The following is a 113,842-nucleotide window of genomic DNA, read 5'->3' as shown; positions in this document are numbered from 1 at the left end:
TGCACACAAACTTCTCCCACCCATGACAGAGGAAATATCCATGTCCGTTCTGAACAAACAGATCCAACCTTTCACCGCCCAGGCTTACAAGCAGGGCGAGTTCCTGACCGTGACCGACGAGGACACCAAGGGCAAATGGGCCGTATTTTTCTTCTATCCCGCGGATTTCACCTTCGTGTGCCCCACGGAACTGGAAGATCTCGCTGATATCTATCCCATGCTCCAGAAGATGGACGTGGAAGTGTACAGCGTATCCACCGACACCCATTTCAGCCACAAGGCATGGCACGATAGCTCGCCGGCCATCGGCAAGATCGACTTCTACATGCTTGGCGATCAGAACCACGCCATTGCCCGGAATTTCGATTGCCTGCGCGAAGAGCAGGGCCTTGCCGATCGCGCGACGTTCGTGGTCGACCCCGACGGTGTGGTTCAGGTGATGGAAATGACCTGCGAGGGCGTTGGCCGCAACGCCACCGAGTTGCTGCGCAAGGTGAAGGCCGCGCAGTATATCCGCAACCACCCCGGTGAAGTTTGCCCGGCCAAGTGGGAAGAAGGCGAAGACACGCTGGCACCCTCGCTCGACCTTGTCGGCAAGATCTAAAGCCTACCTAATGCCATTGACAGGAGCCTGCCGCTTCGGCGGCGGGCTCCATTAGATTACAGGATCAGGAGGCCATATAACTGGCCCCGTCCGCTCTCTCCCCACCCCCGAACATTTCTGGAGACCGCAATGCTCGACGCCGGCATGCAGACGCAGCTCAAATCCTATCTTGAAAATGTGCGCGAGCCGATCGAGCTGGTGCCATCGCCAGACGACAGCCCAAAGTCGCGCGAGATGACGGAACTGCTCGGCGAGATAGCTGCGCTGTCCGACAAGGTTTCCGTGGCGCAAGCGGAGCAGGATGACCGCTCGCCGAGTTTCGCGATCCGGCGGAGCGGCACCGATATTTCGGTTCGTTTCGCTGGCCTGCCCATGGGCCATGAGTTTACATCGCTGGTGCTCGCCCTGCTCCATGTGGGCGGCCACAAGCCGAAAACGCCGGAAGATGTGCTGGATCAGGTCCGCGCGCTGGATGGCGACTATCATTTCGAGACCTATTTTTCGCTGAGTTGCCAGAACTGCCCCGATGTCGTGCAGGCCCTGAATCTCATGAGCGTGGTCAATCCGCGCATTCGCCACACCGCGATCGATGGCGGGGCATTCAAGGATGAGGTCGAGACGCGCAAGGTCATGGCCGTGCCGTCCATCTATCTGAACGGTGAACCATTCGGCCAGGGCCGGATGGAGCTGGAACAGATCCTGGCCAAGATCGATACAGGCTCCGAAAGCAAGGCGGCTGAAAAGCTCGCCAAGAAAGCGCCGTTCGACGTGCTGGTCGTTGGCGGCGGCCCCGCCGGCGCTGCAGCGGCCGTATATGCCGCGCGCAAAGGCATCAGCACCGGTGTGCTGGCCGAACGCTTTGGCGGACAGGTCCTCGATACCATGGGCATCGAGAATTTCACGTCGATCAAATATACCGAGGGTCCAAAACTCGGCGCCGAACTGGAGGAGCATGTCCGGCACAACGATGTCGACATCATGAACCTGCAGCGTGCCGAGGCCTTGATCCCCGCCACTGAAGAAGGTGGCCTACATGAAATTCGCCTGAAAAACGGTGCCTCGCTGAAGGCTAAAACGGTCATTCTTTCCACCGGTGCCCGTTGGCGACAGCTCGGCGTGACCGGAGAAGAGCAATATAAAAACAAGGGCGTAGCCTATTGTCCGCATTGCGACGGTCCTCTGTTCAAGGGCAAGCGCGTATCGGTGATCGGCGGCGGCAATAGCGGTGTAGAAGCCGCCATCGATCTTGCCGGGATCGTAAGCCATGTGACGCTGATCGAATATGATAGCCAGTTGCGTGCCGATGAGGTGCTGCAGCGCAAGCTGCGCAGCCTGAAGAATGTCGAAGTCATCACATCGGCCATGACGACAGAGGTACTGGGCGACGGCGAAAAGGTGACCGGCCTGGTCTACAAGGACCGAGACAGCGGCGATGATCGGCAGATCGATCTGGCTGGCATCTTCGTGCAGATCGGCCTCGTACCTAATACCGAATGGCTGCAAGGCACGATTGGCCTGACCAAGCATGGCGAAATCGAAGTCGATGCGCGTGGTGGGACCAGTATTCCTGGCGTGTTCGCGGGCGGCGATGCCACCACCACCCCGTTCAAGCAGATCGTGATAGCGATTGGCGAAGGCTCCAAGGCGGCGCTTAGCGCATTCGATTATCTCATCCGTCTCGCTCCGGCCGAAGAAGAACAGCGCGAGGCGGCCTGAACTCGGCAAGGGCCTTCTCAGGAAGTGCCCTCTTGGCATAGCCAGTGATCCGCCAGCCACAGGCGGATCGCTCCGGCCAAGCCGGGCGGATGGTTCGATTCCAGCCGCTCGGCATCGATTTTGGCGACCAGCTGGCTCATCGGTTCATGCGCCTCATCGGCGGCTTGGCGCAGCAGCGTCCAGAAAAGAGGCTCCAAGCTGATAGACGTCTGATGGCCCGCGATCGTCACCGATCTCTTGACCGGTGGATGATATCGATCGGGGCCCATCAGAATTGCAGCGCCCGGCGCTTAATACATGTGCTGCCCGCCGTTGATCGACATCGTCGATCCGGTCACGAAGCCGGCATCTTCAGAGCATAGAAAACGCACGCCGCGGGCGATCTCGTCGGCTTGGCCAAGACGGCCTACCGGAATTTTTGCTACGATCTTTTCCAGCACTTCCTCCGGCACGGCGGCGACCATATCGGTATCGATATAACCCGGTGCGATGGCGTTCACGGTAACGCCCGTGCGCGCACCTTCCTGCGCCAGCGCCTTGGTGAAACCATGGATGCCCGATTTGGCGGCGGCATAGTTCACCTGGCCATATTGACCGGCCTGACCGTTGATCGATCCGATATTGACGATCCGGCCCCAGCCGCGCTCGCGCATGCCGGGATAGATTGCCTTGGCCATGTTGAAGCAGCCGCCCAAATTGACGCGCATCACCTCATTCCAGTCGTCGAATGTCATTCTCTGCATGGTGCCGTCGCGCGTGATGCCGGCATTGTTCACCAGCACGTCGATCGGGCCAACGGACTCGGTGATTTCGGCGCAACCATCGATGCAGGCTTGATGATCGCCCACATCCCATTTGCGGGTTTCGATCCCGGTGCGATCGGTGAACTCTTTCGCCGCCTCGTCATTGCCGGCATACACCGCGACGACCGTCATCCCGGCGTCCTTCAACGCACAGCTGATGGCTTCCCCAATTCCGCGACTTCCTCCGGTAACCACTGCGATGCGTGCCATAAGCTTTCAACCTTTCCTCATCCTAGGTGGGCCGTGCATTCGGCCTCTCCCCGCCTTTAAAAGCAATAGCAGCCCGATAGTTGCCGACAAGGCTGCGATTTTAATCGATCCAGCCAGATAGCTCGCGGCTTGCCAGTTGCTGCAACATGTCCATGCCGGGCGCGCTGTCGTTCAGGCAGGGCAGATAGGCGAACCGTTCACCGCCACCGCTCTCGAACTGTTCCTTGCCGCGAATGGCGAGTTCCTCAAGCGTTTCCAGGCAATCGGAGGCAAAGCCGGGCGCAGCAATGGCCAGCTTCCTGATACCCTTGCCGGGCATGGCTTCCAGCATGGTGTCGGTTGCCGGCTCCAGCCATTTGGCGCGGCCGAAACGGGACTGAAAGGCGACATGAACCTCGCGGTCCATCGCTTCGCCCAGCAGCCGCGCAGTCTTGCGGCAATGGCAATGATAGGGATCGCCCAGCTCCAGGGTGCGCTGCGGCATGCCATGGAAGCTGAGCAGCAGGGCATCGGGGGTAAAGTCCAGCTGCCCCAATCCCTCTTCGATGCTGCTCTTCAAGGCGCCGATATAGGCGGCGTCATCATAATAAGGTGGCAGCGTGCGCAGCGCCGGTTGCCAGCGCATGGCAGCGAGCGTGCGATAGGCCTCATCCATCACCGTGGCCGTCGTCGCTCCGCAATATTGCGGATAGAGCGGTGCCACCAGAATGCGTTCGCAGCCATCCGCCTTCATTGCGCCGAGGACATCCGCGATCGATGGCGCGCCGTAACGCATCGCCCAGCGCACATCGACTTGCGCGCCGAACCGCCGCGACAGCTCTTCGGCCTGACATTTGGTGAAATGGGCCAGCGGCGATCCTTCCGGCATCCACACCTGGCTATAGGCCTCCGCCGATTTCTTGGGCCGCGTCTGCAGGATGATCCCGCGCAGGATCGGCTGCCACAGAAGCGGCGGGATCTCGACGACCCGTCTGTCGGACAGAAACTCGCCCAGATAGCGCTTAACCGCCTTGGGCTCTGCCGCCTCCGGCGTGCCGAGATTGACGAGCAGAAGGCCGATGCGGGGGGCGGCAATCGGAGGGTGATCGGTGGGTTTCACATCATATTCCAGAACTGAAGGGCCTGCCGGGGAGGCACGCCGGGACGTCGACGATGGAGTCGCCTACAACGCATCCGAAAGCAACGGCAGTTCGCGCAAGCGAATGCCGGACGCAGAGAAAAGGGCGCTGGCGATTGCAGGGGCCACAGCCGGCACACCGATCTCTCCCAGCCCACCAGGGTCCGCCTCGCTACGCACGAACTCGACTTGAATATCCGGCATGTCGGCGAGCGCTGGCACGTTCGCATCGCGCAGCCGCCGAACGGTGGCCAGGCCGCCCTCGAACCCCGTCGACACGCCAAGTGCCTGCGCCAGGCCCCAGACGATCCCGCCCTCGATCTGCTGACGCGCGATATCCGGATTGATCAGACGCCCGGCATCCACCACGGCGGAGATGCGGCTCACGCGTACGCCGCGATCGCCGGTGCGGGCATTGGCGATAATGGCAATATGCGATCCGCGCATGGCATGGCAGGCCAGTCCCTGCCCCTCACCCTGTGCGCCGCCGCTCCAGTTCGCCATGGCGGCAACGCCGGTGACGCACGCCGCCAGACGTGGTTGCCCGGTCAGCATCTGCATGCGGAAAGACAGGGGTTCGATGCCCGACGCCGTGGCCAGCTCGTCCAGAAAGCCCTCGATGAAAAAAGCGGTATAGCTGTGGGCGTTGCCGCGCCAGCGCCCCGTCGGAATGCCGATATCCGCCGGATAGTGATCCACCGAGAGATTGGGGATGGCATAAGGCGGCACGGCCCCTTCCACCGCCAGCACGTCCCGCTCGCCCGATACGGCGCGCGGCGCATCCTGCGATGATGCGGATTGCGTGAGGCGCTGCATCTGTTCGCGCATCGTGGCCGGCACGGCGATCTTCACCGACAGGCCGGCCAAGGAACCATCTTGCGCAATGGCGCCGACCATACGGGCCTTGGCCGCTGCCCGGTAATGATCCTGCAGACATTCCTCGGCACGCGACCAGACCAGCTGAACCGGACGGCTCATATGGCGGCTGATCAACGCCGCTTCCACGGCCACGGCAGGATCCAGCCCCCGGCCAAAGGCGCCGCCGGCCATCATGGGGTAAAGGGTCACGTCGGATGCGGCCATGTCGAGCGCTGCGGCCACGGCGTCCCGCGTCGCCGCCGGGGCCTGCGTGGCCGTCCAGATCTCCACCTTGCCGTTCTTGACGGATGCCGTGGCGTTGCGCGTCTCGATGCCCGCGTGCAGCGCCGGGGCGGCGCCGTAGCGCGCCTCGAATATGCGGGTGCCGGCGCTTTTGTCGAACGCTGCGCCGACCGCCCCACGCTTGGCGATGGACCAGCCCTGGCCGATCCGCAGCGCCTCCGACAGCGCATCATCGATGCTCTCGCTATCCGGCAGAATTCCAGTCGTCTCGAACGTCGGTGCCAACCGGTCCAGCGCGCGATTGGCGGCCCACCAGTTGGAGGCGACCGCGGCAACCCAGCGACTGGTCTTGACCACCGACACCAGCCCGACAATGCCCCGCCCCCCGGCGTCATTGACCTTGGTAAGGGTGCTGTCTCCGACGGGACCGTGGCGGATCGACGCGTACAGCATATCCGGCAAGCGCACATCGGCGGCGAACGTCGCGCTGCCATCCAGCTTGGCCGGTATGTCGAGACGCGGCATATCCTCACCCGACAGGGCATTGCGCGCTGACGGCAGGAGCGGGACCGGATCGGGCGGATCGATTGCGGCGGCGTCGTCCACCAGATCGCCGAAGCGCAGACGCTCGCGGCCATGGGTGACAAATCCATCGATCGCCTGACAGCTTTCCCAAGGCACGTCCAAGCGGGCGGCGGCGGCCTGGCACAGCAGCACGCGCGCCGTGGCGCCCGCCACCCGCGCAGGCCGCTCGAACATGCGCACGGAGCTGGACCCCGCCGTAACCATGAAGGTTCCTCGGGTGGCAAGCTCTTCCAGCGCTTCGCCAACAACCGGTTCGTCCTCCGCCTGTTCGGCACGCGCCGGCAGGACGGCAGGAGCCCATTCGCGCGCGAGCAGGCTGTTCGAGAAGAGCGGATTGATCGCCGCCGGCTGCACCGCCACCGTGCGCCAGTCGGCGCCAAGCTCACCGCACACGATCTGGGCCAGCTGCGTATAGACACCCTGGCCAAGTTCGGCTTGCGGCAGCGCAACCGTCACCTGGCCATCGCGCGCGATCTTCAACCAGGCATCGAACACGCGTTCATTATCCGTCGCGGCGAAACCCGGCCGATATTGCCGCGGCCAGAGCGTCCAGCCGACCACCAGGCCGCCCGCCGCCAGCCCGCCGATCAGCAGCGAACGGCGGCTGACGCCACGGGCGCTATTCTGCCCCGCGTCCGATCGCTGAGGGTCAGTCTTTCCGGACACCGAGGCGCGGAATCTCGATCTTGGGGCAACGGTCCATGACGACCGCGAGCCCGGCCTTTTCGGCACGGGCCGCCGCGGCTTCATTCACCACGCCCAGCTGCATCCATACCGCCTTGGCGCCCACCGAAATGGCGTCGTCCACGCTTTCGCCCGCATCCTCGCTGTTGCGAAAGATGTCCACCATGTCGATCGCGCCATCGATATCTGCCAGCGCGGCGACCACGGGCGCGCCATGGATCGTACTGCCGGCATGGCCCGGATTGACCGGAATGACCTCATATCCCTGATCCAGCAGATATTTCAGCACGCCGTTGCTCGCCCGCTGCGGCTTGGGCGACGCACCAACCATGGCGATGCGTGTCGTCTGCTCCAGCAGGGTCTTGATCTCGTCATCGCGTTCAAGCGGCATGGTCCGGGCTCCTGTCCATCCATTCAATCACCTTGTCCGCTATGGCAGCAAAGGACTTGCCTTGCACGCTGTCTCCGGCAGCAGGCGGCACCCCGGCATCGCTGGCCTTGCGGATGGCGATGTCGAGAGGGATGCGACCGAGAAAGGGCATGTCGAGCGCTCTGGCCGCCGCCTCGGCACCGCCGCTGCCAAATGGATCGCTGATCTCCCCGCAATGGGGGCAAAGATAGCCCGCCATATTCTCGACCAGCCCGATCACCGGCACCCCCGCTTTATCGAAAAAGGCGATCGCCCGGGCAGCGTCGATCAGCGACAGATCCTGCGGCGTGGACACGATGACCGCAGCCGCCGGTTTGTGGCTCTGCACCATGGAAAGCTGGATATCCCCTGTGCCGGGCGGCAGATCCACCACCAGCTCTCGCGCGCCATCCCATTGCGCATCGATCAACTGATGCAGCGCCTTGCCCGCCATCGGACCACGCCATGCCACCGCCTGCCCGGCATCGACCAGCTGGCCCATGGAGAGAAATGGTACCCCGTGATCGCTCATCACCGGCACCAGTTTCCGGTCCTGCGATTCCGGCTTCACATTCTCCCGGCCCAGCAGCGTCGGCACCGATGGACCGTAAATATCCGCATCGACCAGCCCGACGGACCGGCCACGCCGTGCCATCGCGACTGCAAGATTGGCCGATAAGGTCGATTTGCCGACACCGCCCTTGCCGCTGCCCACCGCGATCAGCCGCGGCTTCGTGCGGTCCGCCGTCATCGCCACGCGAACGGTGCGTTGTCCTGCATGGGGTTCCAGCGACGACCTGACGGTTTTTTCGATATCGGTGCGCATGGCCTCATTGAGTCCGGCGACGTCGATCGTCACCGTCAGCGCCGCATCGTCGGCGCGCACCAGCTGCGCGCGGCCACCGGTTGCGGCTTGCAACGCCGCCTTCATTTCCTCAGCTGTCGACATGCGGCGGGACATAGGGGCCTTATTCACGCTTGGCACTGTTTTTCTGCTGCACGCCTTCCTATACCATGGGTCATGAGTGAAATTTCCAGCGCGTCCGGTTCCGGCACGATGATGAACGATCAAGGCCCTTGGGGCGGCCCTAGAAAGGGAGGTGGCGACGGCGGCAATGGCGGCGGTCCCCGAAACCCATGGACACCGCCGCCGCAGGGCTCTGGCGGTGGTGGTGGCCCGCGAAAATCGCGCGGCCCTTCACTGGAAGACATTTTCCGCAATCGCGGCAAATTCAACATGCCCGGTGGATCGGGAAACAAGTCCGTCTGGCTGCTGGCCGCCGTTGCCCTGGTGGCGTTGTGGATGGCTTTTTCGAGCGTCCACGTTCTGGGGGCCGAAGAAGAAGGCGTGGTGACGCGGCTTGGCGCCTATAATCGCACCGTCGGCCCGGGCTTCCATTTCACGCTGCCGGCACCGCTGGAAAAGCTGCAGAAGGTCGATACCCAGGCGATCCGCACCACCCAGATCGGCTCCACCGGCGCAAGCCAGGAAAATCTGATCCTGACCAGCGACCAGAACATCATCGACATGGCCTATGAAGTGCGCTGGTCCGTGCGCGACCCGCAGCGCTTCCTGTTCCAGCTGGAAGATCCGGAACAGACCGTCGCTGAAGTCGGCGAGAGCGCCATGCGCGCCGCCGTGGCAAATTTCGAACTGATCTCCGCCATCGGCCCTGGCCGTGGTGAAATCGAGGCACAGGTGCGCGAGCGCATGCAGCAAATTCTCGACAGCTACCGTTCCGGCATCGATGTGCAGGCCATCTCCATCCTGCAGTCCGATCCGCCGGCCGAAGTGAATGAGGCGTTCAAGGAAGTGAACGCCGCCAAGCAGGAACGCGAGTCGGCCATCAACAACAGCCGCGCCTTCTCGCAGCGCGTGATCGAGCGCGCGCTGGGCGACACCGCCCGGTTCGACAAGGTCTATGCCGAATACAGGCTTGCGCCCGAAGTGACCCGCCGCCGTATCTATTATGAAACCATGGAAGGCGTGCTGGGCGGTGTCGACAAGACCATCATCGAGTCCGGTAGCAATGTGACGCCCTATCTGCCGCTTCCCGAACTGAAGCGCCGCGCCGAACAGCCGGTGGCAACCGTGGAGGGCACGCCATGATCCGCAAATTCTGGGCCAACCCGCTGGCCATCGCGCTGGTTATTCTTGCTGTCTTGCTGTTCATCATGATGACCGTGTCGATTGTGCCGGAGACGAAGCAAGCGATCATCACGGCCTATGGTAAGCCGGACCGGATCGTGAACCCCTATCGTGCGGACGAGGATTTCGGTGCCACGCCAGGCAATCTGGTGGCCCGCATCCCGTTCATCGAACAGATCCAGTTCATCGACAAGCGCATTCGCCGGGTCGAAATGGCCCGTCAGGAAGTGCTGTCGACCGATCAGCTGCGCCTGCAGGTGGACGCCTATGCCCGTTTCCGCATCACCGATCCGCTGCGCATGTACACCACCATCCGTACGGAAGATGCGCTAGGGGATCAGCTTCGCACGATTCTGGGTTCCTCCCTGCGCAACGAGCTGGGCAAGCGCGCCTTCGCTACCTTGCTGAGCCCCGAGCGCGGCCAGGTGATGGAGAATATCCAGACGGCGCTGAATATCGAAGCCAACAAATATGGCGCACAGGTGATCGATGTGCGGATCAAGCGGGCCGATCTTCCCGAAGGCACGCCGCTGCAATCCGCTTATGAGCGGATGCGTACCGCCCGCCAGCAGGAAGCCGTCGCGATCCGTGCCGAGGGCGAAAAGCAGGCGCAGATCATCCGGGCCGATGCCGAAGCGCAAGCCGCGCGGACCTATGCCGAAAGCTTTGGCAAGGACCCGTCCTTTTATGATTTCTATCGCTCGATGGAATCTTATTCCCGCACGTTTGAGCAGGGTAAGGGCGATACCAACATCGTGATTTCGCCGGACAACGAATATCTTCGCAACTTCCGCAATCCGGGCCGCTGATCCCGGCGTGAGCGGTGGATATTCAATCCATGTTCAGCGTTGAGGGTGCATCAGTTCCCCCTTCATCGGGGGCGTCCGACCCAAGTTTTTTGACGAGGATCACATTTTGAGAGGACATACCAACGTGCGCTATGCCTATGCTTTTACCGCAGCGCTTCTTCTCGGCGGCAGCTCCGTCGCCCTGGTGAACGGAACGCCCGTCACCGCCCAAACCGCGCAGAATGAAGATCATGTCATGCGCGCGCTTGCCCCCGGCGGCGCGCCGATGAGCTTTGCCGATCTGGCCCAGCAGTTGCAGCCTGCCGTGGTCAACATTTCCACGAAGCAGACCGTGAAGGTGGAAAGCAATCCCATGGCCGGTCTGTTCGGTCAGTTTTTCGGGCAGCGCGGCGCACAGCAAGGCCAACCGCGCACGCAGGAAGCGCAGTCTCTGGGTTCCGGCTTTATCATTTCAGCCGACGGCTACATCGTCACCAACAACCATGTGGTGGCGCCCGGAAATGAAAATGCGACTGTGGACTCGATCACGGTGATTATGCCTGATCGCACCGAATATGACGCAACCCTGGTTGGCCGCGATTCCGATTCCGACATCGCCGTGCTGAAGATCAACGCCAAGGGTGCTTTGCCTTTCGTAAAGCTTGGCGATTCGACCAAGGCGCGCGTGGGTGACTGGGTCGTCGCCATCGGCAACCCGCTCGGTCTCGGCGGCACGGTAACCAGCGGCATCGTTTCGGCGCTCTATCGCAATGTGGGTCAGGGCGGGGTCGATACCGGCGGCGCCTATGACCGTTTCATCCAGACCGATGCGGCCATCAATCAGGGCAATAGCGGTGGCCCGCTGTTCAACCTGAACGGAGAGGTCATCGGTATCAACCGCGCCATCCTCTCACCCACCGGCGGCAGCGTGGGCCTGGGATTTGCGACACCGTCCGAAGTCGCCGCGCCGATCATCAACGCGCTGAAGAGCGGCGAGAAGATCGAGCGTGGCTATCTGGGCATCCAGTTCCAGCCGCTTTCGGAAGATCTCGCTGCATCCATCGCCGGCGTGCCTGACAAGAACAGCGGCGCTTTCGTGCAGAGCGTGGTGCCCGGCGCAGCGGCGGCCAAGGCGGGCATCCAGCCGGGTGATGTCATCACCAAAATCAACGGTCAGGCTATCAACCTCGATAACACTCTGGCCTATGTCGTCGCGAACATCCCCGTCGGACAGACCGTTCCGGTGGAAGTGGTTCGCAACGGCCAGCGCAAGCGGTTGAACGTCAACATCTCCCAGCGTCCATCGGACGAAGAGCTGGCGAGCCTCGCTGGCGATGATGGGGGCGATTTCTCCGAGCAGGACGACAGCATGGCCGAGCAGGCGGCGCAGGCCGATCTTGGCATTGCGACGGTCGAACTGACGCCGACCATCCGGCGCCAGTTGCGGTTGAACGCGGATGTGCAGGGCGTCGTCGTCAATGCGGTCGATCCCAATAGTGATGCAGCCCGCAAGGGTATTTCGCGCGGCGCAGTGATCCTGATGGTTGGCGGCGCGGCCGTCCCCAATGTTCAGGCGTTCGAACGAGCGATCGACGTGGCGCAGCGTTCCGGCAAGGAAGCCGTGCTGCTGCGCGTACAGCCGCTGGGCGGCCGTCCACCCCTGTTCGTGCCGGTTCGCATCCAGGACGAGTAGTTTTCCGGATCAGCATTTTTCAAGGCCCCGGTCGCTTGACGCTTCCGGGGCCTTTTCTTGTGCAAAGCGATCTGCCACCCAAAGCCATCGAACTTTCGGGAGATGTAGGATGGTAGCGGACAGCGGCGAAGCGATCTTCATTGGTCAGGCGAAGCCCGGCGGCGAGCCGCAGACGCTCAACCTGCGCCGGGCCAATCGCCATGGCCTGATCGCAGGCGCAACCGGCACCGGAAAGACGATCACGCTGCAAGGTTTGGCAGAAAGCTTCTCCCGGCAGGGGGTGCCCGTTTTCCTGGCCGATGTGAAAGGCGATCTGGCGGGCATGGCCATGGCCGGCTCGCCGGATGGCAAATTGCACGAACCGTTCACCAGCCGCACGCGGGACATCGGCTATGATGACTATGCCTATGCCGACAATCCGGTCGTTTTCTGGGATCTGTTCGGCGAGCAGGGCCATCCCGTACGCACCACCATTTCCGAAATGGGGCCGCTGCTGCTCAGCCGCCTGCTGCAGCTCAACGATACGCAGGCCGGCGTTCTGGAGATTGCCTTTCGCGCGGCGGATGACGAGGGGCTGCTGTTGCTCAATCTGGCCGATCTGCAATCGTTGCTGCTTTGGGCCAGTGCCAACCGCAAGGAACTGTCTGGCCGATATGGCAATGTTTCCACCGCCAGCGTGGGCGCCATCCAGCGCGCACTGCTGCAGCTGGAAGCGCAGGGCGGCGCGCGGTTTTTCGGGGAACCGGCGCTGGAGATTGCCGATCTGATGCAGATCGACGCGCAAGGCCGCGGGCAGGTCAATATTCTGTCCGCCGACCGGCTGATGCAAAGCCCGCAGCTCTACTCCACCTTCCTTCTCTGGCTGTTGTCCGAACTGTTCGAAGCGTTGCCGGAAGTGGGCGATCCGGACAAACCGAAGCTCGTTTTCTTCTTCGACGAGGCTCACCTGCTGTTCGATGACGCACCCAAGGTTCTGCTGGACAAGGTGGAGCTGGTGGTTCGCCTGATCCGCTCCAAGGGTGTCGGCGTCTATTTCGTCACGCAGAACCCGGTGGACATACCGCACAGCGTGGCCGGGCAGCTGGGCAACCGTATCCAGCATGCGCTGCGCGCCTTTACACCGCGCGACAAGAAAGCCATCCGCGCGGCGGCGGAAACCTTTCGGGAAAATCCTGAGCTGGATGTCGAAACGGCCATTTCCGAGCTCAAGGTTGGCGAGGCGCTGGTGTCCACCCTCATGGCCGATGGTGCGCCCTCCATTGTCGAGCGAACCTTGATCAAGCCGCCGCGCTCGCGCGCTGGGCCTCTAACCGCCAAAGAGCGCGCCATCATTCGCTCGATCTCCCCGTTCGGCGAGAAATATGATAAAGAGGTCGACCGCGAATCCTGCGCCGAAGTGCTGGCGGCAAAAGCGCAGGATGCCGCGGAGACGGCAGACGCCGTCGCGCGCCAGGGCTTGGACGATGTCCGCAAGCAGCCCCGGCGGACCAGCTCGATCTGGGAAAAGGCCGGCAAGGCGGCCATCGGCGCCGCGGCATCGTCCGCTGGCGGCATGCTCGGGCGAAAATTGGCGGGAAAGACGAGCCGCGCCTCCCCCGGCAAGAGCGCGGCCAGTGCCGCCGCCGGCTCGGTCGGCACCGAATTGGAGAAGCTTGTCGGTATTCCCGGACTGGGCCGCTTTGCGCGCGGGCTGCTCGGCGGGTTGATGCGCTAAAAGCGCCCGCGTCGCAGCCCGCCGCCAGGGTCAGCCAGCGTTGGCCATGATCCACTGACGCGCCTGATCCATGATCCGCTGGCGTCGTTCCAGCCGGGACTGGATGATCGCAATCGTCTGGTCGACCGGCTTGCGTGCTTCTTCACCCAGATTGGCCTTGGCGTAGGCTTCCAGCTTTTCGATCGTCGCCGGATCGTCGGACCCTGCCGCCAATCGCGCGACATAGCGCGACTGTGCGCTGTTATCGACGATCCGGTCGATGTCCGCAGGATGGGCCAGCGCAAAGTCCAGCGCCAGCTCCGGATTGTTGCGCGATACGGAGGAAATGATCGCGGCGCCGATCGTGGCCCCGGGCTCATTGGTAATCGCGAGGTCCAGGGCGCGTGCCGCAAGAACCGGATCCTTCGTTCCGCCAAGCGCGCCGTAGAGCGCAGAGCGTTCGGTAAACCCGCCTGCCTTGCGCGCGAGGCCCTGCAGCGTCTGCCAGTCCGCCGCATCCGCATCCCGCGCGATGAGACCAAGCCATGTCGTCTTGAGCGGCCCGTCGAGCGCCTTCGGGTTCTTGGCCAGCGCCGCGAGCAGGCGTGTGCGTTCCGCCGTCACAGACTTCAGGTCGGTCGACCCCAGGACCGATATCAGCGCGGGACGCAGCAACGTGTCGGCGGCAGCTTCCCCGTCCCGCACCGACAAGCCGAGGCGGCCCAGGACCGGTGCGTAGCGTTGCTGGATTATGCGCCCGACCTGCGCCTGCACAGCCGGTTCGTCATCGAACAGGTCATACAGCCCACTCCAGACACCCAGACCTTCACCCAGCACCTTGGGATTGGCATTGGCGGGAATGGCGGCCACCAGATCGAGCGCAGGGCCCATCGGCTGATAGCCCGTATAGGCCAGCGCCATATTGTCGTTCAGCAGCCCATATTGATCGATCGGGGCCAGGCCGGCAAAGTTTTCGGCCAGCGCAGCGAGCTGCGGCGCGGCGTAGAGCGTGCGATAATAGCCCGCCTGTCCGGCGTTGACGAGCACGGGGCCACAGCCGGGCACGGTCATGGACGTCGTCGCACCCTGCGTCACGGCGTCCACTGTCTGCCCACCGATGGTGGCGGCCAGCACCGGCACGTTCCAGCTTTGCGGCTTGGCCAGCACGGCATCCCGGCGATCGGCGGAAAACTCGCCTTGTCGCAGCGTGATGGCGGTGTTGCCTGCCTTGCACTGCGCCGAGGCGACCTGGATCAATGGCACACCCGGCTGCAAGGTGAACTGGTGGGCGATCTGCGTCAGATCGGTTGCGCCCGCCGCCTCGACGGCATTCCACAGATCGTCCGTCCGCGTATTCTGATATTGATGCGCTTTCACATAATCCTGCACGCCCTTGCGCCAGACATCCGCGCCGGCATAGGATTCCAGCATCGCGATGACCGACTCGCCCTTGGAATAGGTGATCGCATCGAACGCCTGATTGGTCTGCTCGACCGTCCGGATCGTCTGCACGATCGGGTGGGTGGAGGCATAGCTGTCCAGGCCCATGGCGGCTTCCCGCGCGCCCACACGGTCGATATCCGCGCCCCATTCCGGGTGCAATGTGGCCGTCGTCTTGTTCTCCATCCAGCTGGCGAACCCTTCGTTCAGCCAGAGATCGTCCCACCAGGCCATGGTGACGAGATCGCCGAACCACTGATGCGCCATTTCATGCGCGGCGACCGAGAAGATGCGCTGGCGATCGCCCTCGGAACTGATGCTCGGATCGTTCAGCAGGATGCGCTCGAAGGTGAAGATCGCGCCCCAGTTTTCCATCGCGCCGAAGAACTGGGACTGCCCCGGTCCGGCAATATTGTCGAGCTTCGGCAATGGATAGGGCGTGCCGAAATAGTCGTTGAAGAAGGGCAGGATGGCCGATGCGCTGTCGAGCGCATATTGCCCCTGATCGGTCTTTCCCTTGCTCATGACGATGCCGACATCGGTCCCGGCCACCTGCCGGTTGATCCGTTCAAAATCGCCCAGGCCGAAGAACAGCAGATAGCTCGACATGATCGGCGAACTGCCAAAGGTGACGCGGCGCAAGCCATTGCCGACATCTTCGCTCGTTTTCACCGGCATGTTGCTGAGCGCCATCTGGTCCGCCGGAACGGTGGCGGACAGATCGAATACGGCCTTGTAATCCGGCTCGTCCCAGCTCGGTACAAACCGGCGCGCATCGGGCGCTTCGAACTGGGTGAACAGCCCGCGGCGCTCGGTCCCGTCCGGGTCCTGATAGTCCAGCGCGAACAGTCCGTTCGCCTGCGTGCCGATTTTTCCGGTGTAGACGATGTCGAGCAGATAGGCGCCCTTGGGCATGCGCTCGCCAAAATCGAAGCTCGCAGTCTGCGCATCGGCGTTCAGGGCGACCTTGGCCGTGCGCCATTTACCGTCCGGACCGTACAGCGTCACGCTGTCCATCGCGAGATCCGCCGCGTTGAGCACGAGGGTGTCGGTAGGCTTCACGATATCGAGCGCGATCCGCACCGATCCGCCGAAGGTCAGGGCCTGCGCATTGGGCACGATATCGATGGTATAGCGATGCGGCACGGCCGTGCGCGGAAGCTGCGTGGGCAGGCTGGGGTCGACCATGTCCTGCTGCGGTGCAGGCTTGGCATCGGCCGCCATGCCCTGAGCAGTCTGCGCCGCCGCTGGCACGGACGCGCCCGTTGCAACGAAGGCGAGCGTGGACGCGGCGGCAAGAAGCCGACCGAACGAAAGGGATATGGTCATGGTACGGAGAGCTCCGGGCTAGGCGTTGTCCGCGCAGACTATGCCCGCCCCCAGGCTCCATCAAGCGATTTGGCGGTCGCCGCTATCGCCTTCGTCGAAAAGAATCAGTCTTGTGTCGAAGGAAAGAAATATTCCGCCACATCCTTGGCGATCCGGGTGGGCCGCAGGGTTTCGGCATCGAGGCAGCACCAGCTGGATTTCACCTCTGCCAGCACCTCTTCACCGCGCGTGATCACGGTGTCGTAAAAGGCCCGGGCGCCCTGCACTTTCTGCAGGATCACCTCGGCGAACACTTCATCGTTCAGGAACGCAGGCTTGCGGTAGGTAATCTCATGTTTCAGCGCGACCCAGAGATGTTCGGCCACCGCCTGGCTTGGCGCGATCTTCTGCCAGTGCGCAACGACCGCATCCTGCACCCAGCTCAAATAATTGGCATTGTTCACATGGCCCATGAAGTCGATGTCTTCAGGCGTGATGGCGATGGCGTGGCTATGGCTGACGGTCATAATATTAACAATAATGTCAGTGGCAGATGAAGGGAAGATGAAAGCACGCTATTTATTATTGCGCCCGCCCGAACATTGGGTCGTTATCGGCGGAGTTCAGCCACGGCCGCGATAGGGTGCGACGCCGGTCTCCGGCACCCATAAACCCTCCGGCGCGACGCCGCTTTGCCAGAACACATCGATCGGGATGCCACCGCGCGGATACCAATATCCGCCGATACGCAGCCATTTGGGCGCCATCTCTTCAAACAGACGCACGCCGATGCCGACCGTGCAATCCTCATGAAAAGCGCAGTGATTGCGGAAGCTGCCAAGGAACAGCTTGAGCGATTTGGACTCCACGATCGTCTCACCGGGCGCATAATCGATCACCAGATGCGCAAAATCGGGCTGGCTGGTCACCGGGCACAGGGACGTGAATTCCGGCGCCGTAAATCGGACGCAGTATAGTTGCCCGGCGCGCGGATTGGGTACATAATCCAGTTGCGCCTCATCCGGCGAAGCGGGTAGCGGGCTGTCCTGCCCCAGGAATCGGGGTGTTGATTGTTCGGCCATGACGGCCGCTATTAAGGCGAGCATTGCCATCTGTCATTCCCGAAAACATGTCCGGCGCGGGCCTGGGGCCATTCTGCCGCTGGCGCTGATCCTGTATCCGCTCACGCCCGTGGCAGCGCAGCAGGCGCCGGACCCGTCGATCCAGTTCCGGCTCGATCCGGTGCCGACCCCGGCGCCCACCCCGGGCCCGGTGATCGCGCCACTGCCCTTGCCCACGCCATCTTCCCGGCCCGCCCCCGTGACGGTGCCGACCGGCGTCGAAAGACCCGCCCCTGCGCCCAAAGCGGCCCCGACGCCCGCTGCGCGCACCACAGCGGCGCCCCGCCCCACGACAGCCGCGCGCCCTGCGCCGGAACAGCGGGCACCCGAACCGCAGACGCGCGAAGCGGAAAGCACCGATATCCCCGTAGCGGCGGGCGAGCCCGGCAATGTGGACGCCGCGCCGGAAGCCGTCGCCACCCCGGCACCGGCAACCGCGCCGCTGCCTGCTCCCGAAGCGGCAGAAGTCAATCCGCCCGAGGCGGCCCGCGGCAATAATGCTCTCTGGCTGTGGATATTGGGGCTGCTGATTGCGGCGGCTGGTGTGGCTTTATGGCGGTTCCGGCGCAGGCAGCCTGTGCACAGCACGACATCCTTGAACGTGCCGAGCGCCGATACCCCGCCCGAAACGCCACCCGTGAAACGCGATCCGTCGCCCGTCAGCCAGCCTGCCACCGCCGACACCACGGCCCCGGCCAGCCAGGCGGATAAAAAACCGCTGCCATGTGGCATGGTCACCACCAGCAGCAAGGCCGTCGCCGGCGCGCCTGCGGCAAACAGTCCGGCTGCCAAACCGCCGGGCACGGTGCGGGCCTTTTCCGGCCTTACCGGTTCGCCGCCCCCACCCACACCCACGCCGCAATCGCCGCCGCCCAACGCTACACCGTCCCTCGCCAGTGCAGGCTTCGTGACCACAAGGATGGCACGCCCGGCTGCCGGTGGCCGCGCGCAGATCGAGATGGCGCTGGAAATTCTGGGTGCCGAGCAAAGCGAGGACCAGTTCATCCTCGCCTACCGGCTCTGGCTGACCAACAGTGGCGACGGCCCGAGTAGCGGCGGCACGCTGAAGCTCAACATCCTGCCGGGCGGTCAGGATACGCAGGCGCAGGTAGATCGTTTTTTCCAGGGCCTCTCGGCCGGCCAGACCGTGGAACTGCCCTCCATGGCCGCCACCAGCCGCACCCCCGTGGAGGGGGAAATGCGCGTCATGCTCGATCCCGGCATCATCTTCCGCATGAACGATCGACAGGTCATCATCCCGCTGGTGGCCGCCGATTTGCACTATGCCTGGCAGGATGGTGAGGATCGCACGCAGGCCAGCTTCGTCATCGGCCGCCGCGGCGCTGCCGGGCAGGAAAGGCTCGGCCCGATCCCGGTCGATCGCGGACCGCGTCATTTGACCGGCATCGCCTCCAAGCCTGTCTGACCGGACGGGGCGGCAAGGGAACGAAGCGCTGCGTTCAGCGCTTTGGATCACAGCATGGCCCATCCCGTTCTGATCCCCATTCTCGGCGACCAATTGTCGCTCGACCTCTCCTCGCTAGACGGCATGGAGCCGGAAGACTGCATCATCCTGATGATGGAAGTGGCCAACGAGACGGAATATGTCCGTCATCACAAGGCCAAGATCGCCTATATCCTGTCTGCCATGCGCCATCATGCCGAAGCGCTGCGCGATCGCGGCTGGACGGTCGATTATGTGATGCTGGACGATCCCGATAATGATGGCAGCTTTTCCGGCGAAGTGGCCCGCGCGATCGAGCGCCATGCGCCGTCGGCGATCAGGGTCACCGAAGCCGGCGAATGGCGCGTGCGCGAAATGCTGGAACAATGGGAGGAGCGGTTCGATCTTCCGGTAACCATCTGCCCGGACACGCGCTTTCTTGCGACACATGCCGAGTTCGAGGATTGGGCCGAAGGCAAGAAACAGCTGCGCATGGAGTTCTTCTACCGCGAGATGCGGCGCAAGACCGGCCTCCTGATGGACGGGGACAAGCCGGAGGGCGATGCCTGGAACTATGACAGCGAAAACCGCAAGCCGGCCCCCGGCGGCGATCTGCTGATGCCCCGCCCGATCCGCTTTCGCCCGGACGACACCACGAAAGCGGTGATCGCTCTGGTCAATGCGCATTTTGCCGATCATCCCGGCACGACCGACCATTTTCGTTTCGCCGTGACTCATGAGGAAGCCATGCGCGCGCGCCTCCAGTTTCTGGATGAGGCGTTGCCCAATTTCGGCGATTATCAGGATGTCATGCTGCGCGGCGAGCCGTTCTTGTGGCACTCCATTCTGAGCCCCTATATCAATAGCGGCCTGCTCGATCCGGTCGATCTGTGCCGGGATGTCGAAGAGCGTTACCGCGCAGGCAAGGTGCCGCTCAACGCCGCCGAAGGGTTTATCCGCCAGATCATCGGCTGGCGCGAATATATGCGCGGCATCTACTGGCGCGAAGGGCCGGACTATGTGGAGCGCAACTTCTTCGGCGCGGATCGCGATCTGCCCGGCTTCTATTATGATGGCGATACCCGCATGGAGTGCATGGCGCAGGCGATCGGCCAGACGCTGGATCATGCCTATGCCCATCATATCCAGCGGCTGATGGTCACCGGCAATTTCGCCATGCTCGCCGGGATCGATCCCAAGCAGATCCATGTCTGGTATCTCGAGGTCTATGCCGACGCCTATGAATGGGTGGAATTGCCCAATGTGCTGGGCATGAGCCAGTTTGGCGATGGCGGCCTGCTGGCGTCCAAGCCCTATGCGTCTTCGGGCAATTATATCGACCGGATGTCGGATTATTGCGGAGCCTGCGCCTATAATGTGAAGACCAGGACCGACGAAGACAGCTGCCCGTTCAATGCGCTCTATTGGGATTTTCTGGTCCGCAATGAGGATAAGCTGTCCGGCAACAACCGTATGTCGCTGGCCTATCGCAATTGGGAGCGCAAGGATTCGCAGGAGAAGAAGGCGCTGCGCGACCGCGCGGCCACCCTGTTGGAGCAGATCGAAACATTATGACGTAACGGCAAGGGTTTTCACATGCGCCCGATGGCGCTAACCGTGCCAGCCTTACTCAAGCGGGAAAAAGACGATGGACCAACTAGTTTCGACCGAATGGCTGGCAGGCGAAATGGGCGCGAGCGATCTGCGTATCGTCGACGCGACCTATTTCCTGGCCGATGCCGGGCGCGATGCGCGCGCCGAGTTCGAGGGCGGCCATATTCCGGGCGCGGTCTTCATGGACCTCGGCGAACTGGCGGACAGCTCTGGCGATCTGCCCAATATGCTGCCCAGCGCGGAGAAGTTCGCCAGCCGGATGCAGTCGCTCGGCCTGGGCGATGGCAGCCGGGTGGTGCTGTATGACGACAGCCCGCTGAAAAGCGCCGCGCGCGCCTGGTGGATGCTCAACATGTTCGGTGCCCATTCGGTCGCCATCCTCGATGGCGGTCTGAGCAAGTGGAAGACCGAGGGTCGGCCGCTGGAAACCGGCAAGCCTGACATCCGTCATCGCCACTTCACCGTCTGGAAGGACGAAAAGCAGGTGGCCAAGAAGTCCGACGTCATGTCCAATCTGCACGACAAGGGTGCCGAAGTGGTCGATGCCCGTCCGGCGGGTCGCTTCACCGGTGAAGAAGCCGAACCGCGCGACGATCTGGCCCGTGGCCACATCCCCGGCTCGCACAACACGCCGCACGGCGCTTTCTTTCATGCCGACGGCACCTGGAAAACCGGTGACGAGCTGAAGAGCGTGTTCAAGGACGCCGGGGTCGATCTCGACAAGCCGATGATCACCAGCTGTGGCAGCGGCATGACCGCCGCCGTTCCCCTGTTCGCCGCGCATCTGCTCGGCAAATCGGATGTGCGCCTGTATGATGGTGCATGGTCCGAATGGGGCGCCGATGCGGATACACCCAAAGCCACTGCCTGATCGCTGTTTCCACCCGGTCACATGCGGGTAGAAGCGGTATAATTCGGAAGATCTCGACACAGACGGAGGCGGTTTTTGGGCGACGGTATCAAAGAAACCAAAGCCGCCACCACTGTTGTAACGGCTGGTCGTCGCAAGCACTGGACCGGGGGCAGAGTGGTCAACCCACCACTTTGGCGGGGAAGCACGCATCTTTATGACAGCGTCGCCGATTTGCGCGCCGCCAAAGGCCCGGTTCAGCGCAACAACTTCTTCTATGGTCGCCGCGGTGGACCCACGCACTGGGCCCTTGCCGAAGCCTTGACCGAGTTGGAGCCCGGCGCGGAAGACACCTATCTCTTCCCCTCCGGCGTTGCGGCCATCTCCTGCGCCCTGCTCGCCGTGCTGAAGCCCGGCGACGTTCTGTTGATGACGGACAATGCCTATGATCCGTCGCGCAGCTTCGCCAGCGCCTGGCTGAAACAATGGGGCGTCACCACGCGCTGGTTCGATCCCATGGCCAGCGTCGACGATATCATTGCCTTGATGGAGCCGCAGCCCACGGGCGGCCGCGTCGCCGCGATCCTGCTTGAAAGTCCCGGCAGTCTGACCTTTGAAGTGCAGGATGTTCCCGCCATTTGCGCCGCTGCGAAAGCGCGCGGTATCGCCACGCTGCTGGACAACACCTGGGCCACGCCTCTGTTCTTTCCCGCGCTGCAGCACGGCGTCGATCTGGCCATTCTGGCAGGCACCAAATATATTGGCGGGCATAGCGATATCATGCTCGGCAGCGTCACCACGACGGCGGAATATTGGACCGCCCTGCGCCGCACCGCCTATCAGTTCGGGCAAGTCATCAGCCCTGACGATGCCTATCTGGCGCATCGCGGGCTTCACACGCTCGATGTGCGGCTGCGGAGGCACGAAGCCAATGCGCTGGCCGTCGCGCGCTGGCTGAATGCGCGCGCGGACATCGCTGCGGTGCTGCACCCCGCCTTGCCAAACTGCCCCGGTCACGATGTCTGGAAACGGGATTTCAGCGGGTCGTCCGGCCTCTTCTCCTTCGTTCTGCGCCATGCGAGCGATGACGATGTTGCCACGATGATCGACGCGCTGAACCTGTTCGGGATCGGCTATAGCTGGGGCGGGTTTGAAAGCCTGGCGCTACCGGTCGATCCGGCGCCCGACCGCACGGCGACCAGCTGGAGCGCCGACGGACAGCTGATCCGGCTGAACATCGGCCTGGAGGATCCGGCCGATCTGATTGCCGATCTTGAGCAGGCCTTGGGCGTGTTGCAGAACCGCAGCGCATGAGGGCTCTGGAAGACTGGCTGGCCAATCAGGGCATTGCAGCAGATCTCGACATCAGCTCCGCCGCCATGGCCTTGGGCCTCATTCTGGCAGCGTGGCTCATCGGCTGGGCCAGCGCGAGCGCGCTGGCACCGCAGATCGAAGATTTCGTCCAGAACCGGCTCAAACAGGGCCCCCATCCCGGGCGGTGCAAGCGGATCGAGCGGGTTGCGCGTTTTCTGATCGTCGCGATCCTGCTCTTCATCATTTTTCAGGCCCGCAACTGGGGCCAGTTATCGATTGCGCTGATCGGCCTCAATCTGGCGGCGGCATCCACCTTGGTGATCAATCGCGCCATCCGCTTCCTGCGCATGCCGCAATGGGCCGCGCTGCTGCTGTCCGGCGTGGTGTTCCTGTTCGTGGTCAATGGGCTGGTGGAGGGCCTGCAGGGTATCGAGCCGCTCAGCAATGAGCTGGACCGGATCGGCTTCGAAGCCGGAAAAACCCGCATTTCCGTTCTCGCCGTGCTGCAATGGGCGGTTACCGCCGTCCTGCTTTTCGCGCTGGTGCGCTTCGTCAATCGGCTCACGCGCCACTTCATCGAGGGCACCAACCGGCTCGATCCGGCGCAGAAACTGCTGGTCGAAAAGCTTGCCGGCATCGCGGTCATCATCATCGCTTTCTTTGTCGGCATCGATTTTCTGGGGATCGACCTCACCGCGCTCGCGGTGTTCTCCGGTGCCTTTGGCCTGGCCATCGGTTTCGGGTTTCAGAAGACCTTCGGCAACCTGATCTCCGGCATCATCCTGCTGATGGATCGCTCGATAAAGCCGGGCGATGTCATTGCGGTTGGCGACAGTTTCGGCTGGGTCAACAAGATCGGCGTGCGCGCGGTCTCCATCGTCACGCGGGACGGCAAGGAACACCTTATCCCGAACGAAATCCTCATGACCGAGGAAGTCGAGAACTGGAGCTATTCCAGCAAGAATGTGCGTGTCCGGATTCCCGTGGGCGTATCCTATGCGTCGGACATGGAGCTGGTGCTCAAGCTGATGGCCCGCGCGGCGGAGGACAGTCCGCGCGTGCTGGACCTGCCCCGCCCCAATATCTGGTGGACCGACTATGGCGACAGCAGCGTCAACTTCGAGATTCTGGTGTGGATCAAGGACCCGGAGGAAGGCGTCGGCAATGTTCGATCGGACGTGCTGCAGCGGCTCTGGTTCCTGTTCAAGGACAATGGCGTGGAAATTCCGTTCCCGCAGCGCGATCTCAATTTTCGCAACCTGCCGCCGGGCCTGAGCGAGCAGTTGCAGCGCCCCAGGGACTGGGACCGCCCCCAGCAGGACGAAGACGGGCTCTAGCCGCGCAGCCTGCGCCGCCGGCCCGTCTCCAAATCACCGTCAGCCCAAAACCGTCGTCAGCGCGTCGGCTTTGGCACATCCCCGCTATAATCGTAAAAGCCACGGCCGGATTTGCGGCCGTACCAGCCGGCCTCGACATATTTGACGAGAAGCGGCGCGGGGCGGAATTTCGGATCGCCGGTGCTGCTGAACAACACGTTGGTGATCTCCAGGCAGGTATCCAGCCCGATAAAGTCCGCCAGGGTCAGCGGCCCCATGGGATGGTTGAGGCCCAGGCGGCAGGCGGTGTCGATATCCTCGATACTGGCCACATTTTCGCCCAGTGCAAAGCAGGCCTCGTTCAGCATCGGCATCAGCACGCGATTAACGATGAAGCCGGGCGCGTCATTGGCAAACACCATCTGCTTGCCCAGCGCCTTGCCATAGCTGCGGACGATCTCGACCGTTTCGTCGGCGGTCGCCAGTCCCTTGATCACTTCGATCAGGTCCATCACCGGAACCGGGTTGAAGAAATGCACGCCGATGAACCGCGCCGCATCGGGCGACGCCTGCGCCAGCCGCGTGATCGGAATGGAAGAGGTGTTGGACGCCAGCACGGCTTTATGCCCCAGCACCTCGCCAACCTGCGCAAAAATGGTGCGCTTCACCTCTTCGCGCTCGGTGGCCGCTTCGATGACCAGCCCGGCCGTCGCCATTTTATCGAACGAGCCGATCGCCTCGATCCGGCCGAGCGCGACATCGGCGGCCTGCGCGTCCATCTTGTCTTTCTCGACCAGCCGCTGGAACCGCTTGCCGATGGCGGCCTTGGCCTTTTCGGCCACGTCCTGATTCACATCGGCCAGAAAGACATGATAGCCCGCCGCAGCGGAAACCTGCGCAATGCCTGCGCCCATCTGTCCGGCGCCGATCACTCCAATACTGTTCATCTTGATGTCCCTTCGAAAGCGTACGGTCGGCCTGTCGCTGGCCGTTGGTGGTCGCAGTAGCGGGCCAGCCCCCGGCTCGACAAGAACCGACCGAACATGCCCGCCATTATCGCAGGCGTGACGTTATCCGCCGTCTTCAGGGTGCCAGCGGTTCCGGCGCAGCCTCTGCCAGGATCAGCGAGAACCAGCCCTTTTCGTCGGTCCATTCGCGGATCGGCTCCCAGCCGCCGGCGCGCAGAAGCAGCCGGGAATCGCGCGGCTTGAACTTGTGGCTGTTCTCGGTGTGGATGCTTTCCCCCTTCTCCATGCGGAAGTCATGGCCCGCCACGGTGAAATCGACATCCTGTGTCGCCTGCAGATGCATCTCGATCCGTGCATGGCTCTCATTCCATAGCGCGCGGTGCCGGAAAGCCTTACGCGGCATGTTGCCGTCCAGTTCGCGGTTGATGCGATCGATAAGGTTCAAGTTGAAATTGGCGGTGACGCCTGCCGCATCATCATAGGCCGGAACCAGAATGGCCTCACTTTTCACCCGGTCCATACCGATAAGCAGCAAGGCGCCTTCCGACAGATTCTCGCGCATACGGCGCAGCAGGTCGACCGCGGTGCGCGGCACCATATTGCCGATGGTCGATCCGGGAAAGAAGCCGATTCTGGGCAGTTTCTGCGCCGCTGGCGGCAAGGTGATCGGATGCATGAAATCGGCCTCGACGGGATCGATCGGCAGGTCCGGAAACTGTTTGCCGAGCGTGACCGCGCTTTCCCGCAGAAATTCCCCGCTGATATCGATCGGTACATATACCGCCGGGCGCACGGCCTTCAGCAGGATCGGCGTCTTGACCGAACTGCCCGAGCCGAATTCGATCACGGCATGGCCGGTGCCGGCAATGTCTGCCACTTCCGGGCAGTGCTTTTTCAGCAGCGCCCGCTCGGTCCGGGTAGGGTAATATTCCGGCAGATCGGTAATGTCTTCGAACAGGCCCGATCCGGTATGGTCATAAAGCCACCGCGCAGGGATGGCGCGCGGCTTTCCACCCAGGCCGCGCAACACATCGTCGCGAAACGCGTCGTTCGGGGCGCCAGCTGCGCCGACGTCGCTATCCATCATAATCGATCCCTGTTTGAATGCGTCAGATATCTTTGGCCAGACGCACGCCGGTATATTGCCAGCGCTGGTGCGGATAAAAGAAATTGCGATAGCAGGCACGGACATGGCCGCGCGGGGTGGCGCAGCTGCCGCCCTTCAGCACAAACTGCCCGCTCATGAACTTGCCATTATATTCGCCAACCGCGCCCTCGGCCGGCTTGAAACCGGGATAGGGGCGGAACGCACTGCCGGTCCACTCCCACACATCACCGAACATCTGCGCCAGGCCGTCTCCGGCCTTGGCGGAGGTGCGGGCAGGGGCGGGACGAATGGCCCCGGCGGCATCGAGTTGATTGCCCGAATGGGCGTCCAGCGCGGCGGCGGCGCTTTCCCATTCCGGCTCCGTCGGCAGCCGGGCCCCTGCCCAGCTGGCAAAGGCATCGGCCTCATACAGGCTGACGTGACAAACCGGCGCGGCATCGTCGATGGGTTGCATGCCGTCATTGCCAAATTGTGCCCAGTCGCCATCCTGCGTCCAATACAGCGGCGCGCGAATATTGTTGCCCTGCACCCAGGCCCATCCGTCGGACAGCCAGTGGCGCGGCTCATCATAGCCGCCCGCAGCAAGAAACTCTTTCCATTCCCCATTGGTCACGCAGCGGCTGGCCAGTGCATGGGGTGTCAGCAACATCTGATGGCGTGGCCCTTCGCAGTCATAGGCAAAGCTGCCCCCATCATGGCCGAGATCGACGATGCCGCTCTTCCCTTCGATCCACCGCAAAGGGGCTGTCGCGGCATTATGCAGCCGGCGCGGCGTGGGCCAGAGCGCTGGTTTCAGTGGATTGCGTGAAAGCAGGTGCAGAATGTCCGTCTGGAACAGTTCCTGATGCTGCTGTTCGTGGTGCACGCCAAGCTCCAGCAAGGTCAGCGCATCATCGGGAAGCGCATCGAAATGCGCGGTGATGGCGCTATCGACATGCGCGCGATAGGCGCGCACCTCGTCCAGTGATGGCCGCGTGATCATGCCGCGCTGGCACCGATCGTGCCGCTCCCCTTCGGCTTCGTAATAGCTGTTGAAGAGAAACGCGAAATTTTCATCGAAAGGCTGATAGCCTGCCACATGATCGCGCAGGATAAAGGTTTCGAAGAACCAGCTGGTATGGGCCATGTGCCATTTGGATGGCGAGGCATCTTCCATGGATTGCACGGTGGCGTCCGCGTCCGACAAAGGCGCGGCCAGGGCGAAGGTCAGCGCGCGCGTCTGCTGGAAATCATCCAGCAGGGCGGCATTGCGGACAGCGCAGATCGGTTGACTGGACATGACGGGCCCCTTTGCTAGACGGCGCGACGCACAAACGCAGTCACCGATATCAACGCGAAATCAGCGCGTTGCTCCAGGTTTCCAAAGCACATCGCCGGTTCCGGTTCCCTCGGCCGATGCAACATTGGCCGCCCGTGCTGCCGTAAAAAGATAATCGGACAGCCGATTGATATAGCGCATGGCTTCGGGATTGATGCCGTGGGCATGGTGGGCCGCCACCATGGAACGCTCGGCACGCCGCGCGATGGCGCGGGCCAGGTGCAGATGCCCGGCGGCGGTCGTGCCGCCCGGCAGGATGAAGCTTGTGAGCGGCTCCAACGCCTCGTTCAGCCGGTCGATCTCCGATTCCAGCCAAGCCGTCTGGGACGCCACGATGCGCAGCTCCATCTCCGACGGGGTGAAATCGGTGCCCGGCGTCGCAATATCGGCGCCAAGGTCGAACAGATCATTCTGAATGCGGGACAGTCCGCCGGTGATATCGCCTGCCGCGCTGTCATCGCAGGCGGAGACGGCCAGGCCGATGGCGCTGTTCGCCTCATCGACATCGCCGATCGCCGCCATGCGCGCGTCATCCTTCGGCAGCCGCGATCCGTCCACCAGACCGGTCTCACCGTCGTCGCCCGTACGGGTATAGATCTTGTTGAGCTTGACCACGTGGCGTTGAACTATTTGGCCTGGCTGAAAATCAGCAGCAGGGCGACGAGCACAATGGCAATCGCCTGCCATTTCACGCGGGCGAACATCATGCGGTTCTGCATGCTGGCGCCGCGCGGCGTTCCATCCTGGTCGGTATCTTCCGGGTTGAGGTTCGCGAAGGAAGACAGCCCGCGAATAAGGGCAACCAGCACCAGGCTGGCCGCGATGAAAATTCCAATTACAAGAAGTGCACCCATAAGGATAAGTTAGGGAGCGGTCAGCGAAATGCCAGCGGGAAAGTGGTGCGCGCGCAATTCTTCGGCCAGAATTCTGCCATCCTCGCCCGCCAGACGCCGCACTTCCAGCGCGGGCGAATCCTTGGATTTCGCCAGCTTTTCTCCATCGGGGCCAAGCAACAATGGGTGGTGCCAGTAACAAGGCTGCGGCAGTTGCAGCAATGCCTGCAACAGCACGTGAATATCGGTATAATCGAACAGATCGGCCCCGCGCACGACCGGGCCGATATGCTGGGCGGCATCGTCCAGCGTGGCGGCGAGATGATAGCTGGCTGGCGCGTCCTTGCGCCAGATCACGATATCGCCGAACCGCCCTGGATTGGCCGCCACTTCGCCGCGCATCAGATCGCGCCAGCCAAGCGGTCCGGCGCGCTCCAATGCCGCAGCCATATCGAGCCGCCAGCTATAGGGCCGGTCCTCCCCGTCGGCGCGCGCCGCATGTCGGCAGGTGCCCGGATAGGCCGGGCCGTCCGGTCCATGGCGCACCGGGGCGTAGCGCAGCGCCTCGGTGATTTCGGCGCGGGTACACCAGCAGCGATAGAGCAGGCCATCGCCCAGCAGGCGGTCGCGCGCCGCCCGGTAGCGTGGAATGCAGGAGGATTGCAGCAAGGGCGGCTCATCCGGATCCAGGCCAAGCCAGGCAAGGTCCGCCAGCGCGCGATCAATATGTTCGGCCCGGCTGCGGCTGCCGTCGATATCCTCGATTCGCACGAGGAACCGGCCCCCGGTCGATCGCGCCAGATCGTGGCAATAGAGCGCGGACAGGGCGTGGCCGAGGTGGAGCGCGCCGTTCGGGCTCGGGGCGAAGCGCGTGATCGCGGCATTTTCCACAGACTTTTCAACGCGCCCGGGGATGAAAGACGCTTTTGTTGCGCAAACTTTCATTGGCCTGTCACTTTTTTGCGTTTATCAGGGGGCAAACAGGTGGAGGAGCAAAGGTTCGGGCATGTATCATCCCGACATACTGGATAATCCCGCAAGTTTGCGCCACCCGGAAAGTTGTCCGGCGCTGATCCTGAATGCGGATTATACGCCGCTGAGCTATTATCCGCTCAGTCTCTGGCCATGGCAAACCGCGATCAAGGCGGTGTTCCTGGATAAGGTCGACATTATCGACAGTTACGACCGGGCCGTCCACAGCCCTAGCTTCACAATGCAAATCCCCTCAGTAATCGCGCTACGACAATATGTGAAACCCAGCGAATATCCGGCCTTCACCCGATTTAATCTGTTCCTGCGCGACAAATTCGCCTGCCAATATTGCGGGAGCGAGGCCAATCTGACGTTCGATCATGTCGTCCCCCGGCGGCAGGGCGGCGGGACCAGCTGGGAAAATGTGACCACCGCCTGCTTGCAATGCAATCTCAAAAAAGGCGGACGCACGCCGCGTGAGGCGCATATGCAGTTGATGCTCAATCCCCACCGGCCGACCAGCTGGCAATTGCAGGAACGCGGGCGCGCCTTTCCGCCCAATTATCTGCACGAAAGCTGGCACGACTGGCTCTACTGGGACATCGAACTGGAGGAATAGCCAATTCCTCTCCTGCGGGGACAAGCCCGACCGAAAAGCGGGAACCCCTACGCCGCTTCCCCCGGGTGCCGTCCCGCACGTTGCGGCAGCAGCGCGATGCAGCCAACGATCAGAACCGCGAGCACCAGCGACGCGATCGGTCGGCTGAGGTCCAACCCGCCCTTGTCGATCGGTTTGTCGAGGAAATCTCCCACCGTCGCACCCAGCGGGCGCGTAAGGATGAAAGCAGCCCAGAACAGCCAGACCTTGGACACTGCCGTGGCGTAATGCAGCATCAGCATGATCGCCAGCAGCCCGGCGAAAAGCGCCGCCGCGCCCAGATAGCCGAAGCCCGGTACATCCGCCGTCCAGTCCCCCAGCGCGGTGCCCAAAGTCTGCGAAAAGGTGATCGTGATCCAATAGAACAGCTCTGCCCTGCGTGAGGTGATGGCTTCGACCCGTACCGTTCCGAGGCTGCGATACCAGACGAACAGCGATATCAGCACCAATGTCAGCAGCAGGAGTGATCCGCCCGGATAACCGATGCCCAGCGAGCGCGTGGCAAAATCCGCAATGGTTGTGCCCGCAGTGGTGGAGGCAATGATGGTGGCCCAATAGAGCCACGGGTGAAAGCGGGCGGCGCGAATCTGCAGCAGGATAAAAATCGCCAGCAGTGGAAGAAAGATGAAAGTACTGACCAGATAGCCAAGATTGAAGGTCATGCTCAGCGTATCGCCGCCAGTCTCGCCCAAAGTGGTCGCCAGTATCTTGATGATCCAGAAGACCAGCGTGACCGCCGGCACTTTGCTCAGCGCCTCGGCGCGATTCTTGTCGGTGAGGGCGTTCATATGGCTGTCTCCTGCAAGCGATACTGGCCCCTCTTTTTGCCCATGCGGCCGGCCATGAAATTTGCAAGAATTTACTGTGATCGATGCGCGCGACGCTTCTCTTGACGCATCAAATGTTGCAACGCACAATCTGGCCATGGCTGACCTTCCCCCGATTTCGCAAAATCCCGACATCCGCTTTCTGGGCCGTGTGCTTGGCGATGTGATCCGCGCTTATGGCGGTGAAGCGCTTTATGACCAGACCGAGGCGATTCGCCGCGCCAGCGTGGACCGCCACCGCAGCGCCAGACCGGGTGCCGCGGCCGTGCCGGAGCTGGAGGCGCTGGACCTGGACGGTACGCTGGATTTCGTGCGCGGCTTCATGCTGTTCTCGCTGCTCGCCAATCTGGCCGAGGACCGGCAAGGCGTAGCACGCGAACAGGGCGCGACCGTGGCCGAGGCGCTGGAAGCGCTGGAGGCGCAGGGGGTCAGCCGCGCTTCTGTGGCCGAGATGCTGGAAAGCGCGGCCATCGTGCCGGTGCTCACCGCCCACCCGACCGAGGTGCGCCGAAAAAGTGTGATCGACCACAAAAACCGCATCGCCGCACTCATGCGACTGCGCGATGCCGGGGAAAGGGTAACGCCGCAGGGAGACGAGGTGGAGAACGCCATCCGCAGGCAGGTGGCGCTGCTATGGCAGACCAGGCCCCTGCGCGAGCGCCGCCTGTTCGTTGCCGACGAGATCGACAATGCGCGCGCCTATATGCGCGACGTGTTCCTGCCCGCTTTGCCGCTGCTCTATGCCCGCTGGGACAAGGAACTGGGCGTGCGCATCCCCAGCTTCCTGACGCTGGGTAGCTGGATCGGCGGAGACCGCGACGGCAATCCCTATGTCAATGCGGACACCATGCGCCTGGCTTTTAAGGGCGGGGCGGAGGCCGCGCTCGGCTATTATCTGGACATGCTGCACGCGCTAGGCGCGGAGCTTTCTGTCAGCAGCAAATATTCCGATGTGCCCGATAGCGTGCTCGCCTTGGCCGAAGCGAGCGGCGACGAAGCGCCAAGCCGCGAGGACGAGCCCTATCGCCGCGCCGTATCCGGCGTGTATGCTCGCCTGTCGGCCACGCACGAGAAGCTTGTCGGTGCGCCACCCTCACGGCCCTCCACGCTGGCGGCTGACGCCTATGCCACACCGGCCGAATTGCGGGCGGATCTGGCGATCATCGCCAATGCACTGGCTGCTGGCGGGGACGGCGCGCTGTCTTCCGGCGGCGCGCTAGGCCGGCTCATTCGCACGGTGGAAACATTCGGCTTTCACCTTGCCACGCTGGACATGCGACAGGACAGCGGCGTGCACGAGCGCGTGGTTGGCGAGCTGCTGGCGCAAGCTGGCGTCACGCCCGATTATGCCGCGCTGGACGAGCAGGCGCGGATCGATCTGCTGGTAGAGGAGCTGGCGCATAATCGGCCACTCGCCGCGGCCAATGCTACCCATTCGGAGGAAGCGGCGAAGGAGCTCGACATCCTGCGCGCGGCGGCTGACATGCTGGCCGCCTTTGGCCCATCGGCCATGGACAATTATGTCATCAGCCATGGCGAGACCGCGTCGGACCTGCTTGAGGTCTATGTGCTGCTGAAGGAAGCGGGCCTGTGGCATGTCGATGCCGATGGCACGCCGTCCAGCCCCATGCGCGCCGTGCCCTTGTTCGAGACGGTCGCCGATCTGGAAAATGCGCCGGACGTGATGCGCACCGCCTTTCAGCTGCCGCCGATCAAGAAGCTTTTCGCCGGTGCCGATGACAGCGCTGGCAGCGTGCAGGAAGTGATGATCGGATATTCCGACTCCAACAAGGATGGCGGCTACATGACGTCAACCTGGCAGCTCAATCTCGCCAGCCGCGCGCTGGCGCCGGTGTTCGAGGAGGCGGGCCATGGCATGCGCCTGTTCCACGGCCGCGGCGGCGCGGTGGGGCGGGGCGGCGGCAGCGCCTTTCACGCCATCCGCGCACAGCCGCGCGGCACCGTTCAGGGCCGCATCCGCATTACAGAACAGGGAGAGGTTATCGCCGCCAAATATGGCACGGTCGACAATGCTGCGGTGGCGCTGGAAGCCATGGTATCGGCCACCATGCTGGCCACGATGGGCGATCGCAGCGTGGCGATGGACGATCGTGCGCGCTATTCGGCCGCCATGCAGACGCTGTCCGATGCGGCGTTCAAGGCCTATCGCGATCTGGTCTACGGCACGCCAAACTTCGCCGATTTCTTCTTTCAGGCGACGCCAATCGCGGAAATTTCCACCCTCAAGATCGGCTCCCGCCCCGCCAGTCGCAAGAAAGGCCAGCGGATCGAGGACCTGCGCGCCATCCCATGGGTGTTCAGCTGGGCTCAGGCGCGCATCATGCTGCCGGGCTGGTACGGCGTGGGCACGGCGTTCAGCCAGTTCGAGGACAAGGCTCTGCTGAGAGAAATGGCCGCCGAATGGCCCTTTTTCCGGGCGATGCTGGCCAATATGGAACAGGTGCTGGCCAAATCCGACATGGCGCTGGCGCAGCGCTATGCCGGTCTGGTGCAGGATCGGGACTTTGCCGAGACCATCTTTGGCCGGATCGAAAGCGAATGGCAGCGCACGCACGACGGCCTGCTGGACGCCAAGGGCGAATCCTATCTGCTCGAGGGGAACCCTTCGCTGCTGGAATCCATCCGTTTGCGCCTGCCCTATATCGAGCCACTCAATCAGCTGCAGATAGAATTGATGAAACGCCACCGCGCCGGTGAGGACGATCCGCGCATCAGCGAAGGCATTCAACTGACGATCAACGCGATCGCGACGGCGCTGAGGAATAGCGGCTGAACTTTCATCCGCCCCCAGCGTTTCGGGCGGATGAGCAACAAAACAGCTATCGTCACCGGCGGGGCGCAGGGCATCGGCCGCGCGATCGTGGATCATTTCCTCAAGCAAGGCTGGCGCGTCGCCGCCTGGGACAAGGACGGCGAGGCAGTCGATGATCTGGCCGCCAGCTATGGTGGCCAGCCGCTGCTCGCCACGCGCTGCGATGTCGGCAGGGAAGGTGACGTGGCCTCGGCGTTCGAGGCGCTGACCGAATGGCAGGCCGGCCAGGCTGCTGGCGTTGATCTGCTCGTCAACAATGCGGGCATCGCATCGCCCGATGCCGGGCCGATCGAGGAGCTGGATTTTGCCGACTGGCAGGCCTGGATCGATGCCAGCCTGACCAGCGCCTTTCTGTGCACCCGCGCTCTGGTGCGGGCGCTGCGGGCGCGAAAGGGGGCCATCGTCAACATCGCCTCCACCCGTGCAGTGATGAGCGAGCCGAACAGCGAACCCTATGCGTCGGCCAAAGGTGGCCTGTTGGCGCTGACGCATGCGCTCGCCATCAGCCTTGGCCCGGATGTGCGCGTCAATGCCGTGCTGCCCGGCTGGATCGAAACCGGCCCGTGGCAGAAAGCGAGCGAGCGCGAAGCGCAGCCCGAACATCGCGATGTCGACAGGGCGCAACATCCCGTGGGCCGGATCGGCAGGCCGGAAGATATTGCCGCTGCGGTCAACTATCTGGCGTCAGACGCGGCGGGCTTTATCACCGGGCAGCATTTTGCAATCGATGGCGGCATGACGGTGAAGATGATTTACGAACATTGAGGCGGGCCGCCATGATCTCCCGCCCTCGAAAGCCCTTTCGTCTGCAGGGAAACCGGGCTCCCAGTCGATCGCAGCGTCGCATCGGCAAAATAGCCCGGATCAGGGCCATCCCGGCGCCGCCTTAAGAGCCGCTAGCCCAGTTTCACCATCCGCAGCTTCAGCCCGTCCTTGGGTTTCGGAATGGGCCATGCCTGCCAGTCCGGCTCATATCCCGGTTCCACCTCCACCCGCATATGGGTGAGCATATGATGCATGATGATCTTCATCTGCATATAGGCGAAGTGCAGACCCAGGCACATATGCGCGCCGCCACCGAAGGGCACCCAGGCGAAACGGTGGCGTGCCTTTATCTCCTCGGCAGTAAACCGCAACGGATCGAACCTTTCGGGTTCCGGCCAATATTCGGCCATATGGTGGGTATAACTGGGGCTGACGCTGACCTGCGCGCCCGCCGGAATGTCGAAGCCCTCAAAGGTGAAATCACGCAGCGCACGGCGCGGGATGGTCGGGACGGGCGCGACCATCCGCAATGCCTCCTTGAAGAACATCTCGGTCAATTCCATCCGGCCGAGATCGTCATAGGTGAGACCCTGGCCAGCGGGGGCAACGCTCAGAGCTTCGGCGCGCAGTTTCTCCTGCCACTCGGGCTCACGCGCCAGATGCCACACCATGCTCGTCACCGAAGAGGTGATGGTGTCATGCGCCGCCATCATCAGGAAATTCATGTGATCGACGATTTCGCCTTCGGTCAGGCGTGATCCGTCGTCGCGCGTCGCCCGGCAGAACTGGCTGAACATGTCCTGCCGGTTTTCGTTGCGGCGGCGCTCCTCCACCATGGGTCCGAAATAATCGACGAGGAATTGCCGCCCCTTCACGCCGCGGCCCATCTGGGTGAACGGCAGTGGCCGGCGGACGACACCGATCGATGCCTGGACCATATCGACAAAAGCCTGATTCACCTTGTCGGCATCCGGCCCGAAGGGAATGCCGAGAAAGGCTGTCGCGGCCAGTTCCAGCGTCAACTGTTTGATTTCCGGATAAAAACGCAGGTCTTGCCCGGCCCAGCCCTTGATGCGGGCGAGCGCGCCTTCGTTCAGAACCTGCGCATAGGCCTTCATCGGCTCGGGCTTGAACGCGACCTGCAACGCACGCCGGTCCACCCGGTGGCGGTCGAAGTCCATCAGCATCAACCCGCGCGGAAACAGGAGGTTGAGCATGGGTCCCCAGCCCTGTTCCGAACTGAACAGCTTGTCCCGGTCGAACAAGACCAGTTCGTTCGCCTCCGCGCCGGACAGCGCGATGGTATCGAAACCGAAGCTCTTGACGCGATAGACGCTGCCATATTGCGCGATCATGCGGGCTGAAAAAGCCGCCGGATCGCGCAGGATCTCCAGCGTTGCTCCCAAAAACGGTAGCCCGTCCTCACCGGGGATGGATGCCATCGCGTGCTTGGTAGCTCGCGGGGTCCAATGCGGATTTGCGGATTCGCTGTGCGCCAATTCCATATCGCTCTCCTGTTGACACAGGTGTAATTAAAACACCGCTATCTTGCCACCTGTTTTCCCCCTTCCCGGATTACCACGCCCGGAACCCTGTCCAGCCCTGCCGGTTGATCCCGTGAACTGATCTCAAAGGAAGGAATATCCCATGAAAAAGGGACGTGAAGATACCGAAGCGCCGGAAGCCGTGAACATGGAGCAGCAGGAAGCCGGGCAGGCACAGGATGTCGCGCGGGATGCGCTCGACCGCCACAATCAGGGCGGACATAGCGTGACGACGGACCAGAAGAACGCCGACAAGAAAACGGACTGACCAGGCGACGGCGTCATGTGCAATCTCTACAGAATGACGGCGTCGGTCGATGAGATTGCCAGAATGTTCGACGTGGCAGAAGGCGCGGGGGCCAATATCCCCCCGCTCGATGCCATCTACCCGAAAACGGATGCCCCAATCGTTCGCCAGAATGCGGATGGGAAGCGCACATTGGCCCGTATAACCTGGGGCATACCCCCGCCGGCATCGATCGCTTCCACCCGTCCGATCACCAATGTGCGCAATCTCAGCAGCAATTTCTGGAAACCGATGCTGGCCGATCCAGCAAGGCGCTGCCTCGTTCCGCTTACCAGCTTTTGCGAATGGACTGGGAAGCCAGGTTCCAAGCGCAAAGTCTGGTTCGCTCTGAAAGACCGTCCGCTCTTCGCTTTTGCTGGCATTTGGCGGCCAACTGGCGAAGGCGATCGCTTCGCATTTCTGACCTGTGCGCCCAACGACACCGTAGGCGCGGTGCATCCCAACGCCATGCCGGTCATACTCAACGCAGAAGATCACGGGCGCTGGCTTTCTGCCGACTATGATGAGGCCTGCGCCTTGGCCCAACCTTATCCCGACCATTCAATGGCCGCGCCACAGGACGACGATGCGGCGCAGGGCAGCTTGTTGGAGTGACGCGCGCAGCGGCCCAATCGCCGGCTCTTGCATCCTTCGCATCCCACCTAACAAAGTTTGCGTGCTGCACTGCAGCAAAATCATTCTATATGGTAGGGTCACGATAAAGGTTCTGACCCATGCCCATGACGACATTCGGCAACATGATGCCCGACAACATGTCTTCGTCCTTCACCAACCCGTTTGGGAGCTCCGGTGACATACGTGGCGATTCTACCGCGAGACTGCGAAAATTCAGCGATTTCGGCGACAATCCCGGTGCGCTGCACGCCTTCAGTTACGTGCCGAAAGCGCTGACGCCTGGCGCGGCGCTGGTGGTTGTGCTGCATGGCTGTACGCAGCATGCTGCAGGCTATGATCGCGGCAGCGGATGGTCTCAACTGGCCGATCGGCACGGCTTTGCCCTCCTGTTTCCCGAGCAGGCGCGCAGCAACAACCCCAATTTGTGCTTCAACTGGTTCCAGCCCAAGGACATGGCGCGGGGCCAGGGTGAAGCCGCCTCGATCGCCGCGATGATCGGCGCGATGGTGGATCGGCATGACATCGATCCGGCGCGCGTCCACATCACCGGCCTATCGGCGGGCGGCGCGATGACCGCGTCGATGCTCGCTGCCTATCCCGAACTGTTTGCGTCAGGCGCAATCATTGCCGGGCTGCCGCATGGCGTTGCCCGCAACGTGCCGCAGGCACTCGACGCGATGGCAGGGCGCGGCATTCCGGAGGGCGCCGCCTTGGCCGACCGGGTGCGCGGCGCATCCGATCATCGTGGCGACTGGCCGCGCGTTTCTGTGTGGCAGGGCGATGCCGACAGCACGGTGGTGCCATCCAATGGCGCAGCGGTTGCGGCGCAATGGCGCGGCGTGCACGGATTGGCGCAGGAACCCATGGTACGCGAACAGCTCGGCCGCCATCGGCGATCCGCTTGGACTGACGCAAAGGGCCATACCCTTGTGGAGTTGTATGAGATTGCCGGCATGGGCCACGGCGTCCCGCTGCGGCCTGGCATGGGGGATGGCTATGCGGGGGAGGCGGGGGCGCATATGCTCGATGTCGGGATCGATTCCACTGGCCGCATCGCAGCATTTTTCGGTCTGACAGATCAGGCTAGCGCCACAAAACAGCCCGCCAAGGCGCGCGGTGTTGGGGCCTCGCGAAGGCCGGCGCAAAAGCTGGAGCGGATCGACCTGCCGGACGAGCCCTTGCCGGAGAAACCGCACGGCGTGCAGGCGGTGATCGAAAAGGCGCTGCGGTCTGCGGGTCTGATGTAACGCCAGAGGCAGCGCATATGGGCGCGGCAGGCGCGGTCCGACCATCATGCCCCACCATGCCATGGCCCCGGGGTTAACGGGCCGTTCGGTTAGCCGGTGTGGCAGGCCTTGGCACATATCGCGCAGCCATTGGACTGGGGATAGGTCTTCTTCGCTTCGGTCACCGCGCTGGTGCAGCCAGCATGCCAGCCCAGCGGCATGCGGTTCGCAAGGATCGGATAGTTGGCGCAATGGCTGTCCTTTTCATGCACCTCGTGATCGCCATTATTCTGCGCGTTCCTGTTTACGATAAATTCGGGCATCGCTCTTCTCCTCAAGACACATTTTTCTTTAAGACACAGGGGTCTAGCATGTGCCGGCCTTTCTGATGGAGCAGACTGATCGGGTTCGGGCCAATAAGGCACCATATTGGAGGCAATCGCCCGCCCAGCTTAGCCCTTTGTTGACCTGCCGCGCGCCATGGTGCGGGGATGACCAAGCCGTTCCGCATCACCAAAGGCGATTATACGCCCCTGCCCCTCTTGGGATCGGCGCGACATGGATCGCGGCGGCGGCGCGTATTCGTGCTCGAATCCCGCCACATCCTTATCCTGGCCGCGCTGCTGTTCCTCGCCATTGTTCGCGGGCCGGAACTGGTCGGCAGCCTGACCAAGCTCTCCGGGCCTACCGTCATTTCCGGGCTTTCGGGGTTCGGCGCCACGCCGGCGGAGCGCCTCAGTTTTTCGCTATGCCATCGCGGCGGCGGATATAATTGCGTGGTGGATGGCGACACCATCTGGCTGAAAGGCGAAAAGATCCGCTTGCTCGACATTGACACCCCGGAAACGCACCCGCCGCGCTGCGCCCGCGAAGCCCAGCTGGGCCATGCCGCCACCCAGCGGCTCTATGCCCTGCTCAACGGCGCGCCCGTCAGCATGCGGCGCGACGGCACCGATCGCTACGGCCGCACCCTGGCCGTCGTCATGACCAACAACCGCCCCGTGGGCGACCAGCTGATCGCCGAAGGGCTGGCCAGGCCCTATGGCAATGGGCGAAAGAGCTGGTGTTGAGCCGCTGTGGTTGGTGCAGCAAGCGTACTGCCATTCTCTGCCGGCGCTATGCGTTCAGATGTCGTTATTTTGCACCGACACGAAATAATCGAAATCCCGCGCGCATTCCTGAACCAGTCCCCGCGAATGAAGGGCCACGAAGAGCGCGCAGGAACGTGCCTGACAATTGACCGATTTTGCTGGATTGAACTCGATGTCACTGAAGCCATCGAACCGGGACAGCTTTGCCCCCCACTCTTCATAGGGCGCCAGCGCGCGCAGATAGAGCCAATCGTAGAAAGCCGTCGGCGGATCTAGCGGAAAGCTGCGACCTTCGAATAGAAATGCCTTGAGATCGCCGCTGTTGCGCAATCGTGGATCGCGCTTGGCGTCTTTGGGAGCGGCCTCATACAGTTCCGTGTAGGGACCGCCATCTGCGAACGCCTTGCTCCCCTGAAACCAGCATTCCAATGGCGCGGTGCGTCCATCGCTTTCCAAAGGTAAATGGAAGGCGCTCAGACGCTGACCGGCACGCCGTTCCGACTTGCTCGATATTTCGAGGATTGCATGCAAATGGCGCTCCTGAGCAGCCGCGGCATGAAGCGCGACGACATTCTTTTTCTTCTGGGACGCGGACATGCCGGCGTTCCATTGAAAGGAAACCGGCACGTCGATGACCATGCGCTTGCCGGTCACGTTCGGTACAAAGACGGGGCGGCTGGCCAAGGCGTTAGAGATTCCGGATCATAGAAAGCGGCACTGCATCTGGTATCAGGATTTCATACTTCCGGCTGGCTTTCAGTCGCTCTTGCACCTCGGGGTTTCTCCAATCCGTTTTTTTAAAGATCACCTCCAGGTCCAAAGTCGGAACGCCCTGTTCCAACGTCATTGGTTCGACATCGCTCTTGTTGGAAACATCATCAGTGACCTTAACACCAGCCGTTCGCAGAATTTCCGGATCAATCCGCAGGAATTTGGTCTCGCCAATGTGATTGTTCTGCCTTGCGACAAATTCCATCGGATGCTCATCCCAGAAACAAAGATGCACGAACTGATGCATGCCTTTCAGCCGATCGGCATCCACACTCCAGTCATTGCCGCCGGGTGCCGGTGCGATAATACCACGTTGCGCCAATTGGTACGCTGACAGTAAACCGTGCTGCTTGATGCTGTCCAGATTTCGAAGGTCCGTGAAATGAAAGAGGCATGGGGGGTTTTTGCTCTTCACCAACGAAATCAAATCATCAACTGTGCTCATATGCGCCTCCAAGTGGGAAGCGGGCCTTACCGTCGCTTTTGCTGCATATCTCTCGGAGACGCATCCAGATCAGCGGAGATAGTCTCCGTTTTGGATCAGAGCTGCTATGATTTTACGCCTTAGCGTCCGAGGAACTGAAACAAGACGTGGATTTGCGTATGCGGAATGACCTCATGCCGCCCCCTGCCGCTTACGCGCCTGGCCTCCGCGACCGGCCAGCAGACCCTCCTCTGAAATATCCTCCTCAATTTTTCCTCAGTGAAGACCTGCGCGACTGAGAGAGACCGCTTCGCGCTGAACCGCGCAGCCGATACAAGGCAACGTATCGGCCGCCACAGCCGCACCGCCCGGACCGAGGCCAAGGGCCGCGAGCTGATCGAGTTCTACAAGATTGCCGGCATGGGCCAAGGTGTACCGCTGTGCCTCGGCACCGGGGAAGGAGAGGCCGGCGCGGCAGGCGCGCATATGCAGGACGTGGGGCTCGACTCCACCGGCCGCATCGCCGCCTTTTTCGGTTTGACGGAGGCCAAAGCGGCCAAGGCGCGCACCGCAAGGCCACCGCCCAGGTCGTACCGCTGGCCCGCAAAGCCAAGCCGGAGCCGCCGCCTCAGTCCAAGGCGGCGGGTGTGCAGGCGGTTATTCAGAAGGCGCTTAGAGCTGCTGGGTTGATGTAGCATCGGCGATCTGTGCCGGGTAATCGCCCGACCACCAGTGTCCGAACTCTGGCGAGCGCGTTCTGAAAATCCATGGTGAAAAATCCGGTGAAGCGCTGTCTTGTGACGGTCACTAGCTTTTGTGAATGGACCGGGGACAAGGGCGCCAAGCGTAAGACTTGGTTCGCGCTGAAGGACCGTTCGCTCCACACCTTTGCCTGCATCTTCTGCCCGACCGAAGACGGCGAATGCGTCGCTTTCCACACCTGCGCCCCCAAATCGATGGGCGGCGCAGTTCATCCCAAGGCGATGCAGGTAATCCTACCGGAGCGTGCGCATGAGGGGTGCCGGATGGCATTGCCTTATGCGAATGAGGTAGTCATGTAATCTTAGGCTGTTAGCCGATTAGTGCATTACTAAAATTCGCCACTCTTACTGAGTTGCGGCGGGAGGCAAATGATCAAGTTCCCCGAGAAACTTTTTTGTAAATCGCACATTTGAAAGCCCCAATATTTTGCGCGCCTCGTTAAAGTCTCTGCGCGCATCTTCATAAACCTCTAACGGATTTAGAAGACCAAAAAGAGATTCTCGGCCATATGCAGCTTCGTAAGAAGGTATAATTTCATTGACCGACCCAATGGTTTTCATGACTTCCGCGTGTCCGCCCAAGTCCATCTCGGTCTCACGCCGTAGATGTCGAAACCATAAGTTCTCAGCCAAAAGATTGGCAATTTTAGCATCGTTAAGGCTCTTGTTCTCTCTTTCAATAACAGTCGAGGATTTTTCGGGCGATACGGACTGCAGAACTTCTTCTAGATAAGACTTCAAAGTCGAATTTACCGCGTCAAGCTGCTTAATTTGAGAGGAGAGAGCCGTAATCTGAGAGTTTTCGTTTCGCTGCTTTAGCAATTCCTGAAACATCCCCGCCCATTGGTCGCGGAGCCAATTTTCGACATCCCCACCCTTTTCAAACGGCTGAATAGGATTGTTTTTTTGCTTCGAGTATATAAACTCGATAAACTTGAATACTTCCACAGAATCGACGTGTGCGTAGTTTATATCATTGTTTTCTTTGTTCCTTATATAGGTTTGATATTCGGACAATACTCCGGATTCAATCATAACGTATACCGGCACATCGGCATCATGGGCTTTAGAGAATTCTCGCCTAGTAATGCTTTCGATATCTCTGTCCATTTTTCCTTCGTCTCTGCTTGAAGACGAAGAAGCAATAGAGCCATAGCGACCACCAACGATTAGCACTAATATGTCTGCGTTTTCGGCTTCTCGATAACAGGACTCGTCTAACGGCTGTGATGAGTCATAAGCTATTCTTCCCACCTCCGCTAAAACTGGCTCGAATCCCAATCCCTCGATAAACACCTCAATTGAAGCCCGAAGGTGCTTTAGGTCGTAGTATGTCGAACTGACGAACACCCTGGGCCTTGCCATCTCCGCTTACTCCGCCGCTACGCCAGCCTGCGCGAACATATCATCGCCGTCGTCCACCGGCGCATCCTCGTTCGCGACCTTCTTCTTGCGGCGGTCAAAACTGTCCCAGACCTCGTTCCAGTTGCCGCGCGTCGCGGCCTTAGAATATTCGGTGGCGCGGGTTTCGAAGAAGTTGGCGTGCTCCACGCCGTTCAGCAGCGGGGCGAGCCACGGGAGCGGGTGCTCGTCGATCATGTAGATCGGCTTCAGGCCCAGCTGCCCCAGACGCCAATCGGCGATGTAGCGGATATATTTCTTGATCTCGTTTCCGGTCATGCCGGGCACGGGGCCCTGCTCAAACGCCAGATCGATGAAGGCATCTTCCAGGCGCACCGTCTTCTGGCAGGCATCCATGATGTCTTCCTTGACGGCCTTGGTCAGGCAGTCCCGCTCCGCACAGAAGGCGTGGAACAGCTTGGTGATGCCTTCGCAGTGCAGGCTCTCGTCGCGCACGGACCAGCTGACGATCTGCCCCATGCCCTTCATCTTGTTGAAGCGCGGGAAGTTCATCAGCATGGCGAAGCTGGCGAACAGCTGCAGCCCCTCGGTAAAGCCGCCGAACATGGCCAGCGTGCGGGCAATATCCTCATCGCTGTCCACGCCGAACTGCTGCAGATAGTCATGCTTGGCGACCATCTCCTCATATTCTAGGAACATGCCATATTCGCTTTCCGGCATGCCGATGGTGTCCAGCAGATGGCTGTAGGCGGCGATGTGGACCGTCTCCATGTTGCTGAACGCGGTCAGCATCATCTTCACCTCGGTGGGCTTGAACACGCGGCCATATTTATCGTGGTAGCAATCCTGCACCTCGATATCGGCCTGGGTGAAGAAGCGGAAGATCTGCGTCAGCAGGTTGCGCTCATGATCGGACAGCTTCTGCGCCCAGTCGCGGCAATCCTCGCCCAGCGGCACCTCTTCAGGCATCCAGTGGATCTGCTGCTGGCGCTTCCAGAACTCATAGGCCCAGGGATATTCGAACGGCTTGTAGGTGTTGCGGGCTTCGGTGAGGGACATGGGGTTTTCTCCTGAAAGCGGATTAAATGACGAAAGATGCGATAATGAAGACGGCGGCGGCCAGCGCGGCGGCGATGGCGGCGATGCGCACCACGCGCGGCGGGGTTTCGCCGGCGCGGCGCTGGCTGTAATCGCCTGCGCCGATCAGCGTGGCCGCCAGCAGCAGGACGACGCCGGGGATGAAGAACAGCCAGTTCATGCGGCGACGGCCCCGTCCTGCAGCGTTTCGGCGTTCGGCGCGGCGGAGCGCATCACAGAATGTGGAAGCGGAACAGGACCACGACCAGCGAGACCATGGCGCCGATCAGAAGCAGGCCGGAGGCGGCGAACATCGCGCTGCGTTTCTGCCCATCGTCCACGCGGCGCGCCACGGTGGACAGCACGGCCGCGCCGATGAACACGGCGATGATGAGGATAAGGAACGTCATGACCTATCTCTAGCGGATCGTGGCTGTACAGATGCTGACATGCGGTGAACCGCTCCCAATAACCGGCTGACTGTTGGCGAGACGACGGAACGAATTGCAGCGCCCATGCATTGACATATTGAAAGCGCGGGCAAGTAGTCTGGCGCACAGCAATAGAATAGATTGAAGGAGAACGCTTATGTTCGACAAACTTCGCATCAAGGAACATATGGAAATCGTCGGCAAGAACGGCCAGCATGTGGGCACGGTAGATGAAAAGCAGGACGACCGGATCAAGATGACCCGTACGGACAGCGATGATGGCAAGCATCATTTCATCGATATGGATTTGATCGACCGGGTGGAAGACAACCGTATCTACCTCAAGGTGGATCAGCCCACGGCAGATGGCGTGAAGGCCTGACCTTCCATAACAGTTTCGCGTCCGGGCGACTGGACGTGTAAAAGCAGCCTCGTAAAGCCACGTGCTTTGCGGGGCTGACCTTTTTGGACGGCGGGCGGGCGGCGTGGCTGCCGATGGCATCTCCGATCTGTTCACCATGTCCCCCTTTCCGCCATTCCATTTCGTCCGTCGCATGCGCGCATGACATGCCCGCAGGCCTCCCCGTCGCGCGGCGCGTTGGAGAGGCCCGGTTGTTTTCCGGCCCGCTGCCTTACTGGCAGGCCAGGCACTCGTCGTAATCGGTGGTGCCAGCGGTGGTCATCAGCTCCACACGCGCAGGATCGAGCGTATTGTCCCGCTCGACACCGCCCGCGGCGTTTTCCGGCGCCTCGGTGCTGCCGGCGAAACCGGCACGCTGCACGGATTTGGAGCGCAGATAATAGAGCGACTTCACGCCAAGTTCCCATGCGCGGAAATGCAGCATCAACAGGTCCCATTTCTCGACATCGGCCGGGATGAACAGGTTCAGCGACTGCGCCTGATCGATATAGGGCGCACGGTCGGCGGCCAGTTCCAGCAGCCAGCGCTGATCGATCTCGAAGCTGGTCTTGAAGCTGTCCTTTTCCTCCGGCGTCAGGAAATCGAGATGCTGCACGCTGCCGCCCTTCTCCAGGATCGAGTTCCAGACATTGTTGCTGTCCTTGCTCTTTTCCCGGAGGATCTTCTCCAGATAGGGGTTCTTCACGATGAAGCTGCCGGACAGCGTCTTGTGCGTGTAGATATTGGCCGGGATCGGCTCGATGCAGGCGCTGGTGCCGCCGCAGATGATGCTGATCGACGCGGTCGGCGCGATCGCCATCTTGCAGCTGAACCGCTCCATCACGCCCATATCCTCGGCATCGGGACATGGCCCGCGCTCCTGCGCCAGCATCATCGACGCATTGTCGACCGCGCTGCGGATATGCTTGAACATCTTCATGTTCCAGCTCTTGGCCATGGCGCTTTCAAAGCCCAGGCCGCGCGCCTGCAGGAAGCTGTGATAGCCCATTACGCCCAGCCCGACCGAGCGCTCGCGCGCCGCCGAATATTTGGCGCGCGCCATCTCGTCCGGGGCGCGCTCGATGAAATCGGTCAGCACATTGTCGAGGAAGCGCATGATGTCTTCCACGAACAGCTTCTCGCCGTTCCACTCGTCCCATTTTTCCAGGTTAAGCGAAGACAGACAGCAGACCGCCGTGCGGTCATTGCCCAGATGGTCGGTGCCCGTCGGCAGCGTGATCTCGCTGCACAGATTGGACGTGGAGACCTTCAGGCCCAGATCGCGGTGATGCTTGGGCATGTTGTTGTTCACCGTGTCCGAGAACACGATATAGGGCTCGCCTGTCGCCAGCCGCGTTTCGACCAGCTTCTGAAACAGGGCGCGCGCATTCACCGTTGCACGCACGCTGCCATCCTTGGGGCTGGTAAGATCGAAATCATCGCCAGACCGCACGGCTTCCATGAAGGCGTCGGAAATCAGCACGCCATGATGCAGGTTCAGCGCCTTGCGGTTGAAATCGCCGCTGGCCTTGCGAATTTCGAGGAACTCCTCGATCTCCGGATGCGAGATATCCAGATAGCAGGCGGCCGAACCACGGCGCAGCGAGCCTTGCGAAATCGCCAGCGTCAGCGAATCCATCACGCGCACGAAGGGAATGATGCCGCTGGTCTTGCCGTTCAGGCCGACCGGTTCGCCGATCCCGCGCACACTGCCCCAATAGGTGCCGATGCCGCCGCCGCGGCTGGCGAGCCAGACATTCTCGTTCCAGGTGTTGACGATGCCTTCCAGCGAGTCGTCGACCGAGTTGAGATAGCAGCTGATCGGCAGGCCACGCCCCGTGCCACCGTTCGATAGAACCGGCGTGGCGGGCATGAACCAGAGCCTGGATATGGCGTCATAAAGGCGCTGCGCATGCGCCTGATCGTCGGCATAGGCTGCCGCAACGCGGGCAAACAGATCCTGATAGCTTTCACCGGGCAGCAGATAGCGGTCTTCCAGCGTTTCCTTGCCGAATTCCGTCAGCAGAGCGTCGCGCGACGGATCGGTCACGACATCGAAGCGGCGGGTGTCGATCGTGTGGCTGTCACTCACGGCCTTGCCTTCCGCCACGGTTTCGTTCGCCGAATCGACTCCATGATCGGCAGACTGATCCACGCCTTGGCTCTCGGTCGCCCGCTCTTCCATCACACTCGCTTCGGTCATCGCATCGCTATCCCTAAAATCCACTTTTCCGACCCCCAAAACTTATACACAGCTTTTACACCAAGGCCTGGATTGTCAGCGCGAATCTCTGCAGCCCGAGAAGCAAAGCTCTCCGGCACAAAAATTATACGAATGCAATCTTGCTACGGCCCTACATATGGGGCTTCAAACCCCGGCGCGCCACACTTGGTAGTGGTTCGCTGTTTTCAGTTCTGACTTACTGCCAACATTCAGTCAAGGGCGCCTGAACGCATGAAACTGTCGGAACTCATGGGAATGTGGTGGAGGGGTGCGGATTTCGGGGCTTCTCGAGGGTCCAACATTTTCAGATAATTTACCATGATGCTTTTTCCCTCAGAGGTTGATCTACAATTCTAGTGAGACGCCGCTCCGTACCCAAATTTCTCGGCACCAAGACAAACGACTCATACAGGTCAGGTGAGTCTAGATCGCCACTTGAGCTATCCAGAGTCATCATCCGCTTCCAAACTAGCCCACTACTGCCTTTGTTTCTATTATGTTCCACTTCATCGCGCGCAAGAGGCGAGTTGCGACCGCAAAAATTTTTATGCGGTGGCCTTGCCGCCAAGGCTGATGCGGAAGCGCAAAGCACACGGCTGAAAAACTCTCCCCGCAAGCGTCGTCTTGCCGGACATGAGCCGCATTCCAAAGCTGGGACTGTGCTGCACGCGCTATGAATTCCGACTTCCGCCGGAATGATAGTCGGGGTCGCTCCTGCACCGAAGCGGCACCGACCATATCGTCCCATATCGGCTGCCCACCTTCCCCCTGCACCCATGCGCCCCTATATCCGCCCCCGTGCCACCAGATGTTCAACATTCCGGCGCGGAGCCGCCCATCCTGCCGGTTCTGAAGCGCTTTCTGCCCTATCTCTGGCCCAAGGACGCGCCGGGGCTGCGCTGGCGGCTCGCGCTGTCCGGCGCGCTGGTGCTGCTGGCCAAGGGCGGGGCGCTGCTGGTCCCCTTTGCCTATAAGGCGGTGGTCGACCGCATGTCCGGCGATACGCAGGCGGCCCTGCCCATCATCCTGTTGCTGGTCGGCGCCTATATATTGGCCCGCTTTACCGGCACCGCGTTCGATTCGCTGCGCCGTGTAGCGTTCGAGCGGGTGGGCCAGACCGCCACCCACCGGCTGGCCAGCCGCACCTTCGCGCATCTGCACAAGCTGTCGCTGCGCTATCATCTGTCCCGCCGCACGGGCGAGATCACCAAGGTGGTGGAGCGCGGCACCAAGACCATCGACACGATGATCTATTTCCTGCTGTTCAACATCGCGCCCACGGTGGTGGAGCTGGCGGTGGTGCTGGTGGTGTTCTACCTGAAGCTGGGCATAGGATCGGTCATCGCCACCGCCTTCATGGTGTGGCTCTATATATGGTTCACCCGCAAGGTGACCGACTGGCGCAACCATCTGCGGCAGGAAATGAACGATCTGGACACGCGCGCCATCGGCCGCAGCGTGGATTCGTTGCTGAATTACGAGACGGTGAAATATTTCGGCGCGGAAAAGCGCGAGACCGACCGGTACAGCCACGCCGTGCAAAGCTATGCGCGCGCCGCGGAGAAATCCGAAAATTCGCTCGGCCTGCTCAATATCGGCCAGTCTTTCATCACCAACGCGATGATGCTGGGCGCGATGCTCTACACCGTCTGGCTGTGGAGCCGCGGCGATCTGACCGTGGGCGATCTGGTGTTGGTCAACGGGCTGCTGATGCAGCTTTTCCGCCCGCTCGATCTGCTGGGCATGGTCTATCGCATGATCCGGCAGGGGCTGATCGACATGGCCGCCATGTTCGATCTGATGGATACCGAGCCGGAGATCATCGACGATCCGGACGCTCCGCCGCTGGCGATCGATCACGGCGCCGTGACGTTCGAAAATGTGCGCTTCGCCTATAATGACGATCGCCAGATCCTGCACGGCATCAGCTTCACCGTGCCGGCCGGCAAGACGCTGGCGATCGTGGGGCCATCGGGCGCGGGCAAGTCCACCATCGGGCGGCTGCTGTTCCGTTTCTACGATCCGCAAAGCGGGCGCATCCTGATCGACGGACAGGACATTGCGCATGTGACGCAGGAAAGCCTGCGTCAGGGCATCGGCATCGTCCCGCAGGATACGGTGCTGTTCAACGACACGATCGGCTATAACATCGCCTATGGTAAACAGGGCGCAAGCGGGCAAGAGGTGCGCGAAGCGGCGGCGGGCGCAGCGATCGACGGCTTTGTCGAGAGCCTGCCGCAGAGTTATGACACGCAAGTGGGCGAGCGCGGGCTGAAGCTTTCCGGCGGCGAGAAGCAGCGCGTGGCGATTGCGCGGACGCTGCTCAAGAACCCGCCGATCCTGATCCTCGACGAGGCGACCAGCGCGCTCGACAGCCGCACCGAGGACGCGATTCAGGATACGCTGGATCGCATCGCGCGGCGCCGCACCACGCTGATCGTCGCGCATCGCCTCTCCACCGTCACCCATGCGGACGAGATCATCGTGCTGGATCAGGGCCGAATCGTCGAACGCGGCAGCCACGCCGCGCTGCTCGACAAGGGCACGCTCTATGCCGACATGTGGCGGCGCCAGGCGGAGGAGCGCGAGGTGGCCGAAGCGGCGGAATAAATGGGAAAGCCCATGCACATCGCTTGCCCTGACCCCGGCAGCCCGCAATAGAAGCGCGCATGCCTTCCGATCCCCTCGACATTCTCCATTCAATCTTCGGCTTTTCCGGCTTTCGCGGGCGGCAAGCGGAAGTGGTGGACCGCATCATGCTGGGTGAGAATACGCTGGCGGTGATGCCGACCGGCGCGGGCAAGTCGCTCTGCTATCAGGTGCCCGCGGTGGCGCGAAACGGCACCTGCGTCGTCGTCTCCCCGCTCATCGCGCTGATGCACGACCAGATGCGCGCCGCCGATGCGGTGGGAATCAAGGCGGCTACGCTGACCTCGGTCGACGAGAACCAGGCCGAAACCATGCAACGCTTCCGCGCCGGGGACCTGGACCTGCTCTATGTCGCGCCCGAGCGCGCGACCAATCCCGTGTTTCAGGACATGCTGTCCGCCACCGATCTGTCGCTCTTCGCGATCGACGAGGCGCATTGCGTGAGCGAATGGGGCCATGATTTTCGCCCGGATTATCGCCTGCTGCGCCCCATGCTGGACCGGTTCGAGCATGTCCCCCGCCTCGCGCTCACCGCCACCGCCGACAAGGCGACGCGCGAGGATATCCTGCTGCAACTGGGCATCCCGCAGGACGGATTGATTCTGGCGGGCTTCGACCGGCCCAATATCCGCTACGGCATCAGCGCCAAGACCAGCATGACGCGGCAGCTCAGCGATTTCGTGCGGGACACGCCGGGCGCCGGCATCGTCTATTGCACCAGCCGCGCGGCGACCGAGAAGCTTGCCGAGAAACTGGGCGAAACCGGGCGGCCCACGCGCGCCTATCATGCCGGGCTCCCCCCGCGCGAACGGGCGCGGGCGCAGGCCGAGTTCGTGGCGAGCGAGGACATGGTGATGTGCGCCACCATCGCCTTCGGCATGGGGATAGACAAGCCGGATGTGCGCTTCGTGGCGCATGCCGGCCTGCCCAAATCGCTGGAAGCCTATTATCAGGAAACTGGCCGTGCGGGCCGCGATGGCGATCCTGCGCTGGCGCAGATGTTCTGGGGCGCGAGCGATTTTGCCACCGCGCGCCAGCGGCTCGCCGAGGTGGAGGAGGCGCGGCGCGAGGGCGAGCGCGCCCGGCTCAACGCCTTGGCCGCGCTGGTGGAAACGCCCGGGTGCCGCCGCGCCGTGCTGCTGCGCCATTTCGGCGAGAGCCCGCCGCCAAGCTGCGGCAATTGCGACAATTGCATCGATCCACCGGACACGCGCGAGGTGACCGAACTGGCGCGCAAGCTGCTAAGCGCGGTCTACCGCACCGGGCAGAGTTTCGGCGTGACCCATATCGAGGCGGTGCTGAAGGGCTCCGAAAGCGAAAAGGTGCTGGAGAAGGACCATCACAAGCTGTCGGTCTATGGCATTGTCGAGGGCGAGGATGCGCGGCTGATCCGCCCGCTCGCCCGCCATCTGTCCGCCTTCGAGGCGCTGGTGCCGACCGAACATGGCGGCCTGAAGCTGGGCCCCACGGCCCGCGCCATCCTGCGCGGCGAGGAAGAGGTTCGCATGGTCGAGCCGCCCGAGAAAAAGCGCGGCGGGGCGCGCGACGGGGCCAGCGCCAATCCCATGGGCGATCCACTGTTCGAAGCGCTGCGGGCCGAACGCAAGCGGATCGCCACCGAGCAGGGCATCCCGCCCTATGTCGTCTTCCACGATTCGGTGCTGCGCGAATTCGCCGCCGAGCGGCCGCAGACGCCGACCGAGCTTGGGCGGATCAGCGGCGTGGGTGCAAAAAAGCTGATCGCGTTCGGGGACCAGTTTCTGGATGTGATCCGGCAATATTGAATTGGGCAGGCGTAGAACGGGGCCATGGATTTTCGCGCGCCCCTTCGACAAGCCGGAACCGAGCCGATATACAGGCGCCAGCTTTTTCCGGAGACCGCCATGCACATCCGCCAGATCAACGATCATCTCTATGCCGCGCCGCAGATCACGCCCGACGACGTGGCCGAGGCCAAGGCGATGGGCATCGGCCTGATCATCAACAACCGCCCCGAGGAGGAGGAGCTGGGCCAGCCGGAGGGCGCAGCCATCGAGGCAGCGGCGCATGCGGCGGGCCTGCACTATATCGCCATTCCGGTGACCCATGCGGGTTTCAGCGTGCCGCAGGTGGACGCCATGCGCGCCGCGCTGGACGAGAATGAAGGCGGCAAGACGCTTGCTTTCTGCCGGTCGGGCACCCGTTCGACGCTGCTCTGGGCGCTGGCCGAAGCCAAAGCCGGGCGCGACCCGGACAGCATCGCCGAATCGGCGGCGGCAGCCGGCTATGATGTGGCGCCCGTCCGCATGTTGCTGGACGCTTTCGCCGCCAACGCCTGATCCGCCGTGATGACGATCCCCACCCTGCTCGGTTCGCTCGCGGCGATCGGGATCGTGGTGCTGATCGTGCGGGCCTTGCGCTTTCAGGCCAAAACGCTCTCCGAAGAACAGGCGATGCGCTATTCGGAGGAGATGATCGCGGGCTTCGACGCGATCGACGCGGGCCTGTGCCGGAACCGCCACGCAGCGCTGGTGCTGGGCGATGACGGGCGGGTCGTGCTGCTGAAATGTACCGGCAACCGCTATGCCGCGCGCGCGCTGACACCGCCCGCCCGCTGCCGCTGCCCCGAACAGGGCCGGCTGATCGTGGACAGCGACGAGCGGCAGTTCGGCCATGTCGAGCTTCAGCTGGACAACGCCGCGCTCTGGCAGCAGCGGCTCGGCGGTGCCACATGAACGATCTGCCCGACATCGTCACGCTGGCCATTCCCGGCTTCATCCTGCTCATGCTGATCGAGATTGCGGTGCTGAAGTGGCGCGGGAGCGATGGCTATGAAACCGCCGATACCGCCACATCGCTGCTGCTGGGCCTTGGCAGCACGATTGCGGGCGCGCTGTCGGCGGGGCTGTTCTATGCGATGGCCGCCGCCGTCCAGAGTTTCGGCGGCGAGAGCCTGGGCTCGCCGCAACTGGGTTTTGCCTGGTGGGTATGGCCGCTCTGTTTCCTGCTGGACGATCTGGCCTATTATATTTTCCACCGGTCGGCCCATCGCGTGCGCTGGTTCTGGGCGGGCCATGTGGTGCATCACAGCAGCCAGCATTACAACTTGTCGACGGCGCTGCGGCAAACCTGGACCGGCTTTTTCGCGCTGAGCTTCATCTTTCGCCTGCCGCTGTTTCTCGTCTTTCCGCCGGCCATGATCTTTTTCTGTGCAGGGCTGAACCTGATCTATCAGTTCTGGATCCATACCGAGGCGGTGGGCCGATTGCCCCGCTGGTTCGAGGCGGTGATGAACACGCCGAGCCACCACCGCGTCCATCACGGCACCAATGCGCGCTATCTGGACCGCAATTATGCCGGCGTGTTCATCATCTGGGACCGCCTGTTCGGCACGTTCGAGCGTGAACGGGACGATGAGCGCATCCATTACGGGCTGGTCCATAATCTGGGCAGCTTCAATCTGCTCTGGGCCGCGTTTCACGAATGGGCCGGCATCGCACGCGACCTTTGGGCAGCGCCCTGGCGGCACAAACTGCACTATCTGATCCGTGAACCTGGCTGGAGCCATGACGACAGCCGGGAAACCAGCGCCATGATCCGGGCACGCTGGGAAGCACAGCGTACCGCAAAACCCAAAAAGGCAATCGACCAAGCGGCGGACAGCCTATAGTCTTGCGTCGAAGGGCCGAAACAGGCTCGTCGGAGAGGACTTAATCCATGAACGAATTCGATATCATCGTGGTCGGCGGCGGATCGGCGGGCAGCGCGATTGCCGGCCGGCTCACCGAGGATCCCACGATCAACGTCTGTCTGGTCGAGGCGGGGGGCAGCAACAAGGACTGGCGCGTCCACACGCCCGGCATGATGCCGTTCCTTCCCGAATTCACGAACTGGTATTACGCCACGATCCCGCAGAAGGGCCTGAATGGGCGGCAGGGCCATCAGCCCCGCGGAAAAGGCATGGGTGGCTCCAGCGCGATCAACGCCATGCTCTATGTCCGGGGCAACGCCTGGGACTATGACAATTGGGCCGCGGTGGGCTGCGATGGCTGGGCCTTCGACGATGTCCTCCCCTATTTCAAACGCAGCGAATCCAATGAGCGCGGCGGTAGCGAATTTCATGGGGGCGACGGCCCGCTGTCCGTATCCGACCAGCATTCGGTCAATGCCGGCAGCCGCGCCTTTGTCGACAGCGCCGCGCAGTTGCAATTGCCGCGAAACGAAGACTTCAACGGCGCCGCGCAGGCCGGCTTCGGCATCTACCAGACCACCACCAAAAAAGGTGAGCGCTGGACGGCATCGCGCGCCTATATCGATCCGGTCCGGTCCCGCCCCAATCTTCATGTGATGACCGATTGCCTGACCGAAAAGCTGATCGTGCAGGACGGCCGCGTCACCGGTGTGCAGATCGTCCGTGGCGGCAGAACAGAGACGCTGCACGCGCGCAGCTCCGTGGTGCTGTCGGCGGGTGCCTTCGGCACTCCGCAGATCCTGATGCTGTCCGGCATCGGCCCGGCGGACCATATCCGGCATCACAATATCGATGTCGTGCTGGACAAGCCATCGGTCGGCGAAAATCTGCAGGACCATATCGATTATGTCGCCAGCTTCGAGACCGAGTCGAAGGATTTCATCGGCGATTCGCTGGCCGGCACGGCGCGGATGGCCAAGGCGATCATCGAGCATCGCCTGCGCCGCACCGGCATCATGACCACGCCTTATGCCGAAGCGGGCGGCTTCTGGTCACCCGATCCCGATGCGCCCGCGCCGCAGATTCAGTATCATTTCGTGCCCGCCATGCTGGAAGATCATGGGCGCGAAAAGGTGAAGGGCCATGGCTTTTCCTGTCACGCTTGCGTGCTGCGGCCGGAAAGCAAGGGCCGCGTCCGTCTGAAATCGAACGAAGCTGGCGACATGCCCGCGATCGACCCCGCGTTTCTGGAGGATGACCGCGATATCGCGCTGCTGCGTGCCGGGGTGCGGCAGATGTACCGCATTTTCGATGCGCCGCCGCTCAGCGATTACCATCCAAGGGATCGCCACCCCGTCGATATCAACGACGATGCCGCGCTCGATCAAGCGCTGCGCAACCGGTCCGATACGGTCTATCATCCCGTCGGCAGCTGCGCCATGGGGCCGAACGAGAGCGATGTGTTGACACCGCGGCTCAAATTTCGCGGGCTGGAAGGCCTGTATGTGGCCGATGCTTCCGTCATGCCCAAGATCGTCAGCGGCAACACCAATGCCCCGTCGATCATGATCGGCGAGCGCTGCGCCGATTTCATCAAGGCCGATCTGCGCTAAACAAAAGCCGGCGCATCGCTGCGCCGGCGTCTGTTCGTTCCGAACGGGAACGCGATGTTTGGCCGCGCGGGTGGAGAGGGTGAACCCCGCGCCGCCAAAACCGGTCAGTAATTATAGGCACGTTCGCCATGTTCGCCGAGATCGAGCCCTTCGCGCTCCACCTCTTCGGACACACGCAGGCCTGTCAGCATCTTGGCGATGTAGAAGGCGATGGCAGCGGCCACACCGGACCACACGACCGCGATCAGAACAGCCTCGACCTGGATGACGAGCTGGCCGATCACGTCATAATCGTCCGCACCGGGGCCGCCCAGCGCGGGCAGCATGGTGAAGGCGGTGCCGATCGAACCGATGATGCCGCCAATGCCATGGATACCGAAAGCGTCCAGCGAATCGTCGAGCTTCAGCTTCGGCTTGATGCCGACCACGAACCAGGCGCAGATGATCGCCGCTAGCGCGCCCAGCAGGATCGCACCGAACGGTCCGCTGTTGCCCGCAGCGGGGGTTACCGCCACCAGACCGGCAATGGCACCAGAACAGGCGCCGAGCAGCGAGCCCTTGTGGCCCATCATCCGCTCGGTCAGCATCCAGAACAGCACGCCGGATGCCGTGGCCACGAAGGTGTTGATGAGCGCAAGACCGGCCGATCCATTGGCTTCCAGCGCTGAGCCCGCGTTGAAGCCGAACCAGCCCACCCACAGCAGACCGGTACCGATCAGCGTCATGGTGAGCGAATGCGGCGCCATCACGTCCTTCTTGAAACCCAGCCGCGGGCCGAGGATCATCGCACCGACGAGCGCGGCGATACCGGCATTGATGTGCACCACCGTGCCGCCGGCAAAATCGAGCGCGCCCATTTCAAAAATCAGACCGCCCGTTGCCCAGACCATATGTGCAATCGGGAAATAGGCGATGGTCAGCCAGATTGCGGCGAAGATCATCAGCGCGGAGAACTTCATCCGCTCCACCAGGCCGCCGACGACCAGCGACACCGTGATGGCGGCAAAGGTCATCTGGAAGGCGATGAAGACGAATTCGGGAATCTCGAACCCGTCGGAGAAGGTCGCGGCGGTGGAGTCTGCCGTGGTGTTGGCCAGGAATAGATTGCCCCAGCTCACAAACGCATTGCCTTCCGGTCCGAAGGCCGTGGAATAGCCCCAGATCACCCAGATGATCATGGCCAGACTGGCCACGGCGATGATCTGCGTCAGCACGGACAGCATGTTCTTGGTGCGCACCAGACCGCCGTAGAACAGCGCGAGGCCCGGCACGATCATGGCCATCACCAGCACGGTGGCGGTCATCATCCAGGCGGTATCGCCCTTGTCGACCACGGCGGTAACGGCTTCTGCCGCCACCGGGGCCTGCAGGCCCGATGCCGCAGCCGGCGCGGCAGCAAGGATTGCGGCAAGGCTTGCCGCGAGCTTGGGTAATTTGTTGAGCATCATGGCCCCCTTTATGTCCTGAAAACCCGTCACAATGCGGCGTCCGCGGTTTCGCCGGTGCGGATGCGCACGGCATTTTCCAGTGGCACGGTGAAAATCTTGCCATCGCCGATCGATCCCGATCCCGCGCTTTCCTGCAGCGTTTCCACCACGCGCGCCGCCAGATCGTCCGAACAGGCGATCTCGATCTTCACCTTTGGCACGAAGCTGATGGCATATTCGGCGCCGCGATAGGTTTCGGTGTGCCCCTTCTGACGGCCGAACCCCTTTACCTCGGTAATCGTCATGCCCGAGATGCCGATCTCGGTCAGCGCCTCGCGCACCGCGTCAAGCTTGTGCGGTTTGATGATGGCGATACATAATTTCACGTGGATGCCCCCTTGTGCTGCATCGCACGCAGTATCCAGCGCCAAAGCGCTTCGATTCCTGCGTGCCGGAAAAAGGAGGCTATCAAGTCATGTTGCAGTGCACAAGGGCGTTTGCAATTTTATTACTGCGCCACCGATATTCTAGCATGATTCGCTCAAAAATCAGCCGTAACGCAGCGTCAGGTCGGCCCAGATCGGCAGATGGTCCGATCCTGCCCGCAATGCAGCATGATCCAGCGTGCCGACCTCGGTACATTCGAGATCGTGACTGACGATGATGCGGTCCAGCCGCGTCACCGGCTTGCGGCTGTGAAAACTGCGCGGCGTATCGAGCAGGCGAAAATGCCGGTGATCGGCAAATTCATTCAGACAGCCGCGCTGCGACCACTGGTTCAGATCGCCCATCAGCACCGTCGGCATGGCATCGCTGCATCGGTCGAGATGCGCGATCACCGCCCGCACCTGCCGCCGCCGCCACAGGCCGGACAGATCGAGATGCATGCCGACCACGCGCAGCGGCATCCCCTCGATATCCACCTCCGCCAGCACCGCGCCGCGCGGCTCCAGGGTGGGCAGATCGAGCGCCCGTGCCTGGCGCACCCGGTGCCCGCTGCGCACCAGAATGGCATTGCCGTGCCAGCCGATGCCGCCGGGCCGGATATGCAAGGGCACCGCCACATAGCCTGCTTCCGCCAGCGCCGCGTGCGGCAGCACACTCTGGCGCGATCCGAACCGCTTGTCCGCCTCCTGCAAGGTCACGACATCGGCATCCAGCGCGGCAAGGGCGCGGCAGATCCGATCCGGATTACGCTTGCGATCGGTGCCGAGCGCCTTGCGGATATTATAGGTGGCGACACGGATCATGCGTCGGCGTCCGTTTCCGCACTGCCCAGCAGATCGCGCGCATCATCGGCATCCTCCGCAGCCACCATCAGCCGTGCCGGCGTCATCATGCCAAGGCCGAGGCTGGCCATGCCGCCGTCGAACACCACACTCTCGATCCCCTCCGATGCCAGCTGCAGCCGGGCGAGATCGGCCGCCATGCGATCGGGATATTGCGCGATCCGCACCAGACCCATCAGTCCGCACCCCTCACTGATGCCAATCCTCGATCGCCTGCAGCTCCGCCGCCGAACTTTCCCGGCCAAGCACGGGATTACGATGCGGGAAACGCCCGAATTGCCGGATCAGATCGCGATGCCCCTCGGCAAAGGCCAGATTGTCGGTCAAGCCTGCCTTGCGGAACAGCTCTACCGAACGGTCCTGATCGGCCATCACCTCGCTGTGCATGAACGGCATGTAAAGAAAGCTTTTGCGCGGCCCTTCCAGCTGATCGTCATAGCCCATGGCGATCGCCTGCCGCGCGATCGACAGCGCCTGCGCGTCACTGGCAAAGGCATCCGCCTCTTCGCGAAACATGTTGCGCGGGAACTGGTCGAATAGAATAACCGCCGCCAGCGCCTGCTGCGCATCATCGAGGAAAAAGAGCGGGGCTTCGCCGCGCATCTCCTCCCATAGCGGGCAGAAGCGATCGCGCACTTCCCGGTCCAGCTGCGGACGCGGGGCGAACCAGTGATCCGGCCCGACATGGTCGAACCAGAAATCGAGAATGTCTTGAGCCCAGGCTTTCATAACACGCCCCCAACGCCCGAAGTTCGCAATGGTCCCGATACGCCCCCGCCGAAATTCGGATGAACCGTTGCCAGGCAGCGTGCGATCGAGCGGCGTTTTGCAATAGGGTGGATCATGGTTCGCCCAAGATAGCGCTGCCAGGCCCGGTAGGACAGAGGCTGTCCGGCCAACGCATCCCTGAAGGCCGAAGCGAACCTGCGAGCAAACCCCATGCGTTATGCCGCCGCCGTGCCGCCAACCGTCAGACCGCTCACCAGCAGTGTCGGCTGGCCCACGCCCGCCGGCACGGTCTGGCCGCCCTTGCCGCAGATGCCCACGCCTTCATCCAGCGCGCTGTCATTGCCGATGCCGGTCAATTTGGTCAGCACCGTGGGACCATCGCCGATCAGCGTGGCGCCCTTGATCGGATCGCCCAGCTTGCCGTTCTTCACGCGGTACGCCTCGGTGCAGGAAAAGACGAACTTGCCGCTCACGATGTCGACCTGACCACCGCCGAAGCTCTTGCAGAAGATGCCGTCCTTCACGCGGCCCAGCAGCTCCTCCGGATCGTCCTGACCACTCTTCATGAAGGTGTTGGTCATGCGCGGCATGGGACTGTGCGCATAATCCTGCCGGCGGCCATTGCCCGTGGCGGGCACACCCATCAGGCGGGCGTTCATGCGGTCCTGCATATAGCCTTTCAGGATGCCGTCCTCGATCAGCACGGTTTCCTGCGTCGGCGTGCCTTCATCGTCGATCGACAGCGATCCGCGCCGCTCGCCGATCGATCCATCGTCCACGATGGTCACGCCGGGCACCGCCACGCGGTCTCCGATGCGGCCGGAAAAGGCGCTGGTGCCCTTGCGGTTAAAATCGCCTTCCAGACCGTGCCCTATGGCTTCATGCAGCAGCACGCCGGGCCAGCCGGGGCCGAGCAGCACGGTCATCTCGCCTGCCGGCGCGGCGACCGAACGCAGGTTGACGAGCGCCTGATCCAGTGCGCTGTCGATGGCGCGCTCCCATTCGGCGCGCACGAACAGGCGATCATAAAGATAGCGCCCGCCCATGCCGAAGCTGCCGGTTTCACGGCGCCCATTGTCCTCGGCCACGATGGACACGTTGAGCCGAACCAAGGGGCGGATGTCGGTGGCGACAAAACCGTCCGGCCGGACGATCTCGACCACCGACCAGCTGCCCGACAGGCCGACGGACACCTGCGCGACCCGGGGGTCCCGCGCCCGCGCCGCCGCGTCGATCTCGGCGCACAAGGCGGCCTTTTTTTCGAACGGGATCGCGTCGAGCGGATTGTCTCCGGTGTAAAGATGCCGGTTGTTATGGCGCGGGGCGGCGGCCATTTTGCTCTTGCTCGGCTCGATCAGCTGCAATGTCTGCGAGGCGCGGCGGATGGCTCCCTCGCTAATTTCATTGGCATGGGCAAATCCGGTCATTTCACCGGAAATACCGCGCAGGCCGAATCCCGAATCCATGCTGTAATCGGCCACCTTCAGGCGGCCATCGTCGAACACGAAGCTCTCATTGGCGCTATATTGCAGGTAAAGCTCGCCATCGTCGCAGGCGTTCAGCACCTCGCCGGTGATCCGCTGCGCGGTCTCCGGATCGAGCTGGCCGGGGCGATAGAGAAAGCTGCGCGGGTCCTGATCTGTCATGCCCGCGAATATAGGGAGCGCGCGGCCATAGGGAAAGCAGGCTTTGTTCGGCGCGCCCAACCGGACTGTTCGTGCAGAGCTTCACGCCCGCTGATGTTCAGGGCGTCCGAAACCCAGGCTGGCCGAATGCACCGGCAAAGGGCGCAAACTCCCGCTCCGCTCAGACTTCCTTGCGACCATGCTCCGACTGGTGGTCCTCGGCGAGGCGCGCCTCGGCATTGGGAACGTCTGCCGGGCCGCCGACCAGCACGAAGTGCCGGTCACAATAGCCGCAATCGACCCAGCCCACGCTTTCCGGGATTTCCAGCCACACGCGCGGATGGCCGAGCGCAGCGGAAATTTCACCAGCACCGTCGCAGGCGACGCGCGGCTGGGTGGTGCGGATGGTTTCGGGCGGTTCGATCATGATGCCCCTGCGATTAGCAACGCAGGCGGCGGCGTGCAATCTCTAGCGCGCACAAGATCGCCGGGCCGCGCAGACGCCTTTGCCCTTGCCGCGCCTGCGCCAAGGCGTAAGACACACAGCGCCATGTCAGACGCCGCCATCTCGATCCGCCATCTTTCCAAAACCTATGCCGGGGGCAAGCAGGCGCTCGACGATGTCAGCTTCGATGTCGAGCGGGGGCTGATCTTCGGGCTGCTCGGCCCCAATGGCGCGGGCAAGTCCACGTTGATCAACATCCTGGCCGGGCTGGTCAACAAGACATCGGGCCATGCCAGCATCTGGGGCTTCGACATCAACGAGAATCCGCGCAACGCCAAGGCGTCGATCGGCATCGTGCCGCAGGAGATCATGTTCGATCCCTTCTTCACGCCGCGCCAGACGCTGGACCTGCAGGCCGGGCTGTACGGCGTGCCCAAGACCAAACGCCAGACCGACGCGCTGCTGCGCGCGGTGCATCTGGAAGACAAGGCGGAGGCCTATTCGCGCACCCTGTCCGGCGGTATGAAGCGGCGGCTCCTTATCGCGAAGGCCATGGTGCATTCGCCGCCGGTCATCATCCTGGACGAGCCGACGGCCGGCGTAGATATCGAACTGCGCCAGCAATTGTGGGAATATGTGACCGAGCTTAACAAGGGCGGCGTGACCGTGGTGCTGACCACCCATTATCTGGAGGAAGCCGAACAGTTGTGCGACCGGATCGCCATCATCAACCATGGCAAGCTGATTGCCAATGAGCCGACCAGGGACCTGATCGGCATGGCGCAGGAAAAGGTGGTGGTGGTGACGCTGGAGCATGCCGGCACCCCGCCCGATTCGGGCTGCTTCGAAAAGGTCGAGGTGCTGGAGGGCAACCGCATCGCCATCACCTATCGCAAGGACAAGGCCAATGCCGGCGAAGTGCTCCGCGCGGTGAGCGAGGCGGGCCTGAACATTATCGACGTGTCCACCCGCGAGGCGGATCTGGAGGATGTGTTCCTGAACCTCACGCGGGCGGAAGCGGCATGAGCGATTCGCTGCCTCCGCATGATGTGGTCATCATCGGCTCCGGAGCGGCCGGGCTGACCGCCGCGATTTCGCTGGCCGAGCGGTTCAAGGTGCTGGTGCTGGCCAAGGGCAATCTGGCGCAGGGCTCCACCGCCTGGGCGCAGGGTGGAATCGCCGCGGTGCTGGATAAAGGCGACACGTTCGAGGACCATATCCGCGATACCATGATCGCGGGGGCCGGGCTCAACCGGCGCGAAACGGTGGAGACGGTGATCGAGAATGCGCCCGTCGCCATCGAGCGGCTGATCGCAATGGGCGTGCCGTTCAACAAGGAGCATGACGCGCTGCATCTGACGCGCGAGGGTGGCCATTCCCACCGGCGCATCGTGCATGTGGACGACGCCACCGGCTGGGCAGTGCAGGAGGCGCTGCTGAAGACTGCGCGCGCCAACCCCAATATCACGCTGCTGCCGCATCAGGTGGCGATCGATCTGATCACCGGACGGCATGAGGAGAAATTCTCCGGATCGGGCCGCGTCTGGGGCGTCTATGCGCTCGATCAGCAGAGCGGCAAGATCAACGCGCATACCGGCCGCGCGACCATCATCGCGACAGGCGGCGCAGGGCGCTGTTATCTGTTTTCCACCGCGCCGCGCGGCGCGACGGGCGACGGAATTGCCATGGCATGGCGTGCGGGCGCGCGCGTTTCCAATATGGAAATGATGCAGTTCCACCCGACCTGCCTGTACAATCTGGACGTCAAGAATTTCCTGATTACCGAGGCGGTGCGCGGAGAGGGCGGCCATCTGAAACTGCCCGCCGGCGCGCCGGAAGCGGGCGAACGCTTCATGCCGCGCTTCGACGCGCGCGAGGAGCTGGCTCCGCGCGATATCGTGGCCCGCGCGATCGATCACGAGATCAAGCGGCTGGGCCTGGATTATGTCGATCTCGACATTTCGCACAAGGACCCGGAATTCGTCCGGCATCACTTCCCGAATATCCACGAGAAACTGCTGACGCTGGGTATCGATATGACCACGCAGCCGATCCCGGTGGTGCCGGCACAGCATTATACCTGCGGCGGCGTGCTGATCGATCTGCAGGGCCGTACCGATCTGCCGGGGCTTTACGCGGCGGGCGAGGTGACCGAGAGCGGCCTGCACGGCGCCAACCGGCTTGCCTCTAATTCCCTGCTCGAATGTTTCGTGTTCGGCGAGGCGGCGGCGCGCGACATCATGGCCCGCTGGGACGAATTCGGCCAAGTACCCGCCATCCGCCCATGGGATGAAAGCCGCGTCACCGATTCGGACGAAGAGGTGGTGATCAAACAGAACTGGACGGAGATCCGCCGGTTCATGTGGAATTATGTCGGCATCGTGCGCACCACCAAGAGGCTGGAACGCGCGCAGCACCGTATTCAGCTGCTCAGCGGCGAAGTGGCGGACTATTATGGCAATTTCCGCGTGACGAGCGATCTGGTCGAGCTGCGCAACCTGTTGCAGACGGCGGAGCTGATCGTCAGCAGCGCGCTGAAGCGCAAGGAAAGCCGCGGCCTGCATTTCAACACGGATTATCCGGAGATGCTGCCCGAAGCGAAGGACACGGTGCTGGTGCCATAAGGCGCCCGCGGCCTCCGCTGGCCGCACATAGATCATCGTTCATCGCAGCCTTCTAGCCGCGCCCCGCACCGCGATGATTGTAAGCGCGGGTTCACGCTGGGGCCTTTAGCCACCAGCGTTTGGGAGGAAGAGTTTTTGTTGCGTATCCAATCCATCCGGCGCCTGCGCGCTGCCGCTGTTTTCTGTTCGGTCGCCGCGCTGTCGGCCTGTGTCCCCAGCGCCCGCGCGCCGCAACCGGTGCCGCCGGTATCGCGCGCGCCGGTGCCACGCCCTGCGCCTGCGCCGCCGGTGCCGACCTATGTCGACCGCGCGTCCGAGCGGCCGGCTGCCGGGCTGGTGTCCGAAGTAAATGCCCTGTGGCGCGGTTTTCCCGGCACCACCGGCATTGCCGTGCGCCGGATCGATGGGGACTGGTCCTTCGGGGAGCGCAAGGATGAGCTGTTCCCGCAGCAGAGCGTATCCAAAACCTGGGTCACGCTCACGATTCTGGACCAGATCGATCAGGGCAAGCTGCGCCTGAGCGATCCCGTCACCATCACCGTGGCCGATCTGGCCGTATTCCATCAGCCGATCCGCGACCGCGTGATCGCCAATGGCGAGATCACCGAGACCGTGGGCAGCCTGATCGAACAGGCAATCACCAAAAGCGACAACACGGCCAATGACGCGCTGTTGTGGAAGGCCGGCGGGCCGGACGCGGTCCGCGATTTCATTTCCCGCAAGAATCTCGGCGCGATCCGCTTCGGGCCGGGCGAGCGCTTGCTGCAAAGCCGCATCGCCGGGCTGCAATGGTCGCAGGAAATGGCAATCGGACGCCGCTTTTACGCCGCCCGTGCCGAATTGCCGACCGAGCAACGACGCGAGGCGCTCTATGCCTATTTGCGCGATCCGATGGATGGCGCCAGTCCGCAGGCCATCGTCGATGCGCTGGCCAAGCTGGCGCGCGGCGAGCTCCTCTCTCCCGCATCCACGCAGTTGATGCTGTCCACCATGAGCCGCACTAGCAGCGGCCCGAACCGCCTGAAGGCTGGTGTGCCTGGCGGCTGGAACTTCCTGCACAAGACCGGCACGGGGCAGGATCTGGGCGGCATATCCACCGGCTATAACGATATCGGCATCATGACCGCGCCCGATGGCACGCGCTATGCCGTGGCCGTGATGCTGGGCGATACGACGGCCAGCATTCCCGAACGCATGCGCCTGATGCAGGCGGTCAGCCGGGCCGTCGCGCGCTATCATGGCGTCTGAACGCTGATGTCTCACTCCTCCATCGATCGGTAAGAGCGATGGGGAGTGCCGGCCGCTGGCTACCTGGCCTGTTCCGCGCCCGCTTCGGGCGTTTCCTCCGGCAGCGGCGGGGGTTCGGTTCGGCTGTCGAGCATCTCTGCCGCTTCATCGAGCGCACGTGCCTCCCCCACCGTCACGCCGCCGGGGCCGGGGTCATTCTCCTGCGGCCCGCAGGCTGCCAGGATCAGCGGGAATAGCAGCAAAGCAGGCCTTTTCATGTCGCCATCCTAACCGCCTCGCTGGCGCGGTCCAAAGAAAAAGGCCGCCTCCATCATGGAAGCGGCCTTCAAAAAGCTCGTATTCACCGGACCGATCACTCGGCGGGTGCGGCATCCTCAACCATCGGAGTCGCGCTGTCGGTCATCGTGCCTTCGTTCATCGCATCGGCGTTCATTTCGCCCATCGCGTCGGCATCGGATTCGGCACCGGCTACGGCATCGGTCGCCATGTCGGTCGGCGTCGCATTGGTCGTTTCGACCGCTACATCATCGACTTCGGTCGCTTCATCGCTGCCGGAGCAGGCGGCGAGGCCCAGCGAGCCAGCCAGGATCATCGTGACTGCAAATGTCTTCATCGAGGAAAACCCTTTTTCAATTGGTCTTGCATGATAGCATCGCGGCGTCCTGCGGGCGTATGGCCCGCCGATCCGCGGGCGCGGTCTCTACTGATCGGCTGCCGCGGACGCAATATGCTTGTGCCCGCATGCCAGTCCTCGCGCGCCGCCACGTCTAGCTGATTGACCGCATATAAAGAATTCTTTATATCCTGCGGTCATGAGCGACCCCATTCCCTCCCAATCCAGCGCCAATGATGTGGGCAGCCCACATGATGCGGGCGCGCCGGGCGGCAATGCAGAACAGGGCTTTGCCCAGATCATGCGCGCACTGGCCGATGACAGCCGGGTGCGGATCATGCTGCTGATTCTGGAAACCGAACTGGCGGTGGGCGAGATCGCGCAGATTCTGGAGCAGAGCCAGCCGCGCGCCAGCCGTCATATCCGCATCCTGTGCGATGCCGGCCTGGCCGAACGCCGGCGCGAAGGCAGCTGGACCTTTTTGCGCCCCGGCCCATCGCCCGCTGTGCTTGGCATCCGCCAGCTGGTGCATGATTGCGATGCGCATGACGAAACCGTGGCGCGCGGCGACCGGGAGCGGCTTGCCGCCGTACGCGCCGAACGCGCGCGCAGCGCGGAAACCTATTTCACCGCACAGGCCGAAAAATGGGACGAGATCCGGTCGCTCCATATTTCCGAACGGCAGGTCGAGGCGGCGATGCTCGATATGCTCGGCACGCAGGACATCGGCCGGCTGCTCGATATCGGCACCGGCACGGGCCGCATGATCGAACTTCTGGGCCCCCGCGCGCGCAGCGTGTGCGGCATCGATCGCAGTCCGGACATGCTGCGGCTGGCCCGCGCCAAGCTGGACGAGGCGCTGCAGGCCGAACTGCTGCAGGGCGATTTCAACGCCCTTCCGCTGGCCGATGGCAGCATGGACATGGTCGTCTGCCATCAGGTGCTGCATTATGCGCAGGCGCCCGAGCGCGTGATTGCGGAGGCCGCCCGCGTGCTGGCGCCCGAAGGCTGTCTGATGATCGTGGATTTCGCGCCGCATGACCTGGAAGAGCTGCGCGATGGGCATGCCCATGCCCGCCTGGGCTTTTCCGACGGCGCGATTGCCGGCTGGTTCGGCGCCGCCGGGCTGAAGCTGGATCGCAGCGACGCACTGGAAGGCGGCACGCTGGACGTGAAAATCTGGCTCGGCAGCAAGCCCGGCCCGGCCGAAGCGCGCCCGCGCGCGGCCAATGACAGAAGCAAATCGAGCAAGAGAAGGCAGGCGGCATGACCCTTTCGGTAGCCCAGTTGAACGAGGCGCAGTTCGCCACCGGGGAGCCGCTGTTCGCCGGCCTTCCGGGCGATGCGGAAATTAGTTTCGAATTCTTCCCGCCCAAAAGCGCCAAGATGGAAGAGAAATTGTGGGATTCGGTGCTTACGCTGGCCCCGCTCGCTCCGCGGTTTGTCTCGGTCACCTATGGCGCAGGTGGATCGACCCGCGAACGCACGCACAGCACGGTGGCGCGGATCATCAAGGAGGCCGGTCTGCCCGCCGCCGCGCATCTGACCTGCGTGGAAGCCAGCAAGGCGGAAATCCGCGAGGTGGCCGAGCAATATTGGGAAGCCGGGGTGCGTCATATCGTGGCGCTGCGCGGCGATCCGCCGACGCCCGGTGCGCCCTTCGTGCCCCATCCCGATGGGTATCAGAGCGCCGCCGATCTGGTGAAGGGGCTGAAGGATATTGCGGATTTCGAAATCTCCGTCGCCGCCTATCCCGAAACGCATCCCGACGCCGATTGTCCGGATAGCGATCTTGACAATCTGAAGCGCAAGCTGGACGCCGGGGCCACCCGTGCGATCACGCAATTCTTCTTCCAGTCGGACGCCTTCTTCCGCTTTCGCGATGCCTGCGCCGCCAAGGGCATAGAGAATGAGCTGGTGCCCGGCATCCTGCCCGTCTCCAATGTGGCGCAAACGCGCAAATTCGCCGGGATGTGCGGCGCGGAAATTCCCGGCTGGATGAACCAGCTGTTCGATGGACTGGACGATATGCCCGATGCGCGCCAGCTGGTCGCCGCCACCGTGGCCGCCGAAATGTGCCGCCGCCTCTATGCGGGCGGGGTACGCCAGTTCCACTTCTACACGCTGAACCGGGCCGAGCTGGCCTATGCGATCTGCCATCTGCTCGGCAAACGCCCGGTGCCCATAGAACAGGCCAGCAGGGCCCAACAGGAGCAGGCAGCATGAGCAAGCCAACCCCTTCCGAAGCCGCCGCCGCCTTCCGCGCTGCCGCCGCCGAACGCATCTTGATCTTTGACGGCGGCTACGGCACCGAGATCCAGAACCACAAGCTGGGCGAGGCCGATTATCGCGGAGATCTGACGGTCACGCATGATCAGAAGGGCAATAATGATCTGCTCAGCCTGACCCGGCCGGACGTGATCCGCGGCATCCACACCGCTTATCTGGATGCCGGCGCGGACATGGTGGAAACCAACACGTTCAGCTCCACCAGCATCGCCATGGCCGATTATGGCTGCGAGCATCTGGTGCGCGACATCAATATGGCCGGCGCCAAGGTGGCGCGCGAGGCATGCGATGCGGCGCAAGCGAAGGACGGCAGACGCCGTTTCGTCGCCGGATCGATCGGCCCCACCAACAAGACGCTCTCGCTTTCGCCGGACGTGAACGATCCGGGCTTTCGCGAGGTGGATTTCGACCAGATGAAAGCGGTCTATCGCGAGCAATGCGATGCGCTGATCGAGGGCGGCGTGGATTTTCTGCTGATCGAGACGATCTTCGACACGCTGAACGCCAAGGTGGCGGCCATGGCCGCGCAGGAAGCGGCTGAGGCGGCGGGCAAGGACGTGCCGATCATGCTGAGCTTTACGGTCACCGACATGTCCGGGCGCAACCTCTCCGGCCACACCGTCGAGGCGTTCTGGCACGCCATCCGCCATGTCAAACCGATCGCCGTCGGTCTCAATTGCTCCTTCGGGCCGGAGACCTTGCGGCCGTATCTGACGGCCTTGTCCAAGCTCGCCGATACGCTGATTCTGGCTTATCCCAATGCGGGCCTGCCGAATGATCTGGGCGAATATGACCAGCAGCCGCATGAAACGGCGGATCGGATCGGCCCCTGGCTTACCGAGCGGCTGGTCAATATCGTTGGCGGCTGTTGCGGCACCACGCCCGCGCATATTGCCGCGATGGCTGGGCAGATCGAAGGTTCGCCGCCGCGCGCGATACCGAGCCCCGAAGTGCGCACGCGTCTGGCCGGGCTCGAACCTTTCACGATGGCCGCTTGAACCCACAGCCTCCCCTCTCCCCACCGTTCGTGCCCAGCGAAGCCGAGGCAGCTATCGATCAGAGGCTGCATCACCAGAACAGCCCCCTCGCCTTCGCTCGGGGCGAACGGACATTTGAAAAGCTGATCCGAAAAGCCTTATGACCCAGACCCACTCCTCCGCCAATTTCGTCAATATCGGCGAGCGCACCAACGTCACCGGGTCGGCGCGCTTTAAAAAGCTGATCCTGAACGGCGATTACGAGGCCGCTGTCGAGGTGGCCCGCGATCAGGTGGAAAATGGCGCGCAGATCGTCGATGTGAACATGGACGAAGGGCTGCTCGATGCGGTCGAGGCGATGACCAACTTTCTGAAGCTGATCGCCGCCGAGCCGGACATTGCCCGGGTTCCGGTGATGATCGACAGCTCCAAATGGGAGGTGATCGAGGCCGGGCTGAAATGCGTGTCCGGCAAGCCGATCGTCAATTCCATTTCGATGAAAGAAGGCGAGGCGCTGTTCCTGGAGGCCGCGCGCAAATGCCGCGCTTATGGCGCCGCCGCCGTGGTCATGGCGTTCGATGAAAAGGGCCAGGCCGATACACAGGAACGCAAAATCGAGATTTGCGAGCGCGCCTATAAAGTGCTGACCGAGGACGGCTTCCCGCCGGAAGACATCATCTTCGATCCCAATGTGTTCGCCGTCGCCACCGGCATCGACGAGCATCGCCGCTATGCCATCGACTTTATCGAGGCGGTGCGCCACCTCTCGCAAAGCTGCCCGCATGTGCATTTCTCGGGCGGCCTGTCGAACCTCAGCTTTTCCTTCCGCGGCAACGAAATCGTGCGCCGCGCGATGCACAGCGTGTTTCTCTACCATGCCATTCCCGCCGGGCTGGACATGGCCATCGTCAATGCCGGGCAGCTCGACATCTATGATGATATCGAGCCGAAGCTGCGCGAGGCCTGCGAGGATGTGATCTTCGACAAGCGCGACGACGCGACCGAGCGGTTGATCGATCTGGCAGAAAGCTATCGCGGGCAGGATGCGGCGGCGGAAAAGGCGGCCGAGGAATGGCGCGGCTATCCGGTCGCCAAACGTCTGGAACATGCGCTGGTCAAGGGCATCGACGCGCATATCGTGGACGATACCGAGGAGATGCGTCTCGCGGTGAAAGAAGCCAAAGGCCGCCCGATCGAGGTGATCGAAGGCCCGCTGATGGACGGCATGAATGTCGTCGGCGACCTGTTCGGTTCGGGCAAGATGTTCCTGCCGCAGGTGGTGAAATCTGCCCGCGTGATGAAGAAGGCCGTTGCCCACCTCTTCCCCTATATCGAGGCGGAGAAGGACGAAAAGTCCAAGGGCAAGGGCAAGATCGTGATGGCGACCGTGAAGGGCGACGTGCACGATATCGGCAAGAACATCGTCGGCGTGGTGCTGCAATGCAACGGGTTCGAGGTGATCGATCTGGGCGTGATGGTGCCCTGGATGAAAATTCTGGAAGCCGCGAACGAGAATGACGCCGACATGATCGGGCTCAGCGGCCTCATCACGCCGTCTTTGGACGAAATGGTGACGGTGGCCGAGGAGATGCAGAAGGCGGGCCTTTCCATGCCGCTGCTGATCGGCGGGGCAACCACCAGCAAGGCGCACACCGCGCTGCGCATCGAACCGGCCTATTCCGGCGCGACCATCCATGTCGTCGATGCCAGCCGCGCGGTCGGCGTGGCTACCAATCTGGTCAGCGATACCGGGCTGGACAGCTATCTGACCGGCATCCGCAGCGAATATGACGCGATCCGGATCGCACGCGGCGGCAAGGTGGCCAAAAAGCTCGCCACGCTGGAGGAAGCCCGCGCCAACGCCTTCCCCACCGATTTCGCGCTGAAACCCGCCGCCCCCGCCAAGCCCGGCGTCCATCGCTATGACGACTGGTCGATCGCGGACCTGCGCGACTATATTGACTGGACGCCTTTCTTCCGCGCCTGGGAACTGGCTGGCAATTATCCGGCGATCCTGACCGACACGGTGGTCGGTGAAAGCGCGCAGAGCCTCTATGACGATGCGCAGATTATGTTGGACCGCATCATCGCGGAAAAATGGCTGACGGCCCGCGCGGTGGTTGGCCTGTGGCCATGCACGCGCGATGCCGACGACGTGGTGCTGGACGATGCGCGCCTTCCCATGTTGCGCCAGCAAGTGCCCAAGCGCGCAGGCCGCGCCAATATGTGCCTGGCCGATTTCATCGATCCGGCGGGCGACTGGATCGGCGGGTTTGCGGTATGTGCCGGCCATGGCATTGCGGAAAAATCCGCCGAGTTCCAGGCGGCGCATGACGACTATTCGGATATTTTGCTGAAAGCACTGGCCGACCGGCTGGCCGAAGCGATGGCCGAGCGGATGCATGCGCTCGTGCGTACCGATCTGTGGGGCTATGCGCCCGGAGAGCAGCTGACCAACGACGCGCTGATTCGCGAGGAATATCGCGGCATACGCCCTGCCCCCGGCTACCCCGCCTGCCCGGACCACAGCCTGAAACCGATGCTGTTCGATCTGCTGAAGGATGAGGCCGACGATGTGGCCGGGATCAATCTGACGGAAAGCTTTGCGATGTTCCCTACAGCTGCGGTTTCCGGTTTCTATTTCGGCCATCCGCAGGCGGAATATTTCGGCGTGGCGCGGATCGGAGAAGATCAGCTGGACGATTATGCAGCGCGGCGCGGCGTCGATCAGGCCCAGGCACGCCAGTGGCTGCGGCCGAATTTGAACGAATAGGCCGCAGACCGTCTCCGGCCTTTATTCAAGAGGTGCCGGGGTTAAGGCTCGCGGCAAGGTCTCCGATCCAGCAATGGCCCGCCGCCGCATGGGCAGTGGCGAGGTTGGTCGTCTCCAGGATCGTCGGCCCCATCATGGAACGCGTCACGTCAGCCATGGTTAAGGGGCAAAGCCTCAGGGAATAAACCATGCTATCGATCCCTTCCATGAACCATCTGCCCATTCTGTTCGCCCTTGGCCTGCTCGGCACTGCTGCGCCCGCCCTTGCCCAGACCGCTTCGCCGCAGGCCTCCGCGCCCTACAGCGTGGCCGAAAGCGGCCGGGGCTATAGCGCGCTGCAGGACGCGGTCGACGCGATCGGCGACGGCAGCGGCACCATCCTCATTGCCCCGGGGGTCCGCCGCGACTGCGCCGTGCAACAGGGCGGCCGCATCACCTATCGCGCCGCCACGCCCGGTCGCGCGGTGTTCGACGGCGGCATTTGCGAGGGCAAGGCGGCGCTCGTCCTGCGCGGGCAGGGTGCGACCGTAGACGGCGTGATCTTCCAGAATCTGGCCGTTCCCGATGGAAATGGCGCGGGCATCCGGCTGGAACGCGGCAATCTGACCGTCAACAACAGTTATTTCCGCGACAGCGAAGAGGGCATCCTGACCGCAGACGACCCGTCCGGCGCAATCCGGATAGACAAGTCCACCTTCTCCAATCTGGGACGTTGCGACCGCGGGCTGAGCTGTGCGCACAGCATCTATATCGGCGATTACGGATCGCTCAGCGTTACCCGCAGCCGGTTTCAGCGCGGCAGCGGCGGCCATTATGTGAAATCGCGCGCCCGCCGCATCACGGTCAGCGATTCCAGTTTCGACGACACGCGCGGGCGAGCGACCAATTACATGATCGATCTGCCCAATGGCGCGACCGGGGTGATCGAGGGCAATGTCTTCGTGCAGGGGCGCGACAAGGAAAATTATTCCGCGTTCATCGCGGTGGCGGCTGAAGGTAAGCAGCATCCCAGCACCGGTCTGGTCGTGCGCAACAACGACGCGCGCGTCGGCCCGGGGATTGACCGCAGCACCACCTTTCTGGCCGACTGGTCAGGCGACAAGCTGCAGCTGGGGGCCAACCGGCTCGGCCCGAAACTCAAGCCGTTCGAGACAAGGTGAGTGCCCTGACAATGGGCGATGACAGGTGATAGGACGCGGACCGATGCGTTTCCTTGCCCTCCTTATCGCGCTTTGCTGCTGCGCCATGCCGGCCATGCCGGCCATGGCCCAGCCAGACACGCATATCCGCGGCGCATTGCTGAGCGAGACCGATATGATCGCTCCGGGCGGGGCAGATACCCTGGCCTTGGCGTTCAAACCGGATCCGGGCTGGCATGGCTATTGGTCCAACCCCGGTGATGCCGGCTTCGGGATCGATCTGCAGTGGACCTCGCCGGACGGGGTGACGATTGGCGCGGCGCAGTTTCCGGTGCCGCAGACGCTGATGGTCGCAGGCCTCATGAACCATGTCTATGAAGGGCCGCACGCCCTGCTCTTCCCCGTATCACTTGACCGGAGCATCCTTCACGGCACGCGCCTGCCGATTACGCTGAAAGCGCAGTGGCTTGCCTGTACCGACAAGGTCTGCGTGCCGGAAAGCGGACAGTTTCGAACCGTTCTCACCGCGGGGCAGGGCGCCAGGGCTGGTAACCCCCGGTTCGATCGCTATCGCAGCCAGCTGCCGACACCGCTGGACCAGCCGGCGGCGTTCGAAGTGCGCGGCGGCCTGCTGCGGCTCGCCATTCCGTACCCGGCCGACGCGGCCATAGCCCACCCGCATTTCTTCGCCGCCAGCGATGGCATCGTCGATTATGCTGCGCAGCAAAGCTTTGCGCGCAAAGGCGACTGGCTAATCATGGAAACCCGCGCGGCAGAGGGCAGCATCGGTGCGTTTTCCGGGCTGCTGGCCCTTGGCAATGGCAGCGGCCTTAACATTATGGCCAGGCCCGGCGCGGTGCCCAGCGGCGGTGAGGCGCTGAGCGCCAACGCCGAACAGCTGGACGCGGGCGCGCTGCTCATCAGCTTTGGTGCGGCGCTGCTGGGCGGGCTGCTGCTCAACATACTGCCCTGCGTCTTTCCGATTCTCGGCCTCAAGGCGATCAGCCTCAGCCGTGCCGCGATCGGCGAGCAGGCGGCGCGGCGCGATGCGCTGGCCTATGGCGCGGGTGCGGTTCTGGCCAGCCTTACGCTGGGCGGCGTGCTATTGTTGCTGCGCGCACGCGGTGAGGCGGTGGGTTGGGCTTTCCAGCTGCAGGAACCCGCCGTCGTCATGGCGCTGTTTCTGCTCACCGCTGCCATCACCGCCAATCTGATGGGCCTGTTCAATCTGCCAGGACTGGCGATCGGAGACCGGCTGACCCGGTCCGGTGGCATGGGCGGCAGCTTCTGGACCGGCGCGCTTGCCGCCTTTGTGGCAACGCCGTGCACCGGGCCGTTCATGGCAGCAGCGCTGGGCGCGGCGCTGCTTTTGCCGGTGCCCGCCGCCATGCTGCTATTTGCCGGGCTCGGCCTTGGGCTCGCCTTGCCGTTTCTCGCCATCGGCTTCGTGCCCGCGCTGCGCCGCTGGCTGCCAAAGCCTGGACCGTGGATGGAGCGCTTCCGCCGCTGGATGGCCCTGCCCATGGCGCTCACCGCGCTGGCCCTGGCTTGGCTGCTCTGGCGGCTTGGCGGCGGGAACTTGCTCGCTGCGGCCATGCTGGGCGGGTGCGCGATGATCGCCTTGGTGCTGCTCTATGGCTGGCTACAGCGTCGCGGGGTGCCCATGCAAATGGCGGCAGGGCTCGGCGCACTCGCGCTGCTGCTGCTGGTGCCGACGATTATCGCGACGGCACCGCAGGGGCGTTTCGTGGCTGCGACCGCCAGTAACGGAGACGCCTTGCCCTTCAGCATGGAGACGCTCACCGCGTTGCGCGCCGAAAACCGCCCGGTATTTCTCTATTTCACCGCCGACTGGTGCGTCACCTGCAAGGCTAATGAAGCCGCCGCGATCGACCGGGATGCAGTGCACAAGGCGTTCGACAAGGCGAACATTGCCGTCATGCGGGGCGATTTCACCCGCCGCGATCCAGTCATCGCGCGCTTCCTGGCCAAACGAGGCCGCGCCGGCGTGCCACTATATCTCTTCTACCCGGCTGATGGCGGACGGGCGCTGGTCCTGCCGCAAATCCTCAGCCAGGATGCGCTGCTGCGCCTGGCTGACGGCTAGCGCATAAAGCTGGCAGTACAGGCTAGTTGGAGAATTGCTGCTCGCGGCTCGCCCCGCGCACGATGATGCCGCATCGGCCCGTCACCGCCATCACCGGGATCGACAGCTCGAAGGCTCGCTCCGTCACGCCGCGGCTTGGCACAGCAATGACTTCGATCACCCAGTAATCCGGGACACCGCTATAGATGCGGGGCGCAAGTTTCACATTCAGGCCGTCATGCTCTGTCTCGCCGCGCACGCGCAGGAAGCGTGTACCGCCCATGGGGCTTTCCTTGAGCACGGCTTCATCGAAATCGACAAGCCGACCGTTGGGAATACTGGCGTGCGACCGCGCTTCTAATGAGGGCATGACCAAACTCCGGCATCTGGCCCGGGCGGGGGATGCCTAAAATGCGATGCTGATAAAACGGCACCATGCCGCTTTGTGCCCCCTGACGCGGGTTTCAGGCTGTTGCAACCATCCGAAAAGCGACGATTTGCCCACCCCCCTGAAAAGATTGCGAACTATTTATTTCAAAAACGGGCAACAAAGAATTTCATGTACGTTCGGAAACGACAGGCGGATGCATCATATCAAAATTTCTTTTGCGTTCTGCCGTAACGTAATTTCCGGGTGCCGGGCCGCCCTTCGGTCGCGCGGCCCTTTGGCGCGGCAACCTTCGCGTCCCCCGGCAGGCCGAGTTCGTCCGCTTCCAGCTTGCGGATTTCATCGCGCAAACGCCCGGCTTCCTCGAATTCCAGATCGGCAGCGGCGGTCCGCATTTTCTTTTCCAGATCCTCGATATAGGCGCGCAGATTATGGCCGACGAGGCTCGGCGCCTCCTCTTTGCCGCCCTTGGACGAGGGCTCGCCCTTATGGGCATGGGCCACGATATCCGAAATCTGCCGCACGATGGTACGCGGCGTGATGCCATGCTCGCTATTATATTCGACCTGCTTTTCGCGCCGCCGGTCGGTTTCGGCCAGCGCACGCTCCATCGATCCGGTGATGCGGTCGGCATAGAGGATCACGCGTCCGTCTACATTACGCGCGGCACGTCCGATCGTCTGGATCAGCGAGGTTTCGGAGCGCAAAAAGCCCTCCTTGTCCGCATCCAGGATCGCGACCAGACCGCATTCGGGAATGTCGAGCCCCTCGCGCAGCAGATTGATGCCGACGAGGATATCATACACCCCCATGCGCAGATCGCGGATCAGCTCGATGCGCTCCAGCGTCTCGACGTCCGAGTGCATGTAGCGCACCTTCAGCCCGGCCTCGTGCATGAACTCGGTCAGATCCTCGGCCATGCGCTTGGTCAGGGTGGTGACCAGCGTGCGGTACCCGGCCTTGGCCGTGATCCGCGCCTCGTTGATCAGATCGTCGACCTGTTCCTCGACCGGTTTGATCTCCACCGGCGGATCGGTCAGCCCGGTGGGACGGATGACCTGTTCGGCGAACACGCCCTTGGTCTCCTCCATCTCCCATTTGCCCGGCGTAGCGGACACAGCCACCGTCTGCGGGCGCATGGCGTTCCACTCGTTGAACCGCAGCGGACGGTTGTCGATGCAGCTTGGCAGGCGAAAGCCATATTCGGCCAGCGTCAGCTTGCGGCGATGATCGCCCTTGGCCATCGCGCCGATCTGCGGCACCGTCTGATGGCTCTCATCGACGAACAGCAGGGCGTTTTCCGGCAGATATTCGAACAGGGTCGGCGGCGGTTCACCGGGCAAGCGGCCCGTCAGGAACCGGCTGTAATTCTCGATGCCGTTGCAGCTGCCGGTGGCGTGGATCATCTCCAGATCGAAATTGGTGCGCTGCTCCAGCCGCTGTGCCTCCAGCAATTTGCCTTCCGCTTCCAGCTCCTTGAGGCGTTCGGTCAGCTCGAACCGGATGGCGTTGGCGGCCTGCTTCATGGTGGGCCCCGGCGTCACATAATGCGAATTGGCATAAACGCGCACCTTGTCGAGCGCCGTGCCCTTCTTGCCTGTCAGCGGATCGAACTCGCTGATCGACTCCACCTCGTCGCCGAAGAACTCGATGCGCCAGGCGGTGTCGTCATAATGCGACGGGAACAGCTCCAGCGTGTCGCCGCGCACGCGGAAGTTTCCGCGCCCGAAAGCGGTGTCGTTGCGCTTATATTGCAGCGCGACGAGCTTGCGGATCAACTCTCGCTGATCGACGCTTTCGCCCTTCTTGATGTCGAAGATCATGGCCGAATAGGTTTCGACCGACCCGATGCCGTAGAGACAGCTGACCGAAGCGACGATCAGCACATCGTCCCGCTCCAGCAGTGCGCGAGTGGCCGAGTGGCGCATCCGGTCAATCGCCTCGTTGATCGAGCTTTCCTTCTCGATATAGGTATCCGACCGCGCGACATAGGCCTCGGGCTGATAATAATCATAATAGGATACGAAATATTCCACGGCATTGTCGGGGAAGAACTGCTTGAACTCGCCATAGAGCTGCGCGGCGAGGATCTTGTTTGGCGCGAGCACCAGCGCGGGGCGTTGCAGCTCCTCGATCACCTTGGCCATCGTGAAGGTCTTGCCCGACCCGGTGACGCCCAGCAGCACCTGCGTCGCCTCGCCATCGCGCGCGCTTTCCGTCAGCTCGGCAATCGCCGTCGGCTGGTCGCCCGAGGGCTCATATTCGCTGACCAGCTTGAACAGCTTGCCGCCTTCCGCCTTGCTTGGGCGGGTGGGCTTGTGCGGGACGAAATTCTCATCGGTTTCGGGTTCTTCGAGCCCGCGCCGGATTACCAGTTCTGCCATGTCACTGCATATGTGGTTGCACGCCGCCAATGCCAAGGCGGCTAGGCATGGACGATGCGCGCGGATATCATGCGCGCCTGCCCATGGAGACCTTCGATCGATGAAACGCCACCTGATTGCCGCCACCTTCTGCCTGCTTGCCATGAGCGGCTGCTCCAATGAAACGGACACGCCGGACACGCCGGATGCGCCGGACGGGGCCGTGGCGGAGGCGGACACGGCCGCCATGGCCACGCCCCAGACTGCCGATCCGGCGCAGAGCCAGGACAATCAGGAAGCGCTCGTGCAGACGCTGGCCAGCAAGATGCAGCCGGGCCTGTGGGAGCTGAACTTCACCATCTCCACCATCGACGCGCCCGATGCGCCGGCGATGATGCGCAAGCCGATGGAGGCGCTGAAGGGCAGCACGCAAAGCTTCCGCCATTGCCTGCCCGCGGGACAGTCCGGCCGGCCCGATCCCGAATTCTTCGGCAATGACAGCACGAACGACTGCACCTACGACCAGTTCTCGCAAAGCGGCGATTTTGCCACCATCAGCATGACCTGCGGTGCCTCCGGCGGCCGGCGGGCACGCACCGACATGCAGGGCACCTTGGGCGAGCGCGCGTTCGACCTCAGCATGGCCAATGAGGTGCTGGACAGCCCCAATGGCAAGATCAAGCTGGCCGGCAAGCTGAAGGGCAAGCGCGTGGGGGACTGCGAGGGCTGAGGCCCATAAGCCCCCGCGGCGCGCAATGACCTTGCGCAAAATTGACAAAGTGAACACGGATCCGTTGCGGCACCGCGTTCGAATATTTCCTACACCCTAGATCCTACACCGGATGTTGGATGTTCCCCCGCGCCATAGTAAGCGGCCTGTCATGGATCGCCGCCCCACATCCCGCCTGCGCAAGGCCGCTTTGTGGCTGACCGGCCTGATCGTGCTGACGGGCCTGCTGTTCCTCAGCGTCCAGCCCGCCGTTCCGCGCCAGGCGCGCCCGTCCGCGCAGGATATTCAGGCCGCGCGCACCCTGTGGGCGCAATTGAAGGCGGCGAAGGGCGCGCAGACGGCCAGCCGGATCGACATCGACGACCCCATGCTGCAAGGCCTTTCCAGCCTGATGAGCGATGCCACCGGCCTGTCCCATCTCCAGGCCGGCCTGGACGATGGCGAAATGACGGGCGCGGTCAGCATCGATCTGCCGCTCGGCCTGTGGCTGAATGCGCACGGCATGGTGTCCGGGCGGCAGCAGGGATTCCCGACCTATCGGCTCACCGTGGGCCGCATCACCTTTCCCGCCACGATGTCCCGGTGGATGGCGGAGGCCGGGCGCTGGGGCATCAACCTGATGGGCGCGAATATCCCGCCGCTCGATGTGCTGGTGCGGGAGATCGACGTGCGGGAACGCCGTGCCAGCGTGCGCCTGGCGCTGCCCGCCGAAAGCGATGTCTTCGATAGTCTGATGTCGGTGCGCACGCAGGGGCTGGACCAGGAGCGCATCGCGCAGATCTACTGCCGGACGATAGCGGACACGAACAAGCGCCCGGTCAGGCGGCTGGACCAGCTTCTGGCCCGCGGCTTCTCCGGTGCCGGATCGCAGGATGCCGCAGGCTATAACCGCGCCGCTTTCGTTGCGCTCTCGCTGATCGTGGTGGGGGAGAAGGCCTATCCGCTCGTCCCCGGCGCTGCCGCGCTGACCCAGAAATGCCCCGCCGCCGCCGCGCCGCCCGTCACCCTGCAGGGGCGCGACGATCTGGCCAAGCACTGGACCTTCTCGGCTGCCCTGGCGGCGGCTCTGGGCGAGGATGTGGCCGACAATCTGGGCGAATGGAAGGAACTGGACGACAGCCTGGACGGCGGCTCGGGCTTTTCCTTCGTCGATCTGGCCGCCGATCGCGCAGGCGTGCGCGCGGCGCTCCTGTCTTCCGCATCGAGCACAGCCGAAGCGATGCAGCAAAGGCTGAAAAACGCCCATGATGACGATCTTTTGCCCGCCCAATTGCTGCAGGCCCCGGAGGGGTTGAGCGAGGATTTCTTCCAGGCCCGCTTCGGCGATTTGCAGGCCGGCACCTATCGCCGGGCGCTTGCCTATATCGACCGGACGCTGGCCGAAAAGGCCTATGGAGCGCCGGCCGCCCCCGCCACCAGCGATTGAACCCGGACCCGGCGATCGATCCCGGTCGACCGCCAGCTTTCCGCGCGCGCGGGCCTGTGCGATGAGATGCCTGCGGTCAGATATGTGCGGTCAGATGCTCGAGAAGCGTTCGATATCGCCGATGCGCCCGGAGACGACCAGTTCGTCGCCGGGAAAGATGATCGTATCCGGCACGGCGTGGATGAAATTTTCTCCCGCACGCTTCACGCCCACCACGGTCACGTCATGCTTTTTGCGGCACTCGCTGATCATCAGCGGGATGCCCACGATCGGCTCGGGCGCTGTCAGCCGCGCGATGGCAAATTCGTCGCCGAAGGAAATGAAATCGAGCAGCCGCCCATTGAGCAGATGCGCCACCCGTTCCCCCATGCGCTGCTCCGGAAACACCACATGCGTCGCGCCGGTGCGGGTCAGAATGCGCGCATGATTGTCGTTGGTCGCCTTCGCCCAGATATTGCTCAGCCCCAGATCGCAGAGCGCCAGCACCGCCAGGACGCTGGCCTCTATGTCGGTGCCGATCGCCACCACCGCCGCCTCGAAATCGGCCACACCCAGCTGCTCCAGCGTGGCCGTATCGGTGCAATCGGCCTCCACCGCCTTGGTGAGCACGCCGGCAAATTCCTGCACCAGCCGGGGATCGAGATCGGCGCCGAGCACTTCATGCCCCATCCGTTCCAGCGTTGTGGCCACCGCCCCGCCGAACCGGCCGAGACCGATGACCAGGACGGGTTTGCGTTTCTTAGCCGACAATGGGATTCTCCTCCGGATAACGATAGGGCCGATCACGCCCGCCCAGCGCCAGCGCCGTGGCCACGGTGATGGTTCCCACACGGCCCACGAACATCAGCAGGCACAGCATGACCAGCGCGCTCGGCGGCAGATCGGCGGTGATGCCGGTGGACAGCCCCACGGTGGAAAAAGCGGAAATGCATTCGAACAATATATCGTCCAGCGGCAGCGCACTGACCGACGCGATATAGGTGGTGACCAGAAAAATCATGGTGGCGGCCAGAACGGTGACGGTCAGCGCCTGCCGCTCGACCGCGTGGCCGAAGCGCCGCCGGAACAAGCCTGCATCCTTCCTGCCGCGGATTTCCGACAGCACGATGGCAAACAGCACGAGGGCGGTGGTCACCTTGATGCCGCCCGCCGTGCCGGCGCTGCCCCCGCCCACGAACATCAGAATGAAATTCACCATGATCGTTTCATCATGAAAGGCACCGACATTCAGGCTGTTGAACCCAGCGGTGCGCGGCATGACCGCGTGGAACGCGGCGTTCAGAATCTTGGCCGATGGTGCCATGGGGCCCAGCGTATCGGGATTGCTCCATTCCATCGCCAGAATGGCGGCGAAGCCGAACAGCAGCAGCACCGCCGTTCCGCAGACCGTTATCTTTGTGTGCAGCGCCCATTGCCGCCACGCCCCGCGATGTTCGCGCAGATCCTGCATCACCGGAAAGCCGAGCGCCGTCAGGATGATGGACAGCATGATCGGCCCCAGGATGACGGGATCGTTCTGGAAGCCCATCACGCTGTCCGAAAAACTGGAAAATCCGGCATTGTTGAACGCGCTGACCGAATGGAACAGGCCATGCCAGGCGGCCATGGACCAGCCGATATCATAGCGGGCGGCAAAGCGGACGGCCAGGATCACCGCCACCGTCAGCTCGACCAGCACCGTGATGACGAAGACGAGTTTCAGCACCGACGCGGCATTGCCCGTTTCCAGCCGATTGCGCTCTATCTGCGTCGCCATGCGATCGCGCAGGCCAAAACCGCGCCCGGCCATCAGGCCCAGCAGGGTGGCGGCGGCCATGATGCCGAACCCGCCGATCTGAAACAGCAGCATGATGGTGCCCTGCCCCAGCAACGACCAGTAGACCGGGGTGTCCTCCACGATCAGGCCGGTCACCGCCACCGCCGATGTCGCGGTGAAAAAGGCGGTGAGCAGCGGCGCACGCGTGCCGTCCGCCGTCATCACCGGCAGGCTGAGCGCCATGGTCCCGATGACGATCAGGAGGAGAAACAGCACGGGAATGAGGCGAATCGGATCACGCAAAGCGGGCATGGCCGGCAAACTGCGCCGCAGCGATACGCCGGTAAAGCGCATTATGCGCGGCGTCGGCCATGGACAGGGGCCGGGGGCTTGGCCGTGTCAAGCGCGCCGGGCGCGCGCCGCCGATCAGCGCCCCGCCATTACCCGGTTATCGTCCGGCCATCGTCCTTTTTGAGCGCATTCGCCCAGCGCCCGGTCAGTCGCGCAGCAGCTCATTGATGCCGGTGGAGGCGCGGGTCTTGGCGTCCACCGTCTTCACGATCACCGCGCAGGCCAGGCCGGGGCCGGGCGTGCCGTCTGGCAGCGGCTTGCCGGGCAGGGTGCCGGGGACGACCACCGAATAGGGCGGGATATGGCCGCGCAGGATCTCACCCGTTTCGCGGTTCACGATCTTGGTAGACTGGGTGATGAACACGCCCATCGAAATCACCGATCCCTGCCCCACGATGACGCCTTCCACCACTTCGGAGCGCGCGCCGACGAAGCAGTCGTCCTCGATGATGGTGGGGTTGGCCTGCAGCGGCTCCAGCACGCCGCCAATGCCTGCGCCTGCGGAGATATGGCAGTTCCGGCCCACCTGCGCGCAGGAGCCGACCGAGGCCCAGGTATCGACCATGGTGCCCTCGCCCACATAGGCGCCCAGATTGACGAAGCTGGGCATCAGCACCGCGCCCTTGGCGATATGCGCGCCGCGCCGCACGAAGCTGCCGGGCACCGCGCGGATACCGGCGGTCTTGAAGGCCTCTGCGTCCCATCCGGCGAATTTGCTGGGCACCTTGTCCCACCAGACCGCATCCCCGGGGCCGCCCGCGATGATCTCCATATCGTTCAGCCGGAAGGACAGCAGCACGGCCTTTTTCAGATATTGATGGACGGTCCAGGCATCGCCGGCCTTTTCCGCCACGCGCAGGCTGCCATCGTCCAGCCCGGCCAGTGCGGCGTCCACCGCCTCGCGCACCTCTCCGCTGGTCGAACCATCCAGATCGGCACGGTTCTCCCATGCCTGATCGACCACCGATTGCATCCTTTGCGCGTCCATCATCGTCTCTCCTTGTGCTGCCATGCCGTTATCGCCCCGGCCGGCGTCGGGCAAGCGGAGCGCGGCGGGTTCACAGATAGTTCACGGGTTTGCGCGTAGCGCGGCGGGGCGTAAAGGAGCAGGAGTTCGCGTGTCTCAAGGCGCATGCAACAGTAGCGGGAGGCGCGGACGCGCATTGTGGACCCGCAGCGCGAGCGGGCTGGCCATGGGCGCCATGCTCGCGGCGCTGGCTGCCTGTGGCGGCAGCGGTTCGGGCGGTCCGTCCGCCCAGTTGCCGACGCCGCCCCCGCCGGTGCCCGTACCCGTTCCGCCGCCCCCTGGACCGCCGCCGGCCCCTCCCCCGCCGCCGTCCGGTGCGCTCGATTTCGACACCGCCGAGTTCCGCCGTTCGGACGGGCCGGGGTTTCACAACGCCATCTCCGTCTATCGCAGCGGCACGACCGGCAGCGGCGTGACCGTGGGCGTGATCGACACCGGCATCGATCCAGGCAGCCATGAATTTGCCGGGCGCATCGCTGCGGAATCGCGCGATGTCGCGGGCAGCCGGGCGCTGGGCGATGAGGACGGCCATGGCTCGGCGGTCACCCGCGTGCTCGCGGCGGCCAAGGACAATCGCGATGTGCACGGCATCGCCTTCAATGCCACCATCCTGGCGCTGCGCGCGGACACACCGGGCAGCTGCGCGCTGGTGCCGGACGAGGGCGACGAGGCGGGGTGCAGCTTCAGCGACCGTTCGATCGCCACCGGCGTGAATGTGGCGCAGCAAAGCGGCGCGCGTGTGCTCAACATATCGCTGGGCGGCGCAGGCCGGATCGGCAGCACGCTGGCAACCGCCATCCGCAGCGCCGTGGCGGGCGGCATGGTCATCATCGTCTCGGCTGGCAACGAGTTCGGCAAGGACGATCCCGATTTCGACGTGGACAATCCCAGCCCCTTTGCTCAGTCCATCCTGCAGGCGGGCGGCGGCAATGTGATCATCGCCGCGTCGGTGGACAATCGCGGCAACATCTCCGGCTTCAGCAACCGCGCCGGCGGATCGCAGGCATCGGTGCTGTCCGCGCTCGGCAGCGCGATCTGCTGCGAATATGAAAATGATACGGTGCGCATCACGGAGCGTGACGGCCAGCGTTTCGTCACCGTCTTCAACGGCACCTCCTTTTCCGCGCCGCAGATCAGCGGGGCTGCGGCGTTGCTGGCGCAGGCCTTCCCCAATCTCAACGGCACGCAGATCGTGGAGATCCTGCTGCGCAGCGCGCGCGAGGCGGGCGAGAGCGGCACCGATGCGATATATGGGCGCGGCATCCTGGACATCGCGCGCGCCTTTCAGCCGCAGGGCGCCACCGGCATCGCCGGGACCAGCACCATGGTCGCGCTGGATCAGGGCGCAGGCAGCCTATCCGGCGCCATGGGCGATGCCGGGCTGTCGCGCGAGGCTATCGGCGCGGTGGTGCTCGATTCCTATGGCCGGACCTATGATGCCGATCTGGCCCATGGCCTGCGCGGCGCATCGCCGGTCTATCGGCTGACCGGCGCGCTCGCCGATCGCAGCCGCTCGGTTGCGCTGGAGGCCGGGCCGGTGTCGCTCGCCCTGGCCATCGCCCCGCGCAGCGGTGGCACCGCCCAGCTCGGCGCGCTGCAATTGCAAGAGCGCGACAGCGATGGCGCGCGCCTGATCGCGGGACGGATCGCGGCCAGGCTATCGCCGGATACATCCATCAGCTTCGGGATCGCGCAGGGGGCCAGCGCGCAGCTGTCTGCCCTGCAGGGCATCGGGCTGGAGCGTGCCAGCCAGCCGGCCTTTCTGGTGGGCGAGGACGCGGCCGGCTCCAGCGGCTTTCTGGCCCGCGCCGATGCATCGCTGGCCATACGCCGCCAGATCGGGCGCACGGGGCTGACGATCAGTGGGGAAAGCGGCGGCGCGCTGGATGCGGCCGGCTGGGACAGGCCGGGCGATTGGCTGCGGCCCTATCGCGATTATGGCTATACCCGCTTCGGCGTGGCGGCCGACCGCCGCTTTGGCGCGGTGACGGCCACGCTGGGCGCGCATGGATTACAGGAACAGGAAACCGTGCTCGGCGCGCGCTTTTCCGAAGCGCTGGGCCAGGGCGGCGCGGCGAGCATGTTCGTCGATGCCGGCCTTGCCTGGGAGCCAGCGGACGGCTGGCAGCTGGGCGCCGGCTGGCGGCAGGGCTGGACCCGCGCGCTCGCCACGCAGACGGTGACGGGCAGCGGCGTGCTGCAATCGACCGCGTTCCATGTCGACTTGGCGAAGCGCGCGGTCCTGGCCCGGGACGATCAACTGGCGCTGCGGTTGGCGCAGCCATTGCGGGTGAGCGAGGGCGGGATCGATCTGCGCCTGCCCACGGCTTATGACTATGGCAGCGGAACCATCAGCTATGGCATCCAGCGGCTGAACCTTGCGCCGCAGGGGCGGGAGCTGGTCAGCGAACTCAGCTACCGCGCGGCGCTGTGGAACGGCATCGTCAGCACCAATCTGTTCTGGCGGCAACAGCCCGGCCATTACCAGGCCGCACCGGACGATCTGGGCGCGGCGCTGCGCTATTCGATGAATTTCTGAAGCGCGAAGGGCCGCACCAGCGTGCGGCCATCGGCCTAGACCATGAAGCTTTCGCCGCAGCCACAGGCGCCCTTGGCGTTGGGGTTTTCAAAGGTGAACCCGGCCTGGAAATCGTCTTCCTTCCAGTCCATCACGCTGCCGACCAGATACAGCACCGACGCGCCATCGATGAAGAAGGTGCCGCCCGCCGTTTCGATCACTTCGTCGAACTTCGCCGCTTCGCTGATATAATCCACCGAATAGGCCAGCCCGGAACAGCCGCGCCGCGGGGTGCTGAGCTTCACGCCGATCGCATCGTCCGGCGCTGCGGCCATCAGATCGGCAATGCGCTGCTCGGCCGCCGGTGTCAGCGTGAGCGCGGCGGGCCGCTGCCTGGTTTTCGTTTCGGTCGTCATCGCATTCACTCCTCAAACCCCATCGAACTCTCGCCGGGATCGAACCTTACAGCATGCCCAGTTCGAGCTTGGCATCGTCGGTCATCTTCTGCGGGTCCCATGGCGGATCCCAGACCAGATTGACCTCGGCATGGCCGACGCCGGGAACCGAGCCGACCTGCAGCTCGATCTCGCCGGGCATGGATTCGGCCACCGGGCAATGCGGGGTGGTCAACGTCATCGTGACCACGGCATGGCCGTCATCGGTCACCTCCACGCCATAGATCAGGCCCAGATCATAGATATTCACCGGAATTTCCGGATCGTAGATGCTTTTCAGCGTGTCGATAATCGCTTCATACAGATCGCCGCCCGGCTCGCCCTTGGCGGTTTCCGTGGGCTTCTGCGCCAGAAAGCCTTCCAGATAATCGCGCTTGCGATCCATCTTGGCGCGATCGCCCTCGCTCTCGAACGGCGATGGCGCGGCCACTTTGGTTTCCCCGGGCTCGTCCATGGCGGCATCGACGCGCGCCTTGGGCGGCTCGGTGGCGCGCTCGACCTCTTCGGTGCGGAATTTGCTCTGTTCGTTCATAAAATTACCCGAAAATCTTTCTGACCCGTTCGACGCCTTTGACCAGCGCTGCCACATCGCTCTCATCCGAATAGATTGCGAAACTGGCGCGTGCGGTGGCCGGTGAGCCCAGATGGTCCATCAGCGGCTGGCAGCAGTGATGGCCTGCGCGGATCGCCACGCCGTCTTCATCCAATATGGTGGCGACATCGTGCGGATGCACCCCCTCCACGGCAAAGCTGACGATGCCGATACCGTCCGACGGGCCGAACAGCCGCACGCTATTGAGCTGGCCCAGCGCCTCGCGCGCCGACGCCGCCAGGGCGCGCTCATGCCGTTCGATCGCGTCCACGCCGATGGCGTTCACATAATCGATCGCGGCATGCAGGCCGACAGCGCCCACAATATGCGGCGTCCCCGCCTCGAACCGTCCGGGCGCCGGGGCGTAGGTGGTGCGCGCGAACGTCACCTTGTCGATCATCGAGCCGCCGCCCTGCCATGGCGGCATCGCGTCCAGAATATCCCCGCGCGCCCATAGCACGCCGATGCCGGTGGGGCCGTACAGCTTGTGCCCGGAGAAAACGTAGAAATCGCAATCCAGCGCCTGCACGTCGATGGCCAGGCGCGGCGCGCTCTGGCAACCGTCGAGCAGCAGCTTCGCGCCCACCTTGTGCGCCAGATCGGCGGCGCGTCTGGCGTCCAGGACCGATCCGAGCGCGTTGGACAGATGGCACAGCGCCACCATCTTGTGCCGCTCGGTCAGATTGGCCTCGATCCAGTCCAGATCGATCCGGCCGTCTTCGGTGAGCGGTGCGACGTCGATCTTGACGCCCAGCCGCTCGGCCACCAGCTGCCAGGGCACGATGTTCGAATGATGCTCCAGCATGGACAGCATGATCCGGTCGCCATCGCGCAAATGTGCCGGGCCCCAGCTTTGCGCGACCAGATTGATCGCCTCGGTCGCGCCGCGCACGAACACGCATTCATCCGGACTGGCCGCCCCGATAAATTCCGCCACGGCCTGCCGCGCCGCTTCATAGCGCATCGTCATGTCCGACGAGCGCCGATACACGCCGCGATGCACGGTGGCGTAATCCGCGCCATAGCCCTGCGCGATCGCGTCGATCACCGCACGCGGCTTCTGCGCGGTCGCGGCGCTATCGAGATAATGCCAATGCTCGGTCAGGCCGGGAAAATCGGGACGGACATCGAGCGCCGGCGGTTTTTCCGCCATCAGCGTGCTCATCGCAGATTCTCCAGCCCATCGCGTGCCTTGCCTTCCAGCGCCTCGCGCGCCGCATCGTCGTCTATGCCGATAAAGGCATCGGCGATGAACGCCTGCAGCATCAGGCCGCGCGCCACTTCGGGCGGCAGGCCGCGCGTGGCCATGTAGAACAGGGCTTGGCGGTCAAGCTCGCCCACGGTTGCGCCATGCGCGCATTTCACATCGTCCGCGAAAATTTCCAGCTGCGGCACGGCATTGGCGGTCGCGCCCCGGTCCAGCAGCATGGATTTGACCGATTGCGCGGCATCGGTGCGCTGCGCATCGCGCGCCACGCCGATCTTGCCGAGAAAACTGCCGGTGGACTTGTCCGCCAACACGCTGCGCACCGTCTGGTTGGACGTGCCGTTGGGCTCCACATGCTCGACATCGGTAACGATCTCGAGCACCTGGCTGCCTTTGGCCAGGATCGCGCCGCCCAGCTCGAAATGCGCGCCATCGCCCAGCTTCACGGCAATTTCCACACGGCCATAATCGCGGTCCATCAGCAGGCAATGCAGATCGAAACGCGCATTGGCCTCCACCGTCACATCATAGCGCAGAATGCCGGATTCCGGCAGCGCATCGACGCGCAGCCGCTCATGCGAATCGGCGGGCACATGCAATGTCTGCGCCGGGTCGAGGTCGGCCCATACGCGCTCCACCGATTGCAGATCGCTATAGCGCCAGCTCTCGTCGCGGCGGGTGGGGAGAGTCAGAGCGTTCACGCGGCCTCCGCGATGGCTTCGTAACCCTCATTTTCCAGCTGCAGCGCCAGTTCCGGGCCGCCGGTCTTGACGATCCGGCCATTGGCGAGGACGTGCACGAAATCGGGCTCCACCAGTTCCAGCAAACGCTGATAATGGGTGATCAGCAGCACCGCCTTGTCGGGCTTGCGCATGATCGTGTTGATGCCCGCGCCCACGGTGCGCAGCGCATCGATATCCAGGCCGCTGTCGGTCTCATCCAGGATGGCGAGCTTCGGGTCGATCAGACCCATCTGCACCATCTCGTTGCGCTTCTTCTCGCCGCCCGAAAAGCCGACATTCACCGCGCGCTTCATCATGTCCATGTCCATCTTGAGCAGCGCCGCCTTCTCGCGCGCCGCCTTCAGGAACTCGCCGCCCGACAGCGTGGCTTCGCCGCGCGCCGTGCGCTGGGCGTTCACCGCCTCGCGCAGGAACTGGACGTTGGACACGCCGGGGATCTCGACCGGATATTGGAAGCCCAGGAACAGCCCCGCCGCGGCCCGTGCATGCGGATCCATGTCCAGCAGGTCCTGCCCGTCGAAGGACGCGCTGCCCTCGGTCGCCTCATAGCCGGGCCGCCCGCCGAGCACATAGCCCAGCGTGGACTTGCCCGCGCCGTTCGGCCCCATAATCGCGTGGATTTCCCCCGCATTGATCTGGAGGCTCAGGCCCTTGAGGATTTTGGTATCGCCAATGGAGGCGTGGAGGTTTTCAATATTCAGCATGATGCACTTTCGGGAGAGATAGTCTTGAGCCTGCCCTCTTCGGGGGCGGGGTGTTGCGGCGCCGTGGCAGTTCGGTTGGGGTGAGATGCATCACCCAACGCTGCCTTCCAGCGAGATCGCCAGCAGCTTCTGCGCTTCGACCGCGAATTCCATCGGCAGCTGGCGCATCACATCCTTGGCGAAGCCGTTGACGATCAGCGCTACAGCCTGCTCCTCGTCGAGCCCGCGTTGCATGGCGTAGAACATCTGGTCGTCCGAAATCTTGGACGTGGTCGCCTCATGCTCGATCGTCGCCGTCGGATTGCGCACCTCGATATAGGGCACGGTATGCGCGCCGCATTTGTCGCCCAGCAGCAGGCTGTCGCATTGCGTGAAATTGCGCACATTGTCGGCATTCGGCCCCACGCGGACCATGCCGCGATAGCTGTTGTCGCTATGGCCGGCGCTGATGCCCTTGGAGATGATCGTCGAGCGGCTGCCCTTGCCGTTGTGGATCATCTTGGTGCCGGTATCGGCCTGCTGATAATTATTGGTCAGCGCGACGGAGTAAAATTCGCCCACGCTGTTCTCGCCGTTCAGCACGCAGCTGGGATATTTCCAGGTGATCGCGCTGCCGGTTTCCACCTGCGTCCAGCTGATCTTGCTGTTCTTGCCCTGGCACAGCCCGCGCTTGGTGACGAAATTATAGATGCCGCCCTTGCCATTCTCATCGCCCGGATACCAGTTCTGCACCGTGCTGTACTTGATCTCGGCATCGTCCATCGCGACCAGCTCGACCACGGCGGCGTGCAGCTGGTTCTCATCGCGCATCGGCGCGGTGCAGCCTTCCAGATAGCTGACATAGCTGCCTTCCTCGGCGATGATCAGCGTGCGTTCGAACTGGCCGGTATTTTCGGCATTGATGCGGAAATAGGTGCTCAGCTCCATCGGGCATTTCACGCCCTTGGGGATATAGACGAAGGTACCGTCGGAAAAGACCGCGCAGTTGAGCGTGGCGAAATAATTGTCGCGCTGCGGCACCACCTTGCCCAGCCATTTCTTCACCAGCTCGGGATGCTCGCGGATCGCCTCGCTGATCGACAGGAAGATCACGCCGGCGCGGCTCAGTTCCTCGCGAAACGTGGTGGCCACGCTGACGCTGTCGAACACCGCATCGACGGCCACTTTCCGGGCGCCCTCGACATTGGCGAGCACCTTCTGCTCCTCGATCGGGATGCCGAGCTTCTTGTACGTATCCAGGATTTCCGGATCGAGCTCGTCCAGCGAGCCGATGGTCGCCTTCTTCTTCGGCTCGGCATAATAATAGGCATCCTGATAATCGATCATCGGGATGTTCAGCTTGGCCCAGTCCGGGCTTTCCATGTCCTGCCACAGCCGGAAGGCCTTCAGCCGCCAGTCGAGCATCCACTCCGGCTCGTTCTTCTTGGCCGAAATGAAGCGCACCGTGTCTTCGGTGAGGCCTTTGGGCGCGAAATCCTGCTCGATATCGCTCGACCAGCCATGTTCATAGGTGGAGGCCCGGTCGACGGCGTCATGCGCCTCGCGGTTCATCTCGTCGCGTTCCTGCTGGCGAACATCGTCCGCGGAGGCATCCTGGCGGGTCTTGAGGCTCTGGTCGTCGGTCATGCTGATACCTTCTGGGCCGGCAGGGCTTTTGCAGCCTCAGGCGCCGACAGGCTGGAGAGAGAAACATTGGCAAGCGCGCCGCGCACGGCGTCGTTCACGGCGCCGCTATGCGGGCGAATGCGGCATTCCGCCTCGATCGCGCAATCGGGCGCGCTTTCGGCGATGCAGGCGGTGAGGGCGATCGGGCCTTCCACCGCTTCCACGATGTCCGCCAGCGATATGGCCGATGCCGGGCGCGTCAGGCGGATGCCGCCCCCCGTGCCGCGCGTGGCGCTGAGCAGGCCGGCCTTGCTGAGCAGGCTCACCAGCTTTTGCGCGGTGGGCAGCGGCAGATGCGTTTCCTCGGCCAGATCCGTGGCCGACACGCGCGCAGTGCCGCAATGCCGCGACGCTGCGGACATCAGGACAATCGCATAATCGGCCATGCTGCTGAGGCGCATGAGGGGAGCCTGCTTTCTGCCCAAAGGCAATCGGAGTGATTCGTTCCGATTGGCATGTGGGCGTGCAGGCGGCGAAAATCAACCGGTGTGGCCGATATCGCCGCCCGTCATCGCCAAGCGCAGGCGAGGCAATCCAGGGGCATCGCACCGCGCCCCCGGTCTTGGCAGCGTTACCCCACCCTGGATGGCTACATCACCTCGCGGCGCCGCGCGACCATGAGGGGCTTGGCGCCGAAGTCCCTCACCCAGCCTTGGCCGCCAGCCATGCGTCGACATTCTCTTCCAGCACATCCAGCGGCACCGGACCGCTTTTGAGCACCACGTCGTGGAAATCGCCATAATCGAAGCCATCGCCGAGCTGGTCCATCGCGCGCTGGCGCAGTTCCATGATCTTCAGCTTGCCGATCATATAAGCTGTCGCCTGCCCCGGATAGACGGCATAGCGCTCGATCGCCTTGCGGATGTCGCCGTCCGGATTGGGCGTGTTGGTCTTCAGATAGTCGATCGCCTTTTCGCGGCTCCAGCGCTTGTGATGCAGGCCGGTGTCCACCACCAGCCGCGCCGCGCGCCACAGCTCCATGCCCAGCCGGCCGAAATCGGAATAAGGATCGGTGTAGAATCCCATATCCTTGCCCAGCGCCTCGGAATACAGCCCCCAGCCTTCGCTATAGGCGGTGACGCCGCCGAACTGGCGGAAGGGCGGGATGCCCTCCAGCTCGGTCTGCACCGCCAGCTGCAGATGATGGCCGGGCAGCCCTTCATGATAGAACAGCGCTTCCAGCTCGTTCTTCGACATGTCCTCCAGATTGTAGAGATTCACATAGTAGATACCGGGCCGCGAGCCGTCCGGCGCGGGCCGGCTGTAAAAGGCCTTGCCCGCGCTCTTTTCACGGAACGCCTCGACCGGCTTCACCTGCAAATCGGCCTTGGGCAGCGTGTTGAAGAAGCCGGGCAGCGCCGCCGTCATCGCATCGCGCTTTGTCTGCACATCGGCCAGATAGGCCTCGCGCGTGTCGTAATAATATTTCGGGTTGGTGCGCATTTCCTTAAAGAAATCCTGCAGGCTGCCCGTAAAACCCACCTGCTTCATGATGCCGCGCATTTCGCCATGGATACGCGCCACATTCTGCAGCCCCAGATCATGGATCTGGTCCGCGCCGAGATCCGTCGTGGTGTAGTTTTTCAGCAGCGCGGCATAATAATCGGCGCCTTCGTCGAACCGCCAGATGCCATCCTCGGTCGGCGCGATCTTTTGCTGGCGAAGCATTTCCTCGCGCAAGGCCAGATAGGCCGGGCGGCCCTCACTGGCCCAAGCGGTGCCGGCGGCGCTGATCAGTTCCGCCTTGCGCGCATCGGAAAGGTCCAGCGCGTTCACCTTCTTCGCGACATCCTCTAGGATCGGATTGTTCTGCCCCAGCATATTGTCGATATCCGACAGGACATAGGGATAGACCCAGTCCGGCGGCATCACGCCCTTCTCCGCCCGATCGCGCGATTCCGCCGTCAGCTTCGTCATCACCTCGCCCAGCCCGGCGATGCGCGAGACATAGGCCTCGGCCTCGCGTTCATTGCTGACGCGGTGAATGTTGATGAGGAAGGCGGGCAGCCCGGACTGCGCGCCGTTCATCTGATCGAACACATAACCATATTTGCGATAGGGATAGAGCGAAACGCTGCGCGCCATGGAGGATTCGAACAGGCGGTAACTCAGCGCGTCGGCCTCGCTCAGATCGTCCCGGTCGAAGCTTTCGCGCATCGCGGCCAGCGCCGCGCGGTCGATCTGGTGGGACAGTTCCTCGGAGGCATCGCTATATTCGCCCCATTCGGCATAGCTGTCATCGCGGATGCCGCGATAGGATTTGCCGAGCGGCGAAAGCGCCAGCTTGGCCTGATCATATTGCTGGAAGAAACCGGCCAGCGCTTCGCTGCGGTCCGTTTCCTCGCCCTCCATGTCTGCGGCCACGGCATCGGTCGTGCTGGTTGGCGACGGCTGCTGGGCGATGGCGGGCGCCGCGAACAGAAGCGCGGCGGCGCTGCTAAGGAGGGTCTGGCGAACCATGGGTAACGTCCTTTGATGGTGATTGGCGTTGGGGGTGATTGGCTTTTGTGGCGATGAATGATTTGCGCGCGAGGCTACCCTGCCCATCGCAAAGCGCAACCGCCATCATGGCCGGTCACGGCGCGAAGTCCTTGTCACCCGCCGGTCTGCGCCATAGACCCCCTGTCCATGTGGTTTCAGTCCTTTGCCCGCCCGCTCCTGTTCCGTATCGAGCCGGAGCGCGCCCATGGCCTGACCATCCAGATGCTCAAACGCAAACCGCTGAAAGCCGGGCCTGTCGACGATCCGGTGCTGGCCAGCAGCGTGGCGGGTCTGCACTTTCCCAACCCCGTCGGCCTGGCCGCGGGGGTGGACAAAAATGCCGAGGTGCCGCTCCAGTTTCTCGATCTCGGCTTCGGGTTTGCCGAGGTGGGCACGGTCACGCCGCTGCCGCAGGCCGGCAATCCGCGCCCGCGCATCTTCCGCCTGCCGGAGGACCGCGCGATCATCAACCGGCTGGGTTTCAACAATGCGGGGCAGAAGGCGGCGATCGACCGGCTGAAACTCTACGCCCGTCGCCCCGGACCCATCGGCGTGAACATCGGCGCGAACAAGGACAGCCCGGACCGGATTGCCGACTATGCCAGGGGCGCGCGCGCAATGTGCCCCTATGCCGATTATCTGACCGTCAACATCTCCTCGCCCAACACGCCGGGCCTGCGCGCCCTGCAGGACAAGGGCATGCTGGAGGCGCTGCTGAGCGCGGTGATCGAGAACAACCATCATGACTGCCCGGTTTTCCTGAAGATCGCACCCGATCTGGAGCCCGCCGATGTCGAGGATATCGCCCAGGTGGCGATCGATCGAAACGTCGCCGCGCTCATCATATCGAACACCACCATCAGCCGCCCGCCGCTGACCTCCGCCAACGCCGGCGAGACGGGCGGCCTGTCGGGCGCGCCCCTTGCCGGGCTGGCCCTGGAACGGCTGATCGCCTTTCGCGCGGTCTGCGGCACGGCGATGCCGCTGGTTTCCGTCGGCGGCATCGCCAGCGGCGCGGACGCTTATGCCCGCATCCGTGCCGGGGCATCGCTGATCCAGCTCTATACCGCGCTGATCTATGAGGGGCCGGAGCTTGGCCGCCGCATCGCCAGGGACCTTGCCTCGTTGCTGCGCAGGGACGGTTTTTCCTCGCTTTCCGAGGCCGTGGGGATGGTATAAGCCAGGCTTGCGTTTCCCGGTCGAGGCACATCGGGCAGGCGGCCTCCGTGCGCATGCGCAAGATCGGCGGCAACCGCCCGCGTTTCTCCTGCGTTCAGACGGCAAATTGCATCACTATGGCCAAAAGAACTGTCCCGAAAGGACCGCTATGACCAGATCCTTCACGACCCCGCTTCTCTCCCTCGCCTGCGCGCTGGCGCTCTGCGCGCCTGTCGCGGCGCAGCAGACCCGGCCCACCCCGCTCCCGAGCGCGCCGGCGGCGTCGCAGCCCGCCGATACCGAGCCAGTGGATTATGAGGATGATGGACTGGGCGAACCGTTCGGCAGCGCGCAGGAAGTCGAAGGCGGCGGCTATGTGCCATCCGTGCCGCCGCGCCAGGGCGACAGTGCGGCCCCGTTGCAGGCTCCGGCGCGTGACCGTGACGGCGAGGCGGCGGCGGATGCCGATTCGGCCGATGCCAGTGCGGCCGGCGAGCAGGATTCCATCTTTGGAGGCGGCACGATCATCCAGCCTTCCGGCCTCGACGTTGGCCTGGCCTCCAGCGCCGATCCCCGGGTGACCGATGTGGGCATGCAGATCCTGCGCGAAGGTGGATCGGCGGGCGACGCGGCCATGGCGATGATGCTAGCGCTGACCGTGGTCGAGCCGCAATCCAGCGGTATCGGCGGCGGCGGGTTTCTGCTCCACGCGTCCGGCACCGATGGCACCATCACCACGATCGACGGGCGTGAAACCGCGCCGATCAGCGCCAAGGCAGACCGGTTTCTGCGCCCCGACGGCACGCCCCTGCCGTTCATGGAGGCGGTGCAGGGCGGCAAGTCCGTCGGCGTGCCCGGCAATATCCGCCTGATGGCGCTGACGCATGAGAGATGGGGCAAGCTGCCTTGGGAAGACCTTTTCGAACCGGCGATCCAGCTGGCCGAGGGCGGGTTCGAGGTGAACGACACGCTGGAAGGGCGTTTGCAGCAGATCGCACCGCTGTGGGATCGCTTTCCGGATGCCCGCGCGATCTACTGGAAAGACGGAGCGCCCGCCAAAAAGGGCGATCTCATCACCAATCCGGCGCTGGCCGAAACCTTTGAGCGGATTGCCACGCTGGGCCCCGATGCCTTCTATTCCGGGCAGACCGCCAGTGAAATCATCAACACCGTGCGCACCACCCCGGTCAATGCCGGCGATCTGACGCAGGAGGATCTGACGGCCTATCAGGCGGTGGAGCGCGACGCGCTGTGCATGCCCTACCGTGAATATCGCGTCTGCGGCATGGGCCCGCCATCGTCCGGCGGCACCACCGTGCTGCAGATTCTGGGCCTGTTGCAGCCGTTCGACATGGCACAGCTGGGATCGGGCAATCCGGAAAGCTGGCACCTGATTGGCGAGGCGATGCGCCTTGCCTATGCCGATCGTGAAGCGTTTCTGGGCGATCCGAACTTCGTCTATGTGCCCACCGAGGGCCTGCTGAACGCCGATTATCTGAAGGAGCGGTCCGCCCTCATCAAGCCGGACAGCGCGCTGGAAAGCTATGAGGCGGGCACCCCGCCCGGCGCGCAGGAGCGCACGCCGGCGCCCTCCAGCGAAGTGGCGGGCACGACGCATTTCGTGGTGGTGGACAAGGAAGGCAATGTGGTCTCGATGACATCGACCATCGAGGGGCCTTTCGGCAGTCAGCTGATGGCCAGCGGTTTCTTCCTGAACAATGAGCTGACCGATTTCACCTTTGCGCCGATGAAGGATGGCAAGCCGGTGGCCAATGCCGTCAAGGGAGGCAAGCGGCCACTGTCCTCGATGTCGCCGACCATCGTGTTCGATGGCCAGGGCCGGCCGGTGCTGGCGCTGGGGTCCGCGGGCGGAAAGCGCATCATCATGCATGTCGCCAAGACGCTGATCGGCTATATCGACTGGAAATACCCGCTGGAGGAAGCCATCGCGCTGCCCAATATCTTCTACGGGGGTGACGGCCTGATCATCGAGAAGGACACCCCGCTGGTCGATCTCGTCCCGCAGATCGAAGCGCTGGGCACGCCGGTTGTGGTCGGGGATCTGGGCTCCAAGGTGAATGCTGCCCGCTGGACCGAGAATGGCTGGGAAGGCGCGGCCGATCCGCGCGGTGAAGGCACGGCGCAAGCGGAATAGACGGCAAAAGGCGTACAGGCCGCGCAGGATGGCGACGTGGGCAGCGGGACAAGGATGGTTTGACCGTTGCCCACATCCGCCGCGCACGCTAGCTCTTGGATTCATGGCCGCATTTCGACGGTCGCCGGATGGAGAGCATAGTGGCCTTTGACGCATTTGACGGGTTTCCCAATCTCGTCACCATGTTCTTCGATCGGGCTGCGTCCAAAGGCGATCGCCCGTTCCTGTGGCACAAGCAGGACGGGCAGTGGCAGTCGATCAGCTGGCGCGATGCGGCGCGGCAGGTGGCCGGTCTTGCCAAATCCCTGCACGAACTGGGTTTCGAACCGGGCGACCGCGTCATGCTGGTCTCCGAAAATCGCCCCGAATGGTGTATCGCCGATCTTGGCATCATGGCGGCAGGGTGCATCACCGTACCCACCTACAGCACCAATTCCGAACGCGATCATCAGCATATTCTGGACGACAGCGGTGCGCGCGGCGTCATCGTCTCCACCGCAAAGCTGGCGCAGACGCTGCTTCCCGCCGTCATCCGCTCCAGCGCCGCGGCCCATGTCATCGGCATGGAAGAGATCAGTAGCCAGCAGGCCGGCCAGCTCAGCACCTGTAAATTTTCCGATCTGGCGCTCGGCACCGATGAGGATGTGGTGGTGGCCAGACAGCGGGCCTCGCATGTCGAACGCAGCGATCTGGCCTGCATCATCTATACCAGCGGCACCGGCGGCGCACCGCGCGGCGTGCGCCAGCATCATGGCGCCATCCTGCACAATGTGGCGGGCGCCTCGCAGATCATTTCCGAGGATTTCGGCTGGGACGACGAGGTGTTCCTGTCCTTCCTGCCGCTCAGCCACGCCTATGAGCATACCGGCGGACAGTTCTTCCCGATCGGTCTTGGCGGACAAATCTATTATGCCGAGGGTCTGGACAAGCTGGCCGCCAATATCGAGGAAGTGCGGCCGACCATCATGGTGGTGGTGCCGCGCCTGTTCGAGGTGCTGCGTGCCCGGATCATCAAGGGTATCGAAAAGCAGGGCAAGCTGCCGCAATATTTCCTGCAGACGGCGCAGGACATCGGGATGCGCGCAGGCCAGGGCGACCGGCGGCTGATGGACCGGCCGATGGACCTGCTGATCGAACGCCTGTTCCGGCCCAAAATCCGCGCCAAATTCGGCGGGCGGCTGAAGGCGATGGTGTCCGGCGGCGCGCCGTTGAATCCGGAGATCGGCGTCTTCTTCCAGTCGATCGGCCTGTGCCTGCTCCAGGGCTATGGACAGACCGAGTCCGCGCCGATCATCAGCTGCAACCGCCCGGCGGCCGGCGTGCGCATGAACACGGTCGGCCCGCCGCTGATGAACACCGAGGTGAAGGTGGCCGAAGACGGCGAGCTGCTGGTTCGCGGCGAGCTGGTGATGCAGGGCTATTGGCACAATGAGGCGGAAAGCCGGCGCGTGCTGCAGGACGGCTGGCTGCACACCGGCGATATCGGCCATATCGACGATGGCGGACGGATCGTCATCACCGATCGCAAGAAGGACCTGATCGTCAACGACAAGGGCGACAATGTCGCGCCGCAGAAGGTGGAGGGCATGCTGACGCTCCAGCCCGAGATCAGCCAGGCGATGATCGTGGGCGACAAGCGGCCCTATATGGTGGGGCTGATCGTTCCGGATGCGGAATGGGCCGTGCAATTCTGCCAGTCGCATGGCTGCGGGGTGGACTTCGCCAAGATCCAGGACCGCCCAGAATTTCGCAAGGCCATCGATGCCGCCGTCAGCCGCGTGAACAGCGACCTCTCCGTCACCGAGCGGGTGCGCCGCTTCATCTTTGCCGACGAACCCTTCACGATCGAGAATGGCGAGATGACGCCCTCACTCAAGATCCGCCGCCATGTCATCCGCGATCGATATGCAGACCGCCTGAACAGCATGTACCGCAGCTGACCGGCCACGCACCGCGCCGCGCGCAGGGATAGCGATCAGCCGGCGCGTTTATAGGGCGTGAAATCGCCCAATACGCAGGAGCCGCCGAAGATGCCGCTGGTCCGATCGACCAGACGGATGATGTCTCCGCTGCAGGCGCGGCCCTGGAACTGCTCGGTCACGATGATGTCCCAATTATTGTCCAACCCGGGACAGGGCGTGCGCAGATTGTTGACATAGACATCGCCCGCCCCCTGCCGATAGGCCAGCGTGTTCTGGCTGATGCGGACATTGGAGGCGCTACGCATGCCCGGCGGCAGGCAGGACACCGGCGTCTGCGCCACGCGGCCTTCGACCAGCTTGGCCAGCTCCTGGCTCTGCTCGGCGGTCAGCGGTTCGCGCTGGGCATCGCGCGGGCCATTGGCGCAGCCGGACAAGGTGGCGGACAGCGCAAGCGCCGCGGCGGTGGTGGCAAAGGCGGAACGAACGATGCTCATCGATAATCTCCTTATGCGAACATAACGGCACGCTGCCGCCAAAAGTTGCGCGCCCTAGGCCGCGTCCTTGGCGGCGCGGCGGCTGGCCAGCTGCTCGACCGACGTTGCGCGCAGGAACGGGTTGGTCGCCTTTTCGGCGGCGATGTCGGTGGGCACCGTGGCCTCGCCGCGCGCACGCATGGCGCGCACGGTTTCCATCCGCTGGACCAGCGCGGCATTGTCCGGCTCCACGGTCAGCGCGAAATCGCCATTGGCCTGCGTATATTCATGCGCGCAGTAGATCACCGTATCGTCCAGCATGCCCTCGAACTTGCGCATCGCGGCGTACATCTGTGCGGCATCGCCCTCGAACAGGCGGCCGCAGCCCATGGCGAACAGCGTATCGCCCACGAAGGCGCATGCCTGATCGGGCAGGTGAAAGGCGATATGCCCGGCGGTATGCGCGGGCACGTCCAGCACCTGCGCCGTCACCGGTCCCAGCGACACGGTATCGCCCTCGCGTACCAGCCGGTCCAGCGTGGGAATGCGCGCGGCCTCGTCTTTCGGCCCGGTAACGGTGCAGCCGGTCGCCTCTTTGATCGCGGCATTACCGCCGGTGTGATCGGGATGCCAATGCGTGTTCCAGATCTGCGTGATGGCCCAGCCGCGTTCCTTCGCCGCGTCCAGCACCGGATCGGCCACGGCGGGGTCGACCACCATGGTCTCACCGCTCACCGGCTCATGCACCAGCCAGACATAATTGTCGTTCAGTACGGGGATGCGGACGATCTCCAGTCCCCCTGTCTCCAACGCGGCGCTCTGGCTCACCATGTGCCGACATTCTCCATCGACGCCCAGGGTTCGGCCGGTGCCTTGCGCTCGCCCTTCTGCAGCAGCTCGACCGAGATGCCGTCGGGCGAGCGGACGAAGGCCATATGCCCGTCGCGCGGTGGGCGGTTGATGGTCACGCCGCCATCGGACAATCGCTGGCAGCTCGCGTAAATATTGTCGACCGCATAGGCCAGATGGCCGAAATTGCGCCCGCCCTCATACTGCTCGGGCGCGCTGCCGTCTTCGGCGGGCCAGTTATAGGTCAGCTCGACCTGTGCATCCTCATCGCCCGGCGCGGCCAGGAAGACGAGCGTGAAGCGCCCCTTCTCGCTGTCGGCACGGCGCACTTCCTTGAGGCCCAGCAGGTCGAAGAAGCGCAGCGTCTCGTCGATGTCGGTGACGCGGATCATGGTGTGGAGATATTTCATGGGATGCATCCTATCATGGGGCGGGGGTCGGCGTCACGCCGGCCTGTGTCGAAGCGTCCCGGGCGGCGGCCAGCGCGGCAAGCTGCGCGGTGGCGACATCGGCTTGGGGGCTGCCGGGTGCGCCGCTCAGCACCTTCTGCCAAGACGCGCGGGCGGCGTCATCCTGGCCGGACAGCGCGGCGATATTGCCCTGTTCCAGCAGCACGGAGGGCTCCTCCGGGGCCAGCGCGGCGGCCAGCGCAATGTCCGATGCGGCCTGTTCCAGCCGGTCCGTGCGCCGGGCCAACGTGGCCGACAGCAGCCAGGCCAGCGGGTCCTGCGGCACCAGCCGGGTGGCCTCGGATAGGGCAGCAGCGGCATCCTCCGCGCGTCCGGCGCTCACCAGCGCGCGGGCGCGGTCCAGCTCCACCTCGCCCAGCGCCTTGCCGCTGAGCGTGCCGGTGGCCACGGCGCGGTCCAGATGGGTGAGCGCGGTGGCGCCCTGCCCATCCGCCAGCGCGGCATTGCCCGCCTGCATCCACAGATTGGCCTCATCGGAAGCGCCGCGTTCCTGCGCCATCAGCGCCGCCTTGACGAAGGCCGCCTCGGCGCGGTCCCAGCGGCCACTGCCCGCTTCGGCCAGGCCGAGGCATTGATGCGCCGCCGCGCCGCCATTGGCCGAGACCCAGGCGTTGGCGCGCACCACGGCGGTGACCGGATCGCTGGACGCCAGCTCCAGACATTCGCCCAGCCGGGGATCGACCTCGGCGGCAGGGTCTGCAGCCACAGGCACGGCGGCGGTCTGCAGCAGAATGGGGAGAAGGGCGATCATGGGCGGTCCTTTGCGGCACCTTCGAACAGGCGGTCCACCGTCGCGGCAAGCAGGGCCAGATCCTGCGGGCGCGACAGGCGATGATCGCCATCTTTGATCAACAGCGTCTGCACATCGGCTGAACGCAGCGCCGCGGCCAGCCGCAGCGCGACACCGTGCGGCACCTCCGCATCCTGCTGCCCCTGCAGCAGACGCACCGGCGCATCGATGGCGATGGGATCGCCGGTTAGCAGACGGTTGGCCTGGCCAGACGCCCAAAAGGCGGCGGTGGTCGGCGTCGGCTCCGGGCCATAGTCATTGGCCTCGTACAGCGTTTCGCCGCGCGCCAGCTGCGCGCGCTGCGCCGCGTCGAAACCCCAATCGGTGAAGTCCGGCGCAGCGGCGATACCCACCAGTCCGGCGATGCGCGCTGCTCCATCACGCGCCGCCAGCGCGAGCGCCACCAGCATTATCAGCCAGCCGCCCATGCTGGAGCCGACCAGCAGCACCGGCCCCGCCGTCTGCGTTTCGACCAGATACAGCGCATCGTCGCGCCAGCTTTCCAGCGTCTGATCCTGGAACGCGCCGCCACTTTCCCCGCATCCGGCATAGTCGATCAGCAGCGCCGCGCGGCCCTGCGCCACCGCGCGATCGAACAGCATGGTCGCCTTGCCGCCGGCCATGTCGCTCTTGTAGCCCGGCAGGAAGACCAGCGTCGGCCCCGCGCCCTCGGCCTTGCGAAAGGCGAGCCGTTCGCCGCCGGGGCGGGCGCTGTGCCGGATGTCGGGGGCCGTCTCGCTCATGCCGCGCCCCCTTCCAGGGTCACACAGGTCACACTGTCCAGAGACGCAAATATTGGCGGCCCGAAAGCGGCCCGGACGTGGCGGGCCTGGACTGGGCGAACAAAAGCGGCGGCGCTGCGGCAGGGCACATGGGTCATGCACCCCATATAGGCCAGCGGGGGCGCTGTAGGAAAGTTCGTTCGGCGCGGATCAGGAACCCGCCGGCCCTCTGGCGCGTCCAGCCTGTATGGCCAATGGAAGCGACGTCCCCAACAACAGAGCGATGATCGCCGGGGCCGCGCTGATCGGCATCGCCGCGCTGGCGATCCTGATCGGCGAGCGTGCCGCGCCGCTGCGCCGCCCCAGCCGCCCACGCACGCGCCGCACCGTCACCAATATCGCGCTGGGCGCGCTCAGCATGGCCACCGTCAGCCTGATCGAAAGCCCGATGACGCGGCCGCTGGCCCGGCGCGCGGAAAAAGCCGGCACCGGCCTGACCCAATATCTCCCCGCCCCCGGCTGGATGCGCGACATCGCGGCGGTGCTGCTGATGGATTACACCGTCTATCTCTGGCACGTCGCCACCCACAAGGTGCCGCTCTTGTGGCGCTTCCACCTCGTCCATCATGACGATCTGGATCTGGACGCCAGCACGGCAATCCGCTTCCACTTCGTCGACATGGCGATCAGCGCGCCCTATCGCGCCGCGCAGGTCGCGCTGCTCGGCGTCTCGCCGCGCGCGCTCGACATATGGCAAAGCTGGTTCTTCTTCTCCGTCCTGTTCCACCACAGCAATCTGGCGCTGCCCGTGCGGGCCGAACGCTGGCTGGCGCGCCTCATCACCACCCCGCGCATGCACGGCATCCACCACAGCGCGGTGAAGGCGGAGACAGACAGCAACTGGTCCAGCGGTTTGGCCCTGTGGGACCATCTGCACGGCACCTTCCGGCTGGACGTGCCGCAGGACGACATCGTCATCGGCGTGCCCGCCTATCGCGATCCGGACGAACTGGGCCTGCGCGATTCGCTGGCGCTGCCCTTCGTGGCGCAGCGCGACGCATGGGCGATATCGGATCGCCGTGCAGCTGGCGAAGCCGCCGAGGCGGCCTGCCAAAGCAAGGATACAGCAAAGCGCCGGTAAAAAACACCTTCGAACCAGCGCCTGGCCGCTTATGCTATATGTTCCCAATCGGAGCCAATAGCATGCGAATGATCGTCTTCCTCGTGGCGCTGCTGGCGCTGCTCGGCACCGCTGCGCCTGTCGGTGCGCAATCCTCCGGCCCCTATGCCTATACGGTCGATGATCCCCATGCGGGTCTGTCGACACCGGACGGGCCGTTGAACCTGGACACGCCGCAGGCACTGATGGAAACCTTTCTGGATGCCGCGCAGCGCGGGGACTGGGATCGAGCGGCGCATACGCTGGACCTGTCCTATCTGCCCCCGGCCGAGCAGGCCGAACAGGGGCCAAGGCTGGCGCAGCAGCTCTATCAGGTGGTTCATCGGTCCACCGTGATCGACTGGAACGCCTTGCCGGACCGGCCCGACGGCCTGGACGCGATGAGCAGCAGCAAGAACCCGATGGCCGGTGCGGCGCGCCGCAACATCGTGCTGACGCGTATGGAGCTGGCCAACCGCACCGTATCACTCCGCATAGCCCGTCTGGCCCCTGCAGGCGGAGAGCCGCTCTGGGTATTTTCGCGCCAGACGGTGGAAAATGTGCCCATGCTGCACCGCATCTACGGGCCGACGCAGTTTGAAAAAGCGCTGCCGGCAGGCCTGCGCGCACAAGCCTTCTGGACGCTGGCCTGGTGGGAGGTGATCGCCCTGCCGCTGGTGCTGCTACTTGCGCTGGCCGCCGCAGTGCTCACCCATGTCGCCATTCGCCGCTTCCGCCGTCGAAGCGGTTCGCACAGGATATCGGCTATTCTGAAAGCCGTGCGGATACCGTCGGCACTGTTCGCCTTCGTCGGCACGTTCACGCTCATCCGCAGCATCGCCTTCACCTTTTCCGGCGCGGTCAATGCGGTGCTCGATCCGCTGCAGACGGCGCTGATCGTTATCGCCATCGCCGCGATCCTGCTCAGCATCATGGAGGCGGCGCTGGACGTCGTCTCCGATCGGCAGATCGACGAGGACGTGACCGATCCGGACGCGGAACATGAGCGCAATGTCTACACCACGCTGTCGGCGACCAGACGGATCATCATCGTCATGCTGATCCTGGGCGGCATCGGTTTCATCCTGATCGAGACGCAGATATCCTCCACGCTCGGCTTCTCGCTCGTCGCGTCCGCCGGGGCCATCGGGCTGGTCATCGCTTTTGCCGCGCGCGCGATTCTGGCGGATATCATGGCCAGCCTGCAGATCGCCTTTGCCAAGACCGCGCGGATCGGGGACGCGGTGCTGTTCAATGACCAGTGGTGCCATGTGGAACATATCGGATTCACCCATGTGCAGCTGAAAACATGGGACGGGCGCCGCATCATGGCACCGGTGAACGAATTCGTGTCGTCGAGCTTCGAGAACTGGACCACCGAGGATCCCAGCATCCTCAAGCCGGTGCTGTTGCATCTGGACCACCGCGCCGATGTCGGCCGCCTGCGCGAAGCGTTCGAAGATTTCGTCCAAGCGGACGACGATGTGATCGAGAAGGACGAGGCGCAGGTCCAGGTGGTGGATCACGATGCCCAATCGATGGTCGTGCGCTTTGTGATCCGTGCGAGCGATCCGAGCAGCGGATGGGATGCCCAATGTCGCCTGCGCGAACATATGCTGGATGCCGCCGCCCGGATGGACGCCGCCGCCAGCGATGCCCCCGCACCATCCTATCTGCCGCGTCAACGGGAGGAGCAACTGGTGGGCTGATGCCGGGCCAATGCATCCTTGCGCCCCGGTTTCCATCCCAGCATAACCGACCGATGACCAATCTCCCCCAAGCCATCGACAGCATCGCCCGCCAACGCCGCTCGGTGCGCGCGTTCAAGCCCGATCCGATCCCGCAGGATACGCTCGATCACATCTTTGCCGTCGCCGGCACCGCGCCCAGCAATTGCAATGCGCAGCCCTGGATCACCCATGTCGTCTCCGGCGACGCGCTGACCGACATGCGCGAAAAGCTGATCGCCGCGGTGAAGGCGGGCGAGGCGGACGAAGGCGCGGGCCACCGCGACAATCCCTATGTCGGCATCTACAAAGAGCGCCGCATCGGCGCCGCGGTAAAATTGTTCGAGGCGACCGGCGTGGGCCGCCACGACAAGGAAGCGCGCGAAGCCAGCTTCCTGCGCAATTATGAATTTTTCGATGCGCCGCACGCCGCCTGGTTCTTCATGCCCCCCGCCTTCGGCCTCCACGGCGCGGCGGATCTGGGCATGTATGCGCAGACGCTGATGCTGGCCCTGACCGCGCACGGCATGGGCAGCTGCGCGCAGGGGGCGCTGGGCCATTATTCCAATGTGGTGAAGCGCGAACTGGGCGTGGACCCGGAGCTGCACTGCATCTTCGGCCTCAGCTTCGGCTATCCGGACGAGGCGCACCCCAGCACCGCCGCCATCACCGACCGCGCCCCGCTATCGGATCTGGTGCATTTTCACGGCTGATCGCGGAAAAATATCTCTTCGATGGCGAGGCCGAACAGATCGGCGATCTTGAAAGCGAGCGGGAGCGAGGGGTCGTAGCGGCCGGTCTCGATCGCGTTGATGCTCTGGCGCGAGATGTCCAGCCGCTCGGCCAGATCGCCCTGCGTCCAGTCCCGCTCGGCGCGCAGCACCTTGAGGCGGTTCTTCATCCCTCGGCACGTTCACGGTTGCGCAGCGCCATCCAGCCTTGCCCGGCACCCATGCCGATCGCCCAGATCGGCACCGCCCACCAGCCCGGCACATGCGGCACCAGCTCGAACGTTTCCAGAAAGCCGTAGAAACAGCCCACCGACAGCACCGCGCCGAGCCCCACGAGATTGGCGATCATCGCGCGGTGCCGCAGATATTCGTCGTCTTCTTCGACCAGATAGCGCGCCATGGTCCACACCATCGCGAGCGTCGGGATCACCGGCAGCAGCGCGACGGCAAAGGCGACGACACCGGCCAGATCGAACCGGTCGTTCAGCCAGACGGCGAGGCCGAGGCCGAGCATATAGCCGAAAGAAGCGAGCATGAAGCGGCGGTTATAGCGCACCACCGCGGGGCTCAGCACGCCGCAGCGCTTCTGCTTTTCCATGCCGGTGCGCACCAGCGGGATCATCCACAGCATGGCCCCCGCCAGCAGGATGAAGCCGATCGGCGCGGGAATGGCCCCGCTCAGCTTCAATCCGGCGATGGCACCGAAGGATGCCAGCATCATGCCGACATAAAATCCCGGCCGCTGCCGCCAGCCGATGGCGTCCTGCCCCGCCATCACGCGTCGACCGCGCAAGTTTCGCGGCAGCTGCGGCGCAGCGTTACCACGGCCAGGGCCGGAAGCATGATCAGCAGCGCCTGCGACAGATCCCCGTCGATCCAACCGCCGCGGCCAGCCCAGGCGATCGACAGCATGACAGCGGCCCATAACAGGGCGCGAACGATATTGGACATGAGACAATCTCCCTTATCAATTTGTATGGCTTCCTTTACATTCACAGCCGCCGCTATGTCAAGTCAGCTTTCCTCAATGACAAGTGTGCTGTTCTGCACGCACGGCCATGCCGGTGCTGCCCGGCTGTGCACTTCCCTTGGCGCGCATCCGCCTCTATCTAGGCGCTTTCCCACTTCCGCGAAGAATGAGCCTGTTCCCCATGTCCGAGATGATCCGAATCACCCTGCCCGACGGTACCGCGCGCGATGTCGAGCGTGGCACGACTCCGGCAGATGTGGCGGCGGCGATCGGGCCGGGGCTGGCCAAGGCGGCGATCGCGGCGCGCGTGAACGGCGAGATGCGCGATATCGGTCGCCCGATCGAGGAAGATGCCGAGCTCGCGCTGGTCACCAGCCGCGATGTCGACGATGCGCTCGAGCTGGCGCGGCACGATTATGCCCATGTGCTGGCCGAGGCGGTGCAGAACCTCTTTCCGGGCACCCAGATCACCTTCGGTCCCTCCACCGACGACGGCTTCTATTATGACTTCGCCCCGCCCGCTGACCATGGCCAGTTCACCGAAGAGGATCTGCCCAGGATCGAGGAGGAGATGCGCCGCATCATCGCCGCCGACGCGCCGCTGGAGCGCGAGGTGTGGACCCGCACCCAGCTGATCGAATGGTTCAAGGACCATGGCGAGACCTTCAAGGCCGAATGGGCCGCCGAGCTGCCCGAGGGCGAGGAGCTGACCATCTATCGCGCGGGCGACTGGCTGGACATGTGTCGCGGCCCGCATCTCGCCAGCACCGGCAAGCTGGATCCGCAGGCGTTCAAGCTGACCCGCGTGTCCGGCGCCTATTGGCGCGGCGATCAGAAGAACGCCATGCTCAGCCGCATCTACGGCACCGGCTGGCTGGACCGCAAACAGCTGAAACAGCATCTCATCCGGCTGGAGGAAGCGGGCAAGCGCGACCATCGCAAGCTGGGCCGCGAGATGGACCTGTTCCATCTGCAGGAAGAGGCGCATGGCAGCGTCTTCTGGCACCCCAAGGGCTATATGATCTGGCGCGAGCTGGAGGCCTATATGCGCCGCGCGATGGACGGCGGCGGCTACCGCGAGATCAAGACCCCGCAGCTGATGGACGCGCGCCAATGGGAGCAGTCCGGCCATTGGGGCAAATATCGCGAGAATATGTTCGTGATTCCGGACGAGGTGCCCAACACCGCGGACGAGGGCGCGCTGGTGTCCGACGAGGCCGAGTGGATGGCGCTGAAACCCATGAACTGCCCGGCCCATGTGCTGGTGTTCAAGCAGGGCATCAAATCCTATCGCGATCTGCCGCTACGGCTGGGCGAAATGGGCTGCTGCCACCGCAACGAGCCGCATGGCGCGCTCCACGGCCTGATGCGCGTGCGCCAGTTCACGCAGGACGATGCGCATATCTTCTGCACCGAGGACCAGATCGTGGCAGAGGTGCGCAAATTCTGCGAGCTGGCGGACCGGGTCTACAAGGATTTCGGCTTCACCTATTCCATCAAGCTGGCGCTGCGCCCCGAACAGCGCTTCGGATCGGACGCGGACTGGGACAAGGCCGAGGACGAGCTGCGCAACGCCGTGATCGAATCGGGCATGGCGACGGAGGAGTTCGGGTGGGAAGAGCTGCCCGGCGAAGGCGCGTTCTATGCGCCCAAGCTGGAATGGCATCTGACCGACGCGATCGGGCGGACCTGGCAGGTCGGCACCATCCAGTCCGACCGGGTGCTGCCCGAGCGGCTGGACGCCAGCTATATCGGCGAGGATGGTGACAAGCACCGCCCGGTCATGCTCCACCGCGCCATCTTCGGCAGTTATGAGCGCTTCATCGGCATATTGATCGAGCATTTTGCCGGCAAGCTGCCGCTATGGCTCGCCCCGGTGCAGGCGGTGGTGGCCACCATCGTGTCCGATGCGGACGATTACGCGAATGCCGTGGCCGACAAGCTGCGGGCGGCAGGCCTGCGCGTGGAAACCGATCTGCGCAACGAGAAGATCAACTACAAGGTGCGTGAGCACAGCCTTGCCAAGGTCGCCAATCTGCTGGTCGTCGGCAAGCGCGAGGCGGAGGAAGGCACGGTGGCGCTGCGCGTGCTGGGCAGCGACGAGCATCAAAAGGTGCTGAGCTTGGAAGACGCCATCGCGCGGCTGACCGCAGAGGCGAAAGCGCCCGACCTGGGGTGAGGCGCCAGGCTTTGTGGATCGAGGGCCGTCATTCCGGATCGCACCCGGGATAACGGCTTTCATCGGCCTGCCGTCAAAGCCCCCTTTCACATCCCCTTCATTCCCACTATGTTAGACATTCAGAATAACCATCAGGAGACCTTGCTATAGCTTCCCCCACTCGGCGTGCGATGACGCCCCCGCCCAAGAGCGGACCGCGCTTCAATCAGTTTATTCAGTCCGACACCGTTCGCGTCATCGATGGCGAGGGCGAAAATCTCGGCGTGCTGAACACGCGCGACGCGATCGAGCAGGCTGCGGCCGTTGGCCTCGATCTGGTCGAAGTATCCCCGAACGCGGACCCGCCGGTCGCGAAGTTCCTGGATGTCGGCAAGTTCAAATATGAGGCCCAGAAAAAGGCCAATGCCCAGCGCAAGACGCAGAAGACGCAGGACATCAAAGAGATCAAGATGCGTCCGAACATCGACGAACATGATTATCAGGTGAAGCTGAAGAATGTCGTCAAGTTCATCGACAATGGCGACAAGGTGAAGGTTACCATTCGCTTCCGTGGACGCGAAATGGCGCACCAGCAGCTGGGCATGGAATTGCTCCAGAAGCTGTCCGAGGACATGAAGGAAGCCGCCAAGGTGGAAGCCATGCCCCGCATGGAAGGCCGCCAGATGCTGATGGTGATGAGCCCGAAATAAGGCGCTCCACATTGCAGATACGAAAAACCCCGGCAGCGACCGGGGTTTTTTTATGTCATCGGAGAAGCTTGCCGCCCTCCGTCACAGACGGTCACGCCGCGTTGGCAGCCGAGGCTTTTTCAGGCCGCGGGGCTGCTGGAATAGACGCCGGGCCAGATGCGCTTGAGCGCGGCCACCTTGGGTGCATCCCAGCGCGTGATATAGGGATGGTTCGGGTTCTTCTTGGCGAAGTTCTGGTGATAGTCCTCGGCCAGATAAAATGGCTTGCCGGTCGCCACCTCGGTCGCGATGGGCTTGCCGAAGGTTTGGGCCTTGTTCAGCTGTGCGATATAAGCCTGGGCCACGCGCAGCTGTTCCTTGCTTTGCGGCACGATCAGGCTGCGATATTCGCTGCCACGATCGGGCACCTGCCCGCCGACCTGGGTAGGGTCATGCGCCACGGAGAAGAAAATGCGCAGCAGCTGGTCGTACCGGATCGTCGACGGATCATAGGTGATCCGGATCGATTCGGCATGGCCCGTATCGCCGCGCCCGACACGATCATAGCTTGCCGTCGATTGGCTGCCGCCAGCATAGCCGCTGACGACCTTTTTCACGCCGTTCACATGCTCGAACACCGCTTCCAGACCCCAGAAACAACCACCGGCCAGCACGGCGGTTTTCAGCCCGGATTCCCTGGCCTTGGCCGCCGATGCGGGAATGGACATGCCTTCCGCCGCCTGCGCCGTGCCGATCAATTGGCCCGGCGTGAGCGCGACCATGGCGCCCGTTGCGAGCGCCACGGAGGAAGCGAGAAGCGCAAAAGCTTTCATTATATCTGATCGACCATTTCGACCGGCGCCTGCGCCATGCTGCTATAGTCGGTTTCCGGCTCCACCAGGCTGACGACCGCGATGGCACCGATGGCAAAACCGCCAGTCAGGCTCCAGAAAAGGTCGGAACGGATCATGCGCTTGATTTTCAGCATGGGAGAGGCCTTCTTGTTATGGCCCGTGTCTGTCTTCACCGGGTCCATCATTATTGTTCTTGTCTATCTAACGTCCCGCGCGGCGAAAAATATCCGCCGCCCGAAACACCTATATAGTGCAACGGACTTAGCGCATCGTGAACGGCGGGATATTGTCCGGTTAAGGAACCTGGGCGAGCCTGGCCGAAACCAGCCCGCGCAAGCTGTTGCCACATAGGAAACCGTCGGCCAGATCGCCAGTGCGAAGATCGCTTTCCACCGCCTGCCCCTGTGCCACCAGCTCGGCGCGCAGCACACCGGGCAGCAGGCCGCGGCGCAGCGGCGGGGTGAGATAGCGGCCATCGCGCGGCAGGAAGATATTGGTGTAGCTGCCCTCGGTCAGGAAACCCTCGGCATCGGTGAACAGCACCTCATCGCAGGGCGCATGGGCACGCCGGGCGGCATCGTAGAAATCGCGATCGCTGGTCTTGTGGGCCAGCCGCACATCCGCCGGGCCAACCGGCAGCGGCGTGATGGCGACCGTCCAGCCTGCCGCCGGATGCAGCGGCGCCGGGCGGATTTCGATGGCGCTATGGCCGCTGCGCGAGAGCATCAGGCGCACTCTGGATGGGCCGGCAAGGTGAAAGGTAGCGGCATGCAGATCGTTGCGCAGCTGGTGCCGATCGCATGCAAAGCCCAGCGCCTGCGCGCTGTCTTTCAGCCGTTGCAGATGAAGCTCGATCCGCAGCAGGCCCGTGCGCGGATCGAACGCCATGGTCTCGATCAGGTCAAAGCTGCTGTCCACGCGTGCGAAATCCCCCTTGGCCAGACATTCGGCCCATTCGGACGCGGCCACGCTGTCCGCCACCACGCCGGAGCCCAGGCCCATATGGACCGACCCCGGCAGTGAAACGGACGCGGCCCCCGCTGGCAAGTGCAAAGTCCTGATCGCGACATTGAACGCGGCGTCTCCATTGGCGTCGATCCGGCCGATCGCGCCGCAATAGGGGCCGCGCGCGCTGGCCTCCAGATCGCCGATCACCTCCATCGCGCGGATCTTGGGCGCGCCGGTGATCGATCCGCAGGGAAACAGGGCGGACAGCAGGTCCACCGCATCCTGCCCGCCAGCCAGGGTGCCCTGCACACTGCTGACCATCTGGTGCACGGTGGGGTAGCTCTCCACCGCGAACAACGGCCCGCTGACCACGCTGCCCGGCGTGCAGACGCGCGACAGATCGTTGCGCAACAGATCGACGATCATCAGATTTTCGGCGCGCTGCTTGGGGTCTGCGGCCAAAGCGGCGGCTTCGCGCGCGTCGGCCTGCCGATCGGCCAGCCGCGTGGCGGTGCCCTTCATCGGCTTCACCCGCACGCCGTCGCCCTTCAGTGAAAAGAACAGCTCGGGCGAGAGGCTGAGCAGCCAATCCGCCCCGTCATGCACCAGCGCGCCATAACCGGCGCGCGCGCGCTGGCGCAGCGCCGCGAACAGCGCGCGCGGATCGCCCGCGAACCCGGCCCGGCTGCGAAAGGTGAGATTGACCTGATAGATATCCCCCGCCTCGATCAGCGCGGCGGCCCTGGCGAAGGCGGCGTCATAGTCGGCGCGGCCGATGTCCGGCGTCCATGGGCCAAGCCAGGCCCCGCGCGGATCGGGCAGCGCGGCCAGATCGAACGGCTCATGCCGCGCGAACAGGCCAAACCAGGCCAGAGGCGCGGCGCGATCGGCCGGCATGCGGCCGGCCAGCGCCGGTTCCAGCGCCAGCCCCGCCTCATAGCTGAGATAGCCCGCCGCATGCAGCCCATCACGCTGCGCGGATTTCAGCGCGCCGAGAAGGCGCGGCAATTCGGCAGGATCGTCCGCGCGCAGCACGCGCACCGGATCGCGATACAGGCGCGGCGCTGCCCCGCCCGGCCGCGCATCGTCCAGCAGGACGAAGGGCTGGCCGGTGGGCGGCAGCATGGCCGCCTCAGTCTTGCGTCAATGCGGCGACCACATCGTCCAGCGAGAGATTGTGCGTCTCGCCGCTTGCCCGGTCCTTCAACTCCAGCTGACCCGAGGCGACCGAGCGCGGGCCGATCACCACCTGTTTCGGCAGACCGATCAGGTCCATATCGGCGAACTTGCCGCCCGCGCGGATCTTGCGATCATCCAGAAGGCACTGCTTTCCGGCGGCCTGCAACGCATTGTAGAGCGTGTCCGCCAGCAGGGTGACATCATCCTTGTCCGGCGCCAGATTGATGATGCCGATATCGAACGGCGCGACGGCGGCGGGCCAGACGATGCCCTTGTCGTCATGGCTGGCCTCGATAATCGCGGCGACCAGGCGCGACACGCCCACGCCATAGCTGCCGCTCTGCATGGCGATCTGCGCGCCGTCCGGCCCGTCCAGCTTCACGTCCATCGACTGCGAATATTTGTCGCCGAAGAAGAAGATATGACCCACCTCGACGCCGCGCGCCTCCATCCGGTGGCTTTCCTCGACGCGCGATTCATATTCCGCCACATCGTGCAGCTCGTCGCTCGCTGCATAAACGGACAGCCGTTCATCGACCAGCGCCTGCAGGGCTTGCGGGTCTTCCGGCGGGGTGCCCGGCGCGGGCAGGCCTAGCGCGCGGTCATCGGCATAAACCATCGATTCGCCGGTTTTCGCCAGCAGCATGAATTCATGGCTCAGATCGCCGCCGATCGGGCCGGGATCGGCGCGCACAGGCAGCACGGACAGGCCCAGCCGCGCAAAGATATTGAGATAGGCCATGAACATGCGGTTATAGCTGTGCCGCGCGCTCGCCTCGTCCACATCGAAGCTATAGGCGTCCTTCATCAGAAATTCGCGGCTGCGCAACACGCCGAAGCGCGGGCGCACCTCGTCGCGGAATTTCCACTGGATATTGTAAAGGATGAGCGGCAGCTGCGCATAGCTGTTCACATGCGCGCCGACGAGCTCGGTCATCACCTCCTCGGCCGTGGGCCCGAACAGAAAATCGCGCTCATGCCGGTCCTTGATGCGCAGCATTTCCGCGCCATAATCCTCATAACGGCCGGATTTGCGCCACAAATCCGCGCGCTGCACAGTGGGCAGCAGCACCTCGACCGCGCCAGCCCGGTCCATTTCTTCACGCACGATCTGCTCGATCTTTTTCAGCACGCGGATGCCCAGCGGCAGCCAGCTGAAGATGCCAGCGGCCTCCTGACGGATCAGCCCAGCGCGAAGGGCCAGCTGGTGCGAGACGGCGACGGCATCGGAAGGGGCTTCCTTCAGCGTCGGCACGAGAAATCGGGACATTTTCATGGACGACGCTTCACCCGAAAGCGGCATGCGGATCAACCGATTTTAGATATCGGCGGCCATAACCGTCTTGTGGAGCGAACCGCCGCGCGCCACGTTACACGCAGCTCATGAACAGTTTTACCCTGACCGAACCCGCGCGCTGGCGCGACGATGCCGCCTTGCGGGCGGCTGCCGATGGCGTGGCGGCGCAGAAGCCGACAGCGCTTTGCACCGTGACGCATATCGACGGCAGTTTCTCACGGCGCACCGGCGCACAGCTGGCGATCCGCGCCGATGGCAGCTTTGCCGGCGATCTGGCCGATGGCTGTCTGGAAGCGGCGCTGGCGGCGGATGCGGCGCGGCTGGCAACGGCAGACACGCCGCGCGAGGTGCTGCGCTATGGCACCGGATCGCCCAATATCGATTTTCGCCTGCCCTGCGGCGGCGGGCTGGATGTGCTGGTGGACGCCGCGCCGGACCGCGCGCTGCTGGCTCAGGCCGTACAGGCGCTGGACCGGCGCGAACCGGCGGCGCTGGCCTGGCCGCTGGATGGCAGTGCCATGACCATGGGAGACGCGCGCAGGCCTAGCGGTACCGATGGCGGGCAGTTCTACCGCCGCTATGCGCCGCCGCTGCGCCTGCTGCTGCTCGGGGCCGGACCGGAAATGGATGCGGCAGAGCAACTGGGCGGTGCGATGGGGCTGCCGGTCGAATCGCACCGACCGCAAGGATCGCAGGGCGGATCGCTGGCGCTGGGCCGCGCGCCGCGGGATATCGCGGTCGATCCATGGACGGCGGTGCTGCTGCTGTTTCACGATCATGAATGGGAGCGCGATCTGATCCCCTGGGCGCTGAGCACGCGGGCCTGTTTCATCGGCGCGCAGGGCGGCGCGCAGGCACGCGCGGCGCGCGGCGCGATGTTGGAACAACTGGGTTTTGATGAGACCGCCATCGCCCGCGTGCGCAGCCCAGTCGGCCTGATCGACCGGGCGCGCGATCCGATGGTGCTGGCGCTGTCCGCGCTTTCCCAGATCGTCGCCGTCTATGAAGCCTTTGCGCATGAAGACTGACCGTATCGCCGCAGTGTTGCTGGCAGCCGGCGCAGGCAGCCGTTTCGGCGGCGGCAAGCTGGATGCGATGCTGGACGGCGCGCGCGTGGGGGCACGGGCCTGGGGGGCGCTGGGCGATCAGCCCTGGCGCGCCGCGGCCATCGTGGTGCCGGAACAGGTGCCGCTGTTCGCGCAGGAAACCGGCGCATCCTTGCTGCGCAATCCCTTGTCCGGCACGGGCATGGCTAGTTCGCTGCATTGCGCCGTCGGCTTTGCCCAGGATGTCGGCGCCGATGCGCTGCTGATAGCGCTGGCGGATATGCCGTTTCTCACCGCCGATACGCTCGCAGCGCTCACCGCTGCGCATGGCGGGGACGCAGCGGCCATCACTGCGACGCGCTATCCCGATGGCAGCGATGGCGCGCCCTCGATCTTCGGACGCGGCTGTTTCGATGCCTTGCTGGCGATCACCGGGGATCGCGGGGCCAATGCCTATCTGGCGGGCCGC

General features: G+C 63.6%; 108 protein-coding genes (1 of these 108 running past the window's edge). 48 read left to right on the top strand and 60 right to left on the bottom strand.

Annotated elements, in window-relative coordinates; translation table 11 throughout:
• Positions 1–40: 40 nt before the first annotated feature.
• Both ahpC and ahpF read left to right on the top strand, forming a co-directional pair.
• Positions 41–604 (top strand): alkyl hydroperoxide reductase subunit C, encoded by a 564-nt coding sequence (ahpC, locus tag G410_RS0112650; protein WP_022674033.1) that lies wholly within the window; start codon positions 41–43, stop codon positions 602–604.
• Between the two features lie 129 nt (positions 605–733).
• Positions 734–2,320, top strand: coding sequence for an alkyl hydroperoxide reductase subunit F (gene ahpF, locus G410_RS0112645; protein ID WP_022674032.1), 1,587 nt, complete (start codon positions 734–736; stop codon positions 2,318–2,320).
• Between the two features lie 17 nt (positions 2,321–2,337).
• Here the strand turns inward: ahpF and G410_RS0112640 are convergent, their stop codons facing one another.
• From G410_RS0112640 to G410_RS0112615, 6 genes are all read right to left on the bottom strand, one after another.
• On the bottom strand, positions 2,338–2,589 hold the full coding sequence (locus G410_RS0112640) for a ribbon-helix-helix domain-containing protein (RefSeq protein WP_022674031.1): 252 nt from the start codon (positions 2,587–2,589) through the stop codon (positions 2,338–2,340).
• Between the two features lie 21 nt (positions 2,590–2,610).
• Positions 2,611–3,333: an acetoacetyl-CoA reductase gene (gene phbB / locus G410_RS0112635; protein WP_022674030.1), complete on the bottom strand. Its 723-nt coding sequence runs from the start codon at positions 3,331–3,333 to the stop codon at positions 2,611–2,613.
• A gap of 100 nt (positions 3,334–3,433) precedes the next feature.
• Positions 3,434–4,432, bottom strand: a complete 999-nt coding sequence (gene hemH, locus G410_RS0112630) for a ferrochelatase (protein WP_022674029.1) — start codon at positions 4,430–4,432, stop codon at positions 3,434–3,436.
• A 63-nt stretch (positions 4,433–4,495) separates the two neighbouring features.
• A complete protein-coding gene (locus G410_RS0112625) occupies positions 4,496–6,802 on the bottom strand; it encodes a xanthine dehydrogenase family protein molybdopterin-binding subunit (RefSeq protein ID WP_022674028.1) in 2,307 nt (768 codons plus the stop codon).
• A complete protein-coding gene (locus tag G410_RS0112620; protein WP_022674027.1) occupies positions 6,786–7,211 on the bottom strand; it encodes a CoA-binding protein in 426 nt (141 codons plus the stop codon). Before G410_RS0112620 ends, G410_RS0112625 begins: the two co-directional genes overlap by 17 nt.
• The gene (locus G410_RS0112615) at positions 7,201–8,178 is read right to left on the bottom strand and encodes an Mrp/NBP35 family ATP-binding protein (protein WP_028971422.1); all 978 of its coding nucleotides are present in this window, start codon (positions 8,176–8,178) and stop codon (positions 7,201–7,203) included. Before G410_RS0112615 ends, G410_RS0112620 begins: the two co-directional genes overlap by 11 nt.
• A 72-nt stretch (positions 8,179–8,250) precedes the next feature.
• On the opposite strand from G410_RS0112615, the gene hflK reads away from it, so the two are divergent.
• From hflK to G410_RS0112595, 4 genes are all read left to right on the top strand, one after another.
• A complete protein-coding gene (gene hflK / locus G410_RS0112610; RefSeq protein WP_084489199.1) occupies positions 8,251–9,339 on the top strand; it encodes a protease modulator HflK in 1,089 nt (362 codons plus the stop codon).
• Entirely contained in the window at positions 9,336–10,187 is an 852-nt protein-coding gene (gene hflC / locus G410_RS0112605; protein ID WP_022674024.1) for a protease modulator HflC, read from the top strand. The genes hflK and hflC overlap by 4 nt, the downstream gene beginning before the upstream one ends.
• A 124-nt stretch (positions 10,188–10,311) precedes the next feature.
• The gene (locus G410_RS0112600; RefSeq protein ID WP_022674023.1) at positions 10,312–11,859 is read left to right on the top strand and encodes a Do family serine endopeptidase; all 1,548 of its coding nucleotides are present in this window, start codon (positions 10,312–10,314) and stop codon (positions 11,857–11,859) included.
• 109 nt (positions 11,860–11,968) lie between these two features.
• On the top strand, positions 11,969–13,573 hold the full coding sequence (locus tag G410_RS0112595; RefSeq protein ID WP_022674022.1) for a helicase HerA-like domain-containing protein: 1,605 nt from the start codon (positions 11,969–11,971) through the stop codon (positions 13,571–13,573).
• A gap of 30 nt (positions 13,574–13,603) precedes the next feature.
• Here the strand turns inward: G410_RS0112595 and G410_RS16720 are convergent, their stop codons facing one another.
• From G410_RS16720 to queF, 3 genes are all read right to left on the bottom strand, one after another.
• The gene (locus tag G410_RS16720; protein ID WP_022674021.1) at positions 13,604–16,321 is read right to left on the bottom strand and encodes a M1 family metallopeptidase; all 2,718 of its coding nucleotides are present in this window, start codon (positions 16,319–16,321) and stop codon (positions 13,604–13,606) included.
• A 104-nt stretch (positions 16,322–16,425) separates the two neighbouring features.
• On the bottom strand, positions 16,426–16,827 hold the full coding sequence (locus G410_RS0112585) for an acyl-CoA thioesterase (protein ID WP_022674020.1): 402 nt from the start codon (positions 16,825–16,827) through the stop codon (positions 16,426–16,428).
• Positions 16,828–16,923: 96 nt separating this feature from the next.
• Complete coding sequence (gene queF, locus G410_RS0112580; protein WP_022674019.1) at positions 16,924–17,382, bottom strand: preQ(1) synthase; 459 nt, start codon at positions 17,380–17,382, stop codon at positions 16,924–16,926.
• On the opposite strand from queF, the gene G410_RS0112575 reads away from it, so the two are divergent.
• The 5 genes from G410_RS0112575 to G410_RS16715 all read left to right on the top strand — a co-directional run bounded on the left by G410_RS0112575 (position 17,381) and on the right by G410_RS16715 (position 23,980).
• Positions 17,381–18,847 (top strand): hypothetical protein, encoded by a 1,467-nt coding sequence (locus G410_RS0112575; protein WP_022674018.1) that lies wholly within the window; start codon positions 17,381–17,383, stop codon positions 18,845–18,847. The two genes, queF and G410_RS0112575, sit on opposite strands and share 2 nt — an antisense overlap.
• Positions 18,848–18,901: 54 nt before the next feature.
• On the top strand, positions 18,902–20,440 hold the full coding sequence (locus tag G410_RS0112570; protein ID WP_022674017.1) for a cryptochrome/photolyase family protein: 1,539 nt from the start codon (positions 18,902–18,904) through the stop codon (positions 20,438–20,440).
• A gap of 73 nt (positions 20,441–20,513) precedes the next feature.
• Positions 20,514–21,350, top strand: a complete 837-nt coding sequence (sseA, locus tag G410_RS0112565) for a 3-mercaptopyruvate sulfurtransferase (RefSeq protein WP_022674016.1) — start codon at positions 20,514–20,516, stop codon at positions 21,348–21,350.
• Between the two features lie 75 nt (positions 21,351–21,425).
• Positions 21,426–22,643, top strand: coding sequence for a cystathionine beta-lyase (gene metC / locus G410_RS0112560; protein ID WP_022674015.1), 1,218 nt, complete (start codon positions 21,426–21,428; stop codon positions 22,641–22,643).
• A complete protein-coding gene (locus tag G410_RS16715; protein WP_022674014.1) occupies positions 22,640–23,980 on the top strand; it encodes a mechanosensitive ion channel family protein in 1,341 nt (446 codons plus the stop codon). Before metC ends, G410_RS16715 begins: the two co-directional genes overlap by 4 nt.
• A 56-nt stretch (positions 23,981–24,036) precedes the next feature.
• Here G410_RS16715 and G410_RS0112550 read toward each other — a convergent pair whose 3' ends face one another.
• The 6 genes from G410_RS0112550 to gluQRS form a co-directional block, all read right to left on the bottom strand.
• Positions 24,037–24,906 carry a 3-hydroxyacyl-CoA dehydrogenase NAD-binding domain-containing protein gene (locus tag G410_RS0112550; RefSeq protein ID WP_022674013.1) on the bottom strand — a complete coding sequence of 290 codons (870 nt, stop codon included), beginning with the start codon at positions 24,904–24,906 and terminating at the stop codon, positions 24,037–24,039.
• Positions 24,907–25,042: 136 nt separating this feature from the next.
• The gene (gene egtD / locus G410_RS0112545; protein ID WP_022674012.1) at positions 25,043–26,014 is read right to left on the bottom strand and encodes an L-histidine N(alpha)-methyltransferase; all 972 of its coding nucleotides are present in this window, start codon (positions 26,012–26,014) and stop codon (positions 25,043–25,045) included.
• A gap of 22 nt (positions 26,015–26,036) precedes the next feature.
• Positions 26,037–27,314, bottom strand: coding sequence for an ergothioneine biosynthesis protein EgtB (gene egtB / locus G410_RS0112540; protein ID WP_022674011.1), 1,278 nt, complete (start codon positions 27,312–27,314; stop codon positions 26,037–26,039).
• Positions 27,315–27,374: 60 nt separating this feature from the next.
• Positions 27,375–27,968 (bottom strand): cob(I)yrinic acid a,c-diamide adenosyltransferase, encoded by a 594-nt coding sequence (locus G410_RS0112535; protein ID WP_022674010.1) that lies wholly within the window; start codon positions 27,966–27,968, stop codon positions 27,375–27,377.
• A gap of 11 nt (positions 27,969–27,979) precedes the next feature.
• On the bottom strand, positions 27,980–28,207 hold the full coding sequence (locus G410_RS0112530; RefSeq protein ID WP_022674009.1) for an HIG1 domain-containing protein: 228 nt from the start codon (positions 28,205–28,207) through the stop codon (positions 27,980–27,982).
• A 9-nt stretch (positions 28,208–28,216) separates the two neighbouring features.
• Complete coding sequence (gene gluQRS, locus G410_RS0112525) at positions 28,217–29,077, bottom strand: tRNA glutamyl-Q(34) synthetase GluQRS (RefSeq protein WP_022674008.1); 861 nt, start codon at positions 29,075–29,077, stop codon at positions 28,217–28,219.
• Between the two features lie 115 nt (positions 29,078–29,192).
• On the opposite strand from gluQRS, the gene G410_RS0112520 reads away from it, so the two are divergent.
• Complete coding sequence (locus G410_RS0112520) at positions 29,193–29,777, top strand: HNH endonuclease (protein ID WP_022674007.1); 585 nt, start codon at positions 29,193–29,195, stop codon at positions 29,775–29,777.
• Between the two features lie 47 nt (positions 29,778–29,824).
• Here the strand turns inward: G410_RS0112520 and G410_RS0112515 are convergent, their stop codons facing one another.
• Positions 29,825–30,604: a COG4705 family protein gene (locus tag G410_RS0112515; protein WP_022674006.1), complete on the bottom strand. Its 780-nt coding sequence runs from the start codon at positions 30,602–30,604 to the stop codon at positions 29,825–29,827.
• 136 nt (positions 30,605–30,740) lie between these two features.
• On the opposite strand from G410_RS0112515, the gene ppc reads away from it, so the two are divergent.
• Positions 30,741–33,437, top strand: a complete 2,697-nt coding sequence (gene ppc / locus G410_RS0112510; protein WP_028971417.1) for a phosphoenolpyruvate carboxylase — start codon at positions 30,741–30,743, stop codon at positions 33,435–33,437.
• Positions 33,438–33,467: 30 nt separating this feature from the next.
• A complete protein-coding gene (locus tag G410_RS0112505) occupies positions 33,468–34,241 on the top strand; it encodes an SDR family NAD(P)-dependent oxidoreductase (RefSeq protein WP_022674004.1) in 774 nt (257 codons plus the stop codon).
• A 131-nt stretch (positions 34,242–34,372) separates the two neighbouring features.
• Here the strand turns inward: G410_RS0112505 and G410_RS0112500 are convergent, their stop codons facing one another.
• A complete protein-coding gene (locus G410_RS0112500) occupies positions 34,373–35,746 on the bottom strand; it encodes a cytochrome P450 (protein WP_022674003.1) in 1,374 nt (457 codons plus the stop codon).
• A 142-nt stretch (positions 35,747–35,888) separates the two neighbouring features.
• Here G410_RS0112500 and G410_RS18050 point away from each other — a divergent pair, with 142 nt between their 5' ends.
• The 3 genes from G410_RS18050 (at position 35,889) to G410_RS0112485 (ending at position 37,954) form a co-directional block, all read left to right on the top strand.
• On the top strand, positions 35,889–36,053 hold the full coding sequence (locus G410_RS18050; RefSeq protein WP_022674002.1) for a hypothetical protein: 165 nt from the start codon (positions 35,889–35,891) through the stop codon (positions 36,051–36,053).
• A 15-nt stretch (positions 36,054–36,068) separates the two neighbouring features.
• Entirely contained in the window at positions 36,069–36,686 is a 618-nt protein-coding gene (locus G410_RS0112490; RefSeq protein WP_028971416.1) for an SOS response-associated peptidase, read from the top strand.
• Positions 36,687–36,805: 119 nt separating this feature from the next.
• On the top strand, positions 36,806–37,954 hold the full coding sequence (locus G410_RS0112485; protein WP_245559364.1) for an extracellular catalytic domain type 1 short-chain-length polyhydroxyalkanoate depolymerase: 1,149 nt from the start codon (positions 36,806–36,808) through the stop codon (positions 37,952–37,954).
• Positions 37,955–38,043: 89 nt separating this feature from the next.
• On the opposite strand, the gene G410_RS0112480 is transcribed toward G410_RS0112485, so the two are convergent.
• Entirely contained in the window at positions 38,044–38,256 is a 213-nt protein-coding gene (locus G410_RS0112480; protein ID WP_022673999.1) for a hypothetical protein, read from the bottom strand.
• Between the two features lie 168 nt (positions 38,257–38,424).
• Between G410_RS0112480 and G410_RS0112475 the strand changes: the two genes are divergently transcribed.
• Entirely contained in the window at positions 38,425–39,003 is a 579-nt protein-coding gene (locus G410_RS0112475; RefSeq protein WP_022673998.1) for a thermonuclease family protein, read from the top strand.
• Positions 39,004–39,057: 54 nt separating this feature from the next.
• Here G410_RS0112475 and G410_RS16710 read toward each other — a convergent pair whose 3' ends face one another.
• Together G410_RS16710 and G410_RS0112465 are read right to left on the bottom strand one after the other, a co-directional pair.
• Positions 39,058–39,708, bottom strand: coding sequence for a DarT1-associated NADAR antitoxin family protein (locus G410_RS16710; protein WP_022673997.1), 651 nt, complete (start codon positions 39,706–39,708; stop codon positions 39,058–39,060).
• A 4-nt stretch (positions 39,709–39,712) separates the two neighbouring features.
• Positions 39,713–40,240, bottom strand: coding sequence for a DUF7002 family protein (locus tag G410_RS0112465; protein ID WP_033317627.1), 528 nt, complete (start codon positions 40,238–40,240; stop codon positions 39,713–39,715).
• A 746-nt stretch (positions 40,241–40,986) separates the two neighbouring features.
• Here G410_RS0112465 and G410_RS17180 point away from each other — a divergent pair.
• The gene (locus G410_RS17180; protein ID WP_051137285.1) at positions 40,987–41,280 is read left to right on the top strand and encodes an SOS response-associated peptidase family protein; all 294 of its coding nucleotides are present in this window, start codon (positions 40,987–40,989) and stop codon (positions 41,278–41,280) included.
• 45 nt (positions 41,281–41,325) lie between these two features.
• Here G410_RS17180 and G410_RS16700 read toward each other — a convergent pair whose 3' ends face one another.
• Genes G410_RS16700 through G410_RS18040 form a run of 4 tightly spaced genes read right to left on the bottom strand, consistent with a single transcriptional unit; the run spans position 41,326 to position 43,829 of the window.
• On the bottom strand, positions 41,326–42,330 hold the full coding sequence (locus G410_RS16700) for a DUF4062 domain-containing protein (RefSeq protein WP_162604098.1): 1,005 nt from the start codon (positions 42,328–42,330) through the stop codon (positions 41,326–41,328).
• 21 nt (positions 42,331–42,351) lie between these two features.
• Positions 42,352–43,401, bottom strand: a complete 1,050-nt coding sequence (locus G410_RS0112445) for a ribonucleotide-diphosphate reductase subunit beta (RefSeq protein WP_022673993.1) — start codon at positions 43,399–43,401, stop codon at positions 42,352–42,354.
• Positions 43,402–43,423: 22 nt separating this feature from the next.
• Complete coding sequence (locus G410_RS18045; protein ID WP_022673992.1) at positions 43,424–43,600, bottom strand: hypothetical protein; 177 nt, start codon at positions 43,598–43,600, stop codon at positions 43,424–43,426.
• Between the two features lie 52 nt (positions 43,601–43,652).
• Complete coding sequence (locus tag G410_RS18040) at positions 43,653–43,829, bottom strand: hypothetical protein (protein WP_022673991.1); 177 nt, start codon at positions 43,827–43,829, stop codon at positions 43,653–43,655.
• 178 nt (positions 43,830–44,007) lie between these two features.
• Between G410_RS18040 and G410_RS0112430 the strand changes: the two genes are divergently transcribed.
• Positions 44,008–44,232: a DUF2171 domain-containing protein gene (locus G410_RS0112430; RefSeq protein ID WP_022673990.1), complete on the top strand. Its 225-nt coding sequence runs from the start codon at positions 44,008–44,010 to the stop codon at positions 44,230–44,232.
• 250 nt (positions 44,233–44,482) lie between these two features.
• Here G410_RS0112430 and G410_RS0112425 read toward each other — a convergent pair whose 3' ends face one another.
• Complete coding sequence (locus G410_RS0112425) at positions 44,483–46,453, bottom strand: ribonucleoside-diphosphate reductase subunit alpha (protein ID WP_022673989.1); 1,971 nt, start codon at positions 46,451–46,453, stop codon at positions 44,483–44,485.
• A gap of 819 nt (positions 46,454–47,272) precedes the next feature.
• Between G410_RS0112425 and G410_RS0112420 the strand changes: the two genes are divergently transcribed.
• From G410_RS0112420 to G410_RS0112395, 6 genes are all read left to right on the top strand, one after another.
• Positions 47,273–49,084: an ABCB family ABC transporter ATP-binding protein/permease gene (locus tag G410_RS0112420; protein ID WP_022673988.1), complete on the top strand. Its 1,812-nt coding sequence runs from the start codon at positions 47,273–47,275 to the stop codon at positions 49,082–49,084.
• Between the two features lie 59 nt (positions 49,085–49,143).
• The gene (recQ, locus tag G410_RS0112415) at positions 49,144–50,907 is read left to right on the top strand and encodes a DNA helicase RecQ (RefSeq protein ID WP_022673987.1); all 1,764 of its coding nucleotides are present in this window, start codon (positions 49,144–49,146) and stop codon (positions 50,905–50,907) included.
• A gap of 99 nt (positions 50,908–51,006) precedes the next feature.
• Complete coding sequence (locus tag G410_RS0112410; RefSeq protein WP_028971411.1) at positions 51,007–51,441, top strand: protein tyrosine phosphatase family protein; 435 nt, start codon at positions 51,007–51,009, stop codon at positions 51,439–51,441.
• Between the two features lie 9 nt (positions 51,442–51,450).
• Positions 51,451–51,837 (top strand): hypothetical protein, encoded by a 387-nt coding sequence (locus G410_RS0112405; protein WP_022673985.1) that lies wholly within the window; start codon positions 51,451–51,453, stop codon positions 51,835–51,837.
• Positions 51,834–52,772, top strand: a complete 939-nt coding sequence (locus G410_RS0112400) for a sterol desaturase family protein (protein WP_022673984.1) — start codon at positions 51,834–51,836, stop codon at positions 52,770–52,772. The genes G410_RS0112405 and G410_RS0112400 overlap by 4 nt, the downstream gene beginning before the upstream one ends.
• 47 nt (positions 52,773–52,819) lie before the next feature.
• A complete protein-coding gene (locus G410_RS0112395; RefSeq protein WP_022673983.1) occupies positions 52,820–54,406 on the top strand; it encodes a GMC family oxidoreductase in 1,587 nt (528 codons plus the stop codon).
• Positions 54,407–54,510: 104 nt separating this feature from the next.
• Here G410_RS0112395 and G410_RS0112390 read toward each other — a convergent pair whose 3' ends face one another.
• From G410_RS0112390 to G410_RS16695, 7 genes are all read right to left on the bottom strand, one after another.
• A complete protein-coding gene (locus tag G410_RS0112390) occupies positions 54,511–55,851 on the bottom strand; it encodes an ammonium transporter (RefSeq protein WP_028971410.1) in 1,341 nt (446 codons plus the stop codon).
• A gap of 29 nt (positions 55,852–55,880) precedes the next feature.
• Complete coding sequence (locus tag G410_RS0112385) at positions 55,881–56,219, bottom strand: P-II family nitrogen regulator (RefSeq protein ID WP_028971409.1); 339 nt, start codon at positions 56,217–56,219, stop codon at positions 55,881–55,883.
• Positions 56,220–56,381: 162 nt separating this feature from the next.
• The gene (locus tag G410_RS0112380) at positions 56,382–57,083 is read right to left on the bottom strand and encodes an endonuclease/exonuclease/phosphatase family protein (RefSeq protein ID WP_022673980.1); all 702 of its coding nucleotides are present in this window, start codon (positions 57,081–57,083) and stop codon (positions 56,382–56,384) included.
• Positions 57,080–57,298 carry a putative signal transducing protein gene (locus tag G410_RS0112375; protein WP_022673979.1) on the bottom strand — a complete coding sequence of 73 codons (219 nt, stop codon included), beginning with the start codon at positions 57,296–57,298 and terminating at the stop codon, positions 57,080–57,082. The genes G410_RS0112380 and G410_RS0112375 overlap by 4 nt, the downstream gene beginning before the upstream one ends.
• Before the next feature lie 13 nt (positions 57,299–57,311).
• Positions 57,312–57,851 (bottom strand): DUF924 family protein, encoded by a 540-nt coding sequence (locus tag G410_RS0112370; protein ID WP_022673978.1) that lies wholly within the window; start codon positions 57,849–57,851, stop codon positions 57,312–57,314.
• A 215-nt stretch (positions 57,852–58,066) separates the two neighbouring features.
• Positions 58,067–59,497, bottom strand: coding sequence for a metalloprotease TldD (tldD, locus tag G410_RS0112365; protein ID WP_028971408.1), 1,431 nt, complete (start codon positions 59,495–59,497; stop codon positions 58,067–58,069).
• 160 nt (positions 59,498–59,657) lie between these two features.
• Positions 59,658–59,903, bottom strand: coding sequence for a zinc-finger domain-containing protein (locus G410_RS16695; RefSeq protein ID WP_022673976.1), 246 nt, complete (start codon positions 59,901–59,903; stop codon positions 59,658–59,660).
• A 123-nt stretch (positions 59,904–60,026) separates the two neighbouring features.
• On the opposite strand from G410_RS16695, the gene G410_RS0112355 reads away from it, so the two are divergent.
• The 3 genes from G410_RS0112355 (at position 60,027) to G410_RS0112345 (ending at position 63,793) form a co-directional block, all read left to right on the top strand.
• Positions 60,027–60,947: an ABC transporter ATP-binding protein gene (locus tag G410_RS0112355; RefSeq protein WP_022673975.1), complete on the top strand. Its 921-nt coding sequence runs from the start codon at positions 60,027–60,029 to the stop codon at positions 60,945–60,947.
• Entirely contained in the window at positions 60,944–62,545 is a 1,602-nt protein-coding gene (gene nadB, locus G410_RS0112350; protein WP_022673974.1) for an L-aspartate oxidase, read from the top strand. The genes G410_RS0112355 and nadB overlap by 4 nt, the downstream gene beginning before the upstream one ends.
• A gap of 138 nt (positions 62,546–62,683) precedes the next feature.
• Positions 62,684–63,793 (top strand): serine hydrolase, encoded by a 1,110-nt coding sequence (locus G410_RS0112345; RefSeq protein ID WP_084489219.1) that lies wholly within the window; start codon positions 62,684–62,686, stop codon positions 63,791–63,793.
• A gap of 59 nt (positions 63,794–63,852) precedes the next feature.
• Here the strand turns inward: G410_RS0112345 and G410_RS0112340 are convergent, their stop codons facing one another.
• Both G410_RS0112340 and G410_RS0112335 read right to left on the bottom strand, forming a co-directional pair.
• Entirely contained in the window at positions 63,853–64,050 is a 198-nt protein-coding gene (locus tag G410_RS0112340; protein ID WP_022673972.1) for a hypothetical protein, read from the bottom strand.
• 95 nt (positions 64,051–64,145) lie between these two features.
• Complete coding sequence (locus G410_RS0112335) at positions 64,146–64,406, bottom strand: hypothetical protein (RefSeq protein ID WP_022673971.1); 261 nt, start codon at positions 64,404–64,406, stop codon at positions 64,146–64,148.
• 301 nt (positions 64,407–64,707) lie between these two features.
• On the opposite strand from G410_RS0112335, the gene G410_RS16690 reads away from it, so the two are divergent.
• The 4 genes from G410_RS16690 (at position 64,708) to metH (ending at position 70,445) form a co-directional block, all read left to right on the top strand.
• Complete coding sequence (locus tag G410_RS16690; protein WP_051137295.1) at positions 64,708–65,676, top strand: ArsR/SmtB family transcription factor; 969 nt, start codon at positions 64,708–64,710, stop codon at positions 65,674–65,676.
• A complete protein-coding gene (gene metF / locus G410_RS0112325; protein WP_022673969.1) occupies positions 65,673–66,632 on the top strand; it encodes a methylenetetrahydrofolate reductase in 960 nt (319 codons plus the stop codon). The genes G410_RS16690 and metF overlap by 4 nt, the downstream gene beginning before the upstream one ends.
• Complete coding sequence (locus G410_RS0112320; RefSeq protein WP_022673968.1) at positions 66,629–67,693, top strand: homocysteine S-methyltransferase family protein; 1,065 nt, start codon at positions 66,629–66,631, stop codon at positions 67,691–67,693. The genes metF and G410_RS0112320 overlap by 4 nt, the downstream gene beginning before the upstream one ends.
• Positions 67,694–67,832: 139 nt before the next feature.
• Positions 67,833–70,445, top strand: a complete 2,613-nt coding sequence (gene metH, locus G410_RS0112315) for a methionine synthase (RefSeq protein ID WP_022673967.1) — start codon at positions 67,833–67,835, stop codon at positions 70,443–70,445.
• A gap of 25 nt (positions 70,446–70,470) precedes the next feature.
• Here the strand turns inward: metH and G410_RS18410 are convergent, their stop codons facing one another.
• The gene (locus G410_RS18410) at positions 70,471–70,602 is read right to left on the bottom strand and encodes a hypothetical protein (protein WP_281163339.1); all 132 of its coding nucleotides are present in this window, start codon (positions 70,600–70,602) and stop codon (positions 70,471–70,473) included.
• A gap of 31 nt (positions 70,603–70,633) precedes the next feature.
• On the opposite strand from G410_RS18410, the gene G410_RS0112305 reads away from it, so the two are divergent.
• The gene (locus G410_RS0112305) at positions 70,634–71,605 is read left to right on the top strand and encodes a right-handed parallel beta-helix repeat-containing protein (protein WP_245559363.1); all 972 of its coding nucleotides are present in this window, start codon (positions 70,634–70,636) and stop codon (positions 71,603–71,605) included.
• Positions 71,606–71,648: 43 nt separating this feature from the next.
• Positions 71,649–73,691 carry a protein-disulfide reductase DsbD family protein gene (locus tag G410_RS0112300; protein WP_022673964.1) on the top strand — a complete coding sequence of 681 codons (2,043 nt, stop codon included), beginning with the start codon at positions 71,649–71,651 and terminating at the stop codon, positions 73,689–73,691.
• A 22-nt stretch (positions 73,692–73,713) separates the two neighbouring features.
• On the opposite strand, the gene G410_RS0112295 is transcribed toward G410_RS0112300, so the two are convergent.
• Together G410_RS0112295 and uvrB are read right to left on the bottom strand one after the other, a co-directional pair.
• A complete protein-coding gene (locus tag G410_RS0112295) occupies positions 73,714–74,040 on the bottom strand; it encodes a hypothetical protein (RefSeq protein WP_022673963.1) in 327 nt (108 codons plus the stop codon).
• A gap of 224 nt (positions 74,041–74,264) precedes the next feature.
• Positions 74,265–76,442, bottom strand: a complete 2,178-nt coding sequence (gene uvrB, locus G410_RS0112290; protein WP_022673962.1) for an excinuclease ABC subunit UvrB — start codon at positions 76,440–76,442, stop codon at positions 74,265–74,267.
• 100 nt (positions 76,443–76,542) lie between these two features.
• Here uvrB and G410_RS0112285 point away from each other — a divergent pair, with 100 nt between their 5' ends.
• Together G410_RS0112285 and G410_RS17470 are read left to right on the top strand one after the other, a co-directional pair.
• The gene (locus G410_RS0112285) at positions 76,543–77,151 is read left to right on the top strand and encodes a DUF3617 domain-containing protein (RefSeq protein ID WP_022673961.1); all 609 of its coding nucleotides are present in this window, start codon (positions 76,543–76,545) and stop codon (positions 77,149–77,151) included.
• 151 nt (positions 77,152–77,302) lie between these two features.
• Complete coding sequence (locus G410_RS17470; protein WP_022673960.1) at positions 77,303–78,577, top strand: YfiM family lipoprotein; 1,275 nt, start codon at positions 77,303–77,305, stop codon at positions 78,575–78,577.
• A gap of 90 nt (positions 78,578–78,667) precedes the next feature.
• On the opposite strand, the gene G410_RS0112275 is transcribed toward G410_RS17470, so the two are convergent.
• The 3 genes from G410_RS0112275 to dapD form a co-directional block, all read right to left on the bottom strand.
• On the bottom strand, positions 78,668–79,327 hold the full coding sequence (locus G410_RS0112275) for a potassium channel family protein (protein WP_022673959.1): 660 nt from the start codon (positions 79,325–79,327) through the stop codon (positions 78,668–78,670).
• A complete protein-coding gene (locus tag G410_RS0112270; RefSeq protein ID WP_022673958.1) occupies positions 79,317–80,687 on the bottom strand; it encodes a TrkH family potassium uptake protein in 1,371 nt (456 codons plus the stop codon). Before G410_RS0112270 ends, G410_RS0112275 begins: the two co-directional genes overlap by 11 nt.
• Before the next feature lie 142 nt (positions 80,688–80,829).
• Positions 80,830–81,657, bottom strand: a complete 828-nt coding sequence (gene dapD / locus G410_RS0112265) for a 2,3,4,5-tetrahydropyridine-2,6-dicarboxylate N-succinyltransferase (protein ID WP_425411251.1) — start codon at positions 81,655–81,657, stop codon at positions 80,830–80,832.
• Positions 81,658–81,877: 220 nt separating this feature from the next.
• Between dapD and G410_RS0112260 the strand changes: the two genes are divergently transcribed.
• A complete protein-coding gene (locus G410_RS0112260) occupies positions 81,878–84,250 on the top strand; it encodes a S8 family peptidase (RefSeq protein WP_156851954.1) in 2,373 nt (790 codons plus the stop codon).
• Positions 84,251–84,285: 35 nt separating this feature from the next.
• Here the strand turns inward: G410_RS0112260 and G410_RS0112255 are convergent, their stop codons facing one another.
• The 8 genes from G410_RS0112255 to G410_RS0112220 all read right to left on the bottom strand — a co-directional run bounded on the left by G410_RS0112255 (position 84,286) and on the right by G410_RS0112220 (position 92,055).
• Positions 84,286–84,645: a HesB/IscA family protein gene (locus G410_RS0112255; protein WP_022673955.1), complete on the bottom strand. Its 360-nt coding sequence runs from the start codon at positions 84,643–84,645 to the stop codon at positions 84,286–84,288.
• Positions 84,646–84,691: 46 nt separating this feature from the next.
• On the bottom strand, positions 84,692–85,216 hold the full coding sequence (locus G410_RS0112250) for an SUF system Fe-S cluster assembly protein (protein ID WP_022673954.1): 525 nt from the start codon (positions 85,214–85,216) through the stop codon (positions 84,692–84,694).
• A 4-nt stretch (positions 85,217–85,220) separates the two neighbouring features.
• Complete coding sequence (locus G410_RS0112245) at positions 85,221–86,441, bottom strand: cysteine desulfurase (protein ID WP_022673953.1); 1,221 nt, start codon at positions 86,439–86,441, stop codon at positions 85,221–85,223.
• Complete coding sequence (locus G410_RS0112240) at positions 86,438–87,184, bottom strand: SufD family Fe-S cluster assembly protein (RefSeq protein WP_022673952.1); 747 nt, start codon at positions 87,182–87,184, stop codon at positions 86,438–86,440. The genes G410_RS0112245 and G410_RS0112240 overlap by 4 nt, the downstream gene beginning before the upstream one ends.
• Entirely contained in the window at positions 87,181–87,930 is a 750-nt protein-coding gene (sufC, locus tag G410_RS0112235; RefSeq protein ID WP_022673951.1) for a Fe-S cluster assembly ATPase SufC, read from the bottom strand. Before sufC ends, G410_RS0112240 begins: the two co-directional genes overlap by 4 nt.
• 90 nt (positions 87,931–88,020) lie before the next feature.
• Complete coding sequence (sufB, locus tag G410_RS0112230) at positions 88,021–89,481, bottom strand: Fe-S cluster assembly protein SufB (protein ID WP_028971403.1); 1,461 nt, start codon at positions 89,479–89,481, stop codon at positions 88,021–88,023.
• A 71-nt stretch (positions 89,482–89,552) separates the two neighbouring features.
• Complete coding sequence (locus G410_RS0112225) at positions 89,553–89,996, bottom strand: RrF2 family transcriptional regulator (protein WP_022673949.1); 444 nt, start codon at positions 89,994–89,996, stop codon at positions 89,553–89,555.
• Positions 89,997–90,237: 241 nt separating this feature from the next.
• On the bottom strand, positions 90,238–92,055 hold the full coding sequence (locus tag G410_RS0112220; RefSeq protein WP_022673948.1) for a DUF885 domain-containing protein: 1,818 nt from the start codon (positions 92,053–92,055) through the stop codon (positions 90,238–90,240).
• Between the two features lie 168 nt (positions 92,056–92,223).
• Here G410_RS0112220 and G410_RS0112215 point away from each other — a divergent pair, with 168 nt between their 5' ends.
• From G410_RS0112215 to G410_RS0112205, 3 genes are all read left to right on the top strand, one after another.
• Positions 92,224–93,255, top strand: coding sequence for a quinone-dependent dihydroorotate dehydrogenase (locus G410_RS0112215; protein ID WP_022673947.1), 1,032 nt, complete (start codon positions 92,224–92,226; stop codon positions 93,253–93,255).
• Positions 93,256–93,403: 148 nt separating this feature from the next.
• Entirely contained in the window at positions 93,404–95,389 is a 1,986-nt protein-coding gene (gene ggt, locus G410_RS16680; protein ID WP_022673946.1) for a gamma-glutamyltransferase, read from the top strand.
• 182 nt (positions 95,390–95,571) lie between these two features.
• A complete protein-coding gene (locus tag G410_RS0112205; protein ID WP_425411250.1) occupies positions 95,572–97,329 on the top strand; it encodes an AMP-dependent synthetase/ligase in 1,758 nt (585 codons plus the stop codon).
• 35 nt (positions 97,330–97,364) lie between these two features.
• Here G410_RS0112205 and G410_RS0112200 read toward each other — a convergent pair whose 3' ends face one another.
• The 5 genes from G410_RS0112200 to G410_RS0112180 are packed head-to-tail and all read right to left on the bottom strand — an operon-like array spanning position 97,365 to position 100,636.
• Complete coding sequence (locus G410_RS0112200; RefSeq protein WP_022673944.1) at positions 97,365–97,805, bottom strand: DUF6491 family protein; 441 nt, start codon at positions 97,803–97,805, stop codon at positions 97,365–97,367.
• Positions 97,806–97,859: 54 nt separating this feature from the next.
• Positions 97,860–98,615, bottom strand: a complete 756-nt coding sequence (gene gloB, locus G410_RS0112195) for a hydroxyacylglutathione hydrolase (protein ID WP_022673943.1) — start codon at positions 98,613–98,615, stop codon at positions 97,860–97,862.
• The gene (locus G410_RS0112190) at positions 98,609–99,043 is read right to left on the bottom strand and encodes a VOC family protein (RefSeq protein ID WP_028971400.1); all 435 of its coding nucleotides are present in this window, start codon (positions 99,041–99,043) and stop codon (positions 98,609–98,611) included. The genes gloB and G410_RS0112190 overlap by 7 nt, the downstream gene beginning before the upstream one ends.
• A 13-nt stretch (positions 99,044–99,056) precedes the next feature.
• The gene (locus G410_RS16675; RefSeq protein WP_022673941.1) at positions 99,057–99,854 is read right to left on the bottom strand and encodes a tetratricopeptide repeat protein; all 798 of its coding nucleotides are present in this window, start codon (positions 99,852–99,854) and stop codon (positions 99,057–99,059) included.
• Positions 99,851–100,636: an alpha/beta hydrolase gene (locus G410_RS0112180; RefSeq protein WP_022673940.1), complete on the bottom strand. Its 786-nt coding sequence runs from the start codon at positions 100,634–100,636 to the stop codon at positions 99,851–99,853. Before G410_RS0112180 ends, G410_RS16675 begins: the two co-directional genes overlap by 4 nt.
• A 226-nt stretch (positions 100,637–100,862) precedes the next feature.
• Between G410_RS0112180 and G410_RS16670 the strand changes: the two genes are divergently transcribed.
• The 3 genes from G410_RS16670 (at position 100,863) to G410_RS0112165 (ending at position 104,214) form a co-directional block, all read left to right on the top strand.
• Entirely contained in the window at positions 100,863–101,756 is an 894-nt protein-coding gene (locus G410_RS16670; RefSeq protein WP_022673939.1) for a sterol desaturase family protein, read from the top strand.
• A 62-nt stretch (positions 101,757–101,818) separates the two neighbouring features.
• Complete coding sequence (locus G410_RS16665) at positions 101,819–103,483, top strand: mechanosensitive ion channel family protein (protein ID WP_022673938.1); 1,665 nt, start codon at positions 101,819–101,821, stop codon at positions 103,481–103,483.
• A 53-nt stretch (positions 103,484–103,536) separates the two neighbouring features.
• Positions 103,537–104,214 (top strand): nitroreductase, encoded by a 678-nt coding sequence (locus G410_RS0112165; RefSeq protein WP_022673937.1) that lies wholly within the window; start codon positions 103,537–103,539, stop codon positions 104,212–104,214.
• Here G410_RS0112165 and G410_RS0112160 read toward each other — a convergent pair.
• Genes G410_RS0112160 through G410_RS18035 form a run of 3 tightly spaced genes read right to left on the bottom strand, consistent with a single transcriptional unit; the run spans position 104,205 to position 105,183 of the window.
• On the bottom strand, positions 104,205–104,402 hold the full coding sequence (locus G410_RS0112160; protein ID WP_022673936.1) for a helix-turn-helix transcriptional regulator: 198 nt from the start codon (positions 104,400–104,402) through the stop codon (positions 104,205–104,207). The two genes, G410_RS0112165 and G410_RS0112160, sit on opposite strands and share 10 nt — an antisense overlap.
• Positions 104,399–105,025, bottom strand: a complete 627-nt coding sequence (locus tag G410_RS16660) for a hypothetical protein (RefSeq protein ID WP_245559362.1) — start codon at positions 105,023–105,025, stop codon at positions 104,399–104,401. Before G410_RS16660 ends, G410_RS0112160 begins: the two co-directional genes overlap by 4 nt.
• Positions 105,007–105,183, bottom strand: a complete 177-nt coding sequence (locus tag G410_RS18035) for a hypothetical protein (RefSeq protein ID WP_022673934.1) — start codon at positions 105,181–105,183, stop codon at positions 105,007–105,009. Before G410_RS18035 ends, G410_RS16660 begins: the two co-directional genes overlap by 19 nt.
• A gap of 200 nt (positions 105,184–105,383) precedes the next feature.
• On the opposite strand from G410_RS18035, the gene thrS reads away from it, so the two are divergent.
• Entirely contained in the window at positions 105,384–107,381 is a 1,998-nt protein-coding gene (gene thrS / locus G410_RS0112145) for a threonine--tRNA ligase (RefSeq protein ID WP_028971399.1), read from the top strand.
• A gap of 170 nt (positions 107,382–107,551) precedes the next feature.
• Positions 107,552–108,070: a translation initiation factor IF-3 gene (infC, locus tag G410_RS0112140; RefSeq protein WP_022673932.1), complete on the top strand. Its 519-nt coding sequence runs from the start codon at positions 107,552–107,554 to the stop codon at positions 108,068–108,070.
• A gap of 119 nt (positions 108,071–108,189) precedes the next feature.
• Here infC and msrA read toward each other — a convergent pair whose 3' ends face one another.
• The 4 genes from msrA to proS form a co-directional block, all read right to left on the bottom strand.
• Positions 108,190–108,882 carry a peptide-methionine (S)-S-oxide reductase MsrA gene (msrA, locus tag G410_RS0112135; RefSeq protein ID WP_022673931.1) on the bottom strand — a complete coding sequence of 231 codons (693 nt, stop codon included), beginning with the start codon at positions 108,880–108,882 and terminating at the stop codon, positions 108,190–108,192.
• The gene (locus tag G410_RS18030; protein WP_162604097.1) at positions 108,882–109,076 is read right to left on the bottom strand and encodes a hypothetical protein; all 195 of its coding nucleotides are present in this window, start codon (positions 109,074–109,076) and stop codon (positions 108,882–108,884) included. The genes msrA and G410_RS18030 overlap by 1 nt, the downstream gene beginning before the upstream one ends.
• A 121-nt stretch (positions 109,077–109,197) precedes the next feature.
• Entirely contained in the window at positions 109,198–110,976 is a 1,779-nt protein-coding gene (gene pabB, locus G410_RS0112125; protein WP_022673929.1) for an aminodeoxychorismate synthase component I, read from the bottom strand.
• 7 nt (positions 110,977–110,983) lie between these two features.
• Positions 110,984–112,306, bottom strand: coding sequence for a proline--tRNA ligase (gene proS, locus G410_RS0112120; protein WP_028971397.1), 1,323 nt, complete (start codon positions 112,304–112,306; stop codon positions 110,984–110,986).
• A gap of 107 nt (positions 112,307–112,413) precedes the next feature.
• On the opposite strand from proS, the gene G410_RS16655 reads away from it, so the two are divergent.
• Complete coding sequence (locus G410_RS16655) at positions 112,414–113,355, top strand: XdhC family protein (RefSeq protein ID WP_022673927.1); 942 nt, start codon at positions 112,414–112,416, stop codon at positions 113,353–113,355.
• Positions 113,345–113,842, top strand: partial view of a nucleotidyltransferase family protein gene (locus tag G410_RS0112110; RefSeq protein ID WP_028971396.1) — the 5' portion only. Its footprint extends 69 nt past the window's final position; 498 of the gene's 567 nt are visible here — the first part of the coding sequence; its start codon is at positions 113,345–113,347; the stop codon falls past the right edge of the window. The genes G410_RS16655 and G410_RS0112110 overlap by 11 nt, the downstream gene beginning before the upstream one ends.

Source organism: Novosphingopyxis baekryungensis DSM 16222, assembly GCF_000420305.1.
GTDB classification, from domain to species: domain Bacteria; phylum Pseudomonadota; class Alphaproteobacteria; order Sphingomonadales; family Sphingomonadaceae; genus Novosphingopyxis; species Novosphingopyxis baekryungensis.
This window is presented reverse-complemented; position numbering and strand designations above follow the sequence as displayed.

Excerpts from the sequence above, each read along its gene's own strand:
- proS (WP_028971397.1), bottom strand. The coding sequence starts at position 112,306 with ATGAAAATGTCCCGATTTCTCGTGCCGACGCTGAAGGAAGCCCCTTCC.
- G410_RS0112355 (WP_022673975.1), top strand. The coding sequence starts at position 60,027 with ATGTCAGACGCCGCCATCTCGATCCGCCATCTTTCCAAAACCTATGCC.
- egtD (WP_022674012.1), bottom strand. The coding sequence starts at position 26,014 with ATGATGGATAGCGACGTCGGCGCAGCTGGCGCCCCGAACGACGCGTTT.
- metF (WP_022673969.1), top strand. The coding sequence starts at position 65,673 with ATGACCCTTTCGGTAGCCCAGTTGAACGAGGCGCAGTTCGCCACCGGG.
- G410_RS0112620 (WP_022674027.1), bottom strand. The coding sequence starts at position 7,211 with ATGCCGCTTGAACGCGATGACGAGATCAAGACCCTGCTGGAGCAGACG.
- recQ (WP_022673987.1), top strand. The coding sequence starts at position 49,144 with ATGCCTTCCGATCCCCTCGACATTCTCCATTCAATCTTCGGCTTTTCC.
- G410_RS16720 (WP_022674021.1), bottom strand. The coding sequence starts at position 16,321 with ATGACCATATCCCTTTCGTTCGGTCGGCTTCTTGCCGCCGCGTCCACG.
- G410_RS0112200 (WP_022673944.1), bottom strand. The coding sequence starts at position 97,805 with ATGAGCATCGTTCGTTCCGCCTTTGCCACCACCGCCGCGGCGCTTGCG.
- G410_RS0112465 (WP_033317627.1), bottom strand. The coding sequence starts at position 40,240 with ATGAGCACAGTTGATGATTTGATTTCGTTGGTGAAGAGCAAAAACCCC.
- G410_RS0112245 (WP_022673953.1), bottom strand. The coding sequence starts at position 86,441 with ATGAGCACGCTGATGGCGGAAAAACCGCCGGCGCTCGATGTCCGTCCC.
- G410_RS16665 (WP_022673938.1), top strand. The coding sequence starts at position 101,819 with ATGCGAATGATCGTCTTCCTCGTGGCGCTGCTGGCGCTGCTCGGCACC.
- ggt (WP_022673946.1), top strand. The coding sequence starts at position 93,404 with ATGACCAGATCCTTCACGACCCCGCTTCTCTCCCTCGCCTGCGCGCTG.
- msrA (WP_022673931.1), bottom strand. The coding sequence starts at position 108,882 with ATGAAAGCTTTTGCGCTTCTCGCTTCCTCCGTGGCGCTCGCAACGGGC.
- dapD (WP_425411251.1), bottom strand. The coding sequence starts at position 81,657 with ATGCAATCGGTGGTCGATCAGGCATGGGAGAACCGTGCCGATCTGGAT.
- egtB (WP_022674011.1), bottom strand. The coding sequence starts at position 27,314 with ATGTCCAGTCAACCGATCTGCGCTGTCCGCAATGCCGCCCTGCTGGAT.
- G410_RS0112220 (WP_022673948.1), bottom strand. The coding sequence starts at position 92,055 with ATGGTTCGCCAGACCCTCCTTAGCAGCGCCGCCGCGCTTCTGTTCGCG.
- gloB (WP_022673943.1), bottom strand. The coding sequence starts at position 98,615 with ATGGTGAGCCAGAGCGCCGCGTTGGAGACAGGGGGACTGGAGATCGTC.
- G410_RS0112505 (WP_022674004.1), top strand. The coding sequence starts at position 33,468 with ATGAGCAACAAAACAGCTATCGTCACCGGCGGGGCGCAGGGCATCGGC.
- nadB (WP_022673974.1), top strand. The coding sequence starts at position 60,944 with ATGAGCGATTCGCTGCCTCCGCATGATGTGGTCATCATCGGCTCCGGA.
- G410_RS18050 (WP_022674002.1), top strand. The coding sequence starts at position 35,889 with ATGAAAAAGGGACGTGAAGATACCGAAGCGCCGGAAGCCGTGAACATG.
- G410_RS0112260 (WP_156851954.1), top strand. The coding sequence starts at position 81,878 with ATGGGCGCCATGCTCGCGGCGCTGGCTGCCTGTGGCGGCAGCGGTTCG.
- sufB (WP_028971403.1), bottom strand. The coding sequence starts at position 89,481 with ATGAACCGCGAGGCGCATGACGCCGTCGACCGGGCCTCCACCTATGAA.
- G410_RS18035 (WP_022673934.1), bottom strand. The coding sequence starts at position 105,183 with ATGTCCAATATCGTTCGCGCCCTGTTATGGGCCGCTGTCATGCTGTCG.
- G410_RS0112485 (WP_245559364.1), top strand. The coding sequence starts at position 36,806 with ATGCCCATGACGACATTCGGCAACATGATGCCCGACAACATGTCTTCG.
- G410_RS0112410 (WP_028971411.1), top strand. The coding sequence starts at position 51,007 with ATGCACATCCGCCAGATCAACGATCATCTCTATGCCGCGCCGCAGATC.
- G410_RS17180 (WP_051137285.1), top strand. The coding sequence starts at position 40,987 with ATGGTGAAAAATCCGGTGAAGCGCTGTCTTGTGACGGTCACTAGCTTT.
- G410_RS16675 (WP_022673941.1), bottom strand. The coding sequence starts at position 99,854 with ATGATCGCCCTTCTCCCCATTCTGCTGCAGACCGCCGCCGTGCCTGTG.
- G410_RS0112390 (WP_028971410.1), bottom strand. The coding sequence starts at position 55,851 with ATGCTCAACAAATTACCCAAGCTCGCGGCAAGCCTTGCCGCAATCCTT.
- G410_RS0112295 (WP_022673963.1), bottom strand. The coding sequence starts at position 74,040 with ATGCCCTCATTAGAAGCGCGGTCGCACGCCAGTATTCCCAACGGTCGG.
- thrS (WP_028971399.1), top strand. The coding sequence starts at position 105,384 with ATGTCCGAGATGATCCGAATCACCCTGCCCGACGGTACCGCGCGCGAT.
- G410_RS16670 (WP_022673939.1), top strand. The coding sequence starts at position 100,863 with ATGGCCAATGGAAGCGACGTCCCCAACAACAGAGCGATGATCGCCGGG.
- G410_RS18410 (WP_281163339.1), bottom strand. The coding sequence starts at position 70,602 with ATGGCTGACGTGACGCGTTCCATGATGGGGCCGACGATCCTGGAGACG.
- phbB (WP_022674030.1), bottom strand. The coding sequence starts at position 3,333 with ATGGCACGCATCGCAGTGGTTACCGGAGGAAGTCGCGGAATTGGGGAA.
- G410_RS0112340 (WP_022673972.1), bottom strand. The coding sequence starts at position 64,050 with ATGAAAAGGCCTGCTTTGCTGCTATTCCCGCTGATCCTGGCAGCCTGC.
- G410_RS0112475 (WP_022673998.1), top strand. The coding sequence starts at position 38,425 with ATGACCAAGCCGTTCCGCATCACCAAAGGCGATTATACGCCCCTGCCC.
- G410_RS0112515 (WP_022674006.1), bottom strand. The coding sequence starts at position 30,604 with ATGAACGCCCTCACCGACAAGAATCGCGCCGAGGCGCTGAGCAAAGTG.
- queF (WP_022674019.1), bottom strand. The coding sequence starts at position 17,382 with ATGGCCGAACAATCAACACCCCGATTCCTGGGGCAGGACAGCCCGCTA.
- G410_RS0112445 (WP_022673993.1), bottom strand. The coding sequence starts at position 43,401 with ATGTCCCTCACCGAAGCCCGCAACACCTACAAGCCGTTCGAATATCCC.
- G410_RS0112225 (WP_022673949.1), bottom strand. The coding sequence starts at position 89,996 with ATGCGCCTCAGCAGCATGGCCGATTATGCGATTGTCCTGATGTCCGCA.
- G410_RS18045 (WP_022673992.1), bottom strand. The coding sequence starts at position 43,600 with ATGAACTGGCTGTTCTTCATCCCCGGCGTCGTCCTGCTGCTGGCGGCC.
- G410_RS0112520 (WP_022674007.1), top strand. The coding sequence starts at position 29,193 with ATGTATCATCCCGACATACTGGATAATCCCGCAAGTTTGCGCCACCCG.
- G410_RS0112305 (WP_245559363.1), top strand. The coding sequence starts at position 70,634 with ATGCTATCGATCCCTTCCATGAACCATCTGCCCATTCTGTTCGCCCTT.
- G410_RS16690 (WP_051137295.1), top strand. The coding sequence starts at position 64,708 with ATGCGCGCACTGGCCGATGACAGCCGGGTGCGGATCATGCTGCTGATT.
- G410_RS0112370 (WP_022673978.1), bottom strand. The coding sequence starts at position 57,851 with ATGAAAGCCTGGGCTCAAGACATTCTCGATTTCTGGTTCGACCATGTC.
- G410_RS0112480 (WP_022673999.1), bottom strand. The coding sequence starts at position 38,256 with ATGCCCGAATTTATCGTAAACAGGAACGCGCAGAATAATGGCGATCAC.
- ppc (WP_028971417.1), top strand. The coding sequence starts at position 30,741 with ATGGCTGACCTTCCCCCGATTTCGCAAAATCCCGACATCCGCTTTCTG.
- ahpC (WP_022674033.1), top strand. The coding sequence starts at position 41 with ATGTCCGTTCTGAACAAACAGATCCAACCTTTCACCGCCCAGGCTTAC.
- hflC (WP_022674024.1), top strand. The coding sequence starts at position 9,336 with ATGATCCGCAAATTCTGGGCCAACCCGCTGGCCATCGCGCTGGTTATT.
- G410_RS0112300 (WP_022673964.1), top strand. The coding sequence starts at position 71,649 with ATGCGTTTCCTTGCCCTCCTTATCGCGCTTTGCTGCTGCGCCATGCCG.
- G410_RS16655 (WP_022673927.1), top strand. The coding sequence starts at position 112,414 with ATGAACAGTTTTACCCTGACCGAACCCGCGCGCTGGCGCGACGATGCC.
- pabB (WP_022673929.1), bottom strand. The coding sequence starts at position 110,976 with ATGCTGCCGCCCACCGGCCAGCCCTTCGTCCTGCTGGACGATGCGCGG.
- G410_RS0112160 (WP_022673936.1), bottom strand. The coding sequence starts at position 104,402 with ATGAAGAACCGCCTCAAGGTGCTGCGCGCCGAGCGGGACTGGACGCAG.
- uvrB (WP_022673962.1), bottom strand. The coding sequence starts at position 76,442 with ATGGCAGAACTGGTAATCCGGCGCGGGCTCGAAGAACCCGAAACCGAT.
- G410_RS0112255 (WP_022673955.1), bottom strand. The coding sequence starts at position 84,645 with ATGACGACCGAAACGAAAACCAGGCAGCGGCCCGCCGCGCTCACGCTG.
- hflK (WP_084489199.1), top strand. The coding sequence starts at position 8,251 with ATGAGTGAAATTTCCAGCGCGTCCGGTTCCGGCACGATGATGAACGAT.
- G410_RS16715 (WP_022674014.1), top strand. The coding sequence starts at position 22,640 with ATGAGGGCTCTGGAAGACTGGCTGGCCAATCAGGGCATTGCAGCAGAT.
- G410_RS0112615 (WP_028971422.1), bottom strand. The coding sequence starts at position 8,178 with ATGTCGACAGCTGAGGAAATGAAGGCGGCGTTGCAAGCCGCAACCGGT.
- G410_RS0112215 (WP_022673947.1), top strand. The coding sequence starts at position 92,224 with ATGTGGTTTCAGTCCTTTGCCCGCCCGCTCCTGTTCCGTATCGAGCCG.
- G410_RS0112395 (WP_022673983.1), top strand. The coding sequence starts at position 52,820 with ATGAACGAATTCGATATCATCGTGGTCGGCGGCGGATCGGCGGGCAGC.
- ahpF (WP_022674032.1), top strand. The coding sequence starts at position 734 with ATGCTCGACGCCGGCATGCAGACGCAGCTCAAATCCTATCTTGAAAAT.
- G410_RS16695 (WP_022673976.1), bottom strand. The coding sequence starts at position 59,903 with ATGATCGAACCGCCCGAAACCATCCGCACCACCCAGCCGCGCGTCGCC.
- G410_RS0112400 (WP_022673984.1), top strand. The coding sequence starts at position 51,834 with ATGAACGATCTGCCCGACATCGTCACGCTGGCCATTCCCGGCTTCATC.
- G410_RS0112640 (WP_022674031.1), bottom strand. The coding sequence starts at position 2,589 with ATGGGCCCCGATCGATATCATCCACCGGTCAAGAGATCGGTGACGATC.
- G410_RS0112190 (WP_028971400.1), bottom strand. The coding sequence starts at position 99,043 with ATGAAATATCTCCACACCATGATCCGCGTCACCGACATCGACGAGACG.
- G410_RS0112550 (WP_022674013.1), bottom strand. The coding sequence starts at position 24,906 with ATGAACAGTATTGGAGTGATCGGCGCCGGACAGATGGGCGCAGGCATT.
- G410_RS0112380 (WP_022673980.1), bottom strand. The coding sequence starts at position 57,083 with ATGATCCGTGTCGCCACCTATAATATCCGCAAGGCGCTCGGCACCGAT.
- infC (WP_022673932.1), top strand. The coding sequence starts at position 107,552 with ATGACGCCCCCGCCCAAGAGCGGACCGCGCTTCAATCAGTTTATTCAG.
- G410_RS0112585 (WP_022674020.1), bottom strand. The coding sequence starts at position 16,827 with ATGACCGTCAGCCATAGCCACGCCATCGCCATCACGCCTGAAGACATC.
- G410_RS0112165 (WP_022673937.1), top strand. The coding sequence starts at position 103,537 with ATGACCAATCTCCCCCAAGCCATCGACAGCATCGCCCGCCAACGCCGC.
- G410_RS0112270 (WP_022673958.1), bottom strand. The coding sequence starts at position 80,687 with ATGCGCTTTACCGGCGTATCGCTGCGGCGCAGTTTGCCGGCCATGCCC.
- G410_RS0112320 (WP_022673968.1), top strand. The coding sequence starts at position 66,629 with ATGAGCAAGCCAACCCCTTCCGAAGCCGCCGCCGCCTTCCGCGCTGCC.
- G410_RS0112595 (WP_022674022.1), top strand. The coding sequence starts at position 11,969 with ATGGTAGCGGACAGCGGCGAAGCGATCTTCATTGGTCAGGCGAAGCCC.
- sufC (WP_022673951.1), bottom strand. The coding sequence starts at position 87,930 with ATGCTGAATATTGAAAACCTCCACGCCTCCATTGGCGATACCAAAATC.
- G410_RS0112570 (WP_022674017.1), top strand. The coding sequence starts at position 18,902 with ATGGCCCATCCCGTTCTGATCCCCATTCTCGGCGACCAATTGTCGCTC.
- G410_RS0112375 (WP_022673979.1), bottom strand. The coding sequence starts at position 57,298 with ATGGGTCTGGTGCGGATCGCGCAATATCCCGATCGCATGGCGGCCGAT.
- G410_RS17470 (WP_022673960.1), top strand. The coding sequence starts at position 77,303 with ATGGATCGCCGCCCCACATCCCGCCTGCGCAAGGCCGCTTTGTGGCTG.
- G410_RS0112335 (WP_022673971.1), bottom strand. The coding sequence starts at position 64,406 with ATGAAGACATTTGCAGTCACGATGATCCTGGCTGGCTCGCTGGGCCTC.
- G410_RS0112405 (WP_022673985.1), top strand. The coding sequence starts at position 51,451 with ATGACGATCCCCACCCTGCTCGGTTCGCTCGCGGCGATCGGGATCGTG.
- tldD (WP_028971408.1), bottom strand. The coding sequence starts at position 59,497 with ATGACAGATCAGGACCCGCGCAGCTTTCTCTATCGCCCCGGCCAGCTC.
- G410_RS0112205 (WP_425411250.1), top strand. The coding sequence starts at position 95,572 with ATGTTCTTCGATCGGGCTGCGTCCAAAGGCGATCGCCCGTTCCTGTGG.
- G410_RS0112250 (WP_022673954.1), bottom strand. The coding sequence starts at position 85,216 with ATGAACGAACAGAGCAAATTCCGCACCGAAGAGGTCGAGCGCGCCACC.
- G410_RS18040 (WP_022673991.1), bottom strand. The coding sequence starts at position 43,829 with ATGACGTTCCTTATCCTCATCATCGCCGTGTTCATCGGCGCGGCCGTG.
- G410_RS0112500 (WP_022674003.1), bottom strand. The coding sequence starts at position 35,746 with ATGGAATTGGCGCACAGCGAATCCGCAAATCCGCATTGGACCCCGCGA.
- G410_RS0112490 (WP_028971416.1), top strand. The coding sequence starts at position 36,069 with ATGTGCAATCTCTACAGAATGACGGCGTCGGTCGATGAGATTGCCAGA.
- G410_RS0112530 (WP_022674009.1), bottom strand. The coding sequence starts at position 28,207 with ATGGGTGCACTTCTTGTAATTGGAATTTTCATCGCGGCCAGCCTGGTG.
- metH (WP_022673967.1), top strand. The coding sequence starts at position 67,833 with ATGACCCAGACCCACTCCTCCGCCAATTTCGTCAATATCGGCGAGCGC.
- G410_RS0112430 (WP_022673990.1), top strand. The coding sequence starts at position 44,008 with ATGTTCGACAAACTTCGCATCAAGGAACATATGGAAATCGTCGGCAAG.
- G410_RS0112575 (WP_022674018.1), top strand. The coding sequence starts at position 17,381 with ATGACGGCCGCTATTAAGGCGAGCATTGCCATCTGTCATTCCCGAAAA.
- sseA (WP_022674016.1), top strand. The coding sequence starts at position 20,514 with ATGGACCAACTAGTTTCGACCGAATGGCTGGCAGGCGAAATGGGCGCG.
- G410_RS0112180 (WP_022673940.1), bottom strand. The coding sequence starts at position 100,636 with ATGAGCGAGACGGCCCCCGACATCCGGCACAGCGCCCGCCCCGGCGGC.
- G410_RS0112425 (WP_022673989.1), bottom strand. The coding sequence starts at position 46,453 with ATGACCGAAGCGAGTGTGATGGAAGAGCGGGCGACCGAGAGCCAAGGC.
- G410_RS0112285 (WP_022673961.1), top strand. The coding sequence starts at position 76,543 with ATGAAACGCCACCTGATTGCCGCCACCTTCTGCCTGCTTGCCATGAGC.